Here is a 113,190-nt window from a genome sequence, read left to right as displayed (position 1 = left end):
GGCCACGGGCTCGACGATGCAGACGACGGTCAGCACGGCGGCGAGCCCGACGGGCCAGCGTCGTCGGAGCCAGAGCGCGCAGCAGGCCGCCGCGCCGATCACCGAGTCGACGAGGACGAAGACGTCCGCCGTGGTCTCGTCGGCGTCGATCGCGGCGAGTGCCAGCAGGCCGAAGCCCGCGGCACAGAGGAAGACCGTGATGTCGACGGCCCAGTCCCGCACGGTGCGCCGCGTCCGGGACCGGTCGCCGGGCAGCTCGGGATCGGCCATGGCCGAGGGGAGCAGCCAGCGGTACTCGGTGCGCGTCATATCGACAAAGTTACGCAGCCGGGAAGCCCGGAGGGGCCCTGCGCGGCGAGGGAGCGACCAAAGTCGTGGGACCGGCTACTTTCGGCGCGGTGAGCGGGACCGGTGGCCGACGCGGCGGGTGCGGGGCGGGCGGGAGGCTCGGCCCATGAAGAAAATCGTCGAGACGATCGGGTTCCTCGTCTTCGCCCAGGGCGCCGGCGGGCTGCTGTACGAGTGGACGGGCTGGTTCCGTCTGTGGACGGTGGTGCGGCGGATCGACTTCCTCAGCGACCGGGGGCTGTTCGTCAATATCGTGCTGATCGTGGCGGGGGTGGCCGTGATGATCGCTGCGGACTCGATCAAGTCCTGACGCCGGAGAACAGGCCCTGCCGCCGGAGAGCACGTTTTGACGGCGGTGATCAGCTCCTGACAGCGGTGAACAAGTCCTGACAGCGGTGAACACGTCCTGACGCCGGCGATCAGGCGGCCCGGTCCGCGCCGCGTCGGCCCCACGCGGTGCCCGCCAGGACGAGAACCGCCCCGGCGGCGCCGAGCAGTCCGAGCCGTTCGCCACCCAGGCTGATGCCGACGGCGGCGGCCCACAACGGTTCCGTACCGAGCAGCAGGCTGACCCGGGACGGCGACGTGCGGCGTACGGACCACATCTGCACGAAGAACGCGAACAGCGTGCAGAACACCGAGAGGAAGACCAGGCCCGCCCACTCCCGGGCGCCGAAGTCCGCCGCCGCGCTCCACGGCGAGGCGCCGGTGCCGGGGACGGCGGCGAGCACGGCGAAGACGGCGACCGCGGCCCCGAGTTGGACGGTGGTGAGGGAGAGCGAGTCGGCGTCCTGGACGGCCTTGATCCTGGCCATCGCCAGCACATGGACGGTCCGGGCGAGGGCGGCGAGGAGCATCAGGAGGTCGCCGCCCGAGGGGCTCGTGAACCCGCCGCCCTGGGTCAGCAGGACCACTCCGGCCACGGAGAGCCCGGCCGCCCCGACGAAACCTGCCGACGGGCGCACGCGGGTCACGGCGGCCTCGGCCAGCGGCGTGAAGATCATGGTGAGGCTGATGATCAGCCCGGCGTTGGTGGCGGAGGTGTGCACCACCCCGTACGTCTCCAGCAGGAAGATCCCGCTCAGCACGAGGCCCAGCAGCCCGGCGCCCCGCCACTGCGCACCGGTCAGCGCCCGCAGCCTGCGCCATCCGGTCGCCACGAGCACCGGCAGCACGATCGCGAAGCGCAGGACGAGGACGGCGATGACCGTGTGGGCGGTGGTGATGCCCTTGGCCGCGAGGTAGCTGGCGCCCCAGACGACGGCGACCGCCAGCACGGGCAGATCGGTGACCCAGGCGCGGCGCGGGGGTGCGAGGGTGGGCACGGCTACAGCGGACACCTGGATCTCCTGTGATCTCCACGGAACGTGTTGTGGAGACCTCACCGGCTCGCACGCGGAGCGATCACGCTATCCGCTGGGCTCCAGAAAAAGGAACACCTGTCTCAACGCTTGGAGCGTTCCGGGGCATCACCCGTGGTCAGCGGCGGTCGAGCCGTTCGGCCGGATTCCGGAGGGTCCTTCGGCCGCGCCACCGCTCCCTAGACTGACGCCTCGATAACTCTGAGGCACGGAGTGGTCACATGACGTCGTTGAGAGCGGACGGGCGGGTCGAGCGGGGGAACCAGACCCGGCAGTTGATCCTGGGGCGGGCGGTGCAGATCGCCTCGGTCGAAGGGCTGGAGGGCCTGTCGCTGGGGCGGCTGGCCACCGAGCTCGGGCTGAGCAAGAGCGGGGTGTTCGCGCTGTTCGGCTCGAAGGAGGGGCTCCAGCTGGCCACCGTGCGGGGGGCGGTGGCCATATACGTCGACCATGTGCTGCGCCCCACCCGGTCGGTGCCGCCGGGGCTCGGACGGGTCTGGCGGCTGTGCGAGGCGTGGATCGCGTACTCCCGCGAGCGGGTGTTCCGGGGCGGTTGCTTCTTCTACGCCGCCACCGCCGAGTTCGACGCCCGCGGCGGCAGGGTGCACGACGCCCTGGCGTCCGCGCAGACCGGCTGGGTCACCTTCGTGGAGCAGACGATCGAGGAGGCCAGGGCCGCCGGGGAGCTGGCCGGGGACACCGACGTGTGCCAGCTGGCGTTCGAGGTGATCGCCCTGCTGGAGCTGGCCAACGCCGAGTCGGTGCTCCAGAACAACAACCTCGGCTACGACAAGGCGGCGCGGGCCATCCTGATCCGGCTGCGGGCCGCGGCGACGGATCCCGCACTGCTGCCCGCACCGTAGGCGGCCCGGGCTGCCTGACCCCGCGGCCGTGGGCGTCCGATACCCGCCGGTGCGCGGGCCCCGGCCCGCGTTTGCTGGGGGATGTCGTCGAAGCGACGGCGTCCCTCAGCAAAGGAACCGGCCATGTCCAGCACCCTGCCCACCCCCGCCCCCACCACCGTCACCACCGGCCTTCCGGCCCGGGCCGCCCTGGTCACCGGGGGCAGCCGGGGCATCGGCGCCGCGATCGCGCTGCGGCTCGCCCAGGACGGCGTGGACGTCGCCGTCACCTATGTCCAGGACGAGGCGGCGGCCCATGCGGTCGTCGCGAAGATCGAGGGCTTCGGCCGCCGGGGCGTCGCGCTGCGCAGCGACGCGGCGGACGCCGACGCGGGCGCCGACGCCGTGCACCGGGCCGCGGACGCGCTCGGCCGGCTCGACATCCTGGTCAACAACGCGGGCATCGGTGTCCTCGGCCCGATCTCCGCGCTCGCCGGGCCGGAGGTGGACCGGACGCTGGCGGTGAACGTGCGGGCGGTCTTCCTCGCCTGCCGGGCGGCGGCGGAACGGCTGGCCGACGGCGGCCGCATCGTCTCCGTGGGCTCCGCCCTGAGCCGGTACGTGGGCGGGCCCGGCTCCGCCCTCTACGGGCTCAGCAAGTCCGCGCTGGTCGGGCTGACCAAGCCGCTCGCCCGGGAGCTGGGGCCGCGCGGCATCACGGTGAACCTGATCCAGCCGGGGGCCGTGGACACCGATCTCAACCCGGCCGACGGACCGTACGCCGAGGGCCAGCGCGCGGCCAACGCGCTGGGCCGCTTCGGCACGACGGAGGAGATCGCCTCGCTCGTCGCGTACCTCGTGAGCGCGGAGGCGGGGTTCATCACGGGCACGGAGCTCGTCGTGGACGGCGGCCACGCGGCCTGAGCGGCCCCCGGGCGGAGCTGCGCCGCCGCCCACCGCCCGGCGCACGCGCGGTCCCGCCCGCCGACCGGGTAGCTCGCCCGCCGCTCCCCCGGGCGGCTCCCCGGAGCACTCCCCCGTCGGCCCCGTCCGGCTGCCCCTGTCCCGGCCACGCCCCTACGCTGGCCGGGACGGGGGCAGCGACGGGAAGGACGGGACCAGCACATGTCCGGAACACCGGTTCAGGCGCTCAACGACGGCACGCGCATCCCCGCGGTGGGGCTCGGCACCTACCCGTTGGACGACGCGGCGGCCGAGGAGGCCGTCGCCGGGGCCCTGGAGCTCGGCTACCGGCTGGTCGACACGGCCCTCAACTACGGCAACGAGACCGGCACCGGCCGGGGCGTCGCCCGCAGCGGGGTCCCCCGCGAGGGGGTCCGCCTCACCACGAAGGTGCCCGGCCGCCACCACGGGTACGAGGAGACGCTCGCCTCGTTCGAGGAGTCGCGGGCCCGCCTGGGCGTCGAGTACGTGGACCTCTATCTGATCCAGTGGCCGCTCCCCCGCGTCGACAAGTACGTGGACACCTGGAAGGCGATGATCCGGCTCCGCGAGGACGGTCTCGTCCGCTCGATCGGCGTCTCCAACTTCACCGCCGCGCAGCTGGAACGGCTGGAGCGGGAGACGGGCGTGCTGCCCTCGGTGAACCAGATCGAGATGCACCCGCTGCTGCCGCAGGAGGAGCTGCGTGCGGTGCACGCGGCGAAGGGCATCGTCACGGAGAGCTGGAGCCCGCTGGCCCGGGGTCGCGAGGTGCTGGAGGATCCCTCGACCGTGGCGATCGCGGAGGACCACGGGGTGAGCCCCGGGCAGGTGGTGCTGCGCTGGCACACCCAGCTGGGCGCGGTCCCCATCCCGAAGTCGGCGGACCCGGGCCGGCAGCACGAGAACCTGGATCTGTTCGGGTTCGAGCTGACGGCGCAGGAGCTGACGACGATCGCGTCCGGGCGGCAGCGGCGGTTCGGCGGCGACCCGGAGTCCCACGAGGAGTTCTAACGGACGTGGACAGGACGCGCCGGTCAGCGGTTGCGCGGGGTGACCTCCGCCATCCGGGACCAGCCGGCGCCCTCCACCTCGACGTTGATGATCTCGGGGACCTCGGCCACCAGCTCCGACATCGTCGCGATCGCCGCCTTGAAGTGGTCGGAGTTCACGTGCGCCTCACCGGCCGCCGCGTCGGCGAAGGCCTCCAGCAGGACGAACTCGTTGGGGTTCTCCACGCTGTGCGACCAGTCGAAGAAGAGGTTGCCGGGCTCGCGGCGGGTGGCGACGGTGAAGCCGTCCAGCCGGGTGAGCCACTCCTCGGGGTCGAGGGCGGTGAACTTGACGGCGATGAAGATCATGGGGGGGGGCTCCTGGTCGAGGCGTCGGAAAGTGCGGCTCGCCCGGCCGTCGGGGCCCGCTCACCGCACCTCGACCAGGGTGACACACCCTCACGTAACGGGACCGGCCGGGCACACCGCGACCCCCCTGCGACCGCGGTGTGCCAGGTGCCGGGCCCGGTCGGGGATCAGCCGCCGAGCTCCCGGTGACGGGCCGCCAGAGCCGCGGCGCCCTCGTCGGTGAGCGATCCGAACAGCCGGAGCCGGGAGATGCCGCCGTCCGGGTAGATGTCGATCCGTACGTGTGTGGCGCGGACGGTTCCGTCCAGGACGAAGCGGTGGTTGGTGTCGGGCTGGAGCCGGGTCCGGGGAAGGGCCTCCGTCCAGTCGCCGTCCTCGCCGTCCCGTATCGAGAGGCTCGCCCAGCCCGCGGAGTTGCCCTTCAGGTAGGCGGTGTCGATCTCGACGGCCCGGATCCCGGACTGTGCGGCGAGACGGTAGCTGATCCAGTCGTTGCCCTGGTCGCGCCTGCGGCGGGTCTCCCAGCCGTCGTCCATCTTCCGCGAGCGGCCCGGCTGGATGGTGTTGGTGGCCGGGGAGTAGAAGCGGTCGGAGGCGTCCTCGACCTTGCCGCCGTTCTCCAGGGCCGCGAGGTCGAACGTACCGAGCGCGCCGAGCCAGGCGGGGTCGGGGGCGACCTCCCCGTACACGCGCAGCCGGGCGATCCCGCCGTCCGGGTGCTGGTTGACCCGCAGGTGGGTGAAGCGCTGCTCGGCGTCGACGGCGAACCCGTTGGCCGCGTGGCCGCCGACCGCCGTACGGGGGACGAGCGTCGTCCACTTCACGTCGGGGGCGAGGAGGTCCTCGGGGGACGGGGAGCCGGGCAGGGCGACCGCCTCGACGGAGACCGCCTGCGGGTAGTTGCCGCGGAAGTGGGCGGTGTCCAGGACGATGCCCCGGATGACGCCGGGCGCGCCGAGCCGGACGAGGGCCCAGTCGTGGTCGTCGGCGGTGGGGTGCGGTTCGGCGGCGTCGGCACCCCGTCGGCGGCGGGTCTCCCAGCCGTCCATGATCTTGCCCTTGTGCCCGAAGTGCTCCGGGTCGAAGACGGCGGGCCCGGGCTTGAGGAGGTTCTCGCGCTCGGCGAAGAACTCGTCGTTGGCGGCGATGACGCCCGCCCCGAGACGGCGGTCGGCCAGGTCGACGAGGTGGGTGAAGGGGAAGTCGGCGGTGCGGTGGTCGGCGTACGGGTCGCCGCCCGCGTAGGGGCTCGCGTCGCCGGTGAAGCGCGGTATCGCGGCGTCCATCATGGTCAGGGGTTCCTTTCGGGCACGGTCAGCGGTCTCGGTCGAGGAGCGGACCGGTCAGCCCGGTCGGCGATCTCGTACGGGGAGCGGACCGGTGGGCTCGGTCAGCGGTCGCGTTCGAGGAGGCGGCCTGCGGGCTCGGCGAGGACGCCGTCGGAGGCGATGCGGACACCGCGCAGCCAGCTGGAGCGGACCACGCCGTGCAGGGTCTTCCCGGCGTAGGCGGTGACCTGGTTGCGGTGGAAGAGTTCAGCGGGGTCGACGGTGAAGGTCGCGTCGGGGGCGAGGACCGCGAAGTCGGCGTCGCGCCCCGCCTCGATGGCGCCCTTGCGGGTCAGCCCGGCCAGCGCGGCGGGGGCGGCCGACATCCAGCGGGCGACGTCGTCGAGGGAGTGGCCGCGCTTGCGGGCCTCGGTCCAGATGGCGGGCAGGCCGAGCTGGAGGGAGGAGATACCGCCCCAGGCGGAGGCGAAGTCCGGGGTCTTCAGGTCGGTGGTGCACGGCGAGTGGTCGGAGACGATGCAGTCGATGGTGCCGTCGGCGAGCCCGGCCCAGAGCGCGTCCTGGTTGGCGGCCTCGCGGATCGGCGGGCAGCACTTGAACTCCGTCGCCCCGTCGGGCACTTCCTCGGCGGTGAGGGTGAGGAAGTGCGGGCAGGACTCGACGGTGACGCGGACACCCTCGCGCTTCGCGGCGGCGATCAGCGGCAGGGCGTCGCTGGAGGAGAGGTGCAGGACGTGGACGCGGGCGTTGAGCCGCTTGGCGTGGGCGATGAGCCCCTCGATCGCGGTGTTCTCGGCGTCGCGCGGGCGGGAGGCGAGGAAGTCCGCGTAGGCGGGCCCGGAGCGCTGCGGGGCTTCGGCCAGGTGGTGCGGGTCCTCCGCGTGCACGATGAGCAGCCCGCCGAATCCGGCGATCTCCGCCATGGAGCGGGCCAGCTGCTCCTGGTCCAGCTCCGGGAACTCCTCCACGCCGGAGGGCGACAGGAAGCACTTGAAGCCGAAGACCCCGGCCTCGTACAGCGGGCGCAGATCCTTGACGTTGGACGGGATCGCGCCGCCCCAGAAGCCGGTGTCGACGTGCGCCTTGGGGGCCGCGACCTGCTGCTTGATCCGCAGGTGCTCGACAGTGGTGGTCGGCGGGAGGGAGTTGAGGGGCATGTCCAGGAGTGTGGTGATCCCGCCGGCGGCGGCCGCGCGGGTGGCGGTGTAGAAGCCCTCCCACGCGGTGCGGCCGGGGTCGTTCACATGGACGTGGGTGTCGACCAGGCCGGGCAGCAGGACGTCGTCGCCGAAGTCCTCCAGGCGGGCGCCCGCGGGCGCCCCGGTGTCGTACGGCAGGACCGCGTCGATCGTCCCGCCCGCGACGGCGACCGCCGCCGGACGGGTCCCCTCGGGGGTGACGACGCGCGTCGAGCGCAGTATCAGGTTCACGTCCGGACCGGACACCTGTGCTCCTTCACTCCAGCAATGATCACAACAGGAATTCAACGAACTGTTGAAGCTTTCGATGGAGTCTTCACTCGGGAATCGCCCTCGTCAAGACCCCACCTTCCGCCACGGGGGCACACCGGACCACCCCCTGCCACCCGACTGGAGGTTTCCACAAAGTAAAAGTCATATTTCGAACTGCGGAACGTAGCATGGGCCAGGAGGGGCGGCGCCGAGCCGCCCGCACCGACCGTCGGCACCCGGACAAAACAGCCCCTGACCGGCACGGACGCCGACCGGGGAGCTGTGGGCCGATCGGGAACCGCCCGGTAGGCTGCTGCCTTGCCTTCCGCTTCGAAAGGACCGTTGACGTGCCGCCGTCCCACGCCAGCACAGCCGACTCCAAGCCCTCCGGTTCCAGCGGTGGGGTGCAGTCCCTTGAGCGCGCCTTCGATCTGCTGGAGCGGATGGCCGACGCCGGGGGCGAGGTCGGGCTGAGCGAGCTCTCCGCGAGCAGCGGTCTGCCCCTGCCGACCATCCACCGGCTGATGCGCACCCTGGTCGGCTGCGGATACGTGCGCCAGCAGCCCAACCGCCGCTACGCGCTGGGCCCCCGGCTGATCCGGCTCGGTGAGTCCGCCTCCCGGCTGCTGGGCACCTGGGCCCGCCCCTACCTCAGCCGGCTGGTGGAGGAGACCGGCGAGACGGCGAACATGGCGCTGCTGGACGGGGACGAGATCGTGTACGTCGCCCAGGTGCCGTCCAAGCACTCCATGCGGATGTTCACCGAGGTCGGCCGCCGGGTCCTGCCGCACTCCACCGGTGTGGGCAAGGCGCTCCTCGCGCACACCCCCGCCGACGAGGTCCGCGCGCTCCTGGCCCGTACCGGCATGCCGGCCGCCACGGAGAAGACGATCACCACCCCGGAGGGCTTCCTCGACGCCCTGGAGCTGGTGCGCCGCGCCGGGTACGCGGTGGACGACAACGAGCAGGAGATCGGGGTGCGGTGTCTCGCGGTCTCCGTGCCGAACTCCCCCACCTCGGCGGCGATCTCCATCTCGGGCCCGGCGGGGCGGGTGACGGAGGCGGCGACGGAGCGGATCGTACCGATCCTCCAGCAGGTCGCGGGAGAGCTGTCCGACGCGCTGGCGAGCAACGGCACGAACGGCGGCTGAGCCTCCAAGGCGGCGGGGCCCGGGATACCGGGCCCCGCCGCTCGTCGTTTCAGACCCCGGCCGGGACGGTCAGCCGCCCGTCGTCCATCGTCACCGTGCGGTCCAGCCGCTCCAGGTGCGCCAGGTCGTGGGTGACCAGCACCGTGGCGGTGGCACGCTCCCGGGTCAGGGTGACCAGCAGGTCGAGCACGGCCGCGCCGCGCTCGTGGTCGAGCGCGCTGGTCGGCTCGTCGACGAGCAGGACCGCCGGCTCGTTCATCAGGGCCCGCGCGATGTTGATCCGCTGGCGCTGACCGCCGGAGAGCTGGTGCGGCCGCCGGTCGGCGCGGTCGGCGAGACCGACCGCGTCCAGCAGCTCCAGGGCCCGGCGGCGGGCATTGCGGGCGGACCCCCCGGACAGGTGGCGCATCACCTGGAGCTGTTCGGCGGCGGTCAGCGAGGGAAGCAGACTGGGCTGCTGGAAGACGATGCCGATGTGCTCCCGGCGCAGGGCCGCCCGCCCGGCCCGGCCGAGCCCGGCCGTCGGCGTCCCGGCGACCACGACCTCGCCGGAGTCCGGGGTGACCAGGGTGGCGGCGGCCGCGAGGAGGCTCGACTTGCCCGAGCCGGACGGCCCGACGACCGCGGTGAGCGTGCCCGGGGGGACGTCCAGCGAGACCCGGTCCAGAGCGGTGAGCCGCCCCTCGCCGTCCGGGTAGGTGAGGGTGACGTCGGTCAGGGTGAGCGTCATCGGGCACTCCCGAGTGCGGTGAGCGGATCGACGGCGGTGATCCGCCGGATGGACAGGGCGGCCCCGAGCGCGCCGAGGGCGATCATCACGACGGCCGGGACGAGGACCGTCGCCGCGTCCAGGACGAACGGCACGGCTCCCTGGCCGATCAGGACTCCGGCCCCGGCGGCCAGGGCGGTGCCCAGTCCCGTACCGAGGGCGAGCATCACCACGGCCTGCCCCAGCGCGTCGCGCAGGAGGTACGGGGTCGACGCGCCGAGCGCCTTCAGCACGGCGACGTCGCCGCTGCGCTGGATCGTCCAGACGGTGAAGAACGCACCGATGACGAGCGCGGAGATGGCGAAGAGGAAACCGCGCATCAGTTGCAGCGAACCGTTCTCCGACTGGTAGGAGCCGATGGCCGTCAGGGAGTCGTCGAGCGTGAGCGTGCTGGTGCCCGCCGCCTCGTCCCCCGCCGCGAGGTCGACGCCTCCGGTGGTGGTCAGGGCGATCACGGTCGCCTGTTCGGCGGGGCCGGCGCCGTCGTGGCCGATCTCCTGCCAGTCGTCGAGCGAGGTCCAGACGACGGGGGTGTGGCTGTACGAGGCGTCCGTCGCGACGGCGGCGACCTCGCGCTCCGCCCGGCCGAGCGCGATGCTGTCGCCCGCCGAGGCGTCGAGCTCCTCGGCCGCCTTCTCGGAGAGCACGACCCGCCCCGGGCCGATCCCCTCCGGCCCGAGGGTGCCGTCCGGTTCGACGCCGAAGGCCGAGACCGCGGCACTCCGCTCACCGGCGGCGGTGGCGTTCAGGGTCCGGATGCCGATCGGCTGGGCGGCCTCGACCCCGGGCCGACCGGCCCAGTTCCGCCAGTCGTCCTCCCGGACGGTCGAGTTGGTGAACGACTCCGCCTGCCCGTCGGGGGGCGCGGCGAAGGCCAGGTGGTCGGCGTCCAGACCGGTGACGGCCGAGATGTTCTCCCGGGCCAGGCCCGCGGTCAGGCCGGACAGCAGCCCCACGAGCAGCGTGATCAGCACCACGACCGAGCCCATGAGCGCGAACCGGCCCCTGGCGAAGCGAAGGTCTCTCCATGCGACGAACATGGCTCCAGCGTCGTGCGGCGCGGGCGGGAGAACATCGCGCGGCGGACGGGCCCGGGATCAACCTTTCGATTGACCGGGTCCGGGGACGCCGCGGCTACGCTGGACGGACCATGGATTCGCGTTCGCACACCCACGTCGCGGCAGCCCTGCGGCTCTGTCTGCACGCCCTGCTGATGGGGCTGCTGGCCCTGGTGGTCGTCCGCACGGCGAGCGAGGACGCGCCGCACACCGCGGCCGTCGTGGTGGTGGCGGTGCTGATGGCGGCCCTGTACGCGGCGGGGCCGCTCGCCTCCTCCGTACAGCCGGGAAACCGGGCGGGGGCCGTGTGGCTGGCGGGTCTCGGCGCCCTGTGGGCCACGCTGCTGATCCTGTCGCCGGACGCCCTGTGGGTGGCCTTCCCGCTCTACTTCCTCCAGCTCCACATCCTGCCGATGCGGTGGGCGCTGCCCGCCGTCGTGGTCACCGCCGCCGCCGCGATCACCAGCTTCGTCGTGCACCGGCAGGAGATCGAGCCAGGCGCGTTCATCGGGCCGCTGCTCGGCGGGGCGGTCGCCGTCGCCACCGTCCTCGGGTACGACGCGCTCTTCCGGGAGAGCGAGCGGCGGCGCGAGCTGATCGTGGAGCTGGTCGCCACCCGTGCGGACCTGGCCGAGGCGGAACGCACGGCCGGGACCCTCGCCGAGCGTGAGCGCCTCGCCCGGGAGATCCACGACACGCTGGCCCAGGGTCTGTCCAGCATCCAGCTGCTGCTGCGCGCCGCCGAGCGCTCACTGCCCGAGGACGCACCCGCCGCCGCGCATGTGCGGGCCGCCCGCGAGGCCGCGCAGGCGAATCTCGCCGAGGCCCGGTCCTTCGTCCGCGCGCTGACGCCGCCGGACCTGGAGCACGGTTCACTGGCCGCCGCGCTGGAGCGGCTCTGCGCCCGTACGACCGCACCGGAGCTGACCGTGCGGTTCGCGGTGAGCGGCACCCCGGTGGAGCTGCCGACGCCGTACGAGGTGGCGCTGTTGCGGACCGCGCAGTCGGCGCTGGCCAACACGGTGCGCCATGCGCGGGCCGGGCGGGCGGAGATCACCCTGAGCTTCATGGACACCTCGGTGGCGCTGGACGTGGTGGACGACGGGCAGGGCTTCGACCCGTCGGGGGCGCCGGTCCACGAGCGCGGCGACGGCGGCTTCGGGCTGCCGGCGATGCGGGCGCGTGCCGGGTCGCTCGGCGGTGCGCTGAGCGTGGAGTCGGCGCCGGGACAGGGCACGGCGGTGGCGGTCACACTGCCGCTGCCCGTGGTGGAAGCGGCGCGTGCGGCATGAGCGGGAGCGGGGACGTGATCCGGCTGCTGCTGGCGGACGACCATCCGGTCGTCCGGGCGGGGCTGCGCGCGGTCCTGGACACCGAGCCGGACTTCCGGGTCGCCGGCGAGGCCGCCACCGCCGAGGAGGCCGTCGCCCTGGCGGCGGCGGGCGGCTTCGACGTGGTCCTGATGGACCTCCAGTTCGGTCCGGGCCTGCACGGCTCGGAGGCGACGGCGACGATCACCGCCGCACCGGAGGGCCCCCGGGTCCTGATCCTGACCACCTACGACTCCGACGCGGACATCCTGGCGGCGGTCGAGGCGGGGGCGAGCGGCTATCTGCTCAAGGACGCGCCGCCGCAGGAGCTGGCGGCGGCGGTGCGCACGGCGGCTGCGGGCCGGTCCGCGCTCGCGCCGTCGGTGGCGCACCGGCTGATGGACCGGATGCGCACCCCGGCCGAGGCGCTGACCCGGCGCGAGCTGGAGGTGCTCCAGCTGGTCGGCGAGGGGCTGTCGAACCTCCAGATCAGCAAGCGGCTGTTCCTGAGCCAGGCAACGGTGAAGTCCCACCTGGTGCACATCTACGCCAAGCTGGGCGTCGACTCCCGTACGTCGGCGGTCGCGGCGGCCACGGCCCGCAGGCTCATCCGCCGCTGAAGCCGGGTCGCGCGCCGCGGGTCAACAGCACGGGGGCTCGCGCACCGCGGGTCAGCTGCGCGGGGGCTCCCCGAAGAGGTCGACCGCGTTGCGCACCTCGCGAAGGGCCGCTGCCACCGCGCTCACCGAGCCGATGGCCCCCGCGATCAGCAGCAGGGAGCGGCGCATGCGGGGGATCTCCGGCACGCCGCTGACGGCCATCGCGTCCAGGGCCGCAAGCTCGTCCTCGGCGATCGGCCGGTCGGGGAATTCGGTCCGGAGCCCGGCCAGTTCGCGGCGGAGCCGGGAGACGGCCATCCGCAGCTCGGCCACCCTCGGGTCCTCGTCACTGCCGGTCAGCTGCTTCTGCCCCACGCTTCGCAACACAGCACTCCCCCTCGCACGTCCGTGTGCCGGTGTGACCCCCGAACCCGGGCTGTGGCCAAGTCCCCGGATGTGTCCGCAAGTTAACGCCATGACAGGCAGTGCGCGCCAGCCCACGGAAAGAAATCGGGGTGACCCCTGAGGGTGACATGCGTGTCGCGTGTGCGAAACGCTCAGTGGTATCCAGGCCCCATGGTCACGGACACGACGACAGGCACGGCTACGGAGAGGACCGCGGACATGACTTCCGCCGCGAGGAACCCCGAGGTCGCGGGCGTACTGCTGGCCGCCGGAGGGGGTCGCCGACTCGGCGGCCGGCCGAAGGCGCTGCTGGAGCACCGGGGACGCCCGCTGATCGAACACGCGGTGCGCTCGCTGCGCGACGGCGGTTGCGGCCCGCTGCACGTGGTGCTGGGCGCCGCGGCGGACGAGGTGCGGGCCCGCGCGGATCTCGCGGGCTGCGCGGTGACGGTGAACCCGGACTGGGAGGAGGGCATGGGCTCCTCGCTCCGGCTGGGACTGGCCGCCCTGGGCGCGACGGACGCGGACGCGGCACTCGTCCTTCTGGTCGATCAGCCCGGGATCGGGGCGGAGGCGGTGGCGCGGGTGCGTCTCGCGTACCGCTCGCGGGCGAGTCTGGCGGCCGCCTCGTACGGCGGGGAGCGGGGCCATCCGGTGCTGTTCGGGGCGGACCGGTGGACGGACATCGCGGCGGGGGCGGTGGGCGACCGGGGCGCGCGGACCTATCTGCGGGAGCACCGCGATGCGATCACGCTCGTGGAGTGTTCGGATGTGGCCGAGGCGTACGACATCGACACCTCGCAGGACCTGAAGCACCTGGAGTGACCGTGCGGTCCGGCTCGCCGTCCACCGTGCGTGGCCGCTCCGGCACGCTGCGCCGCCACCGAACCGTTTCTGTCGACCCGGAGAATCTCGATATCAACAAACCATTGAACTTCCACCATGAGGAAACTACTATCCACTGGTCAGAAGCCCTCTGAACCTCAGACGGCACCCACGGCCGTATCTCGGAGCCATGGCACGCCGTGCCGTCTCAGGCGACCCGGCGGCCATGAGACGCCGCCGCCCGCTGAAGGAGTGACAGCTCATGTCCGCACCAGCGCCGTCCACGCTGGCCATCGTCGATGCCGAGCCCCTGCCCCGGCAGGAAGAGGTCCTGACCGACGCGGCCCTCGCGTTCGTGGCCGAACTGCACCGGCGGTTCACCCCGCGCCGCAATGAGCTGCTCGCCCGGCGCGGTGAGCGCCGCGCCGAGATCGCCCGCACCTCCACGCTGGACTTCCTGCCCGAGACGGCGGCGGTCCGCGCGGACGACTCCTGGAAGGTCGCGCCCGCCCCGGCGGCTCTGAACGACCGCCGGGTGGAGATCACCGGTCCGACCGACCGCAAGATGACCATCAACGCCCTGAACTCGGGCGCCAGGGTCTGGCTCGCCGACTTCGAGGACGCGTCCGCCCCCACGTGGGAGAACGTCGTCCTCGGCCAGCTCAACCTCACCGACGCCTACGAGCGCCGCATCGACTTCACCGACCCGAGGTCGGGCAAGTCGTACGCGCTGAAGTCCGCCGACGAACTCGCCACGGTCGTCATGCGCCCCCGCGGCTGGCACCTGGAGGAGCGCCACCTCCAGCTGGACGGCGTCTCGGTGCCGGGTGCGCTCGTCGACTTCGGCCTCTACTTCTTCCACAACGCGCAGCGCCTGATCGATCTCGGCAAGGGCCCGTACTTCTACCTGCCGAAGACGGAGTCGCACCTGGAGGCCCGTCTCTGGAACGACGTCTTCGTCTTCGCCCAGGACTACGTCGGCATCCCGCAGGGCACGGTCCGCGCGACGGTGCTGATCGAGACGATCACCGCCGCGTACGAGATGGAGGAGATCCTCTACGAGCTGCGCGACCATGCATCCGGGCTCAACGCCGGCCGCTGGGACTACCTCTTCTCCATCGTCAAGAACTTCCGTGACGGCGGGTCCAAGTTCGTCCTCCCGGACCGCAACGCGGTGACGATGACCGCCCCGTTCATGCGGGCGTACACCGAACTCCTCGTCCGCACCTGCCACAAGCGCGGCGCGCACGCGATCGGCGGCATGGCGGCCTTCATCCCCTCGCGCCGCGACGCCGAGGTCAACAAGGTGGCCTTCGAGAAGGTCAAGGCGGACAAGGACCGCGAGGCGCACGACGGCTTCGACGGCTCCTGGGTCGCCCACCCCGACCTGGTCCCGATCGCCCTGGCCTCCTTCGACGCGGTCCTCGGCGAGAAGCCCCACCAGAAGGACCGCCTCCGCGAGGACGTCTCGGTGGCCCCGGGCGACCTGATCGCCATCGACACCCTGGACGCGAGCCCGACGTACGACGGCCTGCGCAACGCCGTGGCGGTCGGCATCCGCTACATCGAGGCCTGGCTGCGCGGCCTGGGCGCGGTCGCCATCTTCAACCTGATGGAGGACGCCGCCACCGCGGAGATCTCCCGCTCGCAGATCTGGCAGTGGATCAACGCGGACGTGGTCTTCGAGAACGGCGAACACGCCACGGCGGAGCTGGCCCGCAAGGTCGCCGCCGAGGAACTGGCCGCGATCCGCGAGGAGATCGGCGAGGAGACCTTCACCGCCGGCAAATGGCAGCAGGCCCACGACCTCCTGCTCCAGGTCTCCCTGGACCAGGACTACGCGGACTTCCTGACGCTGCCGGCGTACGAGCAGCTGCGCTGACGTCACGGCGCGAGCACCGTCACCGCCCCCGGCACCGCACGGCGTCGGGGGCGGTGGTGTGCGCCTGAGCCCGCACGGCTCGGCCCCTCGCCGGCTGCGACGACAACGGCTCTGCACGGCAAGCCTGTTCGTCGGCCGGTGACCACGACGCCCGGCGTCTCCACCGTACGCCCGCCGACACCGCGGGCTTACCTCTGTGCCGTAGCGTCGGCGGGCTCACCCGCTCGGGGTACCTCCGCGCACCACGCTGATGCGGTCCGGCCCTCCCTGGAGGCGGCCCCGCCGGTACAGGTCCGCGATGTCGCTCTCCAGGGCGGTGCGGATGTCCGCGCCCGTCCTGCGCCATCCGAAGAACTCGCAGGCCTCCCTGATCAATTCGTCCTGGGACATGCCGGGGCATTCTGCCGCGAGCTCCCTCAGGGCGAGCTGCCGCTCGGCGGGAGCGATGAGCGTGACCTTGCGCGCCGTTTCCCCGGCCTCTGTTCGGCTGCCGCACGCCCCCCGGTACCAGTCGGTGCCCCAGATCCGGTAGAGGCGCCAGCCGAGCCCGTTCAGCACCTGCTCCCGCAGCCGGTCGCGGTCCCGGGCCGCCTTGGAGGAGTGGTACATCGCACCGTCGCACTCGATCCCCAGTGCGTACGCGCCGGGGTGCCGCGGGTGACGCAGCCCCAGGTCGATGCGGTATCCCGCGACGCCGACCTGCGGCTGCACCGTGTGGCCCCAGCCGTTCAGAACGGCGAGCACCGACTCCTCGAAGGGGCTGTCGGGCTCCGCGTCCGACTGGACGACGTCGCGGGCCAGTACCGCCGGCCCGTTCTCCGCGTACTCCAAGTAGCGCTTCAGGTGCTGGACGCTCTCGTTGGCGCTGTCGGGCAGGCTCGTGCCACGGAACGGCCGCACGCGCTTCGGCCTCCGCGGTCAGGGCTTCCCGCAGCGCCTGTGCGGCCTGATGTGCTTGACGAAGCTCCGCGTCGTCGAACCAGGCGCCCAGCGGGGGGTTCGCGGCCGCCGTGAGGTCGGCGAGTGCGCACAGGGCTGCGGCCGCCTCGCCGTCGTTCGGCTTGGCCATCCCGAACAGGTCCGCGAGCTGGGCCAGTTGACCGGAGGCGTCTTCCTGGAGAGTTGCGTCTCCGGAGCCGAAGCCGTCGGGCAGGCCGGCTCGCAGGGAGCGTACGGTCTGGTGAAGCTCGCGAACGGACCGGGGCTCGCCCTGGGTACCGGCGAACGGACGACGGGCGGTCGCCGCACGCAGGGCGTCGAGCGCGTCGGACGCCCCGGTGGCCGCCTGGTGTGCGGAGGCACCCACGAGCCCGTGCCAGGGAGAGGAGTTGCCCTCCGCTACGGGGCGCCATGCCCGGCTCACTGCTCGGGCCGCCACGGTGAGGTCCTGCGACGCCCCGGCGCTCAGGGTCCGGACGGTCTTCGCGTTCTCGGCGGACAGGGAGAGTTGCGGTGTTCCCGCCTGGTCGAGCTGGACCAGGCGGCCGAGGACGTCGTGCAGAGTCCGCCCGAGAGGATCCCTGACCTGGTTCATGCCCGCCGCGTAGGCGGAGAGTTCCTCACGCGGCTGCCGGGCGCGCTCACGTTCGTGTTCCGCGGCTCCGTTGACCCGGGCAACCGCTCTCGGCCGCCCCCTGCTACCCGACGGACTCGCCCCTCACGTCCACACCGCTCCCAGCGCCACGAACCCGCAGACGAGGGCGAACAGGATGGCCAGCAGCGGCCAGACGAACCGCAGGTACGTGTCGTAGCCGACCTTCGCCAGGGCCACCCCGCCGATGGTGACCGCCGTCGTCGGGACCCAGAGGTTCATCCAGCCGCTCGCCGCCTGCCACGCCGTGACGACCACGGCGCGGGAGACGCCCGCGAAGTCGGCGAGCGGGGCCAGGATCGGCATCGCCAGCGTGGCGTGGCCGGAGGTGGAGGGGATGAGGAAGGCGAGCGGCAGGTTGACGACGAAGACGAAGACCGCGAACAGCGCCGACGAGGTGCCCGAGACCACGCCCTCGATGGAGTGCAGCACGGTGTCGGTGATCTGCGCGTTGTTCATGATGACCGTGACACCGCGCGCGAGGACGATGACCAGCGCCGGGGAGATGAAGTCCGCCGTGCCCCGGATGATCGTCGCGCTGAGCTTCTGCTCGCCGAACCGGGCGACGACGCCCACCAGGACCGCCGCGACCAGGAACAGGGCGGCCAGCTGGGGGAAGGACCAGCCGAGTTCGAAGCCGTACGGGGTGGCGTCGGCGTCGCCCGTGAGGGCGCTGGACCACGGGACGACCGAGAAGATCATGAAGCTGAAGACCAGGGCGACCAGGACGAGGACGGTCCGGTGAAGTCCGGTCAGCTCCGGGGGCTCTCCCGCGTCCGCCGCGTTGTGCTCGCGGTCGCCGGGCAGGAAGCCGGAGAGCGAGCGGTCGGGGTTCTCACGGACGCGGCCCGCGTACCGGACGACGTAGCCGATCGTCACCGCTGTCAGGACCACCCACATGATCGCGCGCAGCACGATTCCGTCGCCGAGCGAGATGCCGGCGGCGGAGGACGCGACTCCGGTGGCGAAGGGGTTCACGGTGGAGCAGAGCACGCCGATGCCCGCGCCGAGGATGATCGTGCCGGTGGCCACCATGCGGTCGTAGCCGAGGGCCAGCATCAGCGGGATGATCAGGCCGTAGAAGCCGAGCGTCTCCTCCGCGAATCCCTCGACGGTGCCGAGGAGGGAGAAGACCAGCATCACTCCGGCGATGAGCAGCGCTCCCCGGTCGCGCAGCCGGTACGCGAGGCGGCCGATGCCCCGGTCCAGGGCGCCGGTGGCGAACACCACGGTGATGAACGCGCCGATGGCGAGCACGAAGAGGAACACGCCGGCGCTGCCGTACAGCTCGCCGGCCAGGTCCGGGCCGACCTCGCCCGTCCTCGCGTCCTGGACGCCGTAGAGGCCGTTGACCGGGGAGAGGAAGAGGTCGTTCAGGCGGTCGACGAAGCTCTGGTCGGAGTCGACCCGGTGGTACGTGCCCTGGACCGGGGCCCCCTCCTCGTCGCGTTCGTAGGTCCCGGGCGGGATCAGGCAGGCCAGTCCCCAGACGGCCAGCGTGACGACCGCGAGGATCGTGAGGGCGCTGGGGAAGGCGAACCTCTTCCGGGCCGGGGGCTCTTCCTCCGGGGCCGGCTTCGTGTCGGCCGCGCTGCTCATGCCGTGCTCCCGCCCGTCGCGGCCCCCAGCGGGGAACCGAACGGACGCAAGGACTCCAGATGGGTGACCAGGAGGTCCTGGGGCCCGGCGAGGGAGCGGAACTCCTCCTCCCGCCTCGCCACCCGCTCCACGCCCGCGCCGCGCACCAGGTCCACGAGGAGGTCGCGGGCCTCGCGCACCGGCTCGGGCGGGAAGCCGGGAAACGCGATGGGCGGGATGGCCGTCAGCCGTCCCAGGCCGGCGACGAGACCGTCCATCAGCGCGTCGACCCGTGTGCTCGGGCCGTCTCCCGGATCCATGGTTCAGCCCCTTCGGTCCACTGGCCTTCCGGGACCAATGGACCATGGGGGGCGGCGCGCCGCACGCCTGGGAAACGGTGGCCGGTCGGGCCTCAGTCCGTCAGGACGACTGTCCGCTGGGCCGAGAAGTCACCCCACTTGCCGTCCGGAAGCTTGGCCCTGAGCTTGACCGAATAGCGGGTGCCCACCGGGTCGGAGAGGTCCAGCCGGTAGGTGGCGCGCCCCTTGGGGGGCGTGCCGCCCCAGACGATGGTGGTGGTCAGCTTGCCGTTCAGATGGAGCTCGTAGGCGGGGATGGTTCCGCCCGTCTCGGGCTGGTCCCAGGACAGGTCGAGGGTGGAGGCGGCGCCCTCCTTGCCGATCTCGGCGTTCAGACCGGTGGGGGCGGTGCTCGCGGGTGCGCCGGGGGCGGACGCGGTGGTGAGGTCGAACGTGTTGCTGTCGGCCGAGGACTTGTCGGAGGCGTCCCGGGCCCGGACGGTGAAGGTGTAGACGGTCCCCGGGCGCAGACCCGTGAGCTTCGCCGTGGTCTCGGAGGCCGGGACGCTGTGGATCCGGGAGTCCTCCTGGTAGATGTCGTACGAGGTGACGCCGACGTCGTCCTTGGACGCGCCCCAGGTGAGGATGGCGGCACGTTTCCCGTTGGCGCTGCCCGTCAGCTTCGCCGGGACGGTGGGGGGCGTGTCGTCCTTGGGCGGGGTGGCCTGGGTGGTGACGGGGACACCCTTGCTGGGCGCGGAGAGATTCCCCGCCGTGTCCTTGGTCCGGACGCTGAAGGTGTAGTCCGTCGAGGCCGTCAGCCCGTTGACGTCGATCATGGTCTTGGTCGCCGGGACGCTCTTGACCTTGGCCTTTCCACGGTAGATCTCGTATCCGGCGACCTTCTTGTTGTCGGAGGCGCCTTCCCACATGACGTGCACCGAGGTGGAGCTGCTGGCCTGGGCGGTCACGCCCTTGGGGGTGGCGGGAGGCTGCGTGTCGGCTTCGGCGGTGCCACCGCAGGCGGAGAGGAGGGGTGCGAGAAGCAGGGCGGAACAGGTCAACGCGGCAGAGATGTGGGGGCGTTGCACGGTGGTGCCTTCCATCCGGACAGCAATGGTCCAGACCTGTATGCCATGGCGCGGGGGTCGCCGACAAGAGGACGGCGAGGAACCTTCCGCTATGTGCCGGTGTGCCCTGCCCGAACCACGGTCCGGGCAGGGCATGGGCAGCCTCTCTCGGGGGCCGGCCCGACGCCGGGGGCAACACGGACAGCCGCAGCAGGCACTCACCCTGCCCCACCCACTGTCCGCCCGCCTCTTCCCGACGTCTGTTCGCGCACGGACCCTTGGACTGACATCCAGTCACCTCCAGGGAGACGGCCCAGTCATGCGCGCCCACGACGAACGATCGGATGACACCCGACCCGGTCACCGGAACAGCAGTCGGCACTCGGCTTCGGCCACCTCAGCCGCCCAGACGGGACTGCTGGCCCTGCAAAGCAGCATCGGCAACGCCGCCGTCGGCGTCGCGCTGGGGCGCGAGCGGCCCGCCCGGGGCGTGACTGTCCAGCGTGCTCTCCCTCCCGCGGGCGAACGTCTGGAGACCTACGTCAAGGCCATGGAGACGAGCACGCGCTCGGTGCGCAAGGCGAAGCGGGCACCAGCGCTCACCGCGTTCGGGCGGGCGGTTCCAGAGAACCTGGTCGACCTGGAGGAGGAGACCTCCGACTACACGCCGGATTCCGAGAATCCGCAGGGCAAGGCCCCGGAGGCCGGCGGGCGCTTCGAGAACCTCTACGGCCGGGACGCCGACGGCACACTGGCCGTCATGATGGAGAACTACCGCAGCCCCGAGGAGGGGTACACGGCGAGCGAGGCCTTCATCCACCAGTGGTCTCGCGCCGTGGTGATGTTCAACGAGGACGTCTTCAACAAGACGATGCTCAAGGTCCCGACGAAACCCGAGGACGTGCCGGACCGTCTGCCGGACAGCATCTTCCGACAGAACGTCTCCGGTGACGGCGCCAAGAAAACCCTGGGCGCCCTGTTCACCGAAGGGACCGACACCGTGACCTTCCAGGAGAACGACCCTATCTACAAAGAGGTCCTCAAGACCGTCAACGGCAAGTCCACCAATAACATCGTCCGCACTTTCAACGAGATCAAGGGACTGCCCGAAGCCCAGAAGTTCCGTATCTCGGGCGGCGCCATCACGAGGGTGCAGGGCAACTTCCAGTTGCGGTTCGACGTGACCGACTGACAGCGTGACGCACCCCGAGCGGGCAGCGGGTCAACCCCCAGCTGAGGCATCAGCGCCAGGCCTCCGCCAGTCAAGGGCGGATTCCCCTTCCGCCGGTGACTTCGCCGGCATCGCCCTCGCGGCTCACCCGCAGTACGCCGTGGTGGAACCGGCCTCGGACCCGCTCGGCGCGGCGGTCGGCGGGGTCGTCCACCACGGACTGTCCTCCACGGCAGACCTGGCCGACGACCTGGAGCGCATCTGGGCGGCCCGCTCGCCGGACCGGTCCATCACCCGACGGGGAGGTCGCCCACCTGCCCCGCTCCGTCCGGGAACAGGTCCGCGCTGCCGAGGAGCCGGCCCTGAAGCTCACCACGACGCTTCTGGAGCTCTGGAACCCCGGAGCCCGGGGCCGGGCTCCTTGGCGCTGACTACGGTGTGGCCGGGGCGATTCAGAACAGGGCGCCCCGGTCTGGTTGCTGACGCTGCAGTGGAGGGACGTCCTTGCCCTCCCACTTCGCCTCCAGGTACCGACGCCACCCATGAGGTGGAGGCCAGGGAATGCCCCACTCGGCCAGCTGCTTCTTTGTCCAGCCGCCGTCAGGAGTCTGCGCGGCGGCCACTTCATCAGGTGAGGGAACGTAGTTGGCCATGGAGTGATGATGCCTGCCCCGGAGGCAGCCTGTTCTGGTGGCAGCCCGGCAACTACGGCAAGACCGTCGACACCGGTTCGAGGCGACGCGCACTCCGACCACCACGAACCTCGCCGCAAGTCGATCCCGCACGGCTCGGCAACCCGACGCGTGGTCCGACCCGTTGCGGGTTCGCCGGGCGCCTCCCCCGGCGGACCTGTCACTATCGTGATCATCGACAGCTCCCGTCCGAAGGAAGTGTTCGTCCTTGTGACAGCGCACACGGCCCCCCTCCGTCCTCTGCCGGAACTGCTCCGGGAGCATGCCCGGCTCCTCGGCACCAAGACCGCCTTCCAGGACGACCGTTCCCGTGTCACCTACGAACAGCTGGAACAGCGAACAGGCAGACTGGCGGGGCATCTCGTCAACCTCGGTCTGCGGCACGGGGAGCGCGCGGCGATCCTCCTGGGCAGTCGTGTGGAGGCCGTCGAGAGTGTCCTCGCCGTCCTCAGGGCGGGCGCGGTCGGTGTGCCGATGGACTCGCGGAGCACCACCGCCGAGTTGGCGCACCTGCTGGACGACAGCGGGGCCCGGGTCGTCTTCACCGACCGGTCCTCCCTGGGCCAGTTGCTGCCGTTGCTCCCGGAGCGTCCCCGGCTGAGCGTGGTGCTCGTCGAGGACGAGGATCAGGATGCCGGGACGCGAGGCGCATGCCCGGCGGCGAGGGCGAGTGGCGACTCGGTCGACGAAGCGGGCATGTTCCGTTACGCGACCCTGGCCGCCACCGAGCCGCCCGCGCCGGCTCCTGATGATCTCGGGCTCGACGAGGTGGCCTGGCTCTTCTACACCTCCGGGTCGACCGGTCTGCCCAAGGGGGTGCTGTCCACTCAGCGCAACCGGCTGTCGTCGGTGACGGCCGGTTTCGTCACCGTCCTCGGCCTGTCGGCGGACGACCGCCTGCTCTGGCCCCTCCCACTGCACCACGCCATGGGGCAGCTCCTGTGCGTCCTCGGGGTGACCGTGACCGGAGCGTCCGCCCTGCTCCTGCCGCGATTCTCCGTGGCGGATGTGCTGGGTGAACTACGCCGGACCGACGACCCTTTCACGCTCCTGGCCGGGGTACCGGCGACGTACGGCAAGCTTCTCGACGCCGTGGGGACCCACGGGCTGGAGGCGCCCGCGCTGCGTGGCTGCGTCAGCGGAGGCGCGGCCGCGCCCCCCGCCTTCCAGCGGGCCTTCGAGGAAGCCTGCCGGGTTCCGTTCCTCGATCACTACGGAAGCACCGAGGCGGGGCCCGTCACCATGACGGCACCGGGCACCGCCCGGGCAGCCGGCTCCTGCGGCCGTGTGCTGCCGGGCATGCGGGCGCGTATCGGCGACGGCAGCGGCGCCGAGGTTCAGGGCGAGGGCGAGTTGTGGGTCTCCGGACCCGGTGTCATGGCCGGCTACCACCAGCGTCCCGACGACACCGCCGAGGTCCTGCGCGACGGGTGGTACCGAACCGGTGATCTGGCCCGCATCGGCCCCGGCGGTGAACTCACCCTCACGGGCCGGGTCAGCGAGCTGATCATCCGGGCCGGGGAGAACGTCCACCCCTCCGAGGTGGAGGCGGTGCTGCTGGCGCTGCCGGGAATCAGGGACGCCGCCGTGGCGGGCGTCCCGGACGACGTACTCGGTGAAGTCCCGGCCGCCTACCTGGTTCCGGCGAAGGCCGGTGTCCTCGACAGGAGAGAGATCCTCGCCGGCTGTCGGAAACACCTCTCACCGTTCAAGGTGCCCGTAATCCTCCACGAGGTGGACGCGATCCCGCGTACCGCCTCGGGCAAGGTCAGGCGGTACGCACTCGCCGGCCTGCCCGCGCGCCCTCTGCCGGCCGGGGGCCTCTCGCTGACGGAGGCAGGGAAGGTGGTGGACCTGACGGCCCTTGTGCGGGCCGAGGTCGCCGCCGTACTCGGCTGTGCCGTGGACGAGGTGGAACGGGGCACCGCCTTCCGTGACCTGGGGCTGGACTCGTTGACGTCGACGGTGCTGTGCAACCATCTGTCGGCGGCGACCGGTCTCCCGCTGTCCGAGGCCGCGCCCTTCGACTTCCCCACCACGGACGAGCTCGCCGCACATCTTCGGGCGCGGCTCACCGGCCGGACGACGACCGCCGCGCCCAGCCGTCCGGAAGGCACCGGTACGGACGAGGACCCCGTGGTCATCGTAGGAATGGCGTGCCGCTTCCCCGGCGGCGTGGAAAGCCCCGAGGACCTGTGGCGGCTGGTCGAGGACGGCGTCGACGCCATCACCCCCTTCCCCACCGACCGGGGGTGGGACGTGGACGGGCTCTACGACCCGGATCCCGGACGGGCCGGCCGTACCTACGTACGCGAGGGGGGCTTCCTGTCCGGTGTCGACCGCTTCGACCCGGCCTTCTTCGGGATCTCGCCCCGCGAGGCCCTGGCCATGGACCCGCAGCACCGGTTGCTGCTCGAAGTCGCCTGGGAGGCTTTCGAACACGCGGGGATCGATCCCGGTACGGTGCGCTCCACGCCCACCGGCGTGTACGCCGGACTCATGTACAGCGACTACGCCGGCCGTATCGCCCGCACACCGGAACGTGTGGAGGGCTACCTGGGCATCGGTAACGCGGGCAGCGTCGCCTCCGGCCGTATCGCCTACACCCTGGGCCTGGAAGGCCCGGCGGTCACGGTGGACACGGCGTGCTCGTCGTCGCTGGTGGCCCTGCACCTGGCGGCTCAGGCCCTGCGCAGGGGCGAGTGCTCACTGGCGCTGGCCGGCGGCGTCACGGTGATGTCGGCGCCTCAGTCCTTCGTCGAGTTCAGCAGGCAACGCGCGCTGGCCCCCGACGGCCGCTGCAAGGCGTTCGGGGCGGCGGCGGACGGCACCGGGTGGGCCGAGGGCGCGGGAATGCTGCTGATGACACGGCTGTCGGAGGCCCGGCGGGCGGGTTACCCGGTCCTGGCCGTGGTGCGCGGTTCCGCGGTGAACCAGGACGGTGCGAGCAACGGCCTCACCGCCCCGCACGGACCGGCGCAGCAACGGGTGATCCGCCGGGCTCTGGCCGACGCGCGGCTGGAACCCGCGGAGATCGACGCGGTGGAGGCACACGGCACGGGCACCCGACTCGGTGACGTCATCGAGGCGGAGGCGTTCCTTGAGGCATACGGGCAGGCCGGTGCACGGGAACACCCCCTGTGGCTGGGCTCGGTCAAGTCGAACATCGGGCATACGCAGGCGGCGGCGGGCATGGCAGCTGTGATGAAGACGGTCCAGGCGATCGCGCACGGCGTACTGCCGCGTACGCTCCACGCCGAGGATCCGAACCCCGGCGTGGACTGGTCGTCGGGTGCGGTGTCGTTGTTGTCCCGTTCGGTGCCCTGGCCCCGGACCGGGCGGCCCCGGCGGGCGGGTGTGTCGTCCTTCGGGATCAGCGGAACCAACGCGCATGTGGTGATCGAGCAGGCGCCTGTGGAGGAGCCCGATGACTCGGGCCGCTCGGACGGGCGGTCCCCGGACAGCGGATCCCCGGCCGTCCGGACGGCCGGGGCACCGGTGTCGGCCGTGCCGTTCCCGGTGTCGGCGAAGAGCGTCTCGGGGCTGCGGGCGCAGGCCCGGCGACTCCATGCGCACGTGGGGGAACGCCCCGGAGCGGACCTGCTGGACCTCGGATTCTCGCTGGCCACGACCCGCGCCCAGTTCGAGCACCGCGCGGTGGTGGTGGCCGGTGACCGCGACGAACTGCTCGCCTCGCTCGACGCGGTGGCGGAAGGCCGCTACCGGCCGGGCCTGAGCACGAGCGGTCCCCGCCCGGCGGGCCCGGTGGTCTTCATGTTCACCGGGCAGGGCAGCCAGCGGGCGGGCATGGGACGGGAGCTGTACGAGACCCATCCCGTCTACGCCCGTTCCTTCGACAAGATCTGTGCACTGCTGGACCCGCTTCTGCCGCGGCCACTGCGGGACGTGGTGTTCGCCACCGAGAACGCCGAAGGCGGCCGGGAGGGCACCGAGGGTGCCGAGGCCTCGCGAGCGGGCGGGCTCCTGCACACGACGCGCTTCGCGCAGCCCGCACTCTTCGCTCTGGAGGTCTCGCTGTTCCGGCTGCTGGAGTCCTGGGGCGTACGTCCCGACCTGGTGGCCGGGCACTCGGTCGGCGAACTGGCGGCGGCGCACGTCGCCGGTGTGCTGTCCCTCGCGGACGCCTGCACCCTGGTCGCGGCGCGGGGCCGGCTGATGGACGCGCTGCCCGCCGGCGGCGCGATGGCCTCCGTACAGGCAGACGAGAGCGAGGTCACCGCGTATCTGGCGGGCGGAGCGGACACACCGCGGGAGGTGGACATCGCAGCCGTGAACGGCCGCTCCGTGGTCGTCTCCGGGGACGAGTCCGCGGTGCTGGAGGTCATCGCGCACTGGCGCGAACAGGGACGTGGGGCCACCCTTCTGCGGGTGAGCCACGCGTTCCACTCCGCGCACATGGAACCCATGCTCGAGGCCTTCGGACTGGTCGCGCGGGGGATCGTCTACTCCCCACCGGAACTCCCCCTCGTCAGCGCGGTGGCGGACCGGCCCGCGACCACCGAGGAGATCTGCTCACCCCGGTACTGGGTGGACCATGTCCGCCGGCCGGTCCGTTTCGCCGACACGGTGCGGTACCTGCGGGAGCGGGGGGCCACGCACTTCGTGGAGCTCGGCCCGGACAGTGTGCTCGTGGGCCTGGCACGCGACGCCTTCCCCGGCCCCGGCCCGACGGCCACGGCCACCTCGGGCGGCCGTGCGGACAGCTCCGCGCCCTTGGCCGTCCCGACGCTTCGTGGCCCGCGTCCTGAGGCCGGGGCGCTGCTCGCCACGGTGGCCGCGCTCCACGCGCACGGTGTGCACGTGGACTGGCAGGCGGTCTTCGCCGGGCGTGGCGCACGGCGTGCGGCGCTGCCCACCTACGCGTTCCAGCGTGAGCGGTACTGGATGGACGCCGACCCGCCGGGGCCCGCGGCGGAGCCGGACGCCGCGTCCCACCCGTTCCTGCGAGCGGTGACGTCGACGGCGGACGACGACGGCCTGCTGCTGAGCGGTCGGCTGTCCCTGCGCGACCAGCCCTGGCTCGCCGACCACACGGTGGTGGACACGGTGCTCCTGCCGGCGACGGCCTTCGTCGAGATGGCGATCCGCGCCGGGGTCCGGGTGGGCGCCTCCGTACTGGAGGAACTGACGCTGACCGCGCCGCTTCCGCTCTCCTTCGACGAGGCGGTCGAACTCCAGGTGAAGGTGGCGCGAGCGGACGCGGACGGGCGCCGGGCCGTGGTGTTCCACGCGCGGACGCACGCTCCCGGATACGACGACGGCCCCTGGAACCGCCATGCCTCCGGAGTCCTGGCCCCCGCGGACTCCGGCCTTCCGCAACCGCGGACCTCCGCGGACGCGCCGTCCCCCTGGCCGCCGGCGGGCGCTGTCCCGCTGCCGCTCGGCACCGAGGCGGGTATCGGCCTCTACGAGGGACTCGCGCACAGCGGGCTCCGTTACGGGCCGGCCTTCCAGGGCCTGCGGGCTGCCTGGCGCCTGGGCGAGGACGTCCTCGCCGACATCGAACTCCCGGAGGGGGAACACGGAAACGCCGACCTCTTCACCCTGCATCCGGCCCTGCTGGATTCGGCGCTGCACACCTTGATGCTGGACCAGACCGTCCCGGACGGTGAGGACGGCGACACCGGTAGCGGAACCGGGGCACTGTTGTCGCTCCCGTTCGCCTGGAGCGGCGTGCGGCTGTACGCGTCCGGCGCCCGCACACTGCGGGTGCGGGCGTCCCGGGCGGAGGGGAACAGAGCCCGGCTGGAGCTGGCCGACGGGACCGGAGCCCCCGTCGCCACGGTGGACTCGCTCGTCCTGCGGCCGCTCTCCCGCGCGCAGTTGAGCGGCGTACGCGCGCACAGCGACGCTCTGTTCCTCCTGGACTGGACGCGTCTGCCGGATTCCTCCGTCCCGATGCCGGGGAAGCCGCCTCTGTACGGGCTCCTGGGCGAGCCCGGCCCGTGGCTGGACGACGCACTCCTGCGGGCGGGCATCGGGCCGACGGCCTATCCGGATCCGGCCTCGGTGGCCGCAGACGCACCTGCCGTCGTGATCGCCTGCCCTCCGCTCACCGGGGCCGACCGAACGGACCGCGCGTCGGCCGCACACCGTACGGCCGGCTGGGCGCTGCGGCTCGTACAGGACTGGCTCGCCGAGGAACGGCTCGCCGGCTCACGTCTGGTCGTCCTCACTTCGGGCGTCGTCGCCACCGGAGCCGAGCGGGACGGAAGCATCCGCGACGACGACGCCGCGCTCGTCCACGCACCTGTGTGGGGTCTGCTCCGCTCGGCGCAGACCGAGAACCCGGGCCGCTTCTCGCTGGTCGACGTCGATGACCACCCCGCCTCCGTGGGGGCCTTGATACGGGTCCTGACGAGCCCCGAGCCGCAGACGGCGGTACGCGACGGTGTCGCGTACGTACCGAGACTGGTCCGCGCGCCCCGAGCGGCGACGGAGACGGCCGATGGGGCGTCGCGTCGGCTGCGCCCGGACGGCACCGTCCTGGTCACCGGGGGATCCGGTTCGCTGGGCAGGGAGTTCGCCCGTCACCTCGTGGTCGCGCACGGGGTGCGTCACCTGCTGCTCGTGGGGCGGCGCGGAGCCGATGCGCCCGGCGCCGCCGAACTGTGCGCGGAACTCACAGGACTGGGCGCGGAGGTCACGGTGGCGGCCTGTGACGTCGCCGACCGTACGGCGCTCGCCGCTCTGCTCGCGGGCGTGCCGGAGGCGCACCCACTGACCGGCGTGGTGCACACCGCGGGGGTCCTGGACGACGGTGTGATCCCGGCACTCACACAGGAGCGGCTGGACCGCGTACTGCGGCCGAAGGTGGACGCGGCCCTGGCCCTGCACGAGCTGACCCGGGGCAGCGACCTGGCGGTGTTCGCGCTGTTCTCCTCGGTGGCCGGGGTGTTCGGCTCCGGCGGTCAGGGCAACTACGCGGCGGCGAACTCGTTCCTGGACGCGCTGGCACGGCACCGCAGGGCGCTCGGGTTGCCCGGCACTTCTCTCGCCTGGGGGCCGTGGCAGCAGAGCGGTGGGATGACGGCCGCGCTCCGGGCCGCGGACCTGCGCCGGATGGCCCGTTCCGGTTTCGTCCCGCTGCGGACCGAGGAGGGCCTCTCGCTCTTCGACACCGCCGTCGAAGGACGGGACTCCGTCCTGGTGGCAGCTCGTCTCGACCCGGCGGCAACCGGGGCATCCGGGGCACCTGGGGCGCCGCTCTCCCGGGTACCGGGCCGGGGGCCCGTACGGAGCGTCTCCGCATCGCTCACCGGGCCCGGCACCGACGGCGAGAGCTCCCTTCGCCGTCGGCTGGCCGCCACTTCTCCGGACGAGCGCGGTGCTCTGCTCCTCGCGCAGGTCCGAGCGGAGGCCGCCCTAGCACTCGGCCACGGCTCGGAGGATTCCGCGGTCGAAGCGGACCGCGCGCTGGCGGAACTGGGCCTCGACTCACTGGCCGCGGTCGAGTTGCGCAACCAGCTCGAAGGGCTCACGGGACTCGCCTTGCCGGCCACGCTCCTGTTCGACTACCCGACGCCGCGTGGGGTCGCCGCCCACCTGGCGGAACGCTGGTCCCAGGACGCCCCTGAAGCGCTCGGACCTCTGGCCGCTCCCGGCACCACCGGCCTCGGTGCGGCCGGGACCGCCCCTGGCGGGGCCTCCTCCCGGCGGCAGGGCGGTGCCGCGGAAAGGGCCTCGGCCCCGAAGGGCGCGGACGCCGACTCCTTGTCCGCGCTCTTCCGTACGGCGTGCGCCCGTGGCAAGGCGTGGGACGGGATGGTCCTCCTGACGATCGCGTCACGTTTCCGTGAGGTGTTCGAGGACCCCGAGGCCCTCGGCTCGCCACCTTCGGCCGTCACTCTCGCGACAGGGGGTACCGGGCCCCGCCTGATCTGCTTCCCCGCCCTCAGCGCACTGTCGGGGCCGCACGAATACGCCCGTTTCGGGGTGGCTCTCCAGGGCCGGCGTCCGGTTTCGGTCCTGCCCAACCCCGGGTTCCTGCCACAGGAACCGCTGCCGGCCACGCGGGACGCCTTCGTGGCGGTACAGGCCGCCGGCGTGCGCGCGTATGCGGGCGGCGAGCCGTTCGTCCTGCTGGGGCGCTCGGCAGGCGGATGGGTGACACACGCGGTCGCCGAGGAGCTGGAGCGCACGGGCCTGATGCCGTCCGCCGTCGTACTGATCGACACCTATCCGTGCGAGGACAGCGGCCTCGGCGGCAACCGCGGTGACGGGTCCGCGCTCTCGGCGATGACCGCGGGCATGCTGGACAATTCCGCGCAGTTCGCCTCGGCCGAGACCGACCGGCTCACCGCGATGGCCGGCTACCTTGAGCTCTACGCCCGCTGGAAGCCGGGGAAACTGGCGGCTCCCACCCTCTTCGTCCGGGCGGGAGAGCGCCTGCCGGGCATCGAGGCCGCCGAGACGTGGAGCCTGCCGCACTCCGAGATCACCGTGTCCGGTGACCACTTCACCGTTCTGGAGGATCATTCCAGCACGACCGCCATCGCCGTCCACACCTGGCTCTCCGAACACCTCACAGGGGTGGACACGACCGGAGGCCACTCCCGGCACCAGGACGGGGCAGCCTGACGACGGCCGAGCTCCCGGCAGCCACCGGCCCTTTCGTTACGGCCGCCACTCGGGCGTGTTTCGAAAGTCCCGCCTGCTCGGCGACGCCCACCCTCGTGCCTCGATGTTCTCGCCCCGCACCAGACGGACGCCAGTGGCGGGGCCGCCCTGGTGCTGGACCGGGTGATCGCTCTCCGTGGCCGCCGTCCGGACTGGCGGCCGGGCGGCTGAGAGGAGAGAGCCCCTCACCACTCCCGGACCTGCGGTCCGGGAGTGGTTCCGCCACCGGTGAGAACCCGGTGACGGCAGGCAGTCCGGTCAGCTGGTGAAGAACTCCGTGATGTGCGCGGCCACCTGGTCCGCCCGGGTCTCGTGCATGCGGTGGCCGCCCGGGACCGTGATCAGCCGGCAGTCCGGGATCAGGGAGGCCACGTCGGCCTGGCGGTGCTGTTCCATCGGGCTCTCCGGGCCGCCGGTGATGATCAGCGTCGGGGAGACGATGTCGCCGAGGGCCTCGTCGGCGTCCGGGCCGGGGTCGGCGAGCTGGTCGCGTACGGCGGGCACCGCGTTCTCGTCGTAGTCCACCGGGCCCTCGCCCCGGCCCGCCGGGCCCGGGTCGCCGGGGAACGGGGCCGGGGTCTCCACCAGCACCAGTCGCTCCACCCGGTCGGAGTGCTCCTGGGCCACCAGGCGGGCGACGACCCCGCCCATGCCGTGGCCGACGAGGCCGACCCGGTCCAGCTCCAGTTCGTCGAGGAAACCCACGACGTCCTCGGCCATCAGCTCCAGGGCGTAGTCGTCGGGCCAGTCGCTCTCGCCGTGGCCGCGCAGGTCCAGGGCGAAGACCCGCCACTCCTGGCCCAGCAGGGGGCCGGCCGCCTCCCAGTTCGCGGCCGAACCACCGAGGCCGTGCAGCAGCACGACGGGCGAGCCGAACGCGTCGCCCCAGGTCCGGTACGCGAGGCGCACATCGCCGACATCCACAACAGACTGATCTTCCATGCCCCTGACGCTACAGCCGACGGGCGCCGGACGGCCGCCGGGGCCCCGCGTCGCACGGGGCCCCGGATGCTCCGGTCACCATCCGCAGGGGTCAGTGGACGCCGACCCCGGCCGCGGCCGGCACGACGTGCTCGCCCGGTGCCTGCTCCTCGTCCGCCGTGTCGGCCTTGCGGCCGAAGTGGTTGAAGGCGAGGTTCAGCACGATCGCCACCACGCAGCCGGTGGAGATGCCCGAGTCGAGGACGACCAGCAGGCTCTCCGGGAAGGCGTGGTAGAACTGCGGCGCCGCGATCGGGATCAGGCCGATGCCGAGGGCCGCCGCCACGATCAGCGCGTTCTCGCCCTTCTCCATGGCCGCGGTGGCCAGGGTCTGTATACCGCTGGCCGCGACCGTGCCGAAGAGGACGATGCCCGCGCCGCCGAGCACCGGCAGCGGTACGAGGGCGATGACGGAGGCCGCGACGGGGACCAGACCGAGCACGATGAGAATGCCGCCACCCGCGGCGACGACGAAGCGACTGCGGATCTTCGTCATGGCGACGAGGCCGACGTTCTGGGCGAAGGCGCTGCACATGAACCCGTTGAAGAGCGGGCTGATGGCGCTGCCGAGGGTGTCGGCGCGCAGACCGCCCTCGATGATCTTCTCGTCGGCCGGGCGGCCGACGATCTTGCCGAGGGCCAGCATGTCCGCGGTGGACTCGGTCATGCAGACCAGCATCACGATGCACATGGAGATGATGGCGGCGATCTCGAACTGCGGGGCGCCGAAGGCGAACGGTGTCGGGAAGCCGACCACATCGGCCTCCTTGATGGCGCCGAAGTCGGTGATGCCGGCCGGGATGGCGATCAGGGTGCCGATGACCAGACCGAGCAGGATCGCGATCTGCTGGAGGAAGCCGCGCAGGAGCTTGCGCAGGGCCAGCACGATGACCAGGGTCACGGCGGCCATGGTGATGTTGGTCATCGAACCGTAGTCGTCGGCCGTGGCGTTGCCGCCCTGGGACCAGTTGAAGGCCACCGGGAGGAGCGAGACGCCGATCAAAGTGATCACGGTGCCGGTGACGACGGGTGGGAAGAAGCGCACCAGTTTGCAGAAGTACGGGGCGAGGACGAACCCGAGAAGACTCGCGACGATGATCGCGCCGAATATGACGGCTATCCCGTCGTGTCCCCGGTCCTTGCCTATCGCGATCATCGGGGCGACCCCGGCGAACGAGACGCCGTTGACGAAGGGCAGCCGGGCGCCGACCTTCCAGAAGCCGATGGTCTGGAGCAGGGTGGCGATCCCCGCGGTGAAGAGGCTCGCCCCCATCAGGAAGGCGGTCTCCTTGGCGGTGAGGCCGACGGCGGGCCCCACGATGAGCGGTGGGGCCACCACGCCCGCGTACATGGCGGCCACGTGCTGGAGGCCGCTGGTGAACATCTTCAGTGGGGGGAGGGTCTCGTCGACCGGGTGTTTCCGGTCGTCTCCCGCTTCCGCGGCGTTGTCGGCCGTCGTGTCGGGGGCGGCTGCATCTGCGTCTTTGCGAAACCTGGGCTTGGCGGCCACGGCGGTTCCTCCGGTCGGTTACACGTCGTCGGCGACGTGGGATTCAGGGAGGTGGTGCGTAAGTGGTGCGGCGGTGCGGCTCTCTCAGGTGGTGCAGGTGGTGCAGGTCGTGCGGAGGGGGGGTGCGGATGGGCGCGCACGGGGGTGTGTGCGGGCAGCGTTCATCACCGGTCCGGCGGGCGCGCACCATGCGCGCGTCCGCCGGACCGGCTGCCGTGGACCCCGCTCGGGTCCACGGCGGCCGGTCTCGGGCCGTCCCCCTCGACCGGCCGGTCGGGGTTACCGCGCGGAGCCGGGCTCCGCGGGGCTGCCGCGCGGAGTCGGACTCCGGCGGGGTACCGCTCGGAGTCAGGCTCCGGCGGCGATCTGCGCGAGGCGGCGGGCCTCGTCGCGGGTGACACGGGCGATGGCGTCCTCGTCCACCGTGGTGAGGTGGTTGCCCTCGACGACGGGCTTGCCGTCGACGAGGGACAGGGTCACCGGGGCGGCCGCGCCGAAGATGAGGGCGGTCACCGGGTCGGCGATCGAGGAGTGGGCCAGGGTGTCCAGCTTCCACAGGACGAGGTCGGCGAGCTTGCCGGCCTCCAGGGAGCCGATCTGGTCGGCGCGGCCCAGCACTTGGGCCCCGCCGAAGGTCCCGAGGCGCAGGGCCTGACGGGCGTTCAGGGCGGCCTCGCGGTGGGCGCCGAGGCGGTTGATGAGCAGGGCGTTGCGCAGCTCGGTGTGGAGTTCGCCGGACTCGTTGGAGGCGGTGCCGTCCACGCCGAGGCCGACGGGGACGCCGGCGGCGAGCATGTCGGGGACCCGGGCGATGCCCGCGGCGAGGCGCGCGTTGGAGGACGGGCAGTGGGCGACGCCGGTTCCCGTACGGGCGAAGGCGGCGATGTCCGAGTCGTTCATGTGGACGCAGTGGGCCATCCACACGTCGTCGCCGAGCCAGCCGGTCGACTCGAAGTACTCGGTCGGGCCCATCCCGAACAGCTCCTTGCAGAACTGCTCCTCCTCGACGGTCTCGGAACCGTGGGTGTGCAGCCGTACACCCTTGCGGCGGGCCAACTCAGCACCCTGACGCATCAGTTCGGTGGACACGGAGAACGGCGAGCAGGGCGCGACGGCGACCTGGGTCATGGCGTCGAAGGAGGCGTCGTGGTGGGCGTCGATCGTCGCCTCGGTGGCGGTGAGCGCGCCTTCGAGGGTCTCGACGGCGAAGTCCGGGGGCAGGCCGCCGTCCTTCTCGCTGCGGTCCATGGAGCCCCGGGCGAGGGTGAACCGTACGCCCGTCTCACGGGCTGCGCCGATGATCGCGCCGGAGAGGTCGCCGGAACCCTTCGGGAAGACGTAGTGGTGGTCCATGGCGGTGGTGACGCCGCCGCGGGCCATCATGGCGAGCGAGCCCTGTGCGGCGGCACGGGCCATCGGCTCGTCGATGCGCGCCCAGGTCGGGTAGAGGGCGACCAGCCAGTTGAAGAGGTTGTGGTCCGTGGCCAGGCCCCGGGTGATCCACTGGTAGAAGTGGTGGTGCGTGTTGACCAGGCCGGGCGTCGCGAGGTGTCCGGTGCCGTCGATCCGCCGGACGACTCCGGCGAGGCCCTCCGGAGCCTTGCCGGCGCCGATGGACTCGATGCGGTTGCCCGCCACGACGATGTACCCGGACGCGTACTCCGTGTCGTGGGCGTCGACGGTGGCGATCGAACAGTTTTCGATGATGATGCGCTGAGGGTCTGCCGAAGCTGCCATGGCGCTTCCTTCTTCTCTCTGTGGCGATGTGGGCACGGCAGGACCCTAGGAGGATTTGAGTGCCACAGCGGTGCGGCTGTGGGTGCCGAGATGATGGAAGAACAGGTTGAGCACGACCGCGACCAGTGCTCCCGCGCTGATCCCGGAGCCGAGGACGGTCTGCGCCCAGGCCGGGAATCCGGCGTAGAAGGTGGGCGCGGCGAGCGGGATGATGCCGGCGCCGAGCGCGACGGCGACCAGGATGATGTTGGAGCTGTCGTCCAGGCCCGCCTCGGAGAGCGTACGGATGCCGCTGACCGCGATGGAGCCGAAGAGGACGATGCCGGCGCCGCCGAGGACGGGCATCGGGACGAGCGAGACGACCGCGCCGAGGACCGGGAAGGCGCCGAGGACCAGGAGCGCCCCGCCGGCGGCCGCGACGACGTACCGGCTGCGTACGCGGGTCAGGGAGACGACGCCGACGTTCTGGGCGAAGGCGCTGGTGGGAAAGGAACCGAAGACCGGGCCGAGGAGGGTGGCGATGCCGTCCGTACGCAGGCCCCGGGTGATCGTGCGGCCGTCGGTGCGGCGGTCGCAGATCTCGCCGAGGGCGAGCATCCCGGCGGAGGACTCCGTCATCAGGACGAGCATGACGATGCAGAGCGACAGGATCGCGGCGGGCTGGAACTCCGGCGCGCCGAAGGCGAAGGGGGTCGGCAGGGCGGCGAGCGGTGCGGACTTCAGCGCGGAGAAGTCGGCGAGTCCGAACGGGATCGCGGCCAGCGTGCCGACGAACATGCCCATGAGCAGGGCCACTTGCTTGAGGAAACCACGGCCGAAGCGCTGGATGAGCAGGATGACGACGAGGGTGAAGGCGGCCAGCGCCAGGTACTTCATGGCTCCGAAGTCGGCGGCGGTGGCGTCGCCGCCCTGCGCCCAGGCGACCGGGACCGGCATCAGGGTGACGCCGATGAGGGTGATGACCACGCCGGTGACGAGCGGCGGGAAGAAGCGCAGCAGCCTGCCGAAGAAGGGGCCGACGGCCAGGCAGAAGACTCCGGCGACGAGCACCGCCCCGTAGATCGCGGGGAGTTGGTGGCCGGGTGCGCTGGTCTCGGCGATGGCGAGCATCGGCGCGATCCCGGCGGAGGAGGCGGCGTTGACGAAGGGCAGCCGGTTGCCGGCGAAACGGCCGAGACCGACGGTCTGCAGGATGGTGGCGAGCCCGGCTATCAGAAGGCTCGCCGCGATAAGCCGGGTCATCCCGGCGGTGTCCAGGCCGACGGCCTGGCCGATGATCAGCGGAGGGGTGACGACGCCCGCGTACATGGCGGCGATGTGCTGGAGCGCGGCGGGGACCAGCCGCGCGGGAGGGAGCTTCTCGTCGACCGGGTGAACTGCCTTGTCGACAGCGGTGGTCGGTGAGGTTTTGTCTGGGCCTTCTGCCGGCCTCGTTGCAGGCTGTGCCATGGGATTTCCCTCCGGGATGACCGGCCGCCGTCCAGCTGTGGACGGACGGCGGCCGGTTCAGTGCCGCGTCAGAGGTTGGTCATGTCGACCGGGATCTTCGGCTCTACGCCGTCCCGGAGCACGGTGGCCTCGATCAGACCGTAGGGACGGTCGGCCGCAAAGTAGACCTCATTGTCGTTCTTGAGGCCGAACGGTTCGAGGTCCACCAGGAAGTGGTGGTTGTTCGGCAGCGAGAAGCGGATCTCGTCGATCTCGCTGCGGCTGTTGATGATGCGCGAACCCATCTGGTACAGGGTCTGCTGGAGCGAGAGGGAGTACGTCTCGGCGAAGGCGTGGAGCATGTGCTTGCGCGCCTGCTCGTAGGACTTCTCCCAGTTCGGCATCCGCTGCTCGTCGCTGGTCCAGTTGTAGCGCCAGCGCGCGGAGACGTCCGTCGCGAGGATGCGGTCGTACGCCTCCTTCAGCGTCGTGTACCGGTCCTTGACGTAGCCCCAGAACTCGGAGTTGGTCGAGTTCATCACCGTCAGGTCCTTGAGGCCCGAGATGACCTCCCAGTTCTCGCCGTCGTAGGTGATCTGGGAGACGCGGGTCTCCTGGCCCTTGCGGACGAAGGAGTGCTTGACCTCGTCGGCGCCGATGAAGCGGGAGTTGCCGTCGGAGGTCGCGATGCGCTCCCAGCTGTACTCCTCGATCCGGATCCGGGCGCGGTGGATCGGTTCCTGGGAGGAGACGAAGTGCCGGGCGAGGTGGATGCCGAACTGCTCGGCGGAGTCGATCCCGTACTCCTTGGCGAACGCGAACACCGTGTTCTTGGTGGTGTCGGTCGGCAGGACGTTGGCGTTGGAGCCGGAGTAGTGGACGTCGTCCATGTCGCCGGAGAGGGCGACCGAGACGTTCAGGTCCTTGATGTGGTGGGTGTCGCCGTCCCGCACGATCTTGACGACGCGGTTCTCTGCTTTGCCGTACTGGTTCTGGCCGAGAATCGTGGGCATGTCGGTGCTAGCTCCCTCGGTAAACGGAGTAGCCGAACGGGTTGAGCAGCAGCGGTACGTGATAGTGCTCGCCCGGGGCGACCGCGAACGCGATGGTCACCTCCGGGAAGAACGGGCCGCTGTCCCTTACGCGGGGGGCGTCCTGCTGCGCCTCGGCTTGCTTCTTCGAAAAGTACGTCTCGGTGTCGAAGTCGAGACGCACGTGGGTCGTTCCCTCCGGCAGTGCCGGGAGGTCCTTGCAACGCCCGTCCGCATCGGTCGCGGACGCTCCGAGCGTCACGTACGGCGCGTCGCTTCCGCTGCGGGCGGCGAGCGAGACGGCGACGGACGCGGCGGGGCGGCCGATGCTGGTGTCCAGGATGTGGGTGGACACCGATGCGGTCGTGTCGGTACTCAAGACCGTCACTCTCCTAGATCTCAAGAGTCCTGTGCGGGAGCGCCCTCTGCGAGGGTCTCCGTCACGAGGCGGGTCAGCCGGATGCGGTTGATCTTGCCCAGTTCGGTGCGCACGATCTCCTGCTCCTGCTCGGGCGAGTTCCCGATCCGGGACTTCACCGCGTCGCGCATCTGCTCACCGGTGGCGCCGGTGGCACAGATCAGGAAGACATGTCCGAACCTCTCCTGGTAGGCCAGGTTCAGTTCGAGCATCTCGGTCTTGAGCTCCTCGGAGGCGCCGGCCATCCCCCTCTGTTCGCGGGAGGAGGTCGGGTCGCCGGGCTTCGGCCGGCCGATCGGCGGGTGGCCCGCCATCGCTTCGGCCAGGTCCTCCGCGGTGAGGTCCGCCATGGCGGCGTCGCTCGCGGAGAGCAGGGCTTCTTCGGTGGCGTACGGGCGCCCGGCGAGGATGGTGTTTCCCCAGGTCGCACTGGCACACACCTCGTGCAGTGCGGGAGTGGCCTCGCCGTCCGCCAGGGTGTTGAACCGGGTGAGGCCCGGTGTGGAGCTCGAAGTCACGGGAGCCTCCGTGGCTGTTTTTCGCTGTGCGTTGTTCGGGCTGCGGATAGCTAACGCCCTCCGCAACACGACGTCAACACTTTGTTGAAATCTCGCGAACGAAGAAAGCCGCCGTCCCGGCATGCGGACGGCGGCTTTCCTGTGTGTTCGGTGTGTTCGGCCAACTACTCACCCTTGGCCGCATGTTCCCTGTTGAGGTAGTTGTACACGGTGAACCTGGAGACGCCCAGGGCGCCGGCCACCGTCTCCACCCCGTGCCGCACGGAGAAGGCACCGCGTGCCTCCAGCGTGCGGACGACGCTCTGTTTGGCCTTGCGGTCCAGGTCGGCGAGCGGCATCCCGTGCCGTCGCTCCATCGCGGCGAGGATGTGGTCGAGCGAGTCGGAGAGCTGCGGCAGGCGTACGGCTATGACGTCCTGGCCCTCCCAGGCGAGCACGACGTCGTCCTGCTGGGCCTGGTCCGGGCCCAGCAGTTCCGCGCCCATCGCGTCGACGAGCGGCTTGACCGCGGAGACCAGCGGGTGGTCGAGCGTTGCCGAAGGGTTATCGGACGCGGTGGAGGGGTCGGCTGCGGCCGGGGGGTGATCGACGGATTCGGTCATCACGCGTCCCCCTCGATCACGTTCACCTGGAGCGAGACCCGGGTGGCGCCCGAGGCCAGGGCCCGCCGCAGCAAGGAGTCCACGGCGGTGAGCACCTCGTCCGCGCCCCCTTCCGCGGTGTTGCCGAAGGGGCCGACGTCCACGGCGTCGAGCCCGGCGCCCTGGATCACCTCGCGGGCGACCACCGCGTGGGCGGGCGCCTCGTCGAGATCGAACGGCTCGGTGGTGAATTCCACCCTCAAGCGCACTGTGCCTCCATGATGTCCTCGCCCCGGGTGCGGGCTCCCGCGGCTCGGCCACGACTGTAGCCGCTGGACGGGGCCCCGCTCCGGTGCGCGCGGGGCCCCGACCGCGGTGGTCACGGAAGCGGCAGGACGCAGACCGCGACCGGAGCCGGGAAGGGGCCGCCCGCACCGGTCAGGGAGCCGTCGGGGCCGACCCCGAACACGGTGACGGTCGAGGAGCGCTGGTTCGCGGCGAAGAGCAGGGAGCTATCGGGGGACAGAGCCAGCTGTCGGGGCCAGTCGCCGCCTACGGGCACGGTGTCGAGCAGCCGCAGGACCGCCCCGTCGCTCTCCACGGCGTAACGGGTGAGGCTGTTGTGGCCCCGGTTGGCGAGGTAGACGTATGCCCCGTCCCCCGTGACCACCGGCTGGGCGGGGTAGCTGGTGCCGGTTCCCGTACCGGTGGACTGCGCGGACCCCGGGGTGAGAACGCCGGTGGCGGGATCGTACCCGCAGACGACCATGGTGTTGTCCAGCTCGCAGGCCAGGTACGCGAAGCGCCCGCCGGGATGGAAGGCCAGGTGGCGGGGGCCGGAGCCAGGAGCCAGAGCGGCCCTGGAGACCTCGGTGAGCGTCCCTGCCGACTCGTCGAGCGCGTACGTGTACACGGTGTCGGTGCCCAGGTCGACGGCGAGGACGTGACCGCCGTCGGGCGAGGTGACGATCTGGTGGGCGTGCGGTCCGCCCTGGCCGGGTCCCGGCGGCGGCGAGCTGTGGGTGACCAGGTCCGTCCACTCCCCCAGGGAGCCGTCCCCCGCGATCGGGTGGACGGCGACGCTGCCGGAGGTGTAGTTGGCGCTCAGCAGCCAGCGTCCGGACGGGTGGACGGAGAGGTGGGTGGGGCCGGAGCCGCCGGTGGGACGGCTGCCGAGCACCTCGTACGTCCCGTCCGGCGCGATCGCCACGGCGGTGACCGCGCCCGCGCCCTGCTCGGCGACCGCGTAGACGGTGGCGCCGGAGGGGTGCGGGGCCAGGTAGGAGGGGTTCTCGACGCCGGTGATCACCGGACCGGAAGTGATCGCGCCGGTGCGGGTGTCGTACGCGGCGGTGCCGATGCCGGCGCCGCCTCCCGCCTCGGAGGTGTACGTGCCGAGGAGCAGCGGGCGGGTGGCGCGCGGGCCGGCGGGCGGCGCGGACAAGGGGGCCGGGCCGGCCCCGGCTCGGGCCCGCGCGGCGTGGGCGGAGGCGGCGTGGGCGGGGCCGACGGCGGCCAGGGCGGCTCCGGCCAGCAGGCCGCCCAGGACGCCTCGGCGGCCGGGGAGGCCGGGGGCGGGCGCGGAGGCGGAGGCCGATGGGGATGCGGAACGGTCACCGTGCGCGGAACGGTCGGGGCCGGAGCCCGAGTGGGGGGCTGGGTTCATGCGAGGCACCTCGTGTGGGGGTTCGGCTGCTTCGGATGCGTCCGCCACCCTGGCCCAGCCGCCCGCCGTTCGACAAGAGGCGCAACCGCAGTTGCGCGCTGTGCAACGCGACCGTGGGTCGGCGGTCAGTCGCCCGCCTGGATGTCCCCCCTGGTCGAGGAGGTGATGGCGTCGCCGTGCGCGAAGTCCCCTGGAGGGATGCCCGGATGGTGCCCCTCCCGGTCGGGAGCGACCTCGGCCGCCGGGCCGAGCGCGAGCCGGGAGACGATCCGGTAGCGGTCGCCCCGGTAGAGCGAGTGGGCGAAGCGGCGGGCCCGCATACAGAGCACCACCCGGCGTCCCGCGTTGGGAACATCCGCAGGAAGCCGCAGGTAGGAGCTATGAACCCGGATCGACCAGTTCCCGCAGCCCGAACACGCCGAACCGGTCGTTGTGCTGCGGGCCTCGACTCGTATCGTCTCGTTGCTCACGTCCACCGACACCACCGACACGTCCGCGATCCACGGGAACGGCAACTCCTCCAGCCGGAGGACCACTTCTTCCACGATCCCGAACTGTCAGGTACCCGAGGTCACCACGGATCATTTTTAGGCGACTTCCAGGAGTCCAACACGACCACGAACCGTGACTCAGCGTGCGCAGGTCACGGAACTTGAGCCAGAACCCCAGATATTTGACGGCACGGTGCCCGCGCCGGGTGGACGAATGCCATGATCACTTAGCGGCTTCGCACCCCGCACCTCGGCATGCCACCCGGCGGTGCCGGGCCGTAGCGCGACAGCGTGACCAACGGAAGGAACCCGGCATGCGCAGACTCGTCCACTACATCGCCACCACCCTCGATGGCTTCATCGCGGGCCCGGGCGGCGGGGACCCCACCGGTCCCAACGGCTTCTGGCCCATACCGGAGGACTACATACAGCACCTCGTGGCCGAGTACCCGGAGACGCTGCCCGTCCAGGCCCGGCAGGCTTTGTCCGTCACGGCGGAGGGCACGCACTTCGACACCGTGCTGGAGGGGCGGCGCAGCTACGAGATCGGTCTTGCGGCCGGCATCACCGACGCCTACCCCCACCTGCGTCACCTGGTGTTCTCCCGGACCCTGACCGAGAGCCCGGACCCGGCCGTCGAATTGGTCGCCGACGACCCGGTGGCGACCGTGCGCGAACTCAAGCAGCAGGACGGCAAGGACATCTGGCTCCTGGGCGGCGCCGAACTCGCGGGCTCCCTGTACGCCGAGATCGACACGCTGATCCTCAAACTCGGCCCGCTGACCATCGGCGACGGCATCCCGCTGTTCTCCCGCAAGGCTGCCTTCGACCCGCGCACCTGGACACTCGCAGACCACACCGCCTTCAAGAGCGGCGCGGTGTTCCTCACGTACACGCGCGTCGGCAGCTGAACGCTCTGGACGAGCGGCGCTTGTGGAGGCCGGGCGCGGGCGCGCTCAGAGGGTCACGCTAGCCGTGCCGCGGCGCCAAGGCCGTGGACGGCTGCAACAGAGGCGAGCCAGCGCGGGGGCGCCCGCGCTGGCTCGCGGGGACACGACCTTCGGCTCTGGGCGTGATCAGGACCTTTCCCGGAGAACATCGCGATGCTGCCCTGCCAAGCACCCCAGCGCTGTCGAAGCTCGTGAACATCACCCGACCGTGGATCTGGGTGCCTCCCAAACCCGTGAACAACTGACGGCACTACTGGCGAATAAAGCCAGTCCGCCGGTACGTCATGGCGACTCCGGGCGCGAAGGAGCTGGTGGCCCAGTCCACCGAAAAGGTCCGCATCCTGCTGACGCGCGACAACCTCCGGCAGTGGACCGGCGGACCGCAGCAGTACCGCGTGGACGTCCACGTGGTCTGTGGTGGAAGTCGTCACCGTTCGGTTGCGGTGGCCGAGGAAATCGCCGTTCACCGTCGGGCCGCCGGGATCGGGGGCGAGGTCGAGCACCGGCACATCGAGAGGCCGATCCTGCAGAAGTGACGCGTCCGGGACCGCCTGAACCGGCCCCGGACGCGCACACCAGGACCACACCGAGCAGGCCCCGCCCACCGGTGTTCGGGACGCACGGGGCGGCCTATCTGCCCGAGCGGCCGATGTCGATCAACTTCAACCAGTGGCTGATCGACCTCCAGGGGCAGCCGAGCACCACGCCCCGCGCCTACGACCAGCAGGTGGACTACGTCCTGCACGTGAAGGACCAGGTGCTGACCCCGGCGCAGGTCAACGCGATGGTCGGGACGTACCGCGGGGCGGGGACGAGCTTCGAGGACACGGTCCCGGCCGGATAGCGGGGCGGGGGTCCGTACGGCGTGAGAGCCGGGCGGGGCGGGGGTCGAGTGCGGCCCCCGCCCCGCTTTCGCATGCCCGGAGGCACCCGCGCCACCGATTCCGTACGCCGCCGGCCAGGGCGAATTTTCCGGCACCCCCTTGACAGCCCCACCACCCTCCGGGCAATCTTCCGTTAAGCAGAAACTAACTTCCGCAATACGGAAGGAGCGCCGACATCCTCATGGGATACCCGGACCAGCGCTTCGATGTGAACCTTTCGATCCTCTTCACGGAACTCCCGCTCCTGGAGCGACCCGCGGCAGCCGCCGCGGCGGGCTTCACGGCGGTCGAGCTGTGGTGGCCCTGGATCGAGACCCCCACCCCTCCGCAGGCGGAGCTCGACGCCCTCAAGAAGGCGCTCGACGACGCCGGCACCCAGCTGGTGGGGCTGAACTTCTACGCCGGACAGCTGCCCGGCCCCGACCGCGGCGCGCTCTCCGTGCCCGGCACGGAGTCGGACCGCTTCCGGGCCAACATCGAGGTGGCGGCCGACTTCGCCGCCTCGGTCGGCTGCACGGCGCTCAACGCGCTGTACGGCAACCGCGTCGAGGGCGCGGACCCGGCGGTGCAGGACGCGCTCGCCCTGGAGAACCTGGTGCTGGCCGCCCGCGCGGCGGACCGGATCGGGGCGATCCTCCTCGTCGAGACCCTCAACAAGCCGGAGTCGCCGCTCTATCCGCTGGTCAGCGCACCGGCCGCGATCGAGGTCGTCGACAAGGTGAACGCGGCGACAGGTCTCGGGAACGCCAAGTTCCTGCTGGACCTCTACCACCTCTCGATGAACGGCGAGGAGCTGAGTCAGGTCATCAAGGCGTACGCCGCGAAGACCGGCCACGTCCAGATCGCCGACAACCCGGGCCGCGGCGCGCCGGGCACCGGCTCGCTCCCACTGGAGCAGCTCCTCGACGAGCTCAAGGACGCCGGCTACACGGGCTGGGTCGGCCTGGAGTACAAGCCGGGCGACCGGCCGAGCGCGGAGTCCTTCGACTGGCTCCCGGCGTCGGCCCGAGCGGCCCGCTGACCGGCTGCGGACGGGCCGGGCCGACCCCCGGTCGAGCCCAACCCCCTTACGTACAAACGTTTTTCAGGAAGGCACCCTCATGAGCAACAACCTCCCCAAGGTTGCGTGGATCGGCCTCGGCATCATGGGCTCCCCCATGTCCGAGAACCTGGTCAAGGCCGGTTACGACGTCACCGGTTACACCCTGGAGCAGGACAAGGTCGACCGCCTGGTCGCGGCCGGCGGCAACGGCGCCTCCTCGATCGCGGACGCGGTCGGGGACGCGGACGTCGTCATCACGATGGTGCCCGCCTCCCCGCAGGTCGAGGCCATCGCCTACGGCCCCGACGGCATCCTGGAGAACGCCAAGCGCGGCGCCCTGTTGGTGGACATGTCCTCCATCACCCCGCAGACCTCCGTGGACCTCGCCAAGAACGCGGCCGAGAAGGGCATCCGGGTCCTGGACGCGCCGGTCTCCGGCGGCGAGGCCGGCGCCATCGAGGCGGTCCTGTCCATCATGGTCGGCGGCGAGCAGGCGGACTTCGACGCCGCGAAGCCGCTGCTGGAGGCGCTCGGCAAGACCATCGTGCTCTGCGGCCCGCACGGCTCCGGCCAGACGGTGAAGGCGGCCAACCAGCTGATCGTCGCGGTCAACATCCAGGCCTGCGCAGAGGCCGTGGTCTTCCTGGAGAAGTCCGGCGTCGACCTCGCCGCCGCGCTGGACGTCCTCAACGGCGGTCTGGCCGGCTCGACCGTGCTGACCCGCAAGAAGGACAACTTTCTGAAGCGGGACTTCGCCCCCGGCTTCCGGATCGACCTGCACCACAAGGACATGGGCATCGTCACGGACGCCGCCCGCAACGTCGGCGCGGCCCTGCCCGTCGGCGGCGTGGTCGCCCAGCTGGTCGCCTCGCTGCGCGCCCAGGGCGACGGCGGCCTGGACCACTCGGCGCTGCTGCGCTCGGTCGAGCGGCTGTCCGGCTCCCAGGTCTGACCCCTCCGGCTCCGCAAAGGTCTGACCCCTCCGGCTCCGCGAGGAGCCCCTGGCCTCGTACGGGGCCACGGCCCGCACAACGGGCCCCCTGATCTCCGGGCCGCGGTGGCGCTGACACCTGTCCTGTCGCGCCCAGGCGCTGCCGCGGCCCGGAACCACACACTTCGTTTTCAACAAACTGTTGACGTTGTCTCGCGGCGAATCTACGCTCCTCAAGCCGTCAGCAGCTCGTACGAAAGGTCATCCCGCCACATGGCTAAGCGTGTGCTCACGACCGAGTCAGGCGCCCCGGTCGCCGACAACCAGAACTCCGCCACCGCCGGTGTCGGTGGACCGATCCTCCTCCAGGACCAGCACCTCCTGGAGAAGCTCGCCCGCTTCAACCGTGAGCGCATCCCGGAGCGCGTGGTGCACGCCCGCGGTTCCGGCGCGTACGGCTACTTCGAGGTCACCGACGACGTCACGGGCTTCACCCGCGCCGACTTCCTCTCCGAGGTGGGCAAGCGCACCGAGACGTTCATCCGCTTCTCGACCGTCGCCGACTCGCTCGGCGGCGCGGACGCGGTCCGCGACCCGCGCGGCTTCGCCCTGAAGTTCTATACGGACGAGGGCAATTACGACCTGGTCGGGAACAACACCCCGGTGTTCTTCATCAAGGACCCCATCAAGTTCCCCGACTTCATCCACTCGCAGAAGCGCGACCCGTTCACGGGCAAGCAGGAGCCGGACAACGTCTGGGACTTCTGGGCGCACGCCCCCGAGGCGACGCACCAGGTCACCTGGCTGATGGGCGACCGCGGCATCCCCGCCTCGTACCGTCACATGAACGGCTACGGCTCGCACACCTACCAGTGGACGAACGCCGCGGGCGAGGCCTTCTTCGTCAAGTACCACTTCAAGACGAACCAGGGCGTGCGGTCCCTCTCCGCCGACCAGGCCTCCGAGCTCGTCGGCAAGGACGCCAACTCCCACCAGACGGACCTGCTCCAGGCCATCGAGCGCGGCGTCAACCCCTCCTGGACGCTGCACGTCCAGGTGATGCCGGCCGCCGACGCCGCCGACTACCGGTTCAACCCGTTCGACCTCACCAAGGTGTGGCCGCACAGCGACTACCCGCTCCAGCGGGTCGGCCGCCTGGTCCTGGACCGCAACCCGGACAACGTCTTCGCCGAGGTCGAGCAGGCAGCGTTCTCCCCGAACAACTTCGTGCCCGGCATCGGCCCGTCGCCGGACAAGATGCTCCAGGGCCGGCTGTTCGCCTACGCGGACGCGCACCGCTACCGCCTGGGCGTCAACCACACCCACCTGCCGGTGAACGCGCCGCGCACCGCCGTCGTCGACAACTACGGCCGCGACGGCGTCCACGCGACCCGCAACGGCTCGCGCCACGACAAGAACTACGAGCCAAACTCGTACGCCGGTCCGGCACAGACCGACGCGGCGCTCGCCGCCCCGCTGGCGATCCACGGCTGGACGGGCACGCACGAGGCGCCCGCGCACACCAAGGACGACGACTTCTTCCAGGCGGGCGAACTCTTCCGGCTCATGTCGGAGGACGAGAAGGGCCGCCTGGTCGCGAACATCGCCGGAGGCCTCTCGCAGGTCACCCGTGACGACGTGATCGAGAAGAACCTCGCCCACTTCCACGCCGCCGACGCCGACTACGGCAAGCGCGTCGAGGAGGCCGTCCGCGCCCTGCGCGAGGACTGAGCTTCCCCTTCTCCAGGCCCCTGCCCGTACCGCGCACCCGGATGAGGGGTGCCGCGCGGCACGGGCAGGACGACGAGGCCGCGGCGGTCGAGCGATGCCAGTGCGGTGGTGAAGGACCCGGGGACCGTCTCCTGACCTGAAGGAGACGCCCTCCCCCGGGCCGATCGCCGCCGCCGCGGTCCCTGTCACCCGGCGACACCTCTGTCGCTCCCTGAACGAGGGCGCGGAGTACGGATACGGTCCCGTACTCCGCGCCCTTTCGCGTGGCCGGGCACGGCGTCCGCCCACCCGGCACCTTCCCAGCCCGTCCGGCGCTTGAGGACGGAACCGTAGCTCCGGAGCAGGCCGCTCCCTGCGCGAGGGACACCCCCTTGAACCCTGCCTGCGGAGTTCGGCCCCTCCCCCGCGAGGCATCCGTCCTCAAACGCCGGACGGGGCTGGAGCGGCGCGGGCACAGGCTGGGGTGGGACGCATCCAGCCCGTCCGGCGATTGAGGACATCTTCGGCGGGCGGAAGGGACCCGCCCGAACCGCGACAGGCCCCCGCCCCGGGGAGGAATCCGGGGCGGGGGCCTGTCGGCTGTGTCAGGTGGGTCAGGACGCCGTCAGGGGGCGGATCGCGGTGGGCGCGTGGGACGCGTCCGTCGCAATGTCCTCGAACTCGTTGACCGACGCGATGTCACTGCCGCTCATCGCGATGTTCGTGACCCGCTCCAGGATCGCCTCCACGACCACCGGCACCCGGAACTCCGCGGCGAGCTTCTTCGCCTCCTCGAAGGCCGGCAGCAGCTGGTCCGGCTCGGTGACCCGGATCGCCTTGCAGCCGAGTCCCTCGACGACCTTGACGTGGTCCACGCCGTAGACGCCCAGCTCCGGGGAGTTGAGGTTCTCGAACTCCAGGTTGACCTGGAAGTCGATGTCGAAGTTGCGCTGCGCCTGGCGGATGAGCCCCAGGTAGGAGTTGTTCACCAGGACGTGGACGTACGGGATGCGGTGCTGCGCGCCGACGGCCAGCTCCTCCAGCATGAACTGGAAGTCGTAGTCGCCGGAGAGCGCGACGACCGTGCCCTCCGGGTCCGCGGTGGCGACGCCCAGTGCGGCCGGGATCGTCCAGCCGAGGGGCCCCGCCTGGCCGCAGTTGATCCAGTGACGCGGCTTGTAGACGTGCAGCATCTGCGCGCCGGCGATCTGGGAGAGCCCGATCGTGGTGACGTAACGGGTCTCGGGGCCGAACGCCCGGTTCATCTCCTCGTACACGCGCTGCGGCTTGAGCGGCACGTTGTCGAAGTGGGTCCGGCGCTGGAGGGTCGCCCTGCGCTCCTGCGTGGACGCGGCCCACGCCGAGCGGTCCTTCAGCTCGCCCGCGGCCTTCAGCTCGCGCGCCACCTCGACGAAGAGCGTCAGCGCGGCCTTGGCGTCGGAGGCGATGCCGAGGTCCGGGGCGAAGATCTTGCCGAGCTGGGTGGGCTCGATGTCGACGTGGACGAAGGTGCGGCCCTGGGTGTAGACGTCCAGCTTGCCGGTGTGGCGGTTGGCCCAGCGGTTGCCGATGCCGAGGACGAAGTCGGACTCCAGGAAGTTCGCGTTGCCGTAGCGGTGCGAGGTCTGGAGGCCCACCATGCCGGCGTTCAGCTCATGGTCGTCGGGGAGGATGCCCCAGCCCATCAGCGTCGGGATGACCGGGACGCCGGTCAGCTCGGCGAACTCCACCAGGAGTTCGGAGGCGTCGGCGTTGATGATGCCGCCGCCCGCGACGAGCACCGGGCGCTCCGAGGCGTTCAGCATCTGGATCGCCCGCTCGATCTGCTTGCGGGAGGCCGCGGGCTTGTGGACCGGGAGGGGTTCGTACAGCTCGGGGTCGAACTCGATCTCGGTGAGCTGGACGTCGATCGGCAGGTCGATGAGGACCGGGCCGGGCCGGCCGGTGCGCATCAGGTGGAAGGCCTGCTGGAAGACGCCGGGGACCTGCGCGGCCTCCAGGACGGTCGTCGCCGCCTTGGTGACCGGCTTGGCGATCGACGCGATGTCGACGGCCTGGAAGTCCTCCTTGTGCAGCACGGCGGTCGGGGCCTGGCCGGTGATGCAGAGGATCGGGATGGAGTCGGCGATGGCGGAGTACAGACCGGTGATCATGTCGGTGCCCGCCGGGCCCGACGTGCCGATGCAGACGCCGATGTTGCCGGCCTTGGCCCGGGTGTAGCCCTCGGCCATGTGGGAGGCGCCCTCGACGTGCCGGGCCAGTGTGTGCTGCACCCCGCCGGAGGCCTTGAGGGCCGCGTAGAAGGGGTTGATCGCCGCACCCGGCACACCGAACGCGTTGCTGACGCCTTCGCGCTTGAGGATCTCAACTGCCGCTCGGGCAGCGGTCATACGAGGCATTGAGTGCTCCTGCTCGGGATTGGTGGAGTCGGGCTCTGTCGCGCCACCTGAGAGCACCAATTCCGCATTACGGAAATTCAGTTCTGCTATACGGAAGCAATCTAAAACGTGGGGCGACCCCCGTCAAGGGCGCGGACGGCCGCCCGCCCTCATGAAGTCCGCCAACCCCCTCCCCAGGGCCTCGCTCCTGGTGGACGATGGCGTGACGAGGGAGGCACGGAGCGCAGTCGGCCGCGCCGTCCGTGCCGGAGGGAGACGATCGTGGAGTTCGTGCCGGTACGGTGCCCTGTCTGCGGCCGGGACCACGCCTACAGCACACCGGCCTACCCCTGCCCGTGCGGGACGCCCACCGCACCGCAGCTACTACGTGAGGCCCCGGCGGTCCTGGTCACCCACCGCAGCTGGAACGACGCGTGGGTGACCGTCCGCTGCGCGTCCTGCGCCCGGGAGAACCAGTGGCCCCAGCCCGAGCTGTGCTGTCCCTGCGGGACCGTCCTGCGGATTCCGGTGCGCCCGGTGGCCGTCGCGCCGGCCCCGGCCGCGCCGGTCTCCCCCGCCCACATCCCTCTCCCGCGCACCGCCGCGCACCCCCGCCCGGCCTTCCGGCCGATGACGATCCGTACGGGCCACGACGCGGTGAGCGCGGCCGGCCTCTATCTGACCTGGCTGGGCTACCGCGACGTCGGCCGGCCCGGGGCGGGTCCGGCCTCCGGCATCGACCTGCGGGCCGACGGGCTGATCGCGCGGGTCGACTCCAGCACCCGGCCGACGACGCCGCGCGCGGTCGAGACCCTCTGGCTCAACGCGCTCGGCGCGTCGGTGACCGGCGTGTTCTTCTCCCTCGCGGGATACGCGGCCGACGCCCGGGCCCGCGCGGACGGCGTCGGCCTCCCGCTCTTCGTCATGGACCTCACCGGGACCCCGCAGCCGGTGAACGGCCCCGCGGACGAGCTGGTGAGCACGGGCGCGTGATGCGTCGGCAACGGCGAAGGGCCAGGTGCCGCGGTGCCGGACGCGAGAATCCCGGGGTGCGACTCAGTAAGGGGCTCCGAGGAGCACACTCATGCCCGGGTGCTGTCGGCCGGACACCCATATCCGGCCACCGCGTACCGGTCCGCCGTCCGGCGCGGCACACTGAGTACATGCGTATCCGCTCCGCCAGACGCTCGGATCTCCCGCTGCTCCAGGACATCGAGCGCGCCGCAGGGGAACCGTTCCGGGACCTGGGCATGGCCTTCGTGGCCGACGACGATCCGCCCCCGCTCGTCCTGCTGGAGAGCTACCGGCTGGCAGGCCGCTGCTGGGTGGCCTCCGACCCCCTCTCCGCCACCGGCGACCGGCCGCTCGGCTATGTGCTCGCCGACCCCGTCGACGACGCCCTGCACATCGAGCAGGTCTCGGTCGACCCCACCGCCGCCCGCCGGGGCATCGGCCGGGAGCTGATCGCCCACCTCGCCGCCCTGGCCGCGGTCCGGGGCATGGCGGCCCTCACCCTGACCACCTTCACCGATGTGCCGTGGAACGCTCCGTACTACGCCCGTATCGGCTTCCGCGCCCTGGCCGAGGGCGAACTCACCGACGGACTGCGCGCGATCCGCGCCGAGGAGGCCCAGCACGGCCTGGATCGCTGGCCCCGGGTCTGCATGCGGCGCGAACTGACCTCCGCCGCCCGGCCGTCGGGCGCCGCGGGGACCGTGAGGATCCCGCGTGTGCCGAACGCCTCGGCGTCCCCGGACACTTCGGAAGCCGTGGCTGTCAGTGGTGGCACGTAAGCTGTGCGCATGGCTTTACTCCCGGACAGCTCCCTCCCCGCAGACCGCCCCGCGCCCGCCGCCGAGCACGCCAACGAGGCCATCCGCGCCCTCGTCGACGCCTCCGGACAGGACTGGTCCGAGGTGGAGGCGGCGACCTACGAAGTGCTGCTCATCGAATGGGCGGCGGCGACCCGGGGCGGCCCCGACATCATCGAAGCCGCCTGACCCGCCCCCGCCACGCTCCGCCCGCTCAGCTGGTTCTTCGACCTTCCGCCCCAGGAGAAGGAATCGGCGCCGTCCTCGTCTACGGGTCGTGACCGTAGCGGTCGGCCGCCAACGCTCATAACCTCGTCGTGGAAGTCGAATCCGGGAGCCGGACCAGGAGGGCCAGAAAATGGGCGCCGGGTCACAGTCCCCGCACAGGTGAGCCACATCAGGATTACCCGGAGGTGCCGCAGCCGTTTCCGGTGCACACTGGGCACCAAGAGGCGTCGAATCCTCTTTGGAGGCGGAAGAGTGAACGCCGGCAGTGGTGGACGGCGCCTGCCCGGCCGGGGCTCCGCCGGGCGACGCTCGGGCGGCGCGAACGTGCGGTTCCGACGGAGCAGAGGCGTCCTGCCGCCGGACCGGTTCACCACGCGCAGCCGTCTCGCCTGGCTGAATTCCGCCAGCTCCCGCATCGGCACGACCCTGGACCTGGAGCGCACCGCACAGGAACTCGCCGAGTTCACCGTGCCCAGTTTCGCCGACGGGGCGGCCGTGGACATCCTCGAGAGCGTCCTGCGGGGCGACGAGGGCTCCCGGAAGACCGAGCCCGGCATCCCGCAGATGCGGGCCACGGCGCTGTGCGCCATCGAGGAACTCTCCAACCTGGAGCCGACCCCGGTGGGCGAGATCTTCGTGCGCGCCCAGCAGTCGCACGAGACGCTGCTCCACCGGTACGTCCTCCGGCAGGGCAAGCCCGTGCTGCTGAGCAGGGTGCGCGACGACGACTTCATCCACGTCGCACCCACCGCGAGCGCCGCCGCGCAGTTGCGTGCCGCCGGCGTGCACAGCTACCTGGCCGTGCCCCTGATCGCCCGTGGGCTGCTGCTCGGCAGCGCCGACTTCGTGCGCGGCCGCGGAACCCCGCCGTTCTCCACCACCGACCTGGCGCTGGCGGAGCAGCTCGCCTCCAAGGCGGCGGTCTTCATCGACAACGCGCGTCTGTACGGGCGGGAGCGCGAGCACGTCGTCTCGTTGCAGCGCTCCCTGCTGCCGCGCGTCACCCCGGCGACGCCGGGCCTGCGGGTGCACTCCGAGTACGCGCCCGCGGCGGCGTATCACGGCGTGGGCGGGGACTGGTACGACGTGATGGCCCTGCCCGGCGGACGGACGGCCCTGATGGTGGGCGACGTGATGGGGCACGGACTGCCCGCCGCCGCCACCATGGGGCGCCTGCGGACGGTGGCCCGCACGCTGATGACCCTGGACATGGCCCCCGAGCGGATCCTCGCGCGGCTCGACCTGGCCACCCGCGACCTGGAGGACGAGCAGGTATCCACCTGCCTGTGCGCGGTCTACGACCCCGCCGACTCCTCCTACACCCTGGCGAGCGCCGGGCACCTGCCGCCGCTGCTCCTCGACGGGCAGGGCGCCGCCGACCTCGTCCCGGTGCCAACCGGCGCGCCGCTGGGGGCGGGCGTGATCCCGTACGACCCCCTGCGGCTGCGCGTCCCGGACGGCGCCCACCTGGTCATGTACACGGACGGCCTGATCAAGTCCCGGGACGAGGACGTGGACGCCCAGTTGGACCGGCTGCGTGCGGCGGCGCTGAGCCTGCCGCCCGGGTCGCTGGTGAAGGGCGGTCTGGTGGAGCGCGCCCCGGCCGCCGCCGCCCGGTTCGACGAGGCGGTGCTCCTCGTCACCACGAGCGCCGCACTCCCGGCGGGGGACCTGCGGGTGTGGGAGCTGCCGCAGGACGGCCGGGCCGCCTCGGTCGCCCGTGGTCTCGTCACCGGCCAGCTCGCCGCATGGGGGCTCGATGAACTCGCCGACATCTCGGAGCTCGTCGTCTCCGAACTGGTCGGCAACGCATTGCGCTACGGGAACGGCCCCGGCGAGCTGCGGCTGCTGCGCGGGGAACGCTTCGTCGTGGAGGTGTCGGACACCGGACCCGATCTGCCCCAGATCCAGCACGCGGGCCTCAGCGACGAGGGCGGACGAGGCCTTCAGCTCATCAACATGCTGTGCCGCCGCTGGGGTTCGTCCCGCACGGTCACCGGCAAGGTGGTCTGGGCGGAACAGAACATGCCGTCCTCCGTCCTGGACCGCAGCTCATAGCCCAGAGCCCCAGCCTCGAAGTCGGCGTAGGGCTCGGGTTCTGCTCAGGCGGCGCGGGATGCGGGGCGGGGCCGCGGTGTGCTCCCCGAGTCGTCTCAGGGTGATGCCGGTCGTCCACGTGCTTGAGCGGCATCCGGCCGGAGTCGAGGTCGCTGGGGTCGAGCGTCTACCGGAGGGCGTGCATGCTCACCCGGTGTCACCTAAGTGCTGGGTTCCGGCAGGAGCTTCCGGCAGGCGGCGCCCTGCCGGTGCTGTTCCCGGACGTGCCCGGGTTGTCCGGCTTGGCGGGCGGTGGTCCCTCACCCTCATGACAAGGCGCTGGACACGCTCCGGCTCAAGCACCGGCGTGCCGCACGGACAGCGAGGTAGGCAGTCAGCCCCGCGACCACGAGCGGCAGCAGCGGATACAGGACGCCCATCCCCCACGAGGTGAGACTGGTGTCGATCACCGCATAGGTTCCCAACGGCGTCTTGGCGGCCGATACGGTCTCTCCCACCTTGTCGCCATATCCCACTTTCACCGTGCCGATGCTCTCGCCGTCCACGAGCCTGCCTATGCACTCGTTGTGGCTCCCCCCGCGGCCGTCGACCTTGAGCTGACATCGCGAGAGGCGTATCTGTACTTCGTCCCCGGCCAGTCCCAGCCGGACGACTCCCAGAGCTCCCGCCCAAAGGGTCACCCCCACGAACAGCACCGCCATCACGCCCCAGGCCATGGCTGCTACGGCCCACCCCTTACTCGTCATGGGGCCAGCATGGCGCACCAGGACCGAACCCAGTTTCAGTCCGCGTACGCCTCGCGCAGTTCGATCTTGCGGACCTTTCCGCTCACCGTCATCGGGAAGGCCTCCAGGATCCGCAGCCTGCGCGGGATCTTGTAGTGCGCGAGCCGCTCCCGGCAGTACGCAGAGATCTCGTCCAGGGTGGGCGGGTCGGCGGGGTCTCTGGGGATGACGCAGGCCAGGATCTCCTCGCCGTAGCGCTCGTCCGGCACTCCGACCACCTGGACGTCGGCGACCTTCGGATGGCCGTACAGGAACTCCTCGATCTCCCGTGGGTACACGTTCTCGCCGCCCCGGATGATCATGTCCTTGATCCGGCCGACGACCTGGACGTATCCGTCCTCGCGCATCACCGCGAGGTCCCCGGTGTGCATCCACCGGCCGACGTCGACGACCTCGGCGGTACGGTCGGGCTGGTCCCAGTAGCCGAGCATCACGCTGTAGCCGCGGGTGCGCAGCTCGCCGGCGGTGCCGCGCGGCAGCGTGACGCCGGTGACGGGGTCGACGACCTTGACCTCGATGTGCGGCAGCGCGCGGCCCACCGTGCCGGTGCGGCGGTCCAGATCGTCGTCGCGGCGGGTCTGGGTGGAGACCGGGGACGTCTCCGTCATCCCGTAGCAGATGGACACCTCGGCCATGTGCATCTCGGCGACGACCCGCTTCATCACCTCGGCCGGGCAGGGCGAACCGGCCATGATCCCGGTGCGCAGCGAGGAGAGGTCGTACCCGGCGAAGTCCGGCAGATTCAGCTCGGCGATGAACATGGTGGGCACGCCGTACAGCGAGGTGCAGCGCTCCTGCTGGACGGCGGTCAGCACGGCTGCGGGCTCGAAGGACGGCCCAGGGATCACGATGCAGGCGCCGTGCGAGGTGCTGGCGAGAGACCCCATCACCATGCCGAAGCAGTGGTAGAAGGGGACCGGGAGACAGACCCGGTCGGCCTCCGTGTACGCGATCGTCTCCCCGACAAAATACCCGTTGTTGAGGATGTTGTGGTGGGAGAGCGTCGCCCCCTTGGGGAAGCCCGTGGTACCGGAGGTGTACTGGATGTTGATCGGGTCGTCGCAGGACAGCTCCGCCTCGCGGGCGGCCAGGTGCTCCCGGGTGACGGCGGGCGCGGCGGCGGTCAGCTCGTCCCAGGACGGGTCGCCGATGTAGTGGACGGCGCGCAGGTCGGGGCAGGCGGAGCGGACCTGTTCCACGAGAGCGCGGTAGTCGCTGGTGCGGTGGGAGAGGGAAGCGACCAGCAGGGAGACGCCGGCCTGCTGGAGGACGAACTCCACCTCATGGGCGCGGTAGGCGGGGTTGATGGTGGCCATGACGGCCCCGATCCGGGCCGTGGCGTACTGCACGAGCACCCACTCCGGGCAGTTGACCGCCCAGATGCCGACCCGGTCGCCCTTCGCCACCCCCGACGCCATCAGGGCGCGGGCCAACACGTCGACGTCCGCGACGAGTTCGGTGTACGTCCAGCGTCGGCCCGAGGCCATGTCGACCAGCGCCTCGCGGTCGCCGTGTGCCGCGGCCGTCCGGTCGAGGTTGCGGCCGATGGTGTCGCCGAGCAGCGCGGTGTCGCCGACGCCGTGCGCGTACGACTGGGTGCTCACGTGAGGTCACCCTCGTCGAACTCGGCGCCGGAGCCCAGGGCGGTGCGTTCCCGCAGTTCGATGCGGCGGATCTTGCCCGACACGGTCTTGGGCAGCTCCGCGAACTCCAGCCTGCGGATGCGTTTGTACGGGGCGAGGACCGCCCGGGAGTGCTCGAAGAGGACCTTCGCGGTGTCCGGCCCGGGCTCCCAGCCCTCCGCCAGTACGACGTACGCCTTCGGGACGGCGAGGCGGAGCGGGTCGGGGGCGGGCACGACTGCGGCCTCGGCGACCGCCTCGTGCTCCAGCAGGGCGCTCTCCAGCTCGAACGGCGAGATCTTGTAGTCGGAGGCCTTGAACACGTCGTCGGCGCGGCCCACATAGGTGATGTAGCCGTCCGTGTCACGCGCGCCGATGTCCCCGGTGCGGTAGTAGCCGCCCGCCATCGCCTCGGCGGTGCGGTCCGGGTCGCCGTGGTAGCCGGTCATCAGGCCGACGGGGCGGTCTGCCAGATCGAGGGAGATCTCGCCCTCGGCCGCCCCGGGCTGTCCGCTGACCGGGTCGAGCAGTTCGACGGTGAAGCCTGGGCTCGGCCGGCCCATGGAGCCGGTCTTGAGGAGCTGGCCGGGGGTGTTGGCGACCTGGACGGCGGTCTCCGTCTGGCCGAACCCGTCGCGGATGGTGACGCCCCACTCCCGCCGGACCGTCTCGATGACCTCCGGGTTCAGCGGCTCACCGGCTGCGACGACCTCGCGCGGCGGGGCCTTCAACTGGCTCAGGTCGGCCTGGATGAGCATGCGCCAGACGGTCGGCGGGGCGCAGAAGCTCGTGATGCCCGAGCGGTCCATCTCGGCCATCAGGCGGCCCGCGTCGAAGCGGGTGTAGTTGAAGATGAAGACGGTGGCCTCGGCCGTCCACGGGGCGAAGAGGTTGGACCAGGCGTGCTTGGCCCAGCCGGGCGAGGAGATGTTCAGATGGACGTCACCCGGCCTGAGCCCGATCCAGTACATCGTCGACAGGTGGCCCACGGGGTAGGACACATGGGTGTGCTCGACCAGCTTGGGGCTGGCGGTGGTGCCGGACGTGAAGTAGAGCATCAGCGGCTCGTCCGCGTCCGTCTCCCGGCCCGGTGTGAACGCGGCGGACGCCTCGGCCACTCCCGCGTACGGCAGCCAGCCCGCCACCTCCTCGCCGACCGCGATCCGGGTGTAGTCCCCGGGGACCTCGTCGAACTTCGCGGTGTCCGCGTCCCGCACCAGCACATGGCGCACCCGGCCGCGCTCCACCCGGTCGCGCAGGTCGGCGGGGCCGAGGAGCGGGGTGGCGGGGATGACGACGGCGCGCAGCTTCATCGCGGCGAGGGCGGTCTCCCACAGCTCGACCTGGTTGCCGAGCATCACGAGGACGCGGTCGCCCGCCCGTACGCCCTGTCCCTTCAGCCAGTTGGCGGCCCGGTCGGAGCGCTCCGACATCGCCGCGAAGGACACCTCGGTGCGCCGGCCGTCCTCCTCCACGATGTGCAGGGCGGTGCGGTCGTTGTTCTCGGCGATGACGTCGAACCAGTCCAGGGCCCAGTTGAAGTGGTCCGGCCGGGGCCAGCGGAAGCCCGCGTAGGCCCGCTCGTAGTCCTCGCGGTGCTTCAGCAGGAAGTCCCGGGCGGCCCGGAACGTCTCGGTAGCGCTGGTTGCCGACATGTGCCCTCCTCATTACGGACCGGTCGCCTACCATCATGTAAACAGTGACCCAGGTCTCACCACCCCCGGACGGGGTGGTCCGCTCCCCCGTGCGGGGGAGAGCGGCACGGGCCGGGTGGGAGGACGTCGGAGTGCCGGAACCGGTCGACGCGGTCGAGATGCAGGCCGCGCTGTTGAGGCTGCGCCGCACGAGCGGGCTTCCCGTGGTGTTCGGCGGCCTGCTGTCCGACGCACGCCATGCCCGGATCGCCGAGCTGAACGGGGCGCAGACCGGTGCGCTGCGGGGGCTGGTCATCTCCGCCGGGAGCGGCCTGGGCGGCAAGGCCATCGCCCTGTCCCGGCCCTGTGCCGTGACGGACTACGCGTCTTCGCGCCACATCAGCCACGAGTACGACGCGGCGGTGGCGGCGGAGGGGCTGCGCTCGGTCGTCGCGGTCCCCGTCGTCGTACGGCGTGCGGTGCGGGGCGTGCTGTACGGGGCGCTGCGTACGCCGGTCACGCTGGGCGACCGGACGTTCGACGCGATGGTGGCTGCGGCCCGTGACGTGGAGCAGTCGCTCGCGGTGCGGGACGAGGTGCGGCGGTTGCTGGCGGCGGGCCGGGAGCAGGTGACCGATCCGGACACGGCGCCCGGCGCCTGGGAGGACGTGCGCGAGGCCCACCGCGAACTGCGCGCGCTGGTCCCGAGGGTCCTGGACCCGGCCCTGCGCGACGAGTTGCTGGACGTCTGCGGGCGGCTGGCCTCGGCGGCGGGGGCCAAGGTGCCCGCGGCCCGGGAGGTCCGCCTCGCGCCGCGCGAGGTGGATGTGGTGGCGTGTGTGGCGGCGGGCTCGACGAACGCGGCGGCCGCCGAGCGGCTGGGGCTGCGGCCGGAGACGGTGAAGGGATATCTGCGGTCCGCGATGCGGAAGTTGGGGGCGCACACGCGGCTGGAGGCCGTGGTGGCGGCCCGCCGGGCGGGGCTGCTGCCCTGACCCCTGCCCCCTGACCTGCGGGCCACGGGGCCGCGGTGGTCTCAGTCGCCGTAGTCCAGGAACGTGCCGAACCGGACGTCGTGGTCCGTGGCGTCCGTCATCACGGTCAGCATCCGCGCCGCCTCCTCGGTGATCTCCGCGCGCTCGGCGCGGATCAGGCTCCGCAGCGGCTGGACGGTCAGGATCGCGGTGCCGCCCTCGCGTTCGACGCGCCAGACCGCGTCGAAGAACCCGTCGATCAGCACGGACCCGTACGCCTGGTTGCCCACCCCGTTGCGCCCCTTGTTCACCGGGGCGATCACGCGGCTGCGGTCGGCGTGGCCGAGGAGGAGGTTGTCGAACTCGGGCAGGAGGCGCGGCGGGGCCGGGGTGTCGGGGTCGGGGCGCGGGGCGTCCGGGAGGTCGAAGAGCTCGACGCCCCTCTCGTCCCGGAAGGTGAGCAGCCGGGGCCTGAGCCGTTCGAAGACCTCCTTCATGCGGGTGAGTCCCGCCCATGACTGGAAGTCCATCACCGAGGCGGGGCCGAACGCGCCCAGGTAGCGCAGCACGGTGGCGTCGGGCGCGGGCACCGGTTCGGCGGGCCGGCCCAGCCAGTGCTCCACGGTGGTCAGGGCGACCTGCCCACCGCGTCCCCACAGTCCACGCGGGGTGACCTGGACCAGGGGCAGCAGACAGCGGGCGGCGACGGTGAGCGCGAGGGGGTCGGCGTCCGGCCAGCGGGCGAGAAGCTCCTCCCGCAGCTCCTTCACCGGACGCGGGCGCTCCACGACCAGCTCCTCGGCCACCGCGGCGAGCCGGTCCAGGTCCACTCCTTCCAGCCCGCGCCGGAAGGTCTTCAGCTCCCGCTCGCGCGCCGCCTGCACCAGGGGGCGCAGGGTGAGCGCGTCGTCCGCCGTATGGGTGTGGAGGGTGGAGCGGAGGGTGACGATCCGCACCACCTCGCGGGACGCCATCAGTGCGGACAGCTCTTCGGGGTCGAAGTCCGCGAGCCGGGCGTACAGCTGGAAGTACGGGGGCTTGGTGTTCTGGGCCTGGAGCCCGAGGAGGTGGGCGACGGCGTCCTTCGCGGACATCGGCGACCGGTGCAGCAGGAGCTGTCGGTCCAGGGTCGCCCGGTTCAGCGCCCGCGTGGAGAGGACGGTGGGCTGTGCGGCGGTGCGGTGCGTCTTCGCTGCCATGGTCCGCACGGTACCGGGGCTTGCGGACAGCTACGGTCCGCAAGGGGTCGCGGGCGTGCGTCACGCCCACCGGACCCGTGCGCCGAGCGCCCGGTCAGGCGGGAGGCACGGGGGTGACCCGCTCGCCCGGGGGCACGGGGCCCGGGGGTGTGCCGTCGCCGAACGGGCGACCGCCGAGTTGTTCGCGGTGGTGCGGAGCGGTCCAGCCGGAGAGGTCGGGGCCGACGGGGACGATGCCGGTGGGGTTGATGCCCGTGTGCACCTGGTAGTAGTGCCGCTTGATGTGGTCGAAGTCGACCGTGTCGCCGAATCCGGGTGTCTGGTAGAGGTCGCGGACGTAACCCCACAGGACGGGGTCCTCGGTCAGTTTGTTCCGGTTGCACTTGAAGTGGCCGTGGTAGACGGCGTCGAAGCGGACCAGGGTGGTGAAGAGCCGGATGTCGGCCTCGGTGATGGTGTCGCCGACCAGGTAGCGGCGGTCCGCGAGGCGGGCGGAGACGAGGTCGAGGCGGCGGAACAGGGCGGCGTACGCCTCCTCGTACTCCTCCTGGGAGCTGGCGAACCCCGCGCGGTACACGCCGTTGTTGACGTCCCGGTAGATGCCCTCCATGACCTCGTCGATCTCGTCGCGCAGCGGTTCGGGGTAGAGGTCGGGGGCGCCGGGCCGGTGCAGGGCGGTCCATTCGGTGGCGAGGTCGAGGGTGATTTGCTGGTAGTCGTTGGTGACCAGTTTCCCGCTCGGTACGTCCACGATCGCGGGCACGCTGACGCCTCCGGGATAGCCGCGCTCCCGGGCGTCGTAGGCCTCGCTCAGATAGCGGATGCCGAGGACCGGGTCCTTGCCGCCCGGGTCGAGGGTGAAGCGCCAGCTGCGGTCGTCCTGGATCGGGTCGGCGACGGCGAGCGGCAGCGCGTCCTCCAGGCCGAGGAGCCGCCGGGAGACCAGGGCGCGGCTCGCCCAGGGGCAGGCGCGGCTGGCGACGAGCCGGTAGCGGCCCGGCTCCACGGGCCATCCGTCGCGTCCGTCGGCGGTGATGCGGTCGGCGAAGTGGCTCCGGGACCGTTTGAACGGCTTGTGGCCGTAGGAGGTGTTGCCGTCGCTCCCGGCGCTGTCCGCTGTCGTGTCGCTCATGCCGTGCTCCTCGATGCCTCGTTCGGTTCGTGTGCTGTGCGTCGTCTGCCCCGTCGGTCGGCTCCGACCTCCGCCAGCGCCACGATCAGGGCGGCCAGGACGAAGGCGACGGAGACGACGAGCCCGTGGTCGTAGGCGTCGGCCCAGCCGTCCGGGCCGACCTGGGCGAAGAACACCGCGCCGACGGCGGCGATCCCGATCGCGGAGCCGACCCGCTGGCCGGTCTGGAGGGTGCCCCCGGCGCTGCCGGCCCGGTTCACCGGGACCTCCGCGAGGGTCAGCGTCTGGTTCGGGGCGATGACCAGGCCGCTGCCGAGACCGGCGAGGAGCAGCGGGGCGGCCATCGCCCAGCCCGCGCCGGTGCCAGGGACCAGGTGAACGGCGAGGGCGGTGCCGGCGAGGCCGAGCGCGACCATGGCCAGGCCCGCCACCACGAGGGGTCGGCCGAAGCGCCCGACGAGCCGGCCGCCGATGGACGCGGCGACGCCGGAGCCGAGGGCGAAGGGGGTGATGGCGAGTCCGGCCAGGAGGGCGGAGTAGCCCAGGCCGGACTGGAGGTAGAGGGTCGTGACGAAGAAGATCGAGGTGAACCCGGCGAAGTAGAGCAGGATCAGCAGGCAGCCCAGCCAGTAGGAGCGCAGCCGGAACAGCGACAGGTCGAGGACCGGGTGCGTGCGTCCGCCCGTGCACCGCGACTCCCAGGCCATGAACGCGGCGAACAGGGCCCCGGCCAGGAGGAGCAGGAGCCACTTTCCGTTGCCGGGCCACTGCTGGGCCTGGACGAACGGCAGCAGCAGCGCGAGCACTCCGGCCCCGAGCAGGGCGACGCCCACCGGGTCCAGGTCGCGTGGCCTCACCCGGCCGGCCGACGGGGTGTCCGGGAGCAGCCGGTGGGCGAGCAGGAGGCAGACGGCGCCGATCGGGAGGTTGACGTAGAAGACCCAGCGCCAGCCGTGTTCCGGTCCGGCGGCCTGGATGAGCAGGCCGCCGAGCAGCGGGCCCACGGCCGTGGAGATGCCGACGACGGTGCCGAACATGCCGAAGGCCCGGCCGCGCTCGCGCCCGGAGAACATCTGCTGGATCAGGGCGGAGATCTGTGGGGAGATCAGACCGCCCGCGATGCCCTGCACCAGGCGGGCGACGACCAGCCACAGGCTGGACTGGGCGGCCCCGCAGGCGGCGGAGGCCAGGGTGAAGAGGGCGAGCCCCGCCATGAAGACCGCCCGGCGGCCCCGTGCGTCGCCCAGGCGTCCGGCGGGGATGAGGAAGAGCCCGAAGGCGAGGGCGTAGCCGGAGAGCACCCATTGGAGGTCGGACTCGGGGGTGTTCAGGCCCTCCCGGATCGAGGGAAGGGCCACGTTGACGATGGAGACGTCCAGCAGGGTCATGAAGCCCGCCACCAGGCAGACGGCCAGGGCCCGCCAACGCCGGGGGTCGGGTCCGTCCGGGACGGCGTCGCCCCCGGCCGGCCCGGGATGCTCCGCGCTCCGTGCCATGGTTCGCACCTTAGGTCGCGTGGGGTGTTTCCTCACCCGGGACGCGTCCGCACCGGTGGCCCGGATTCCGGATTCCCGGACGGGCCCGTGGCGGCGTGGCAGCGCCCGGTGGGGGTACTGGTTCCCGCATGACTGTGGAGAAAACGAGCGTCCTCGTCCTTGACTGCGCCGAACCCATGGAGCTGGCCGAGTTCTACGCCGGTCTGCTCGACGCGGAGATACGGATCGGCTCCGACCCCGATTTCGTCGAGATCGTCGGCAACGACGGCGTCCGGCTGGCGATTCGCCGCGACCACGGCTACGCCCCGCCGAGCTGGCCGCGCCCGGAGGACTCGCAACAGGCGCATCTGCGGATCCTGGTCGGCCCCGAGAACATCGACGAGGCCGAGCGGGAGGCGATCGGGCTGGGGGCCCGGCCCGTCGACACCGGCGACAGCAACAGCGGCCCCCGGGACGTGAGGGTGTACGGGGACCCGGCGGGCCACTCGTTCTCGCTGGCGGTCTACCCGCTGCCACAGGGCTGAGCACCCCGGGAGGGCTGGGCGGGACACGGGCATAACGGCGCACAAGGGAGCGCGCTCGGCGGAAGGCTCCCAACAGGCCCTTCCGCCAAGCGCGTTAATAGGCAGGAAAGTTTCCCAACGCTGTTGACGACAATTGGAAGGAAGCTTTACTTTCAGTTCTGCCGACATGGCGCCTCCCACCCCCTCCGAAGGGAGCACCACCATGCACCAGCGCACCACTCCCCCCACCGGTTCCACCCCCACGACCGGCCGACGCGGAATGGCCCGCAAGGCCCTGCTCGCCGCGTCCGCGCTCGGTGTCGTCACCGCACTCATGGCTCCCGTCCGGGCGGGAGCCGCTCCGGCTCCCGCCTCCCCCACCGCCGCCACCCCGCTCGCCGCCAACGGACAGCTCTCCGTCTGCGGCCGTCAGCTCTGCAACGACTCCGGCCAGGCCATCGCCCTCAACGGGATGAGCACGCACGGCACCCAGTGGTACGCCCAGTGCGTCACGGACGGATCGCTCAACGCCCTGGCCCAGGACTGGCGCGCCGACGTACTGCGCGTCTCCACCTACGTACAGGAGGGCGGGTACGAGACCGACCCGGCCGGATTCACCGCCCGGGCGCAGAAGTTCGTCGACGCGGCGCACGCACGCGGCATGTACGCCGTCATCGACTGGCACATGCTCTCCCCGGGCGACCCGAACGCCAACCTGGCGCGGGCGAAGACCTTCTTCACGGCGATGGCGAAGAAGTACAAGAACCACCCGGGTGTGCTCTACGAGATCGCCAACGAGCCCTCGGGGGTGAGCTGGTCGCGCATCAAGTCGTACGCCGAGCAGATCATCCCGGTGATCCGGGCCCAGGACCCCGACGCGGTGGTCCTGGTCGGGACGCGCGCCTGGTCCTCCTTCGGCGTTTCCGAGGGCCTCGACGAGTCGGAGGTCGTGAACAACCCCGTCCGCGCCTCCAACATCATGTACACCTTCCACTTCTACGCGGCCTCGCACCGCGAGGAGTATCTGAGCGCGCTCGACCGGGCCTCCGACAGACTGCCCGTGTTCGTCACCGAGTTCGGCACGCAGAACTACGCGGGCGAGGGCGCCAACGACTTCGCCATGTCGCAGCGCTACCTCGACCTGATGAAGCGCAAGAAGATCTCGTGGACCAACTGGAACTACTCCGACGACCACCGTTCCGGGGCGGTCTTCAAGACCGGCACCTGCGACGGGACCAACTGGACGGGGACCGGGGTCCTGAAGGAGGCCGGGGTCTGGATCCGCGACCGCATCCGCCAGTGACCCCGGCCGTCCGGCCGGGACGCACACGCTCATGACCCGCCCGGTGCGGTCCTCCCCAGGACCGCACCGGGCGCCGGTTCGCGGTGCTCACCCGGGATACGCCCGGAATTAACCTCCAACGCCTTGTCATGCCTGTTCTACGCGCATAGCTTTTGCCCCTCCTACTCAGTTCAGTTGGGGGCACCTCCCGTGCAGATACACAGATCCGGTTCCGTCCTGCTGACCGGCGCCGTCGCCGTCGCTCTCGCGGTGACCGCCCTGCCCGCCGCCCAGGCGGCCCCGTCGGCCACCGCCGTCATCTCCGAGGTTTACGGCGGCGGGGGCAACTCCGGCGCGACGCTGACCCGGGACTTCGTCGAGCTGGCCAACGCCGGCTCCGCGCCCTTCGAGGTCGGCGGCCTCAGCGTCCAGTACCTGCCGGGCAGCCCGTCGGCCGGCTCACGGTGGCAGGTCTCCGAGCTGTCCGGGTCGATCGCGCCCCGCGGCCGCTACCTGGTCGCCCAGGCCGCGGGCACCGGCGGAACCGTCGCGCTGCCCACCGCCGACGCCACCGGCACGGTCGCCATGGCGGCGGGGAGCGGCACCGTCGCCCTGGTCTCCGGAACGGCCCCGCTCACCTGCAAGTCGGCGGCGGACTGTGCGGCGGACGCCCGGATCGTCGACCTGGTCGGTTACGGTTCCGCGGTCGTCCGGGAGGGCGGCGGCCCGGTCCCCGGCGCGTCGGCCACCGCGTCCGTCGCGCGGGCCGCCTCGCTCGCCGACACCGACGACAACGCGGCCGACCTCGCCGCGGGCGCCCCGACGCCGGTCAACGCCAAGGGCGAGACGTCCGGCGGCGGGCAGGAGCCCGAGGAGCCCGGCCCCACCGAGCCCGGCGACGTACGGATCCACGACATCCAGGGCACCACCCGGGTCTCCCCGCTCGACGGCACGGCGGTGAGCGGCGTCCCGGGCGTCGTCACCGGAGTGCGGGCCAGTGGCTCGCGGGGCTTCTGGATCCAGGACACGGCCCCCGACGGCGACCCGCGCACCGGCGAGGGCCTGTTCGTCTACACCGGGTCCACCGCGCCCGCCGTGAAGGCCGGCGACGCGGTCCTGGTCAGCGGAAAGGTGGCCGAGTACTACCCGGGCACCGGCACCCAGTCCCTCACCCAGATCACCGCGCCCCGCACCACCGTCCTGTCCTCCGGCAACGCGCTGCCCGCCCCGGTCGTCCTCGACGCCCGTTCGGTGCCCGGCCGTTACGTGCCCTCGGCGGGCGGCGGGGCGATCGACGCGCTGCTCCTGGACCCGTCCCGGTACGCCCTGGACCTGTACGAGGCGCTGGAGGGCTCCCGGGTCGAGTTCGCCGACACCCGGGTGACCGGGGCGACGACCGCGTACGACGAGATCTGGGTGACCGTGAAGCCGCGGGAGAACCCGACCCGGCGCGGCGGCACGCGCTACGCCTCGTACGAGGACCAGAACACCGGCCGCCTCAAGGTGATGTCGCTGGACCCGGCGCGGCCGGTCCCGACGGCGAACGTCGGGGACGTGCTGGAGGGCCGCACCTCCGGCGTGCTCGACTACGCGAGCTACGGCGGCTACAACGTGCAGGCCACCGAGCTGGGCACGGTCGTCGACAAGAAGCTGCGGCGCGAGGTGACCCGCAAGCAGAAGAAGAACGAGCTGGCGGTCGCCACGTACAACGTGGAGAACCTCGACGCGGGCGACGACCAGGCGAAGTTCGACACCCTGGCCGAGGGCGTCGCGGTGAACCTGTCCTCCCCCGACATCATCTCGCTGGAGGAGATCCAGGACGACAACGGTGCGGTGAACGACGGCACGGTGGGCTCCGAGGCGACGCTGAAGCGTTTCGCCGACGCGATCGTCGCGAAGGGCGGGCCGCGCTACGCCTGGCGCTACATCGCCCCCGAGAACAACAAGGACGGCGGCCAGCCCGGCGGCAACATCCGCAACGTCTTCCTCTACAACCCCGAGCGGGTGTCCTTCACCGCCCGCGCGGGCGGCGACGCCACCACGCCGGTGCGCGCCGTGGACACCTGGAAGGGCGTCGAGCTCTCCGCTTCCCCGGGCCGGATCAACCCCGCGAGCCCGGCGTGGGACGACAGCCGCAAGCCGCTGGTGGGCGAGTTCGTCTTCCGGGGCAGGCCGGTCTTCGTCATCGGCAACCACTTCGCGTCCAAGGGCGGTGACCAGCCGCTGCACGGCCGCCACCAGGAGCCGACGCGTTCCTCGGAGACCCAGCGGATCCAGCAGGCCGCCGAGGTCAACGCCTTCGTCGCCTCCCTGCTGAAGGCGGACAGGTCCGCGCGGGTCATCACGCTCGGGGACATCAACGACTTCGAGTTCTCCCCGACGATGAAGGCACTGACCAGGAACGGGGCGCTCAAGCCGCTGATCACGACGCTCCCCCCGTCGGACCGGTACAGCTATGTCTTCGACGGCAACTCGCAGACGCTGGACCACATCCTGACGAGCCCCGGCATCCGGCGCCCCGACTACGACGTGGTGCACATCAATGCCGAGTTCGCCGACCAGGCGAGCGACCACGACCCGCAGGTGGTGCGGATCAAGGTCGGCGGCTTCCGGCACTGACATGACCGGGCAGCCCCCGGCGGGGCGGACCGGGGATCTCCGGTCCCCCCGACCGGGGTCCCGCTCAGGTCCCTGCGACCGGGGTCCCGCTCAGGACCGCACGGCCCCGGCCCCGCTCAGGTCCGCCCGGCCGGGGCGCCCGCCTGGCGCGGCAGGGTGACGGCAGCGGCCTCGTCGGCCACCGGCTCCCGCCCGGTGAGGAACCGGGAGACCAGTGCGGCCACTTCGTCGGCCCGCTCCAGGATCACCCAGTGGTCGGACTCCCCGATCGTCAGAAACCGGCTGCCCTCGATCGTCTCGGCGAACTCCCGCTGCCGCGCGGGCGGCGTCACCGTGTCGTGCTCCCCGGCGAAGACCAGTGCCGGTACGCCGGTGAGACCGCCGGAGAAGTCGGGCCGGTCGGCCAGCGCCCGGTAGAGCGAGTCCGCCACGTGCGGCGAGTGGGTGGCCACGTGCAGGAAGGAGCGCCGCACATAGCGGCGGGCCAGCTCCCGGCGGTGTACGGCGCGTTCCGGGTCCAGGCACATCAGGGCGTCGGCAGCGGTCGCGGCGAACCCCTCGCGGTCTCCTGCGGCCAGCAGCCGCCTGGCGTGCTCCCAGGCGGCGACCTGGACCGCGTCGATGTGGACCGGCACGCCGCCGAGGGCGAGGCGTGCCACCCGTTCCCGGTGGCGGCGGGCGAAGCCGAAGGCGATGGCGGTGCCGTAGGAGAAGCCGAAGATGTTGAGCCGGGGTGCGCCGAGGTCGTCGGCGATGCCGAGCACGGCCCGGCGCAGCAGGTCGGCGCTGGGGCCGGGCGGGAGCGGGTCGGCGCTGCCCATACCGGGCAGGTCGGCGGTGACCACGTCGGTGGCAGGGCCCAGGTGGTCGTCCATCTGGGGCCAGCCGAACATGCCCTGGAGCGCGCCGCCGAGAATGAGCGTCGGTTCGGTGGCCGGGGGCTCGCCGGGGTGGGCGCCCGGCAGGACGCGGTAGCTGTAGCGCACTCCGTCGACCGACAGGGTCCGGATGATCTCCTCGGGCATGTGCTCCTGCGTTCCCTTCCGTTCAGGTCCTGGTGAGGACGAGTGCCGCGTTGTGTCCGCCGAAGCCGAGCGAGGTCTTGACGGCGCAGTCGAAGGTGGCGCCGCGGGCTTCCTTGGCCACCACGTCGATCGTGATCTCCGGGTCGGGTGCGTCCAGGTTGACGGTGGGCGGCACCAGTTGGTGCTGGAGGGCGAGCACGGTGAGCGCGGTCTCGATGCCGCCCGCCGCGCCGAGGGTGTGGCCGGTCATCGCCTTGGTGGAGGTCACCAGTGGGCTCTCGCCGAGGACCCGGCGGAGCATCGTCGCCTCGATCAGGTCGTTGGAGAGCGTCGAGGTGCCATGCGCGTTGACGTGCCCGACGTCGGCCGGGGAGAGGCCCGCGTCGGCGAGCGCGGTGCGCAGGGCGCGTTCGATGCCGAGGCCCTCGGGGTCGGGGGCGACGGCGGAGTGGGCGTCGCTGGAGGCCCCGTACCCGCTGACATGGGCGCGGACGGCGGCGCCCCGGGCGCGGGCATGGTCCGGGTGTTCCATGACGATCAGCCCGGCGCCCTCGCCGACGACGAAGCCGTCGCGGTGGGTGTCGAAGGGCCGGCAGGCGGCCGCGGGGTCCTCGCGGCGGGTGGACGCGGCCTTGAGGCTGCAGGCGCTGGCGATCAGCAGGCGGGTACAGGTGGATTCCGCGCCCCCCGCGATGACGATGTCGCAGGCCCCGGAGCGGAGCATCTGGTGGGCGGTGCCGATGGCGACGGTGCCGGAGGAGCAGGCGGTGGAGACGGCCTGGCTGGGCCCGTGGACGCCGAGGTCGAGGCTGACGCTGCTGGCCGCGCCGTTGACGACGCTGAGCGGGGCGAGCTTCGGTGAGACCCGGCGGGGTCCGCGCCCGGCGAGCGCGGCGTGCTGCTCGTCGTAGAAGGGCAGCCCGCCGTGGGCGGATCCGACGACGACGCCGACGCGGCCGCTGTCCCAGACGGACGGGTCGAGTCCGGCGTCGGCGACGGCCTCGCGGGCGGCGATGACGGCGAGCTGGGCGAAGCGGTCCATCAGCCGCTGGGCGGCCACCCCGAGGACGGCTCCCGGGTCACAGTCGGTGACGGAGTAGAAGAAGTCGCAGGGCAGCCCGTCCAGTTCGGGTCGCGGGCCGGCGGAGGGCGCGAGGCCCTCGGTGACGCCGTGCCAGGCGGCGTTCGCTCCCGTACCGGCCGCGGTGACCAGGCCGACGCCGGTGACGGCGGCGGCGAACGGGGCGAGGGGCGCCCGGCGGTAGGGCCGACCTGGGGCCGCGCTCATGCGGATACCTTCCCGTCCACGGCCTCGACGAGGCGGTCGAAGGTGTCGCGCGAGGTGAGCGTGACGTCCTCCAGGTCCACGTCCAGCCGGTCCTCGATGTGCAGCCGCAGCTCTTCCAGCGCGAGGGAGTCCAGCCGCAGCCGGTGCAGCGGAACATCGGGGCGGATGGCCCCGGGGTCGGTTCCGAACTTCGCTACCAGCAGGGCGCTGATCTCTTCCGAAGTGCTCATTGGCGCTCCTGGGATCGGTGACGCGGTGACGCCGGCCGCGTGAGGGAGGTCAGGGGAGGGGCCATCGGGGGACGCCGGCTGCTCCGGAAGGACCCTTTATACGCCTTCCCGGGCGGGTTCCCGGCCCGCGTTCCCCCGTGCGGTGGGAGGGCTGTCCAGGTGTACGAATCCCGGGTGCGGCTCGGGTGGGTGCCAGGATGGGGGCGCAGCCCGTACGGGACGGCACGAGAGAAGGAGAAGCCATGACGGCCGAGCAGGACGCCAACGCGGAGGTCGCGCTGAGCCCCGCCGACTGGGTCGCCCGGCAGGCCGAGCTGTACGAGTCCTCCGGCGGCACGGAGGGCACCACTCAGCTGGGCGTGCCCTGCCTGCTGATGGACTACGTCGGCCGGCGCAGCGGGACGGTGCGGCGCACGGTGCTGATGTACGGGCGGGACGGCGAGGACTATCTGATCGTGGCGTCCAACGGCGGCTCGGACCGCCCGCCGCTGTGGTACCTGAACCTCCAGTCCACCCCGGAGGTCGAGCTCCGCGTGAACACCGAGCGGTTCGGGGCCGTCGCGACGACGCTCCCGGCCGAGGAGAAGGCGCGGGTCTGGCCGGGGCTGGTGGAGCTGTTCCCGCGCTACGGGGAGTACCAGGCGGGCACCGAGCGGGACATCCCGGTCGTCCGGCTGACACGGCGCTGACCGGTCGTCCGGCTGACACGGCGCCGACCGGTCGTCCGGCTGACACGGCGCCGACCGGTCGTCCGGCTGACACGGCGCCGAGTCCAGGGGGCCAGGGGGTGTGCGACACGTCCCCGCGCGGAGTGTGGCAGACACCCCCTGGGCGCGCCGGTCCGTGCCGAGCGCCGGGTTCACCGCTCCGGGAGCAGGTGGGCGAGCAGCAGCTTGATCACCAGGACGGGGGCGAACCAGGCCAGCTCGCCGGGGACGGCCACCGAGGTCGTCACGGCGGTGATCGCCAGGGCGGAGACGGCGAAGGCGACCGGTCGCCGGAGCTCCGCGGGGGCGATCAGGACGCATGCCGTCCCGGCGAGCGTGAGGGCGTAGACGACGGCGGCAGAGATCCAGCCGAACCCGGGGGCGAGCAGGGCCAGGGCGAACGGCTGGATGTGGGCTGCCACGAACGTGAAGTGGTGGAGCCGGGAGCGCCCCGGCCGGTGGAACCGGCGTTTGGCGGACCGGGTGGCGTTGACGACCGTGCCGCCGAACAGATCGAAGGCCACCACGGCGATCACGGTCAGCGCCGGCCACGCGTACGGGGAGCGCAGGGCGAGGGCTGTCGCGAACACGGTGCCGGCGAGCGCCCCCGCGTAACAGATGGTCCGCTCGCCACGCTCGGCGTCCGGGGCCACCAGCAGCGCGTCGAGCCGACGGGCCGCCGTGAACCCCACGGCCCTCATTCCGCTCCCCCGCGACGCAGCCCCTCGACGCACACGTCGAGAAGAGGCTCCGTCAGCTCCGCGACCGGCAGGGTGGGGTCGACGATCCACTGCACCAGACAGCCCTCGATCGCCCCGACGACGACCACCGCGTGCCCCGCGCCCACCCCGGCGCGGCAGACCCCCTCGGCCTCGGCGTCGGCGAGCAGTTCGGCGATCACCGCGCGGTACTCCCGGTACACGGCCGCGATGTCGACGCCGGCGGGGGCGCCCTGCCGTCCGGCGGCCCACAGGTCGATGAGGATCCGGGCGAGTTCGGGCTCGGCCACGACCATGTCCAGCACCGACCGCACGAGCCGGGCGAGCCGCTCCAGCCCGTCTCCCGGGCCGGTGCGGGCCTGCTGGAGCACCGCCCCCGCATGGGCCCTGTACTCCTCGAAGGCGGCCGTGAGCAAGGCGTCCCGGCTGTCGAAGTGGAGATAGACACTGCCCTTGGCGACGCCCGCTTCTCCGGCGACGTCGTCCACCCGGGTCGCGGCGAACCCCTGCCGGGCGAACACCCGCACCGCGGCCTTCAGGATCAGGTCCCGGCGCGCCGCCGGGTCGGCTCTTCTGGCCATGTCATGCCCCCCTGTCGAATGACTGACTGGTCAGTCATTCTAGGGCGCCGTGCGACGCCAACCGCCGCCACCGCAGCGGAAATCGGGCCGGGCCGCACCTCCGCACGCGGGGTGGGGAGACACCGACGGAGGAGCCTGCCTAAACTCCGCGATCATGACCATGGAAACGGTTCAGGCCGACCCGTCCGCCCTCGGCGGCCCCGCTCTCTTCGACACCATGTCCACCATGCGCGCCATGCGCCGCCTCAAGCCGGACGCGGTGCCGGACGAGACGGTCGAGCAGCTGATCCAGGCCGCCGTCTGGGGCCCCAGCGGCGGCAACATGCAGTGCTACGAGTACGTGGTGGTGACCGACCGCCAGGTGATGGCGCGGCTCGCCCCGCTATGGAAGCGGTGCGTCGACGCGTATCTGGCGACGACCGGGAAGTACGCCCCCGCGGGCATGGACGAGGCGGCGTACGGCCGGATGGTCGCGGCGATCGAGCATCAGCGCGACCACTTCGCCGACACCCCGGTACTGATCGTGCCGTGCTACCGGTTCCCGGAGCCGCGCCTGGACGAGGAGGGCCTGGCCGCGTCGGCGCGGGCGCTCGGCCCGGCGGGCACGGAGCACATGATGAACACGCAGACGCGTTTCCAGGCGCTGGCGGAGGGCTCCTGCGTCTATCCGGGAGTGCAGAACCTGCTGCTCGCGGCCAGGGGGCTGGGGCTCGCGGCGAACATCACCATCTGGCACCTGATGCTGGAGCAGGAGTGGAAGCGGGAGCTGGGCATCCCGGAGGAGATGGCGACGTTCGCCGCCGTGCCGGTGGGGTGGCCCGCGGGCAACTTCGGCCCGGTCCGGCGTCGGCCGGTGGCGGACGTCATCCACCGCGACCGCTGGTAGGGCGTGTTTCGAAAGCCCCGCCCGCTCGGCGGCGTCCGGCCCCGCGCCGCCCTCACCGGCACCCCCTGTCGGGTGACACTCGACGTCACCCGACGGGGCTGCGGCGGCGGCCAACTCCCGCGATTTTGCAGGATGTTGCCAGCAGAATCCCCTCTTCAACCCTTTGTCATGCCCACCCCATCTCGATAACCTGACGGTGTTCGGCATCCCTCTGGCCCGCCCCGGGCCCGAGGGCTTTTCTCTTCCCTCCACGCCCACCCCACAGAGCAGGAGCCCTCATGCCCCTACGCACCGCCGCCCGAACCCGGGCCCGCGCCTGTGCCGTGGCGGCCGTCATGGCCACGGCCCTCCTCGCGACCGGGCACCCGGCGTCCGCCGCACCGCGGGCGGACACGCCCGACCCGATGAACCGCGCGTTCGCCGAAGCGGCGGACGCGTACGGAGTACCGCGCGATCTGCTGGCCGCCGTCGGCTACGGCGAGAGCCGGCTCGACGGCCACGCGGGCGCGCCCAGTCAGGCGAACGGCTACGGCGTGATGCATCTGGCGAGCAACCCGGCCAACCGCTCCCTGGAGAAAGCCTCCGAGCTGACCGGCGAGAGCGCGGCCCGGCTGCGCCGGGACACGACGGCCAACATCCTCGGCGGCGCGGCCGTCCTGCGCGACCACGCCGACGCGCTGGGCCTGGACGCCGCCGAGCGCCGGGACGTGAACGCCTGGTATCCGGCGGTGGCCCGCTACAGCGCCGCCCAGGGCCCGGCCGCCGCGCTCTACGCGGACGCGGTCTTCACGTCCCTCGCCGAGGGCGTGTCCGCCACGGCGCCCGGCGGCGAGGAGGTCCTCGTACCCTCCCGGCCGGTCGACCCGGACAAGCGTGCGCTGTCGGCGTCCGACGTCTACGCCGCGAGCCCGGACTACCCCTCGGCGCGCTGGGTGCCCGCGTACTCCGGGAACTTCGTCGTCGGCCGCAAGGCCGCCATCGACAAGGTGGTCATCCACACCACCCAGGGGTCGTACGCCGGTTCCATCAGCTGGTACCAGAACCCGGCGTCGGAGGTCAGCGCGCACTACACGATCCGCTCCTCGGACGGCGAGGTCACCCAGTCGGTCCTGGAGAAGGACACCGCCTGGCACGCCGGCGGCACCAACTCCTCGTCCGTCGGGATCGAGCACGAGGGCTACGTCGACAACCCGGCCTGGTACACGGAGGCGATGTACCGGTCCTCCGCCGCCCTCACCAAGCACCTCGCGGCGCGGTACGGCATCCCGAAGAACCGGTCGCACATCATCGGCCACAGCGAGGCGCCCGGCGCCGACCACACGGACCCCGGCCCCAACTGGGACTGGAACCACTACATGGAGCTGATCGACGGCGACCCGGACAGCGGCGGCGACGGCCTGACCTTCCCCACGTACACGACCCAGCGGTCCGGCTCCACCGGCCCGCAGGTCAAGGCCGTGCAGACGCTGCTCAACGCGCAGGGTTACCAGGCGGGCGCGGCGGACGGCAGCTTCGGGCCCACCACGCAGAGCGCGGTGCAGGCGTTCCAGCGGGCCCGCGCTCTGGAGGCCGACGGGGTGGTCGGCCCGAAGAGCTGGACGGCCCTGCTGTCGGCGGGCACGACCCCGGCGCTGTCGCGGGGCAGTTCGGGCGACGCGGTGAAGCGGCTCCAGCGGTCCCTGACGGCGGCGCTCGGGACCACCGTCGGCGTGGACGGCGGTTTCGGCCCGGCCACGGAGACGGCGGTCCGCGGCTACCAGACCAGCCGGAAGCTCTCGGTCGACGGCAAGGTGGGCCCGGCCACGTGGGAGGCGTTGCAGAGCGGGAAGTGAGCGCGGGCCCGGGCGGGCCCTCCCCTGCTCCGGAGGGGCCGCCGGGGCCTGCCGGGCCGCGCCCGGGGCCCGGTACCGTCGTGGTGTGTGCTACTACGCGATGACGCACTACAAGCTGCACTTCGCCTGCGTTCCCTGCCGCGTGAGCTTCAAGCGGCATCCCTCGGGCGACCGGGAGCAGCCGTGCCCGAACTGCGGTCGCGCCCTCGTCTGCGCGGGCCACGACTTCGCGCCCCCACCGCGCCGTGACACCGCGGCCTGGGGCGCGGTGGCGGCCGTTCTGGGGGCGGGCCTGCGCTACGAGGGCCTGGAGCCGTGCGGCTGCGGCAAGCTGCCGCGTTTCCGGCCCCGGAGGCGCGCGGAGGTCAGGGCCCGGCTGGCCGTGGCGGCCCGGACGGGTCTGCCGGTCGCCGAGGCGTTGGCCCGCCGCGACCCGGCGACCCCGGAGGCGGACTGACCGCCACGGGCACGAGGCGCACGGCGTCCGGGGCGCGGCCTACTCCCCCGTGCCGACGGGGTACCCGATCTCCTTGACGTCCTCGGCCAGTTCGGCGGGGATCCGCTCGGGGGCGAGGGCGGCGATCACCTCGTCGGTCAGCGGTCGCAGCGCGTAGACGTGGCGTACGGCTTCGAGGTCCACGGAGACCTCGAAATGGTCCTCGGCCCACTCCTGGTAGGACTCGGGGGTGCCCGTGACGAGGAGCTGGAAGAGCCAGTCGGCCCCGTCGGAGTCCTCACCGTCCTCCGGGAACTCGATGGCGCCGGCCCGCCAGCGGTCGTCGTCGCTCGCGCGCCAGAGGCAGGCGGTGACGACGGGCATGCCGAACTCGTCGGTGAACGAAGGCTCGTCGACGTAACGGCGGAACACGGCGGGCACCTCGTCGAGCACCCCGGGCCAGGGGCCGTCGTCCACGTACGGGCTCATCGGCGACTCGTGGTCGAAGCCGCGCACGTACGCCCCGTCGGCGGAGAGGACCACGGAGTATTCTCCGCCCGAACCGTCCCGCATCGAGGCCATCGCCTCCGTCGGCGACCAGTGCGCGTCGTAGCTGTGCCAGCGGTGGTCCCATTCGGGACACAGGATCGCGTCGAGCATCGCCAGGGAACGGCAGAGGTCGGTGAGGGCGGATATGCCCGGCAGCCTGCGGGCCACGTCATGAACGCTCATGGTCATATCCAACCGCACCGGCCCGGCGGGGTCGTTCGCGCGCTCCCCCGAGAACCCGCCGGGCGGACGGTGCCCCCGCCCCGGGGGTCAGGGGCGCCAGTCGAAGGGGAAGTGCTTGCTGGATCCACCGCGGTACTCGTGCGAGAAGTCGAACCCTTCCGCGCGATCGCTCTCGACGACGCCCCACGTGGCGATCTGTCCGGGGCCGACCTCGGAGCCCGGAGCGTTGACCAGCTGAACGCGGCGGGAGGGGTCGGCCGTGGGACCGGTGAGGGCGGTCGCGCCGACGGAGACCTTGTCGTCGACCCGGGCCCGCCAGTACGAGAGATCCTCGGCGGCGTCGAAGTGGACCGGTGCGTGCCGCACCTCGCGCAGTTCGCTGATGAGCGAGCCGAACTGGCCCGGCCAGCCGCCGACATGACCGGCGAAGATCTGCTCCAGCGCTCCACGCTGGGCCTGGTCGCCCTTGGCGTCGATGTAGAGCATCACCTTCATCGTGGCCTCCGGGTCGCCCACCCACATGTTCCCGGCGAACTCGCCCAGTGCCACCACGCCCAGGCCGTCCAGGGAGACGTCCCCGAAGTGCCCCTCGTGGACCTGCCAGACCAGCGTGAAGAGGCAGTCTCCATGGGTCGGCGTCTGGGCGAACGTGCAGGGGCAGGGCAGCGCACAGCTGCACACGTCGAACCATTCACCCCGCAGGTGCCAGTCGGGCAGCGTGCCGTCGTTCGTGCCCGCCCGGACGACGGCGGGGGCGCTCTGCGATGCGGCGGAAGTGGTGCACATGGGGCCTCCAGATCATGTCTCACGTATACCCCTGGGGGGTATCTCGCTCACAAGGAAGAGACTAGAGCCCGGCCCACTTCCGGGTCAACTACCCCTACGGGGTATACAAATCGGCTCACTGACGCACGTGGTCCCGCACTCCCGAGGGAGTGCGGGACCACGTCAGCAGGTCACTTCAGGCCGAAGGCCCGGATGATCTCCTGGTCGACGACGAGCCCGCCGGGCCCCGCCGCGTGTGCCTTGAGCGAGACCGAGGTCGCGCCCTTCGACGGCGTGCGGAACGTGGCGGCCCACTCGCCGGTCTTCTTCTTGCGGAGGCCCACCTTCGTCCAGTGCTCGCCGTCGTCGTAACTGACCGACAGCGAGGCCTTGTTCGCCTTCACCGCACCGGGCAGCCACTCCTGGGTGGTGGAGGAGAGGCCGACCTCCATGGTGCGGCCGGCCCGGACGTCGCCCGCCAGGTCGGTGTCGACGGCGTAGTCCAGCTGGAGCATCGGGATGTCGGCCTGGGACGGGCCGCCCTCGTCCAGAGCGCCCGAGACGAAACCCCACTCGGAGTGGGTGCGGGTCGACGTCTTCCAGGTCTCCGCGTCCCGCTCCGAGTCGATGACCAGCCGGTACGGGAGCTTCTCGGCGGGAAGGTCCCAGACGTATCCGGCCCTGCCCGCCCCCTTCTTCAGTTCCTTGTCACCCTGGTAGAAGGCGTAGGAGGTGGTGTCGTACTCGTTCTCAGGCATCGAGCCGGAGTGGCCCGCGCCCGCGTCCGTCCACGGGGTGATATTGAACTGGACGTCGTTGGACGCCGTGCGGAACGGACCCCAGTAGCCGGTGCCGAGGCGGGGGCGGACCACCGGGGCGAACCACTCGGCGCGGTAGTCCCCGCCCGCCCGGTAGTCCAGCTCGGCGCTGCGCATCTCGTGCGCCCGGCCCGACTGCTCCGCGTCCAGGACCGCGTGGTTCTCGTACCAGAAGGAGTCGCCCGGCAGCGGGTTGACCCATTCGGTGCGGATGTCCGGGAACTGCTCGTACTCCTCGAAGCCGAGGCCGGGCCCGTACTCCGGGATGTCGTAGCGGTAGCCGCCGCCGAGCGTCTTCTCGTGGCCGTAGAAGGTGTTCTCCACCTGGGCGAGCTGACGGGGCGAGGGGGCGAACGTCAGCGAGCGGTCCGGGATCGTGCCGTCGTGGCGGTCCACCAGGTCGTACAGGTAGTCCGCGAACTTCTTCTGGTCGACCTTGACCTTCTTGCCGCGCTGCGCCGCCCTGATCAGGCTCTCGCCCGCGGAGGCCTGGACCGAGGCGACCGGGATGGAGGTCTCCTCGCCGTACGGGGTGTAGCTCTCCATCGCCACGCCGCGCTCGTCGTTGACGACGAACAGGGCCTCGGCCCCGGCCGCCAGCGCCGCCGCGAGGCGTTCGGCGGGAGCGACGCCGGCGCTGCGGGTGATGACGACGGCCTTGCCGCGCGCGTTCACACCCCGGTAGTCCGCCGGCGCGCCCTGCCCCGCGTACACCGCCTTCAGTTTCCGCCTGCTGTCCTCGGCGACCGCCGCGCCGCCCTGGACGAAGACCGGCACGTCCCGGCCGTCGGCCTCGACGTCGATCAGCTCCTCGCCCTGTCGCCAGCGGGTCAGGAAGCTGAAGCTGCCCTGTGTGACCTTCTCGGTGGGGCTCGCCCACACCTGGTCGTACGTCAGCGGGATCTGGAAGGCGTCGCGCTGGACGGTGCCGTCCGGGGCGGTGCGCGCCATGTCATAGCGGAGCTGGCGGGTCTCGGTCTCCTTCGGGGTCCGCACGTCGACCTTGCGGGCCTTGGAGGCGTCGAGGGTGACGGTGGTGGAGCCGGTGAGGATCGTCTCGGGGGCCGCGAGGAACGCGACCGCCTTGGAGTCGGGGCGGTCGCCGTCGACGTCCACCGAGGCCCAGGAGGTGTAGTTGCCGGGCGGCAGGCGCAGGGTGGTCGCGCCGCCGCTGACCTGGACGAGGCCGAGCTGCGGATCACCCAGCTCGGCGAGGACGACGACGCCGTCCATCGGCTTGCCCGACCGGTCCCGGAGCTTCACCGTCAGGTCGTGCAGCTCCTTCTCCTTGGTGAGCGCGAAGCCGGTGTGCGCGACCGTCGCGCCCGCCGCGTCGGTCGCGACGACCTGGCCGGAGAAGGTGGTGTCGTTGGCGACCTTCGCCGGGTCCAGTGACAGGACGGCCTCGGCGGTGCCGCCCGCCGGGACGGTCAGCGTGTCGGTGGACAGCGTGTACGCGGCCTCGTCCGTGTCGGTGGCGAGGTTGAGCGTGATGTCCGTGTCACCCGCGTTGCGGTAGGTGACGGTGCGCTCGGCGACCTGGTCGGACGGGCTGTGCGGCCAGTCGTAGGAGGCGACCTCGACCGAGCCGGTGGCCTCGATCGTCGTGTCGATCGCCGCCTTCACGTCGAGCCGGCCGGTGCCCTGCTCGTACGGGGTGTAGGCGTCGAGCTTCTTGGACGAGGTCATGAGCGCGTCCTTGACGCGCTGACCGGACCAGTCGGGGTGGCGCTGCTTCAGGATCGCCGCGGCGCCCGCGACATGGGGCGTGGCCATCGACGTACCGGACAGTGACTGGTACATGCCCTCGATGCCGGGGATCGACTGCGAGGCCGCCGCGTTGATGTCGACGCCGGGGGCCGACAGGTCGGGCTTCAGGCCGTGGGAGCGGACCAGCGGTCCCATCGAGGAGAAGGGGGCCCGGCCGTCCTGCTTGTCGACGGCGGCGATGGTGAGCGCCTGCGCCGCGGAGCCGGGCGAGCCGATGGTGCCCGCCCCGTACGCGTTGCCGGCGGCGATCACGAAGAGCGGGCCGCCGTTGGCCGAGAGGGAGTTCACGGCCTGGGACATCGGGTCGGCGCCGTCGTCGGGCACCGGGGAGCCGAGGCTCATGGAGACGACGTCGGCCCCTTCGGCCTTGGCCCACTCCAAGGCCTCGATGATCCCGGAGTCCGCGCCGGAGCCCTCGTCGCTGAGGACCTTGCCGACGAGCAGGTCGGCGGCCGGGGCGACGCCCTTGTTGGCGCCGCCGGAGGCGGCGCCGGTTCCGGCGATGGTGGAGGCGACGTGCGTGCCGTGACCGTTCTTGTCGTCGACCTCCTCGCCCGGGACGAAGCTGCGGGCGCCGACCACGCGGTCCTTGACGTCCGGGTGGTCGGCGTCGATGCCGGTGTCCAGGACGGCGACCTTGGTGCCTTTGCCGTCAAAGCCGTCGGCCCACGCCCGCGGGGCGCCCACCTGCGGCACCGACTCGGTCAGCAGCGTTTCGGACCGGCCGTCCAGCCAGAGCTTCGCGATCCCGCCGTCGAGCGAACGGGCCTTGTCGTTACGGGTGATGGCGCTCCAGAACGTCCGCGCGTCGTCCTTGTCGGCCGTGAGCGCGGCCCCGTTGACGGAGGCGAGGGTGCGGACCTTCTTCGCGCCGCGCGGGGCGGTGGGCAGGGCCTTGGCGCGGGCGGGCGGATAGGTGGCGATGAGCGGAACGGAGCCGGTGCCCTCGTCGTCGTAGCCCATCCGCACGAGGGCCGAGACGTTGAACAGCCGCCGGTCCAGGGCGCCGGACGCGATCAGCGTGGTGGCCTCGTCGGGCAGGACGTACACGTCCTCGCCCGCCTGCTGGATGCGGACGCCGCCGTCCCCGCCGTCGGGCCGGTCCACGGTGACGGTGTCCTGGTCGCCGGGGCCGTCCACGTAGCGCACGACGTCACCGGTGATCAGGGTGACGGTGTGGCTCTCGGTGCGTACGTCGGAGCGCGGGGTTTCGGCGCGGGGTACGGGGGCGGCGCCCGCGCTGCCCGCGAAGGGGACCAGCATGCCGCCCAGCAGGGCCGCCGAGGTCGCCAGGAGCAGGGCTCTGCGTCCCGGGCGAGCGGATCTCGCCCGGCCGGGAACGGAGGAGGGGGAAGAAGTCATGCAGCTGATCTACCGGTAGATCCGGGGCGACCGCTGCGTATCCGACGGGCGGGAAACCGCCGTGGCGGCAACCCGCCCGGGACGGACGGGGTGTTGACGGGAGGTTGACGGACGTTTCAGGCCACCGAGGCGAGCGGCTGTCCGCTGCTGTCGTGATGGATCGGGGTATGCGCCCCGGTGAGCGGTACGCCGCTGCCGCCGCGCCGGACCGCGACGATCTCGGCGGCGATGGACAGAGCCGTCTCCTCCGGCGTACGGGCACCGAGGTCGAGGCCGATCGGCGAGTGCAGCCGGGCCAGTTCACGGTCCGTGAGCCCGACCTCGCGCAGCCGGTCGTTACGGTCCAGGTGGGTGCGGCGGGAGCCCATCGCGCCGACGTAGGCGACCGGGAGGCGCAGGGCGGCCTCCAGCAGCGGGATGTCGAACTTGACGTCGTGGGTGAGGACGCAGAGCACGGTGCGCGCGTCGGTCGCGGTCCCGGCGAGGTAGCGGTGGGGCCAGTCGACGACGATCTCGTCGGCCTCGGGGAAACGGGCCGCGGTGGCGAAGACCGGGCGGGCGTCGCAGACGGTGACCCGGTAGCCGAGGAACTTCCCGGCACGGACCAGCGCGGCGGCGAAGTCGATGGCGCCGAACACGATCATGCGGGGCGGCGGAACGCTGGACTCGACCAGCAGCTCGATCGGCCGGCCGCAGCGCGATCCCTCCGCGCCGATGGCGAGCGGCCCGGTGCGGCCCGCGTCCAGCAGGGCGCGGGCCTCGGATGCGGCGGTCCGGTCGAGCGCCGGATGGCCGCCCAGCCCGCCCTCGTGGCTGCCGTCGGCGCGGACCAGGAGCGGGAGCCCGAGCAGTTCCGCGGGTCCGTCCGTGACCCGCGCCAGCGCGGCCGCCGTCCCCTCCGCGGCGGCCGCGAGCGCGGCGGCGAACACCGGGCGGGCGGGGTCGTCGTTGCGTACCGGTGTCACCAGGATGTCGATGACGCCGCCGCAGGTCAGACCGACCGCGAAGGCGTCCTCGTCGCTGTAGCCGAAGCGCTCGCGGACGGATTTCCCGTCGTCCAGGGCCTGTTGGCACAGTTCGTAGACGGCCCCCTCCACGCATCCGCCGGACACCGAACCGATGGCCGTGCCGTCGCGGTCGACGGCGAGGGCGGCGCCGGGCTGCCGGGGCGCGCTGCCGCCGACCGCCACGACCGTGGCGACGGCGAACTCGCGTCCCTGCGAGACCCACCGGTGCAGCTCTTCGGCGATGTCCAGCATGGCGTATCTCCTTAGGCGGGAAGGGGGCCCGGGCGTCAGTGGACGCCCAGCCAGCTCTCGATCGGGTTGAGGGCGAAGAAGACGATGAAGATCACCGTCAGCCCCCACATGAAGGCCCCGACCTCGCGGGCCCGGCCCTGGGCGAGCTTGATGGCGCTGTACGCGATGACGCCCGCGGCGACACCGGTGGTGATGGTGTACGTGAAGGGCATCAGGACCACGGTCAGGAAGACCGGGATGGCGACCGACCGGTCGCTCCAGTCCACGTGCCGGGCGTTCTGCATCATCATCGCGCCGATGACGACGAGGGCGGCGGAGGCCACCTCGGTCGGCACGATCGCGGTGAGCGGGGTGAAGAAGAGACAGGCGGCGAAGAAGAGTCCCGTGACGGCGGAGGCGAGCCCGGTCCGGGCCCCTTCGCCGACGCCGGTGGCCGACTCCACGAAGACCGTCTGGCCGGAGCCCGAGGCGACCCCTCCGATGACGCCGCCGGCGCCGTCGATGAACAGCGCCTTGGACAGGCCCGGCATGCGGCCCTTGTCGTCGGCGAGCTTGGCCTCGGTGCCGACGCCGATGATGGTGGCCATCGCGTCGAAGAAGCCGGCCAGCACCAGGGTGAAGACGATCATGCCGACCGTCATCACACCGACGTCTCCCCAGCCGCCGAACTCGACGTTCCCGAAGAGCGAGAAGTCGGGGGCGGAGACCGCGCTGCCCTCCAGCTCCGGCGGGCCGCTGCTCCACTTCTTGGGGTCGATGTCGACGATCGCGTTGATGACGATCGCGACCAGGGTGCCGACGGCGATGCCGATCAGGATCGCGCCGGGGATGTTGCGCGCCTGGAGCATGAAGATGAGCAGGAGGGTCACGCAGAAGATCAGGACGGGCCAGCCGGCGAGTTCACCGGCCGGACCGAGGGAGACCGGGGTCGCCGCGCCCTTGTGGACGAACCCGGCCTTGTAGAGGCCGATGAGGGCGATGAAGAGCCCGATGCCCATGGTGATGCCGTGCTTGAGCGCGAGCGGGATCGCGTTCATGATCAGCTCGCGGAGGCCGGTGACCACCAGGAGACAGATCACCACACCGTAGATCACACACATGCCCATGGCCTGCGGCCAGGTCATGTTGGGCGCCACCTGCGAGGCGAGCACACCGGAGACGCTGAGCCCGGCGGCGAGCGCCAGGGGCACTTTCCCGACGAAGCCCATGAGCAGGGTCGTCGCGGCCGCCGCGAACGCGGTCGCGGTGATCAGGCCGGGCTGGCTGAGGAGATTGCCGTTGACGTCCTCCCCGCCCAGGATCAGCGGGTTGAGCAGGAGGATGTACGCCATGGCCATGAAGGTCGTGACGCCGCCGCGCAGCTCGCGCGCGACGGTGGATCCTCGTTCGGATATGTGGAAGTACCGGTCGAGCCATGATCTTCCGGCGGGGACGCGCGAGCCTGGGCCCGCACCTTCCGGACTGGTCTTCGGTTCCACTGACTGCTGGGTCATGATGCCTGACTCCCAAGGTTCACAGGGGCACCCGCTTGGAGATTCCTGAATGCGGGATTTGGGATGACTGCGTCGGCCGCACGACCCGGGGACGGCCGGGACGGACTGTTGAAGCAGAACGGATGTGCCGGCGGCACGGATGGCCCGTGAGGCGATGCCGTGCGCGCGGCACGGCGAAGAACCGCGAGCGGTGCGGTACTTGGTGCCTCCGGGCGGTGCGGGGTGCGGAAAAGTGTGACGTTCTCGGCGCTGCGCACCGCCCGGAGAGTTCGGGGGGACTGCTCGGAGTCCGGAACTGCTCGGAGTCTGCCGGGCGACGACCGGTGGGAGGTCGCCCGGCAGGTCTCTCAGGTGCTGGTGAGGTGTTCGGGCCGCACCGGCGTCCTGTTGAGCTCAAGACCCGTCGCGTTCCGGATCGCCGCGAGGACGGCCGGGGTGGACGACAGGGTGGGGGCCTCGCCGACGCCGCGCAGCCCGTACGGGGCGTTATCGTCGGCGAGTTCGAGCACGTCGACGGGGATGGTCGGCGTGTCGAGGATGGTGGGCAGGAGGTAGTCCGTGAAGGACGGGTTGCGCACCTTCGCGGTCTTCGGGTCGACGATGATCTCCTCCATCACGGCGACCCCCATGCCCTGGAGGGTGCCGCCCTGGATCTGGCCGAGGACGGAGAGCGGGTTGAGCGCCTTGCCGACGTCCTGGGCGCAGGCCAGTTCGATGACCTTGACCAGACCCAGTTCGGTGTCGACCTCGACGACCGCGCGGTGCGCGGCGAAGGAGTACTGGACGTGGCCGTTGCCCTGTCCGGTGCGCAGGTCGAACGCCTCGGTGGGCCGGTGGCGCCACTCCAGCTCGATGTCGATCGCCTCGTCCTCCAGGACGTCGGCGAGATCGGCCAGCACCTCGCCGCCGTCGGTGACGACCTTGCCGCCCTCCAGGAGGAGTTCGGCGGTGGCCCAGGCCGGGTGGTAGGTGCCGAATTTGCGGCGGCCGATCTCCAGGACCTGTTCCCGGACGGCCTCGCAGGAGTTCTTGACCGCGCCGCCGGTGACGTACGTCTGGCGGGAGGCGGACGTGGATCCGGCGGAGCCGACGCGGGTGTCGGCGGGGTGGATGGTGACCTGGTTGACACCGAGTTCGGTACGGGCGATCTGGGCGTGCACGGTGACGCCGCCCTGGCCGACCTCGGCCATCGCGGTGTGCACGGTGGCGACCGGCTCGCCGTTGATGACCTCCATCCGCACGCGGGCGGTGGAGTAGTCGTCGAAGCCCTCGGAGAAGCCGACGTTCTTCAGGCCGACCGCGTAGCCGACACCCCGCACGACGCCTTCGCCGTGGGTGGTGTTGGAGAGCCCGCCGGGCAGCGCGCGGACGTCCACGGAGGTGCCCTCGCTGCCCGCCGACAGCCACTGCTGCTCAGGCGGCAGCGGCCGGGACTTGACCCGGCGCAGCAGTTCGGCGACCGGGGCCGGCGAGTCGCAGGGCTGTCCGGTGGGCAGCAGGGTGCCCTGCTCCATGGCGTTGAGCTGCCGGAACTCCACCGGGTCCATGTCCAGCTTGGCCGCCAGCTTGTCCATCTGCGCCTCGTAGGCGAAGCACGCCTGGACCGCGCCGAAGCCGCGCATCGCGCCGCAGGGCGGGTTGTTGGTGTAGAGCGCGATCGCCTCGATGTCGACGTCCTCGATGACGTACGGGCCGACCGAGAGCGAGGAGGCGTTGCCGACGACCGCCGGGGAGGCGGAGGCGTAGGCCCCGCCGTCCAGGACGATGCGGCACCTCATGTGCGTGAGCTTGCCGTCCTTGGTGGCGCCGTGCTCGTAGTGGAGCTTCGCGGGGTGCCGGTGGACGTGTCCGAAGAAGGACTCGAACCGGTTGTAGACGATCTTGACCGGCTTGCCGGTGCGGAGCGCCAGCAGGCAGGCGTGGATCTGCATCGAGATGTCCTCGCGGCCGCCGAAGGCCCCGCCGACGCCGGAGAGCGTCATACGGACCTTCTCCTCGGGCAGGCCGAGGACGGGGGCGATCTGGCCGAGGTCCGAGTGCAGCCACTGGGTGGCGACGTACAGCTCGACGCCGCCGTCCTCGGAGGGCACCGCGAGGCCGGACTCGGGGCCGAGGAAGGCCTGGTCCTGCATGCCGAAGGTGTAGTCGCCGGTGACGATGACGTCGGCGCGCTTCGCGGCCTCGTCGGCGTCGCCGCGGATGATCGGCTGGCGGTGCACGATGTTGGGGTGCGGGACGTGGCCGATGTGGTGGTCGTCGCGGCCCTCGTGCACGAGCACGGCGTCGGGAGCGGTCGCCGAGGCCTCGTCGGTGACGAGCGGCAGCTCGCGGTACTCGATCCTGATCTTGGCGGCGGCGCGGCGCGCGGTCTCCGGGTGGTCGGCGGCCACGATGGCGACCGGCTCGCCGTGGTGACGGACCTTGCCGTGGGCGAGAACCGGGGTGTCCTGGATCTCCAGGCCGTAGTTCTTCATCTCGGCGGGCAGGTCGTCGTAGGTCATCACGGCGTAGACGCCGGACGTCGCCAGCGCCTCGGAGGTGTCGATGGAGACGATCTCGGCGTGCGCGACGGTGGAGCGCAGCGTCTGGCCCCAGAGCATGTCCTCGTGCCACATGTCGGAGGAGTAGGCGAACTCCCCGGTGACCTTGAGGGTGCCGTCGGGGCGGAGCGTGGACTCGCCGATGCCGCCCTTGGTGGGCGAGCCCTGGGTGATCTTGGTGGGGGTGCCGGCCGGTGCGGTCCGGGCCTCGGGTGTCGTCGTCATGACTGGACCGCCTCTTCCTGACGGGCGGCCGCGAGGCGGACCGCGTCGAGGATCTTCTCGTAGCCGGTACAGCGGCAGAGGTTGCCGGAGAGCGCCTCACGGATGTCCTGGTCGGACGGCGAGGGGGTGTTCTCCAGCAGCTCGTCGGCGGCGACCAGCAGGCCGGGGGTGCAGAAGCCGCACTGGACGGCTCCGGCGTCGATGAACGCCTGCTGGATCGGGGAGAGTTCGACGGCCTCGCCGGTCTGGCCGTCGGTGGGCCTGGACTGCCAGCGCTTGGCGGCGTCCAGGCTGGTGCCGCAGGCGCCGGAGGCGCAGCCGCCGCCGGGGTGGGCGTCCTCGCGGTGCTTGGCGTAGTCGGCCAGGCCCTCGACGGTGACGACCTCGCGGTCCTGGACCTGGCCGGCGGCGACGAGGCACGCGCAGACCGGGACGCCGTCGAGGCGGACGGTGCAGGATCCGCACTCGCCCTGCTCGCAGGCGTTCTTGGAGCCGGGCAGGCCCATGCGCTCGCGCAGGACGTACAGGAGGGACTCGCCCTCCCACACGTCGTCGGCTTCCTGCTGACGGCCGTTGACCGTGAAATTGACTCGCATGGTTACGCAGCTCCTTCCAGCGTGCGGCCCGCGCCGCGGTACTGCTCCCAGGTCCAGCCGAGCGTGCGGCGGGCCATGATGCCGACCGCGTGCCTGCGGTACTTCGCCGTGCCGCGCACGTCGTCGATCGGGTTGCAGGCGCCGGACGCGAGGGTGGCGAACTGCTGGGCGACCGCGGGGGTGATGATCTTGCCGTTCTCCCAGAACCCGCCCTCTTCGAGCGCGGCGTTCAGGAACTCCTCGGCCGCCTCGGCCCGGACCGGGGTGGGGGCGGCCGAGCCGATGCCGGTGCGCACGGTGCGGGTCTCGGGGTGCAGGGCGATGCCGAACGCGCAGACGGCGATGACCATGGCGTTGCGGGTGCCGACCTTGGAGTACTGCTGGGGTCCGTCGGCCTTCCTGATGTGCACGGCGCGGATCAGCTCGTCCGGCGCCAGGGCGTTGCGCTTGACCCCGGTGTAGAAGGCGTCGATGGGGATCAGCCGCGTTCCGCGTACGGATGCGGCCTCGACCTCGCAGTCGGCCGCGAGCAGGGCCGGGTGGGCGTCGCCCGCCGGCGACGCGGTGCCGAGGTTGCCTCCGACACCGCCGCGGTTGCGGATCTGCGGGGAGGCGACGGTGTGCGAGGCGAGCGCCAGACCGGGCAGCTCGGCGCGCAGGTGCTCCATGATGCTGCTGTACGGCACGGAGGCGCCGAGCCGCACGCTCTCCTGGCCCACCTCCCACTCGGACAGCTCACCGATGCGGTTCAGGTCCAGGAGGTACTCGGGCCGCCGGTGGTCGAAGTTGATCTCGACCATCACATCGGTGCCGCCCGCGATGGGCACAGCGGTGGGGTGCTCGGCCTTGGCGGCGAGCGCCTCCTCCCAGCTGGCGGGGCGAAGGAAGTCCATGAGTGGCTCTCTTCTTCTCAATCGGGTCGTTCGCCGGGGAGCTGGGGACGGCCGGCCCTCGACTGGCTCGTTCATATGGTGTTCACGTGGTGTGTGGCCCAGTACACAAGCCCTGCTCCTACCGGTGCAGTCACCGAAACACTGAAGGAGTTGGCTGGTGTCCGCCCTCGTCTTGTAGATTCGAACGAATGGCGGGAATCAGTAACCTCGCCGCAATCAACAGATACCCGTATCCCTCACGGCTCCCCCACCCCACGGCCTCCTTCACCCACTTCCACCCCCACCTGCTCCTTCGAGAACTTCACCTGCTCCCCCTACGGAAAGATCGGCGGCGACGAGATGCGGCTGCGCGCACTGCTGGAGAACGACGCGCTGGGCCTGCGGCTGCTCGGCGGCGAGGACGAGCTGGACCGCTCGGTCCGGGGCGTCATGACGACCGACCTGCGCGATCCCAGCCGCTACCTCTCCGGCGGGGAGCTGGTGCTCACGGGCCTCGCCTGGCGCCGGGACGCGGCGGACTCCGAACCGTTCGTCCGGATCCTGGCGGGCGCCGGGGTGGCCGGTCTCGCGGCCGGCGAGGCGGAGCTCGGCGACATCCCCGGCGATCTGGTCGAGGCGTGCGCGCAGCACCGCCTCCCCCTCTTCGCCGTGAACGAGACCGTTGCTTTCGCGACGATCACCGAGTACGTCGTCCGCCAGGTCTCCGGTGAGCGGGCGGGCGACCTGGCAGCCGTGGTGGACCGGCACCGACGGCTGATGACCTCGGGCCCGGCGGGCGGCGGCCCCGAGGTGGTCCTGGACCTCCTCACCTCCGACCTGGACCTGCGGGCCTGGGTCCTCTCCCCCACCGGCCGCCAGATCGCGGGGGCGGGCGCCCCGCTGCCCGGACCGCTGGCCGCGGTGCTGGCCGGGCACCACCTGGCCGCGACCCGTACCGGCCGCCGGGGCCCGCACCGGGCGGCGGTCGCCGGCACGACGTATTCGCTCTTCCCGATCCGGAACACCGGCCGGGGCGCGGTGCCGGCCGCCCGCGACGTTCGGGAGTCGGTGCTCTCCGACTGGCTGCTGGCGGTCGAGGCCGACGCCTCGGACTGGCCCGCCGCCCGGCTCGACCTGCTCCAGGGCGTCACCCAGCTGATCGCGGTCGAGCGCGACCGCCGCGACGCGGCCCGTACGGTACGCCGCAGGCTCGCCCAGGAGGTCCTGGAGCTGGTCCAGGCGGGCGCCGCCCCCGCCGAGATCGCGGCCAGGCTGCGGGTCGCCGCGCCGGTCCTACTGCCCGGCCTCGGCGTGGCCCCGCAGTGGCGGGTCGTGGTGGCCCGGGTCGACTGGAGCGCCGGGGGCCAGGCGGCCGCCGGCGACATCGCGAGCGGTCCGGTGGCCCAGGCGCTGCTGGAGGAGATCCTCGTCGACCCGGCGGTCAGCGGCCCCGACTCGGCCGACCGGATCGCCGTCGCCCACACGGGCGAGGAGGCCATCGCCCTGGTGCCGCTGCCCACGGCCACCACCGCGGCCGCGGGCTCCGGGGAGGGCGCTTCGGGCGAAGCCGCGCGGGCGGACGTCGAGGACGCCGACGCCCTCGACGAGGAACCCGGGCTGCACGCCGACGCACTGCTCGCCTCCGTACGCGAGCCGCTCTCCGCGGGACTCGCCGACGACGGCCGGCTGACACTGGGTGTCAGCGCGGCCGTGCATTCCGCCGAAGGGCTGCGCGGCGCGCTGGAGGAGGCCCGGCACGCCCGCCGGGTGGCCGCGGCCCGTCCGGGGCGGGTCTGCGCGGCCGGTCACCACGAGCTGGCCTCGCACGTGCTGCTGCTGCCGTTCGTCCCCGACGACGTCCGGCGTGCCTTCACCGCCCGGCTGCTGGACCCGCTGCGCGACTACGACCGGCGCCATCGGGCGGAGCTGATCGAGACGCTGGAGGCCTTCCTGGACTGCGACGGGTCCTGGACCCGCTGCGCGGCCCGGCTGCACCTGCACGTCAACACGTTGCGCTATCGCGTCGGGCGAATCGAGCAGTTGACGGGGCGTGACCTTTCGCGTCTGGAGGACAAGCTCGACTTCTTCCTCGCCCTGCGCATGAGCTGACCTTCGGGCCGCGCGACGGGGCCCGGCGGGCCCCGTCGCGCCCCGGCCGATTGTGAAATCTTTCACCTGACATTGTCCGGACCCCTTGGCCCGGCGTGCCAATCCGTGCTGAGATGCGCCGTACCCAACAGCACAATGGCGCGCTCGGGGAGGGCAATGTGGCGCATACCGCCATGTCTGGTTCCGGAACGACAGCAGATGACGATCCTCCGCTCCAGACCGCGGTATGGCGGCTGCGCTCACGCGCCTGCTGGACTGACGCGGCCGCGCTGCTGGAGCACGACGCGAGCACGGAACCGGCCGCCGCTCTCCAGCGCACCGCGCTGCTGACCGAGCGGTGTCTCTACACGGGAGAGGGCTGGACCGACGCCGAGGACGCCCTGCGCACGGCGGAGGCCATCGCCCGCACCGACGACGAGCGCGGGTCCGCCGCCTCCGAGCGGGGCCATCTGGCGTACGCCTCGACCCTCCTGGCGGTACGGGACCGGGCCGACGAGGCGAGCGTGGCGCTGAGCCGGTCGGCGGCGCTGCTGGCGCCCGCGTCCCCGGCCCGGCCGCTGCTGGACTTTCGGCGCGGGCTGATCGCCCAGAACATCGCGGAGTCGCCACAGTCGGCGCGCGCCGCGTTCCGCCGGGCGCACGCCGGTGCGGCGAACCGGGGCGACGAGTTGCTCCTCTCGTCCACCTGGCGGCATCTGGCGGCGCTCGCCCTGCGCGAGGGGGAGCTGGCCGAGGCCCGGCACGGCTTCGCGGAGTCCCTGCGGATCCGGGAGGAGCTGGGGTTCCTGGTCGGTACGGCCCCGGCGCTGATCTCCCTCGCGAAGACGGAGGAGGAGCCGGAGGCGGCGCGGCTGCGGGCCGAGGCAGGCCGGCTGTTCCGGCTGCTGGGCGGCGTGCCCACCTGGCTGGCCCCTCACCTGGGCCCCCCGGCCCCGCGCACCGCCGAGGCGAGCTGAGGCAGGGTCGTCCCGCGGCCCCCCGGGGCCGCGGACACCGCCCCGGTCAGCCGTCGGCGCCGGCGAAGTGTTCGCGGACCAGGGCCTGGACGACGGCGAGGTCCTGGGAGACGAGGGCGTCGAGCAGGGCGGTGTGCTCGGAGGCGTCGGCCAGCAGGTCGGCCCGGCGGGTCGCGGGGCCCGAGACCAGCGGCCACTGGGAGCGCCGGTGCAGTTCGTCGGCGACGGTCACGAGCTGCTCGTTGCCCGACAGCGTGAGGACCGCGCGGTGGAAGGCCCGGTCCGACTCGGCGTAGGCGGCCCGGTCGCCGACGGCCGCCGCCGTGACCGTGGCCTCCGCCAGCGGGCGCAGACCGCTCCAGCGGTGCGCCGGGACCGTACGGGCCAGGCTCAGCATCACCGGGACCTCGATCAGCGCCCGCACCTCGGCCAGTTCGGCCAGTTCGCGGGGGCCGCGTTCACTGACCCGGAAGCCGCGGTTCGGCACGACCTCGACGGCTCCCTCGACGGCCAGCCGCTGCATGGCCTCGCGCACCGGCGTGGCGGAGACCCCGAAGCGGGCGCCGAGCGCGGGGGCGGAGTACACCTGGCCGGGCACCAGCTCCCCGCCGACGAGGGCGGCGCGCAGGGCGTCCAGGATCTGGCCGCGGACGGAGTGGCGCTGGACGACGGCACGCGGCGCGGGAGGCTCGCTGTGGGTGTGTTCGCCCCGGGCCGCCTGTTCTCCCTCGGCCGGGCGCCCGCCGGTCCGCGGGGCTCCCGCCTGCTCGCATCCGGCCTGCGTGCCCCGGGCCTGTTCCGGCACCCGGCACTCCGGCATCCGGGCTTCCGCCGGGGTGCGCGGGAACGCTCCCAGGGCGTACGCCGGACGTGCGCTCTCGCGCGCGCTGCCCTGCTCCACCCGGACCTCCTCCGCCTGCCACGGGCCGACTCGCGTGCGCCGGACCTCCTGTGCACGATAGAGGGAGGAGGCTGCGGTTCAAACATCGACGGCATCGGGTAAGGTAAGCCTTACCTGCAAACGATCCCGATTCGGTGGTCCCCTGCATGACCCTCTCCCCGCCGTTCACCGGCACCGCGACGTCCCCCGTGACCGCCGCGTACACCCGCCTGACCGAGGTGTTCCCCGGGCTGCGGGCCGACGTGCTCGACGGCGACGCCGTGGCCCCGTCCGGAGCGGGCTGGGTCGGCGCGGCGGAGCTGGCCGCCGGTGGCCCCGCCGTGGACGCCTTCCTCGCCTGGGACAACGCCCAGGTGCTGCGCGACTACGGCCGGCAGGCCCGTCCGGACGTGGTGGCGAGCTTCGGTCTCCACCGGTACGCCTGGCCCGCCTGTCTGCTGGTGACGGTGCCCTGGTTCCTGCAGCGCCGGGTGCCCCGGATCCCGGTCGAGGACGTGGCCTTCCAGCGGGCGCTGGGGCATCTGACCGTGCGGGTCCGGGAATTCGTCTGTCTGCCGGACGACCCGGCCGCCACCCTGCCCGGTGCCCGGGTGGTCGCGGACGAGGCGGCGCTGCGGGCCGAGGTCCTGACCTCCCTGACCGAGCACCTCGGTCCGGTACTGGAGGGCTTCGGGCCGCGCATGCGGCGCGGGAAGCGGGCCCTGTGGGGGATGGCGACCGACGAGATCGTCGAGGGCCTCTGGTACATCGCGCACCTGCTCGGCGAGGAGCGCCGCGCCATGGCCGAGCTGGAGCTGCTGCTGCCCGGCACGACCAAGCCGTACGTCGGCACCGCCGGCTTCCGCGAGCTGACCGGACCCGACGGCCGGTCGCTGCCGACCCGGGACCGGGCGAGCTGCTGCCTCTTCTACACGCTGCGCCCCGAGGACACCTGTGTGACCTGTCCGCGTACCTGTGACACGGACCGGGTGCGGAAACTCGCCGCAGCTTCCTGATCCACACCGCCCGTCCGAATGACGTGGAATCGAACGCGACCCGACTCGGTCGAGCGACCGTTCGAGAAGATTCCACCCATCGATAGCCTCTCCCACCCCCATGGCGTGCTCTTGTCCCGAAACCACCGGAGCGGGACGGGAATTCCGTCACGATGGCGCACGAAACGCCCTACGTGACGCAAGGGACCGCGCATGAGACTGACCGACATATCGCTTGACTGGCTGCTTCCGGGCGCCGTACTGCTCGTGGGGGTCATGGCGGCGGTGACGGTGGTCGCACGCGGCAAGCGTGCCGCCGGCAAGGCCGCGGCCGACGACTCCTGGGAACGCAGCGAGGAGCGCCGCAGACGCAAGGAAGCGCTGTACGCCACCGCCAGTTACGTCCTGCTGTTCTGCTGCGCGGCGGTCGCCGCCGCGCTCTCCTTCCACGGGCTCGTCGGCTTCGGCCGGCAGAACCTGAACCTCACCGGAGGCTGGGAGTATCTGGTCCCGTTCGGGCTGGACGGGGCCGCGATGTTCTGTTCGGTGCTGGCCGTACGGGAGGCGAGCCACGGAGACGCGGCGCTCGGCTCCCGGCTGCTGGTGTGGACGTTCGCCGGGGCCGCCGCCTGGTTCAACTGGGTGCACGCCCCCCGGGGCATGGACCACGCGGGCGCACCGCACTTCTTCGCGGGGATGTCCCTCTCGGCCGCGGTGCTCTTCGACCGCGCGCTGAAGCAGACCCGCCGCGCCGCGCTGCGCGAACAGGGCCTGGTGCCCCGGCCGTTGCCGCAGATCCGGATCGTCCGCTGGCTGCGGGCGCCCAGGGAGACCTTCGGCGCCTGGTCGCTGATGCTCCTGGAGGGCGTCCGCACCCTGGACGAGGCGGTGGACGAGGTGCGGGAGGACCGCAGGGAGCGTGAGCAGGACCGGCTCCGCCGACGCGACCAGGAGAAGCTGGACCGGGCCCGTATCAAGGCCCTGAACCGGCAGAACCGGGTCTGGGGACGCGGTGGACGGGGCGACCGGCAGCAGGACGTGCCCGCCATCGCCGCGGGCGGCGCGGCGCCGGCCGTCGCGGAGCCCGCCATAGCAGAGCCGGGTCAGCTGCCTCTGCGACCCCGGCCATCCCTGCAAGCCGTCGGCCCGAAGCAGGCGGACGGTTCGGGCTCGAAGAGCCTGGACGCTTCGAGCCGGGGAAGTGACCCGCGGACCGTCGACCTCACTGCCGAGGACGACACCCAGACACTCCCCCGGCTCGACTCGCTGGAACAGAAACTGAAGGATCTGGAGCAGCAGTTCGGGTGAGAGCGCCGTGCGGCGGAGGGCCCCTCAGGACCTTCCGCCGTGCAGCTCGAACCAGACGACCTTGCCCAGGGCCTGTGCCTCCACGCCCCAGGCGTCGGCCAGACTCCGGACCAGGATCAGGCCCCTGCCGTGCGTACCGTCGTCGGCGTTCGGTACGTACGGCGCGGGCAGATCCTCCGAGGCGAAGTCCTGGACCTCCACCCGCAGTCGGGCCGGCGTCGCCGTGGCGGTGACCACGGCCCCGTGCCGGGTGTGGATGAGAGCGTTGGTCACCAGCTCGCTCACCAGCAGCTCCGCCGCCTCGGTCCGCTCCTCGTCGGAGCTGTCCCGGAGGAACTCCCGCAGCTCCCGGCGCACTTCGCCCACCGCCGACCGTTCGGTGTGGCCCACCCTGCGGCGCATCCGGGTCGGCGGTGGCCCCTCGCCCGGTCTCCGGCCACGGGGGCCACGCCCCTCGATGACCGCGGTCCTTCTCTGACGCTTCGCCATTTCCCCCGCCCGCACAGTGGACCGACCTCCTCTGACCCGGCCGCTCGTCGAACAGCCTCACGAGATGCATGCCCCTGTACGTACACGGTCACGCTTGTCGACTCGTCAAGAGGTGAACGGTCAGGAGCGGCGAGGGGCGCACGGAACATCCCACCCGCGCACGCCATCACCGCACAGGCGCAGCTCCGGCCAACATCTGGCGTGTGCGCCGGAGTTGACGTCAGCAGCGGCCTGAGGGGCAGGGTCAGGCCGGCCCCCACCGACTCAAGGACGGGGAACGTTACGGAGGTTGGAACGGGCCATCTGGAGCATCCGGCCCACTCCGCCGTCGAGCACGATCTTGCTCGCGGAGAGCGCGAAGCCGGTGACCATGTCCGCGCTGATCTTCGGCGGGATGGAGAGCGCGTTCGGGTCGGTGACCACGTCGACGAGCGCGGGCCCCTTGTGCTTGAAGGCGTCCTTGAGCGCGCCCTGCAACTGCTTGGGCTTCTCCACGCGTACACCGTAGGCGCCGGCCGCACGGGCGATGGCGGCGTAGTCGGTGTTCGCGTTGTCCGTCCCGTAGGACGGCAGGCCCGCCACCAGCATCTCCAACTCGACCATGCCGAGCGAGGAGTTGTTGAACAGGACGACCTTCACCGGCAGGTCGTGCTGGACCAGGGTGAGGAAGTCGCCCATCAGCATGGAGAATCCGCCGTCGCCGGACATCGCGACGACCTGCCGGTTCAGGTCGGTGAACTGGGCGCCGATCGCCTGCGGCAGGGCGTTGGCCATCGAGCCGTGGCTGAACGAACCGATCACCCGCCGCTTGCCGTTGGGTGTCAGGTAGCGGGCGGCCCACACGTTGTTCATGCCGGTGTCGACGGTGAACACGGCGTCCTCGTCGGCCATCTCGTCCAGCACCGAGGCGACGTACTCGGGGTGGATCGGGACGTGCTTGTCGACCTTGCGGGTGTAGGCCTTGACCACGCCCTCCAGGGCGTTCGCGTGCTTCTTCAGCATCCGGTCCAGGAACTTGCGGTCGGACTTGGGCTTCACCCGGGGCGTCAGGCAGCGCAGGGTCTCCCGCACATCGCCCCAGACCGCGAGGTCGAGCTTGGAGCGGCGGCCGAGGTGCTCGGGGCGCACATCGACCTGGACGATCTTCACATCGTCCGGGAGGAAGGCGTTGTACGGGAAGTCCGTGCCGAGCAGGACGAGGAGGTCGCACTCGTTGGTCGCCTCGTACGCGGCGCCGTAGCCGAGCAGCCCGCTCATCCCGACGTCGTACGGGTTGTCGTACTGGATCCACTCCTTGCCGCGCAGCGCGTGCCCGACCGGGGACTTGACCTTCTCGGCGAACTCCATGACCTCGGCGTGCGCCCCGGCCGTGCCGCTGCCGCAGAACAGCGTCACCCGTTTGGCCTCGTCGACCATGCGGCAGAGCTTGTCGATCTCGTCGTCGCCGGGCCGTACGGTCGGCCGCGCGGTGACGAGGGCGTGCTCGACGCTCTTCTCGGGGGCTGGCTTGGAGGCGATGTCGCCCGGCATCGAGACGACGCTGACGCCGCCGCGCCCGATGGCGTGCTGGATCGCCGTCTGGAGCAGCCTCGGCATCTGCTCCGGGTTGGAGATCATCTCGTTGTAGTGGCTGCACTCCTGGAACAGCAGCTCCGGATGGGTCGCCTGGAAGTAGCCGAGACCGATCTCACTGGAGGGGATGTGCGAGGCGAGGGCCAGCACCGGGGCCATCGAGCGGTGCGCGTCGTACAGGCCGTTGATGAGGTGCAGGTTGCCCGGCCCGCAGGAGCCGGCGCAGGCCGCGAGCTCGCCGGTGACCTGCGCTTCCGCACCGGCCGCGAAGGCGGCGGTCTCCTCGTGGCGGACGTGGATCCAGTCGATGGCCGGGTTACGCCGGATGGCGTCCACGACGGGGTTCAGGCTGTCGCCGACGACGCCGTACAGGCGTTTGACACCTGCCCTGGCGAGGATGTCGACGAACTGCTCCGCCACGTTCTGCTTGGCCATGGGTGCGCACCCTTCCTTGCCCGTGCTCCGTGCACTTCGGTTGTCCGGACTCCGGAGCCCGAAACACCGTTGCGGCGAGCTCCGGAATCCATCAACCCACGGCGTGCGCGGTTACGCCTCCCAGACCGCGGCGCAGGTGCGGTCGTCGGCGTACCCCTTGATCCGGAGCTGGGTGTCGGCGAGGAAGGCGGGCAGTCCGGGCGGTCCGGCGCTCCCCCAGCGCTCGGCGAGCTCGCCGGGGAGCGCCGGCTCGCCGCGCATCGGCTCGGCGAGTCCGTTGCTGCACAGCAGCAGCGTGTCGCCTGGGCGGGCCACGGAGGCCCGGAAGCGGAAGGGCTCGGCGGGCTGCCGCGCGGGTCCGTCGGCGTTCGGGGACGACGGTGCGGCGATCTGAAGGTCCATGGTCAGCCGGTCACCGTCCGGGCCCTCCTCCTGCTCGTCACCCGCCGGCGGGCCGCCGCCCTCCGGGACGTGGGGCTCCAGGTCCTGCCAGCGTCCGTCGCGGAGGCGGAAGAGGCCGCCGCCGCCGACGCCGAAGAAGACCCGGGTGCGGCAGTCCGGGTCGGCAGACAGCAGGAGGCACCGGAGGCTCGCGGTGTACGCGCCCGACGCGATGCCGAGTTCGGCGGCGCGGGCGCGCAGCTTGCCGTACGTACGGTCGGTGAGCCGGTGCAGCCCGGCCCTCAAATCGTCCCGGCGGCCCGCTCTTATGTCCTCGGAGAGCCGGAGGTGGCTGCGGGCGACGGCACCGCCGATCCAGCGGCAGGCGTCGGCCGCGGCGAGGTGCGCCGCTTCGCCGGCCCGGTCGCCGCCGGCCACGGCGACGAGGACGAGGGCGCTCTCGGCCGCCCCGAAGCGGGCGGTGAGCAGCCCGTCGCGCCGGGGTTCTCCGCGGAAGCGGGCGGAGTCACCGCGTACGGAGGCGGTGCGCAGGGTGTACGTCCCGTACCGCGCGCCGTCCAGGACGGTGTCGGGGGCGAGGCCGTCCAGGTTCTCCGAGGTGGCGGAGGGCAGGGCGGCGGGCTCGGCGTCGTAGGTGGGCGGCCGGTCCCCGAGGTGGCCGATCGACGGCCGGCCGCCGGTCGCTTCGCCGTCGGCGGGATCCGGCGGAAGTGCGTGCAGGGCGCCGGGGTCGGGCGCGAGGGCGGGCTCGGGCGCTTCCGGCACGCGCGGCGCGGCGAACGTCCGGGGCCCCGGCTGCCCGGCGGGCGCCTCCCAGGGGGCGGGAAAGACGGTGGTGCGGGGGGCGGCCGGCTCCGGCCCGGCGGGTGCGGCCGCATGCGGCACCGGATTCCGCTTCGGCACCGGCACGGGGGTCGGCTCCGGCTCCGGCACGGCATCAGTGGCCCGCGCCGGCTGCCGGTCGGGCTCCGGTGCCGGAGCCGGATTCCGCTCCGGTTCGGCATCAGCGGCCCGCTCCGGCTGCCGGTCGCGCTTCGCATACGCGTCCCAGGCCGACCGGGGGTCGGGCATGAGCTCCGGAGCCGCTTCAGGATCCGGGACGGGGTCCGGGACAGAGTCCGGGACGGGGTCCGGGACGCAGTCCGGCAACGGCTCCCGCTGCGCCACCACGGGCCGGCTCCGTTCGGGCGGCGGCCGGTACGCGTCCGCGTACGGGTCCTCGTACGCGTCGCCGTACGGGTCCCGGACGGTCTCGGGCACAGCAGCCCGGTGGTCGCCCACCGGGCTGCTCACCCGGCTGCTCACCGTGTCCGACACGGAGTCGAAGCGGTCGTCGAGGCTGTCGGCCGCACGGCCGGGACCGGTGTCGTGCGCGGTCTCGTCGTACAGCTTGCGCCACCAGTCGTCCTCGTGGGCGGCGGGCTTCTCCCCCTGCTGACTCATGCCCATATTGTCCACCGCGAAGGCGGCCCGAAAACGGGACATCGGGAAAATGTGGCGCGCGCATGGGTCCGAGTGAGCGGCGTCCCGGGGAGTCGGGAGCCGGCGCGAGGGGCACCTCGACGGTCGCCCCGGCGGGCACGGTGACACGGTGACGGACTTCCGGCCGAGCGACGCGATCGTGGAGCGGACGGTCGAGCCGTCGTTCCCGGTGACGCCCGCGACCTTCAGCGAGAGGGGGACCGGCTGGCCGCTCGTGTTGGTGTAGGGCACGGCGACGGTGGTGCGGTCGCTCCTGTCCTGCGGCCGGTTGAAGGTGCCGCCCTGTACCGCCGGTGCGCCGAGCACGGGCGTACGCACGGCGCGGTCGACGTCGAGACGGCCGCCTCCGGTCTCGCGTACGTCGCCGGGGACGGCGCTCCGTGCCGAGGAGACGAGGGCCGCCTTGGTCTGCTGGGCGGTCCAGTCGGGGTGACGCTGCTTCACCACGGCGGCGGCGCCCGCGACATGCGGGGCCGCCATCGACGTACCGGACAGGGACCGCTACGCGCCCGTGCCCCGGCCGCCCGCGGCGGCGGCGGAGATCGCGACATGGGTGCCGTGGCCCTGGCGGTCGTCGGTGGTGTCGGTGTCGGTGAAGTTCTCAGACGCGGTGATCCGGCCCTGGAGGTCGGGGTGGTCGGCATCCGCCCCGGTGTCCAGGACGGCGACCCTGGCGCCGGTCCCGTCGTAGTCGGCGGCCCGGGCGAGGTCGGCGCCGACCTGTTTCATCGACTTGTCGAGACTGGCCTGAACCTTGCGATCGAGCCAGAGCTTCTTGAGCCCGGCCCCGAACGGGAGCGGGGTGCGGTGAGGTCGGCCCGGAACTCGGCGGCCCGCTTCTTGTCGGCCTTCAGCGCGAGTCCGTCGATGACGTCGAGAGCCGCTCCGCGCTCACCCCGCGCGGGGTGAGCGGGGCGCCGCACGCTGCCGTCCGCGCGGGGCAGGCGGTGGCGGCGGACGCCCCCGATTCGTCCGTGGTCACCAGCACCGTGTCACCGGTGACGAGCGTCAGGGTGCCGGGCATCGACGCATCGGCGGCGGTGGCCGCGCTCCCGGTGATCGGTCTGTTCGGGTCCCGCTCGTCCGGTGGCGCGGCCACCGACGGCGCGATCACCGTGACGGCGAGCACGGCGGCGGTCGCCGCTCCGAGTGCCGTACGCGATATCGGGCGCATCGCTCTCTCCAGTTCATTCCTGAACGAAACAGCCGAAGAGGCCGCATCCCGGCAGTTGTTGGTGCTGCGGTGGCGCCACCGTGGCTGAGGGGCCGGGGGTACGGGGGATGATGTGGGCGGCGGGTTTACGCCGTGGCCTCTACCCGCCACCCGGGACCCGTCGCAGGGGCGCCTCGATGCGCGATCACCACACCCGGGGAGGTCGGAGAATGCTGGGGGCCATAGGTCTCGACGAGAGACAGGAAACCGCGTACCGCGCGCTCGTCGCGGCGGGAGCGGCGGAGCTCGCCGATCTCGCGCACCGGCTGGCGCTGCCCGAGGCGGACACCGAACGGGTGCTGCGGCGGCTGGAGCAGCAGGGCCTGGCCGCGCAGTCCTCGGCGCGGCCGGGCCGCTGGGTGGCGGCGCCGCCCGGCGTGGCGCTCGGCGCGCTGCTGATCCAGCAGCGGCACGAGCTGGAGCAGGCGGAGCTGGCGTCCGCGCTGCTCGCCGAGGAGTACCGGGCCGAGGCGAGCGAACCGGCGGTGCACGACCTGGTGGAGGTGGTGACGGGCGCGAGCGCCGTCGCCCAGCGCTTCCACCAGTTGCAGCTGGGGGCGGTCTCGGAGGTGTGCGCCCTGGTGACGGGCAAGCCGATCGCGGTGACCGGGATGGAGAACGAGTCCGAGGAGCGGGCGACGTCGCGCGGGGTGAGCTACCGGGTGGTGGTCGAGCGCGAGGTGCTGTCGACGCCGTTCGGGATCCTGGAGCTGTCGGCGGCGCTGAGCCGGGACGAGCAGTGCCGGGTGGTGGACCGGGTGCCGACGAAGCTGGTGGTGGCCGACGGGAGCCTCGCGATGGTCCCGCTGACCGCTCGGGGCGCGGAGCCCGCCGCTCTGGTCGTGCACGCCAGCGGTCTGCTGGAGTCGCTGATGGGCCTCTTCGAGGCGGTGTGGCGGGAGGCGATGCCGCTGCGGCTGGGCGAGGGCGGCGGCGGGGTGCGCGAGGACGGGGTCGGGCCGGATCCGACGGATCTGGAGATCCTGTCGCTGCTGTTGGCGGGGCTGACGGACGCCAGCGTGGCCAAGCAGCTGGATCTGGGGCTGCGGACCGTGCAACGCCGCGTCAAGGGCCTGATGGAGCTCACGGGGGTATCGACGCGGCTCCAGTTGGGCTGGCACGCGTACGAGCGTGGCTGGGTGGCCCGTACCGGGTCGGCCTGAGACGGCGTCGACGCAGGTCGACGCGGGTGGGCGGGGGTGCGCTGACGGGCGGAGCGGGGCACTCTCCGGCAGGCTGGTCAGATGAGTGTGTGGCAGCTCGTCGCCGTGGGCCTGGTCATGCTGCTGGGCCTGGTCGGGGTGCTGGTGCCGGGCGTGCCAGGTCAGGCGATCGTCTGGGCGGCGGTGCTGTGGTGGGCGCTGACGGACAAGGCGCCGGCCGCCTGGGGCGTCCTGATCGGCGCGACGGCGCTGATGCTGCTGAACCAGGCACTCAAACCGCTGCTGCCACCGCGCCGCCCGGGCGAGTCCGGGGCGCCTCGCCGGACCTTGCTGATCGGCGGGGTCGCCGGGATCGTGGGGTTCTTCGTCGTGCCCGTGGTCGGCGGGGTCCTCGGGTACGTGGGGGCCATCTTCGGCGCCGAGCGGCTGCGGCTGGGGAGCCGCGGCGCGGGCTGGGCGTCGGTGCGCTCGGTCATGCGGGCGACGGGCTATGCGGTGCTGGTGGAGCTGTTCTGCTGTCTGCTGGTGGCGGGCGCCTGGCTGGGCGCGGTGCTCTGGGGCTGACGGGAGCGCCCCGGGGCCCCGGTCAGCCGGGGACCGCCGCCCCCGCCCCCGCCGCCTCCAGATGACGTACCGCGTAGGAGCGCCAGGGCCGCCACCGCTCCGCGCCCGGCGTTCCGTAAGGGTCCACGTCGGGGTCTCCGAGCGCCCGCATCCGGATCAGGGCGGCGGTGCGGCGGCCGATCCCGGGCAGGGTGAGCAGCGTCCGTTCCGCCTCGTCGCGGTCGGCCCCGGCGTCCAGCCGCAGCCCGCCGTCGGCGAGCGCGGCGGCCAGGGCGGCGAGGGCCGGGTCCTCGGCGGAACCGGCGAGCGCGTCCGGCTCCGGGAACACATGGGTGAGCCCGCCGCACGGCACGTCCAGCGCCTTCCCGTACCGCTCGACCAGCTCCCCGGCGGCCTCGCGCCCCACCAGCGTCCGCACCGCGGCCTCTTCCGGATCGGCCGCGCCCGGCGACCGCAGCCCGGGGCGGGCGGCGACCAGAGGGGCGAGCCGGGGGTCGGCGGCCAGCGCCTCGTCCACGGCGTACGGGTCGGCGTCCAGGTCGAACAGGCGGCGCACCCGCTGGACGGCGGTGGTCAGGTCGCGGAGGTCGGTGAGCTGGATCCGGGCCTCCAGCCAGGGGCCGCCGGGCGAGGCCTCGTCGACCGCGACGAGCCCGGCCCCGTACGGCAGTCGCAGGGTGCGCCGGTAGACGCGGCGGCCGGGCGGGCCCGTCACCTCCTCGACCCGGGCGACCGCGCCGGCGGCCAGCAGGTCGAACAGCGCGGCGGTGGCGTACGGGCCCCGATGGGCGAGCCGCAGCGGGATCCCGGCCCTGGTCCCCTCGCGGCGTCCGCCGCCGAGTCCCGTACCGGCCTCGGCGCGCAGGGCGCTCGGCGTGCGGGCGTAGATCTGCCGGACGGTGTCGTTGAACTGCCGGACGCTGGCGAACCCCGCGGCGAAGGCGATCTCGGTGACCGGCAGCCCGGTGGTCTGGAGGAGCACCCGGGCGGTGTGGGAACGCTGGGCGCGGGCGAGCGCGACGGGTCCCGCGCCCAGCTCGGCGTTGAGCTGGCGCTGGACCTGCCGGGCGCTGTAGCCGAGCCGCCCGGCGAGTCCGGGGACGCCCTCGCGGTCCACCACGCCGTCGCCGATGAGGCGCATGGCGCGGCCGACGACGTCCGCGCGGACGTTCCAGTCGGCGGAGCCGGGCACGGCGTCCGGCCGGCAGCGGCGGCAGGCCCGGAAGCCACCGGCCTGGGCCGCCGCCGCGGTCGGGTAGAAGCGCACGTTGGCGCGTTTGGGCGTGACGGCGGGGCAGCTCGGCCGGCAGTAGATGCCGGTGGTCACGACGGCGAAGAAGAACGCGCCGTCGAACCGCGCGTCGCGGCTGCTGACCGCCTCGTACCTGGTCCGTTCGTCCATCACACCGTCCAGTGTGCGGCAGCCGCGGCCGCCGCACTCGCGGTTTTCGGACGTTGAACTTGCCGCTCCGGGCTACCGCACCCGGCCGCGCTTGGCCTGCATGGCCGCGCGCCCCTCCGCGCCCTTGCGCTTCCAGTCCCGCAGGATCTCGGAGCGCACCCGGGCGTCGGTCTTGGCGACGATCCGCTGGTTCTCGCGGATCAGTTTGCGGTAGCTGTCGAGCCGCCGCTCGGGCAGGACCCCGTCCGCCAGCGCGCCGAGGACGGCGCACCCCGGTTCGGCCTGGTGGGCGCAGTCGTGGAACCGGCATCGGGTGGCCAGCTCCTCGATCTCGGAGAACACCTCGCCGACCCCGGTCCCGGCGTCGTACAGGCCCACTCCGCGGAGCCCGGGGGTGTCGATGAGGACGCCCCCGTGCGGCAGGACGAGCAGATTGCGGGTCGTCGTGGTGTGCCGGCCCTTGCCGTCGACGTCCCGGGCGGCCTGTACGTCCATGACGTCCTGGCCGAGCAGGGTGTTGGCCAGGGTCGACTTGCCCGCGCCGGAGATGCCGAGCAGCACGCTCGTACCACCGGAGACGACGGCGCCGAAGACGTCGAGGCCCTCGCCCGTGGTGGAGCTGACCGGCAGCACCTGGACGCCGGGGGCGATCGCCTCGACGTCCTGGACGAGGTGGGCGAGTGTGACCGCGTCGGGCACCAGGTCCGCCTTGGTGAGCAGCACGATCGGTTCGGGGGTGTGGCCCGCGTCCCGGCCGTCACCGAGCAGGGCGGCGCCGCTGGAGCTGGACAGGGCGAGCGCGAGGAAGCGCTCCAGGCGGCCGAGGTCCAGCTCGACGGCGAGCGAGACGCAGATGGCGATGTGGTCGATGTTGGTGGCGAGCACCTGCCCCTCGGACCGCTGGGAGGAGGTGGAGCGGACGAAGGCGGTACGGCGGGGCAGCAGCGTACGGACGAAGCGCGGATCGCCGCCGGCGTCGAGCGCCACCCAGTCGCCGGTGCAGACGATCCGCATGGGGTCGCGGGGCACCACGAACGCGGTGTCGGCGCGGACGGTGCCGTCGGCGGTGATCACGTCGCACTGACCGCGGTCCACGCGCACGACGCGTCCCGGCACGAGCCCCTGCTCGGCGTACGGGGAGAAGGCAGCCGCCCAGTCCTCGTCCCAGCCGTACGGAGTCAGCGGGTGCGAGGAGGAAGGAGCGGTGAGGAACGAGAAAGACAAGGGAAACCCTTCACAGGGTGGCCCCGGCACGCGCGCTCGGCGCGGGAATGAGGGAAGTCGGTCAGCCGGTGGCCACGGGGATGAGGACGATGCTCTTCCGGTTGTGGGCAGTGCCCATCGCAACGACAGTCATCAATGTCCTCACCTCCTGGTTCTTTCCGTCTCCGTGCCGCGGGCGTCATGGCGACGCCCGGAACAGTGGCCAGATTAGCCGGACCCCGGGGAGCGGCGTCAACAGCTTTTCCGCGCACCTCCAATAGAGGCGGCGCGGCCGGGGTGTTCGCCGGAGTTGGGCGCAGATCTCCCCCGATCGGGTGATACGCATACATAGAGCCTGGTCCGGGGCCGTTAGGGTGCCGAGCATGACCACACCCCAGGCCTCCACCGGCACGTTCACCCAGGCCCAGTTGGGCACGCAGATCCTGATCGGCTGGAGCGGCCGGCAGCCCGACGCCGACCAGGACACCGCCTTCCTCCTCGCCTATTCGCTGGGCGACGGGCAGGACGGTCCGGTGGTCGGCCGTGAGGCGATGCGCGCCATGCTGGAGCGCGCGGGCCTCCGCGTCGGCGGCCCGATTCAGGACGCGGGCGAGACCCCGGCCATCCAGGCGAAACTCCTCGTCCAGGCGGGGCAGGCCGTCCTGACGCTTCCTCACCTCTCGGCCCAGTACCCCGCCCCGGCGGAGTGGCTGGCCGCCGCGCAGGCCCAGGGCCAGGTCTACGGGATGTTCGCCACCAGCCCATGGCCGGACGCCGTGCCCGGGCAGCCGGTCAGCGAGGACCGGCTGCGGGCCTTCGCCACCGACGTGGAGGTCGTCCGCACCGCCGCCCACTGCCTGCTCCCGGTCCGTTCCCTGGGCTGAGGAGCCCTTCCGCCGCCCCGGACACACGACGAGGCCCACCACCCCCCGTGGAGTGGTGGGCCTCACCCGTGCGGTGCGCGACCCGCGGCGCTCGACGGGGCCGTTGTCGCGAAACGAGGACGGGCGGCCCGGAGTGTGATCTCCGGACCGCCCGCACTCGACACCTCAGGCTGTGGTGCGTCAGTTGTTGCCGACGCCGTTGCCCGAGAGGACCGGGATGTCGTCCAGGATGTGCGACAGCGGCTCGTCGCCCTTGGCCTGGGTGGAGTTGTCGGTGCACTGCTGGTTCTGCGGGTTGGACAGGACGTTGATGTCCTGGGCCGTGATCGGCACGATGCCGATGAGCGAACCGACGTTGGCCTTGAGGGGCAGGCCGACGCAGAGCTTGTTCAGGGTGCCCTGGACGAGCTGGTTCTGCGGGCTCCAGTTGCCCTCCGTCTCGGCGTTGCCGATCTCCGACTCGGCACCGTTGCCGTTGACCGTGGTGGTGCCACCGTCGTTGCCGATCGCCATGGCCGTGGGAGCCGCGACTGCGGACAGACCGAGCAGGGACACGGCCACTGCAGCGCCGGCCATCATCTTCTTCATCAACTTCACCTTTCGGAGCGTCCCGTTGTGGAACGCACTGATCAACTGCCACCACCCCTGATCGGTTGCGCAGCACCACTCAAATGGGTTCGTTCCGGCGCAAGGTCGACGCCACTCCCCGGTGCCCGGGGGCCTCATCCTCCGGGGGCATCCGGTCCGGAACCCTCGTCCGACGTGCGCGCCGCCGGCACGAAACCGCCGCACCGGGGCGCCTGGTCCCGGTGCGGTTCCGGCAGGGGGTGAACGCCTCCGGCCGCCTGCCACTCGGCGACGAGCCGGTCGTAGATCGGTGTGCCGCCCGACGCGGGCGACCGCTCGCCGCCCTGGGGGGTCTGACTGTCGTACGGATTCATACGGAGGCCCTACCCGGCCCGGACCGGGTCGTCAGCCGGCGCTGCGGCATCCGGCCCAACCGGACAACCCGGCCGGAGGCGTTGGTTCACGACGAAGGGCCAGCCCATCCGGTCCGGCGAAGAACGATCGCCGTACGGACGGACTGGCCCCACGCGGGTCGGCCGGAGCGGACCCGGTCTACCCGGTCTCAGTTGTTGCCGGCGCCGTTGCCGGAGAGGATCGGGATGTCGTTCAGCAGGTGCGACAGCGCCTCGTCGCCCTTGGCCTGGGTGGAGTTCTCGGTGCACTGCTGGTTCTGCGGGGAGGACAGGACGTTGATGTCCTGGAGCGAGATCGGCACGACGCCGATGAGCGAGCCGAGGTTCGCCTTGGCCGGCAGGGCGATGCAGGGCTTGTTCAGCGAGCCCTGGATCAGCGCGAACTGCGGGCTCCAGTCACCGTGGGTCTCGGAGTTGCCGTACGCCTGCGAGGCGCCGTTGCCGTTGACCGTGGTGGTGCCGCCGTCGTTGGCGATGGCCATGGCGGGTGCGGCGGCAGCGGCGGAGACACCGACGATCGAGGCGGCGACGGCGGCCGAGGCCATGATCTTCTTGAACATGAAGGAGCCCTTCTGAGGGAGTGATACGGATCGGTGAAAGAACCAGGTGGAAAGAGCGTGCTGCGGCGGTCAGCCGCCGAGGGGAACTCCGCCCAGCAGCGGAGCGGCACCCTCGGCCACCCCGGTTGCCTGGCCCGCCAGCTTGCCGACCGTGCCGTCCTTCGAGACCGCCTCGGCGGTCTCGGCGACCGCGCCCACCACCGGGTCCACGACCTGCGGGGCACTGGCCATCACCTGGTTGAGGCCGCTGTCGAGGCTGAAGTTGGGGGCCGTGGGCGTAGTAGCGGCGAAGGCGGGGGCGGCCGCTCCGAGGGCAGCCACGGAACCGGCAACAAGGGCGGCGGTCTTCGCGTACTTCACTTTTCTGGTTCCCTTCTGCGCGGCATCTGTTTCGGTCACGTTCCCGTGCCGCACACAAGCTTTCTTTACCTGTGACTTCTGCCGCTTTCTCCCTGATCAACGATCCGGTCGCATTCGGGAAACTGCGGTGGGACGACTTTCTCCGACGCCTTCCGCGATGCTGACCCCTAACCTCGAAGTTCATGACGGTCCGCCGACGGAGTCGGTGGACCGTTTTCGTGCCGTGGGCCGAAGCTGTGCAGGCCGAGGGCCCGAGTGTCGTCTCGGGGTGGCGCCGGGCTCCACTGCTCCGGGTGTTGAGGTGTTGGTGGCGAAGCACGTCAGCCGCATGCCGTCCGCATCGGTAAGCCGCAACTGGGCCCCGGGGTGCGGTCGTTCTCTTGTGACGATCAGCCGCATGCCCTTGGGCCGGCCGTCCAGGACGTCACCGGGTGAGTTCAGCGACCCAGGCGCCCCCGTCGAGGTCCACGGTCACCGTCCCGCCCGCATCAGGCACTTCCCGGTCGGCCAACCGCCAGACCTGCTGGCGAACGTCGGCCCGCGCGGCACGGATGGCCCGCAGAGCTGTCTCCCCGGAGGCCGCGAGGGTGTCGATGAGGCGGGAGACCGTTGGGTCGGAGGCCCCCGGCCCGAACACGGCCGGCTCGGCCCGCAGCACTCCGACATCTGCGAGGCAGTCCCCGCCCAGCGCGACCGCCAGCCAGAGCCACGTCCAGCAGGATCTTGCCCGGATCGTGCACCGCCCGAGCCTTCCGCCACGGCGCCACCGCCGCTGATATCGCGGTGTCCAAGCCGGCCTTGCGGACCGTCTCGACCAGCAGCACGCCCCCGGCCTGCGAGAGCACCGCCCGGCCACCGCCCTCGATGCGGACGCGTGGGTAGGACCCGATACGCTTCTTCACCTGGGAAGTGCCTCCGGCGGTGGCAGGAACAAAGCCTCGACAATTCGCATTCTTGCTGTTCAGAGGCGCTTTTCGTCTACCTGCCCACCCGTCGGAAAGCCCGCTTCATGAAAGCGCGAGGTCAAGCTCGGCCCCACCCCACCAGCGAACGGCCCCCCTCCATGACCAACGGCCTCACCTGGATAGGCGCCCACGCCCACACCGCCACGCCCGTCCCCGGAATGCGCGGCGGCATCTCCCTCACCCTCGCCCGAGGCATCGACCCTGACGAGTTCCTCATCAACCTCGGGGCCGACCTCGATCAGCTCGCCGCCCGAACCCCGCTGGCCGAACTGCGTAGCCGGCCCACCCCGCCCGGTCACGACCCCACCCGCTACGCCTACGCGATGTACGGCAGCGAGGGTGAGTGGACGTATGTGCCGGAGAACGACCACGCCGCGACCTGGGCAACCGGCTTCCACCGTGTCCCCTCGATGAGGCCCGGCCCGGGTGAAGAGATCCTGTGCGCCAGCCGGAACCTGTACAGCCCGCCCGCCGCGATCCTGCACGTCGAAGGCGACGAGGTGATACGGCGCGCAGAGTTCGGTACCACCACCGGCCACGAGTCGGCGTTGGACGCGGCGCTCACCGCCGCCGGCGCCGTCTTCCCCTCCATCCCCGACGCCACCGCCGACGAGGTGACCGCCTCCTACGAACAGCACGGCGCGCGCCTGCCCACCCTGGTGTTCACCGCGCTGGGCGCGTACACGGGGCTGAGCGTCGACCAGGATGCCGCACAGGCCGGGAATCTCCCCGCCGTCCACCTCCTCACTCCTTGAGCGACTCTGTCGGGGATCTTGTGCGCGCGGCTCATTCACCTTGCCGCCCGCTTCATGAAAGCGCGAGGCCAAGGGCCGCGAAAAGGCCCCGGACGGCATTCACCGTCCGGGGCCCACCGGTTACGGGCACGGGGCCCGGCCGCCCAGGGGTCACTTGTTGATGCGGGAAACCCGTGCGCGCGTCCCGGAACGGCGACGGGCCCGAGCCGCTCGGTGGAGGAACTCCGAGGACTCGGGCCCGAGTAGGGCGGCTGCGGATCAGTTGTTGCCGGCGCCGTTGCCGGAGAGGATCGGGATGTCCTCCAGGATGTGCGACAGCGCCTCGTCACCCTTGGCCTGGGTGGAGTTCTCGGTGCACTGCTGGTTCTGCGGGGAGGACAGGACGTTGATGTCCTGGACCGTGATCGGCACAATGCCGATGAGCGAGCCGAGGTTCGCCTTGGCCGGCAGGGCGATGCAGGGCTTGTTCAGCGAGCCCTGGATGAGCGCGAACTGCGGGCTCCAGTCACCGTGGGTCTCGGAGTTGCCGTACGCCTGCGAGGCGCCGTTGCCGTTGACCGTGGTGGTGCCGCCGTCGTTGGCGATGGCCATGGCCTGCGTCGTGCCGAGACCGAGGATGGAGGCGGCGACAGCGCCCGTAGCCAGAACCTTCTTGATCACGATTAACCCTTCTCGTACCGATCGCCCCGTCGAGGAGCCCCCTGGTCAACTCGCCGCCCGGCATTAGGTTCTGCCCTTTCACCCGAATGCCGGACACGGGGCCGTCCCCCTTCTCTGTTCGTACGACCGCCTGTTCGTGAAGGAATTGCGCACACTCCTCCGACGCTCCTCAAGCGAACGGGCGAACGACGGCGAGCGACTCCGGGGCGGTGACCTATACGGAAGAGGGCACTTCTCTGCCGTCAACACGTGCGACACCTCTTACAGGTGGCGGCGAATCGTTTCTCTCCATCCGTGAACCGGGATGCTCGGGGTTCAACGGCACCACCCGTTCAGGTGATTACACAATTTCCACGCACATCTGAGTTTCCCACCTGAACCCGAGTCGTTATGGCAGTCGTCCAGCGCGCACGTCTTCATCACTTTCATCATGGCTTCGCCGCAGGGTCCGGCTGTGCCGCGGCTCCTCCCGACGGCTGCCCGCCTCTCCGCGCGAAGCACCCACTCGAAGCACCCACGCGAATGTCCTCGCGAATGTCCTAAGGAAGGACAAGTAATGCGACAGGTTTTGAACAAGAGCATTATCGTCATGGCGGCCGCATCCGGCCTCCTGGCGGCGGTCGGCGGCACCGCGCACGCCGACGCGTCGGCCGAGGGCGCGGCCGTCGGTTCACCGGGGGTCGGTTCGGGCAACGCGGTGCAGGTGCCGGTGCACGTTCCGGTCAACGTGTGCGGGAACACCGTCAATGTGGTCGCTCTGCTGAACCCGGCCTTCGGCAACAAGTGCGTGAACGCCGACGGTCCGAAGCACAACCACCCGCCGGTGGACAAGCCGCCGGTCGACGAGCCCCCGGTCGACCAGCCGCCGGTGGACCAGCCGCCCGTGGACGAGCCGCCGGTGGACCAGCCCCCCGTCGACGAACCGCCCGTGGACCAGCCCCCCGTGGACGAGCCGCCGGTGGACCAGCCCCCCGTCGACGAACCGCCCGTGGACCAGCCGCCCGTGGACCAGCCCCCGGTCGATGAGCCGCCGGTGGACCAGCCGCCCGTCGACGAGCCGCCGACCGACACGCCCGGTACCGACACCCCCGGCTCGGGTACGCCCGGGTCCGGCGTCCCGGGCGCGCACCTGGCCGACACCGGTGCCGCCGACCTGGGCCTGGCCGCCGGCGCGAGCGCCGCGCTGCTGCTCGGCGGCGCGGTGCTGATGCGCCGTACCCGCAACGCGCGGGACTGACAGACCTCCTGCGGGAGAACGAGGTCCGGCCGGGCAGCGGGGACTGTCCGGCCGGACCTTTGCGTCTGCGTCTGCGTCTGCGGCAGTCGTTTCGACGTGGTCGAGTTACGGGCTCAGACTCCAGAGAAGGTCGCGCAGCCCGTCCGGATCTCGACCCGAGCCGCTCTGCACGTGCCGCCGTTCAGCGGTGATCCTCGCGCACTGCACGTAGCCCTCGCCCGATCGGGAGCTCAGGCGGACGATGACGAAGGAATCTCGCCACTTCTCGTCCACACCTGAGCTGTCGAAGACTTCCCGGAACTCTTCCTCGTCCACGGAACGCAACTGCAACGCCTCGTAGCGCATGGCGAGCCGCATGGCAGCGACTCCTTCGAAAAGGATGTCCACTCCTTCGCCCTCGGACTCGTCCGAGGCGGATCGAAGCAGAAGCTGCGAGTGTCCGATCCCGTACTTCCACACCCGGAACGTGAGGTCGGATTCGAAGATCACGGAAGCCGGATCGATGTTACTCAAGGGATTCCTGTCCTTCAGTCCGCGATGCGTTCGAAGATCGCGGCGAGACCCTGGCCGCCGCCGACGCACATCGTCTCCAGTCCGTACCGGCCCTCGCGGCGGTGGAGTTCGCGGGTGAGGGTGGCGAGGATGCGGGCTCCGGTGGCGCCGACCGGGTGGCCCAGCGAGATGCCCGAGCCGTTGACGTTGATCCGCTCGTCGTGATCCTTCTCGCCGAGGCCCAACTCCCTGGTGCAGGCCAGCACCTGGGCGGCGAACGCCTCGTTCAGCTCGATCAGGTCGAGGTCGGCGAGGGTGAGGCCCGCCCGGTCGAGCGCGGTGCGGGTGGCGGCGACGGGGGCGATGCCCATCGTCGCGGCGGGCACCCCCGCGCGGGCGAAGGAGACGAGGCGGACGAGCGGGGTGAGGCCGAGGCGTTCGGCGGTCGCGGCGCTGGTGACCAGGCAGGCGGCGGCCGCGTCGTTCTGGCCGCTGGCGTTGCCCGCGGTGACCGTGGCGTCCGGGTCGGACTTCGCCATCACCGGCCGGAGCGCCGCGAGTTGTTCTGCGGTGGTCTCGGGCCGGGGGTGCTCGTCGGCGGTGACGACACGTTCGCCCTTCCGGGTTCGCACGGTGACGGGGACGGTCTCCGCGTCGTAGCGGCCCTCGGCCGCGGCGCGGGCGGCGCGCTGCTGGGAGCTCAGGGCCAGGGCGTCCTGGTCGGCCCGGCCGATCCCGTACTCCCGGCGCAGGTTCTCCGCCGTCTCGATCATGCCGCCGGGCACCGGGTGGTTGACGCCTCCGGCGGTGACGCGGCCCCGGACGAGCGCGTCGTGGAGCTGGAGGCCGGGGCCCTTGATGCCCCAGCGTCCGTCGTGGGTGTAGTACGGGGCGGCGCTCATCACGTCGACGCCGCCCGCGATCACCACGTCGCTGAATCCGGCCCGGATCTGCATCGCCGCGTCCAGCACCGCCTGGAGTCCGGAGCCGCAGCGGCGGTCGATCTGGGAGCCGGTGACCGTGGTGGGCAGTCCGGCGTCCAGAGCGGCGACCCGGCCGATGGCGGGTGCCTCGCTGGTGGGGTAGGCGTGGCCGAGGATCACCTCGTCGACCCGGGTGGGGTCGACGCCGGTGCGGGCGACGATCTCCGCGATGACCTGTGCGGCCAGCGCGGCCGGGGTCTGCTGGGCGAAGGCCCCGCCGAACCGGCCGATGGGGGTGCGCAGGGGTTCGCAGATGACGACGTCGAGCGGCACGGCGGGGCCTTTCCTTCAGGGCGACCAGGGCGACCAGGGCGGCGGGCGGGGCGCGGGTGGTGAGGTGACCTTCGCATCCGGTGACTGAGCGGGTCCAATACGGGATGTGCCCCCTTTTCAGAGGCCCGGCGTCTCAATCGGCCCTCCGCCCGGTCCGCGTACGGGGGTGGGCAAAGCGTCCCGGGCGACGGCGAGCACGGCGTGCAGGGCGGCGGAGGGGTTGTCGGCACGCCAGGCGAGGGCCGCCTGGCGGCGGATGGGCGGTCCGGTGAGGGGCCGGTAGACCAGTCCGCTCTGCTGGATGTGGCGTACGGAGGTGACCGTGAGGGTGACGCCGACCCCGGCGGCGACGAGCGCCATGATCGTGTACGAGTCGGGGGCCTCCTGGACGACGCGCGGGGTGAACCCGGCGCTCTCGCAGGCCTCGGTCATGGCGTCGCGCACGGTGGATCCGGAGTTGGCGGGGAAGGAGACGAACGGTTCGTCCGCCAGCGCGCCGAGCGGCACCGCCGCGTGCCGGGCGAGCGCGTGGTCGAACGGCAGGGCGCACAGCAGCTCCTCCTCGTCGATCACCCGGTGCTCCACTCCGGGCCGGGTCACCGGCAGCCGGACGAAACCCAGGTCGAGGGAGCCGTCGGCGACCCGGTCCAGCGCGACGTTGGCGTATGTCTGACCGGTCATGACCAGTTCGAGGCCGGGGTGTGCGGCGCGCACGGCGCGGGTGAGGCGGGGCAGCGTCTCGTGGCTGGAGGCGCCGGCGAAGCCGATGGTCACCCGGCCGTACTCGCCGCGGCCCGCCGAGCGGGCGGCCCGGACGGCGGTGTCGAGGTCGTCGAGGACGGTCCGTACGGGGTCGAGGAAGGTCTCCCCCGCGCCGGTGAGCCGGACGGAGCGCGTGTTGCGGCGGAACAGCTGGACGCCGAGTTCCTTCTCCAGCTGCCGGATCTGCTGGCTCAGGGGCGGCTGTGCCATCTGGAGGCGTTTGGCGGCCCGGCCGAAGTGCAGCTCCTCCGCCACGGCGAGGAAGGCCTTCAGGTGGCGCAGTTCCATGGGAACACCCCCTCGCTCCATTGATATGTCCCGGGTCTTGATCCGACCCTAATTCGGTATTGGACAGCCATCAATGGGTGCTGACACCGTGGTGTCCGCGTATGCGGACGATGAGGAGAACCGTGGACCGGACGGCCGGCAAGGTCATGTCGATGAGGGAGGCCGTCGCCGCCTTCGTCCGCGACGGGGACACCGTGAGCCTCGAAGGGTTCACTCATCTCATCCCGACCGCCGCCGGTCACGAGATCATCCGGCAGGGCCGCCGGAATCTTACGGTCGTCCGGATGACGGCGGACATCGTGGTGGACCAGATGCTGGCGGCCGGGTGCGTGACGCGGCTGGTCTCCTCCTTCGTGGGGAACTCGTCCGCCGGTTCGCTCGGGGAGCTGCGGCGGCGGATCGAGCACGCCGACCCGGAGCCGCTGGCGTTCGAGGAGTACAGCCACTACGGGATGGTGTGCCGCTATCTCGCGGGGGCGCAGCGCCTGCCGTTCTACCCGCTGCGCTCGTACGCGGGCAGCGACCTGACGTCCGTCAACCCCGGCATCCGCAAGGTCGTCTCGCCCTACCCGGCCGCCGACGGGGGAGCCGAGCAGATCTACGTCGTACCGCCCGTCAACCCGGACGTGACGATCGTCCACGCGCAGCGCGCCGACCGCCGGGGCAACACCCAGGTCTGGGGGCTGACCGGCGTCCAGGCGGAGGCGGTGTACGCGGCGGAGAAGGCGGTCGTGGTGGTGGAGGAGCTGGTGGCGGACGAGGTGGTCCGCTCGGACCCGAACCGCACGCTGATTCCGGCCCACGCGGTCGACGCGGTGGTGGTCTGCCCGCGCGGGGCGCACCCCTCGTTCGCGCAGGGCTACTACGACCGGGACAACGCCTTCTACCGCTCCTGGTCCGCGATCAGCAAGGACCCGGCTCGGCTGCGGGAGTGGCTGGCGGAATGGGTGTACGGCACCGCCGACCACGCGGAGTACGTGGCCAAGCTGGGCGAGGGGTTCTGGGCGGGGCTGGCGGTCGGCGAGGCGCTGAGCGAGCCGGTGAACTACGGGAGGCGGCTGTGAGCGAGCGGGAATCGAAAGCCACGCCGCCCGTCACCTCCTCGGAGTTGCTGTCGGTCGTGGCCTCGCGTGAACTGGCCGGACGCCGCGCGGTGTTCGCCGGCATCGGGCTGCCTACGCTGGCGGCCGAGCTGGCGCGGCTGACCGTCGCGCCGGGCATCGAGGTGGTGTACGAGTCCGGGGTCTGCGGGGCGCACCCTTCCCGGCTGCCGGAGACCATCGCGGACGCCGTCCTGATCACCGGGGCCGAAGCGGTGGTGTCGATGCCCACCCTGTTCGGCTCGGTGCTCCAGGGCGGGCACATCGACGTGGGTTTCCTGGGTGCCGCGCAGATCGACCGGTGGGGCAGCCTCAACACCTCGGTCATCGGCGACTGGGACCGCCCGTC

General features: G+C 71.9%; 99 protein-coding genes and 2 pseudogenes (2 of these 101 running past the window's edge). 40 read left to right on the top strand and 61 right to left on the bottom strand.

All coding sequences use genetic code 11. From position 1 onward, the window contains the following. Positions 1–309, bottom strand: the start of a protein-coding gene (locus tag AB0F29_RS23315; RefSeq protein ID WP_361874943.1) for a histidine kinase. Its footprint begins 912 nt before the window's first position; 309 of the gene's 1,221 nt are visible here — the first part of the coding sequence; the start codon lies at positions 307–309; the stop codon falls past the left edge of the window. 145 nt (positions 310–454) lie between these two features. On the opposite strand from AB0F29_RS23315, the gene AB0F29_RS23310 reads away from it, so the two are divergent. Continuing rightward, a complete protein-coding gene (locus tag AB0F29_RS23310) occupies positions 455–658 on the top strand; it encodes a hypothetical protein (RefSeq protein ID WP_047179549.1) in 204 nt (67 codons plus the stop codon). A gap of 109 nt (positions 659–767) precedes the next feature. Here AB0F29_RS23310 and AB0F29_RS23305 read toward each other — a convergent pair whose 3' ends face one another. Continuing rightward, positions 768–1,688 carry a DMT family transporter gene (locus tag AB0F29_RS23305; protein WP_361874940.1) on the bottom strand — a complete coding sequence of 307 codons (921 nt, stop codon included), beginning with the start codon at positions 1,686–1,688 and terminating at the stop codon, positions 768–770. A gap of 242 nt (positions 1,689–1,930) precedes the next feature. Between AB0F29_RS23305 and AB0F29_RS23300 the strand changes: the two genes are divergently transcribed. From AB0F29_RS23300 to AB0F29_RS23290, 3 genes are all read left to right on the top strand, one after another. Continuing rightward, positions 1,931–2,572 carry a TetR/AcrR family transcriptional regulator gene (locus AB0F29_RS23300; RefSeq protein WP_361874937.1) on the top strand — a complete coding sequence of 214 codons (642 nt, stop codon included), beginning with the start codon at positions 1,931–1,933 and terminating at the stop codon, positions 2,570–2,572. Between the two features lie 123 nt (positions 2,573–2,695). Then, the gene (locus AB0F29_RS23295; RefSeq protein ID WP_361874934.1) at positions 2,696–3,475 is read left to right on the top strand and encodes an SDR family oxidoreductase; all 780 of its coding nucleotides are present in this window, start codon (positions 2,696–2,698) and stop codon (positions 3,473–3,475) included. 201 nt (positions 3,476–3,676) lie between these two features. Continuing rightward, positions 3,677–4,507: an aldo/keto reductase gene (locus AB0F29_RS23290; protein WP_361874931.1), complete on the top strand. Its 831-nt coding sequence runs from the start codon at positions 3,677–3,679 to the stop codon at positions 4,505–4,507. Between the two features lie 23 nt (positions 4,508–4,530). Here the strand turns inward: AB0F29_RS23290 and AB0F29_RS23285 are convergent, their stop codons facing one another. The 3 genes from AB0F29_RS23285 to allB all read right to left on the bottom strand — a co-directional run bounded on the left by AB0F29_RS23285 (position 4,531) and on the right by allB (position 7,588). Next, on the bottom strand, positions 4,531–4,854 hold the full coding sequence (locus AB0F29_RS23285; protein ID WP_361874928.1) for a putative quinol monooxygenase: 324 nt from the start codon (positions 4,852–4,854) through the stop codon (positions 4,531–4,533). Positions 4,855–5,021: 167 nt separating this feature from the next. Next, the gene (gene alc, locus AB0F29_RS23280) at positions 5,022–6,143 is read right to left on the bottom strand and encodes an allantoicase (protein WP_361874925.1); all 1,122 of its coding nucleotides are present in this window, start codon (positions 6,141–6,143) and stop codon (positions 5,022–5,024) included. Positions 6,144–6,244: 101 nt separating this feature from the next. Continuing rightward, positions 6,245–7,588 (bottom strand): allantoinase AllB, encoded by a 1,344-nt coding sequence (gene allB / locus AB0F29_RS23275; protein ID WP_361874922.1) that lies wholly within the window; start codon positions 7,586–7,588, stop codon positions 6,245–6,247. A 353-nt stretch (positions 7,589–7,941) separates the two neighbouring features. On the opposite strand from allB, the gene AB0F29_RS23270 reads away from it, so the two are divergent. Then, the gene (locus tag AB0F29_RS23270) at positions 7,942–8,745 is read left to right on the top strand and encodes an IclR family transcriptional regulator (RefSeq protein ID WP_215109962.1); all 804 of its coding nucleotides are present in this window, start codon (positions 7,942–7,944) and stop codon (positions 8,743–8,745) included. Between the two features lie 49 nt (positions 8,746–8,794). Here the strand turns inward: AB0F29_RS23270 and AB0F29_RS23265 are convergent, their stop codons facing one another. After that, entirely contained in the window at positions 8,795–9,475 is a 681-nt protein-coding gene (locus tag AB0F29_RS23265) for an ABC transporter ATP-binding protein (protein ID WP_361874919.1), read from the bottom strand. Next, on the bottom strand, positions 9,472–10,554 hold the full coding sequence (locus AB0F29_RS23260; protein ID WP_361874916.1) for an ABC transporter permease: 1,083 nt from the start codon (positions 10,552–10,554) through the stop codon (positions 9,472–9,474). Before AB0F29_RS23260 ends, AB0F29_RS23265 begins: the two co-directional genes overlap by 4 nt. 110 nt (positions 10,555–10,664) lie before the next feature. Between AB0F29_RS23260 and AB0F29_RS23255 the strand changes: the two genes are divergently transcribed. Further along, entirely contained in the window at positions 10,665–11,864 is a 1,200-nt protein-coding gene (locus tag AB0F29_RS23255) for a sensor histidine kinase (RefSeq protein WP_361874913.1), read from the top strand. Further along, positions 11,861–12,502: a response regulator transcription factor gene (locus AB0F29_RS23250; protein WP_361874910.1), complete on the top strand. Its 642-nt coding sequence runs from the start codon at positions 11,861–11,863 to the stop codon at positions 12,500–12,502. The genes AB0F29_RS23255 and AB0F29_RS23250 overlap by 4 nt, the downstream gene beginning before the upstream one ends. Before the next feature lie 51 nt (positions 12,503–12,553). On the opposite strand, the gene AB0F29_RS23245 is transcribed toward AB0F29_RS23250, so the two are convergent. Beyond that, on the bottom strand, positions 12,554–12,856 hold the full coding sequence (locus AB0F29_RS23245; RefSeq protein ID WP_361874907.1) for a DUF5955 family protein: 303 nt from the start codon (positions 12,854–12,856) through the stop codon (positions 12,554–12,556). Between the two features lie 249 nt (positions 12,857–13,105). On the opposite strand from AB0F29_RS23245, the gene AB0F29_RS23240 reads away from it, so the two are divergent. Together AB0F29_RS23240 and aceB are read left to right on the top strand one after the other, a co-directional pair. Next, the gene (locus AB0F29_RS23240) at positions 13,106–13,711 is read left to right on the top strand and encodes a nucleotidyltransferase family protein (RefSeq protein ID WP_361874904.1); all 606 of its coding nucleotides are present in this window, start codon (positions 13,106–13,108) and stop codon (positions 13,709–13,711) included. A 262-nt stretch (positions 13,712–13,973) separates the two neighbouring features. Further along, positions 13,974–15,593 (top strand): malate synthase A, encoded by a 1,620-nt coding sequence (gene aceB, locus AB0F29_RS23235; protein ID WP_361874901.1) that lies wholly within the window; start codon positions 13,974–13,976, stop codon positions 15,591–15,593. A 216-nt stretch (positions 15,594–15,809) separates the two neighbouring features. Here aceB and AB0F29_RS23230 read toward each other — a convergent pair whose 3' ends face one another. From AB0F29_RS23230 to AB0F29_RS23215, 4 genes are all read right to left on the bottom strand, one after another. Further along, positions 15,810–16,493: a hypothetical protein gene (locus tag AB0F29_RS23230; RefSeq protein ID WP_361874898.1), complete on the bottom strand. Its 684-nt coding sequence runs from the start codon at positions 16,491–16,493 to the stop codon at positions 15,810–15,812. A gap of 757 nt (positions 16,494–17,250) precedes the next feature. Next, positions 17,251–18,783 (bottom strand): YfcC family protein, encoded by a 1,533-nt coding sequence (locus AB0F29_RS23225; protein WP_361874895.1) that lies wholly within the window; start codon positions 18,781–18,783, stop codon positions 17,251–17,253. Further along, positions 18,780–19,082 (bottom strand): hypothetical protein, encoded by a 303-nt coding sequence (locus tag AB0F29_RS23220; protein WP_361874892.1) that lies wholly within the window; start codon positions 19,080–19,082, stop codon positions 18,780–18,782. The genes AB0F29_RS23225 and AB0F29_RS23220 overlap by 4 nt, the downstream gene beginning before the upstream one ends. Positions 19,083–19,174: 92 nt before the next feature. Then, entirely contained in the window at positions 19,175–20,167 is a 993-nt protein-coding gene (locus AB0F29_RS23215) for a fibronectin type III domain-containing protein (RefSeq protein WP_361874889.1), read from the bottom strand. 283 nt (positions 20,168–20,450) lie between these two features. Here AB0F29_RS23215 and AB0F29_RS23210 point away from each other — a divergent pair, with 283 nt between their 5' ends. Next, complete coding sequence (locus tag AB0F29_RS23210) at positions 20,451–21,323, top strand: hypothetical protein (protein ID WP_361874886.1); 873 nt, start codon at positions 20,451–20,453, stop codon at positions 21,321–21,323. A gap of 431 nt (positions 21,324–21,754) precedes the next feature. Here the strand turns inward: AB0F29_RS23210 and AB0F29_RS23205 are convergent, their stop codons facing one another. Further along, positions 21,755–21,955, bottom strand: coding sequence for a hypothetical protein (locus AB0F29_RS23205; protein WP_361874883.1), 201 nt, complete (start codon positions 21,953–21,955; stop codon positions 21,755–21,757). A 249-nt stretch (positions 21,956–22,204) separates the two neighbouring features. Between AB0F29_RS23205 and AB0F29_RS23200 the strand changes: the two genes are divergently transcribed. Further along, positions 22,205–30,595 (top strand): type I polyketide synthase, encoded by an 8,391-nt coding sequence (locus tag AB0F29_RS23200; protein ID WP_361874880.1) that lies wholly within the window; start codon positions 22,205–22,207, stop codon positions 30,593–30,595. 297 nt (positions 30,596–30,892) lie between these two features. On the opposite strand, the gene AB0F29_RS23195 is transcribed toward AB0F29_RS23200, so the two are convergent. The 11 genes from AB0F29_RS23195 to AB0F29_RS23145 all read right to left on the bottom strand — a co-directional run bounded on the left by AB0F29_RS23195 (position 30,893) and on the right by AB0F29_RS23145 (position 40,974). Beyond that, complete coding sequence (locus AB0F29_RS23195) at positions 30,893–31,576, bottom strand: alpha/beta hydrolase (protein WP_361874877.1); 684 nt, start codon at positions 31,574–31,576, stop codon at positions 30,893–30,895. A 91-nt stretch (positions 31,577–31,667) separates the two neighbouring features. Then, positions 31,668–33,125: a nucleobase:cation symporter-2 family protein gene (locus AB0F29_RS23190; protein ID WP_361874874.1), complete on the bottom strand. Its 1,458-nt coding sequence runs from the start codon at positions 33,123–33,125 to the stop codon at positions 31,668–31,670. Positions 33,126–33,473: 348 nt separating this feature from the next. Next, positions 33,474–34,862 carry an 8-oxoguanine deaminase gene (locus tag AB0F29_RS23185; RefSeq protein ID WP_361874871.1) on the bottom strand — a complete coding sequence of 463 codons (1,389 nt, stop codon included), beginning with the start codon at positions 34,860–34,862 and terminating at the stop codon, positions 33,474–33,476. Between the two features lie 45 nt (positions 34,863–34,907). Continuing rightward, entirely contained in the window at positions 34,908–36,311 is a 1,404-nt protein-coding gene (locus AB0F29_RS23180; RefSeq protein WP_361874868.1) for a nucleobase:cation symporter-2 family protein, read from the bottom strand. Between the two features lie 68 nt (positions 36,312–36,379). Then, entirely contained in the window at positions 36,380–37,303 is a 924-nt protein-coding gene (gene pucL / locus AB0F29_RS23175) for a factor-independent urate hydroxylase (RefSeq protein ID WP_361874864.1), read from the bottom strand. Between the two features lie 7 nt (positions 37,304–37,310). Beyond that, entirely contained in the window at positions 37,311–37,700 is a 390-nt protein-coding gene (uraH, locus tag AB0F29_RS23170; RefSeq protein WP_361874861.1) for a hydroxyisourate hydrolase, read from the bottom strand. 20 nt (positions 37,701–37,720) lie between these two features. Continuing rightward, positions 37,721–38,257, bottom strand: coding sequence for a 2-oxo-4-hydroxy-4-carboxy-5-ureidoimidazoline decarboxylase (uraD, locus tag AB0F29_RS23165; RefSeq protein WP_361874858.1), 537 nt, complete (start codon positions 38,255–38,257; stop codon positions 37,721–37,723). Positions 38,258–38,421: 164 nt separating this feature from the next. Further along, a complete protein-coding gene (locus AB0F29_RS23160) occupies positions 38,422–38,742 on the bottom strand; it encodes a helix-turn-helix domain-containing protein (protein ID WP_361875082.1) in 321 nt (106 codons plus the stop codon). 116 nt (positions 38,743–38,858) lie between these two features. Further along, complete coding sequence (locus AB0F29_RS23155) at positions 38,859–39,107, bottom strand: hypothetical protein (protein WP_026291122.1); 249 nt, start codon at positions 39,105–39,107, stop codon at positions 38,859–38,861. Between the two features lie 110 nt (positions 39,108–39,217). After that, the gene (locus AB0F29_RS23150) at positions 39,218–40,504 is read right to left on the bottom strand and encodes a lactonase family protein (RefSeq protein ID WP_361874855.1); all 1,287 of its coding nucleotides are present in this window, start codon (positions 40,502–40,504) and stop codon (positions 39,218–39,220) included. Between the two features lie 125 nt (positions 40,505–40,629). After that, positions 40,630–40,974 carry a transposase family protein gene (locus AB0F29_RS23145; RefSeq protein ID WP_361875079.1) on the bottom strand — a complete coding sequence of 115 codons (345 nt, stop codon included), beginning with the start codon at positions 40,972–40,974 and terminating at the stop codon, positions 40,630–40,632. Positions 40,975–41,309: 335 nt separating this feature from the next. On the opposite strand from AB0F29_RS23145, the gene AB0F29_RS23140 reads away from it, so the two are divergent. The 6 genes and pseudogenes from AB0F29_RS23140 to AB0F29_RS23115 all read left to right on the top strand — a co-directional run bounded on the left by AB0F29_RS23140 (position 41,310) and on the right by AB0F29_RS23115 (position 46,533). After that, positions 41,310–41,906 carry a dihydrofolate reductase family protein gene (locus AB0F29_RS23140; RefSeq protein ID WP_361874853.1) on the top strand — a complete coding sequence of 199 codons (597 nt, stop codon included), beginning with the start codon at positions 41,310–41,312 and terminating at the stop codon, positions 41,904–41,906. A gap of 299 nt (positions 41,907–42,205) precedes the next feature. After that, positions 42,206–42,481 (top strand): RNase adapter RapZ, encoded by a 276-nt coding sequence (locus AB0F29_RS23135; protein ID WP_361875076.1) that lies wholly within the window; start codon positions 42,206–42,208, stop codon positions 42,479–42,481. 74 nt (positions 42,482–42,555) lie between these two features. Further along, positions 42,556–42,789, top strand: a pseudogene (locus AB0F29_RS23130) (hydrolase); the annotation flags it as partial. A gap of 221 nt (positions 42,790–43,010) precedes the next feature. Beyond that, the gene (locus AB0F29_RS23125; protein ID WP_361874850.1) at positions 43,011–43,850 is read left to right on the top strand and encodes a TIM barrel protein; all 840 of its coding nucleotides are present in this window, start codon (positions 43,011–43,013) and stop codon (positions 43,848–43,850) included. 79 nt (positions 43,851–43,929) lie between these two features. Then, the gene (locus AB0F29_RS23120) at positions 43,930–44,823 is read left to right on the top strand and encodes a 2-hydroxy-3-oxopropionate reductase (protein WP_361874847.1); all 894 of its coding nucleotides are present in this window, start codon (positions 43,930–43,932) and stop codon (positions 44,821–44,823) included. 252 nt (positions 44,824–45,075) lie between these two features. Beyond that, positions 45,076–46,533 (top strand): catalase, encoded by a 1,458-nt coding sequence (locus AB0F29_RS23115; RefSeq protein ID WP_097935404.1) that lies wholly within the window; start codon positions 45,076–45,078, stop codon positions 46,531–46,533. A gap of 593 nt (positions 46,534–47,126) precedes the next feature. On the opposite strand, the gene gcl is transcribed toward AB0F29_RS23115, so the two are convergent. Beyond that, positions 47,127–48,911 (bottom strand): glyoxylate carboligase, encoded by a 1,785-nt coding sequence (gene gcl / locus AB0F29_RS23110; protein ID WP_361874844.1) that lies wholly within the window; start codon positions 48,909–48,911, stop codon positions 47,127–47,129. A gap of 261 nt (positions 48,912–49,172) precedes the next feature. On the opposite strand from gcl, the gene AB0F29_RS23105 reads away from it, so the two are divergent. From AB0F29_RS23105 to AB0F29_RS23090, 4 genes are all read left to right on the top strand, one after another. Next, on the top strand, positions 49,173–49,883 hold the full coding sequence (locus tag AB0F29_RS23105; protein ID WP_361874842.1) for a hypothetical protein: 711 nt from the start codon (positions 49,173–49,175) through the stop codon (positions 49,881–49,883). Between the two features lie 170 nt (positions 49,884–50,053). Further along, on the top strand, positions 50,054–50,683 hold the full coding sequence (locus tag AB0F29_RS23100) for a GNAT family N-acetyltransferase (RefSeq protein ID WP_361874839.1): 630 nt from the start codon (positions 50,054–50,056) through the stop codon (positions 50,681–50,683). Positions 50,684–50,692: 9 nt separating this feature from the next. After that, entirely contained in the window at positions 50,693–50,890 is a 198-nt protein-coding gene (locus AB0F29_RS23095; protein WP_361332033.1) for a hypothetical protein, read from the top strand. A 291-nt stretch (positions 50,891–51,181) separates the two neighbouring features. Then, positions 51,182–52,987, top strand: a complete 1,806-nt coding sequence (locus tag AB0F29_RS23090) for a SpoIIE family protein phosphatase (RefSeq protein ID WP_361874836.1) — start codon at positions 51,182–51,184, stop codon at positions 52,985–52,987. Positions 52,988–53,292: 305 nt separating this feature from the next. Here the strand turns inward: AB0F29_RS23090 and AB0F29_RS23085 are convergent, their stop codons facing one another. The 3 genes from AB0F29_RS23085 to AB0F29_RS23075 are packed head-to-tail and all read right to left on the bottom strand — an operon-like array spanning position 53,293 to position 57,049. Next, positions 53,293–53,733, bottom strand: a complete 441-nt coding sequence (locus tag AB0F29_RS23085; protein WP_361874834.1) for a hypothetical protein — start codon at positions 53,731–53,733, stop codon at positions 53,293–53,295. 35 nt (positions 53,734–53,768) lie between these two features. Further along, positions 53,769–55,376: an AMP-binding protein gene (locus tag AB0F29_RS23080; protein WP_361874831.1), complete on the bottom strand. Its 1,608-nt coding sequence runs from the start codon at positions 55,374–55,376 to the stop codon at positions 53,769–53,771. Further along, positions 55,373–57,049: an AMP-binding protein gene (locus AB0F29_RS23075; RefSeq protein WP_361874828.1), complete on the bottom strand. Its 1,677-nt coding sequence runs from the start codon at positions 57,047–57,049 to the stop codon at positions 55,373–55,375. Before AB0F29_RS23075 ends, AB0F29_RS23080 begins: the two co-directional genes overlap by 4 nt. 131 nt (positions 57,050–57,180) lie before the next feature. Here AB0F29_RS23075 and AB0F29_RS23070 point away from each other — a divergent pair, with 131 nt between their 5' ends. Then, positions 57,181–58,023: a helix-turn-helix transcriptional regulator gene (locus AB0F29_RS23070; protein ID WP_361874825.1), complete on the top strand. Its 843-nt coding sequence runs from the start codon at positions 57,181–57,183 to the stop codon at positions 58,021–58,023. A gap of 41 nt (positions 58,024–58,064) precedes the next feature. On the opposite strand, the gene AB0F29_RS23065 is transcribed toward AB0F29_RS23070, so the two are convergent. The 3 genes from AB0F29_RS23065 to AB0F29_RS23055 form a co-directional block, all read right to left on the bottom strand. Further along, on the bottom strand, positions 58,065–59,201 hold the full coding sequence (locus tag AB0F29_RS23065; RefSeq protein WP_361874822.1) for a winged helix DNA-binding domain-containing protein: 1,137 nt from the start codon (positions 59,199–59,201) through the stop codon (positions 58,065–58,067). Positions 59,202–59,295: 94 nt separating this feature from the next. Continuing rightward, a complete protein-coding gene (locus tag AB0F29_RS23060) occupies positions 59,296–60,333 on the bottom strand; it encodes a glutathione S-transferase C-terminal domain-containing protein (RefSeq protein WP_361874819.1) in 1,038 nt (345 codons plus the stop codon). Beyond that, positions 60,330–61,829, bottom strand: a complete 1,500-nt coding sequence (locus AB0F29_RS23055) for an MFS transporter (RefSeq protein WP_361874817.1) — start codon at positions 61,827–61,829, stop codon at positions 60,330–60,332. Before AB0F29_RS23055 ends, AB0F29_RS23060 begins: the two co-directional genes overlap by 4 nt. Before the next feature lie 128 nt (positions 61,830–61,957). Between AB0F29_RS23055 and AB0F29_RS23050 the strand changes: the two genes are divergently transcribed. The 3 genes from AB0F29_RS23050 (at position 61,958) to AB0F29_RS23040 (ending at position 66,233) form a co-directional block, all read left to right on the top strand. Next, positions 61,958–62,353: a VOC family protein gene (locus AB0F29_RS23050; RefSeq protein WP_032791032.1), complete on the top strand. Its 396-nt coding sequence runs from the start codon at positions 61,958–61,960 to the stop codon at positions 62,351–62,353. A 202-nt stretch (positions 62,354–62,555) separates the two neighbouring features. Next, a complete protein-coding gene (locus tag AB0F29_RS23045; RefSeq protein ID WP_361874814.1) occupies positions 62,556–63,635 on the top strand; it encodes a glycoside hydrolase family 5 protein in 1,080 nt (359 codons plus the stop codon). Between the two features lie 189 nt (positions 63,636–63,824). After that, on the top strand, positions 63,825–66,233 hold the full coding sequence (locus tag AB0F29_RS23040; protein ID WP_361874812.1) for an endonuclease/exonuclease/phosphatase family protein: 2,409 nt from the start codon (positions 63,825–63,827) through the stop codon (positions 66,231–66,233). A 116-nt stretch (positions 66,234–66,349) separates the two neighbouring features. On the opposite strand, the gene AB0F29_RS23035 is transcribed toward AB0F29_RS23040, so the two are convergent. From AB0F29_RS23035 to AB0F29_RS23025, 3 genes are read right to left on the bottom strand one after another with little or no spacing between them, the layout of a single operon-like run. Continuing rightward, positions 66,350–67,258, bottom strand: a complete 909-nt coding sequence (locus AB0F29_RS23035) for an alpha/beta hydrolase (RefSeq protein WP_361874809.1) — start codon at positions 67,256–67,258, stop codon at positions 66,350–66,352. Positions 67,259–67,280: 22 nt separating this feature from the next. Continuing rightward, entirely contained in the window at positions 67,281–68,546 is a 1,266-nt protein-coding gene (locus tag AB0F29_RS23030; RefSeq protein ID WP_018956765.1) for a beta-ketoacyl-[acyl-carrier-protein] synthase family protein, read from the bottom strand. Further along, complete coding sequence (locus AB0F29_RS23025) at positions 68,543–68,776, bottom strand: acyl carrier protein (protein ID WP_265598414.1); 234 nt, start codon at positions 68,774–68,776, stop codon at positions 68,543–68,545. The genes AB0F29_RS23030 and AB0F29_RS23025 overlap by 4 nt, the downstream gene beginning before the upstream one ends. Positions 68,777–69,018: 242 nt before the next feature. On the opposite strand from AB0F29_RS23025, the gene AB0F29_RS23020 reads away from it, so the two are divergent. After that, entirely contained in the window at positions 69,019–69,465 is a 447-nt protein-coding gene (locus AB0F29_RS23020; protein WP_361874805.1) for a nitroreductase family deazaflavin-dependent oxidoreductase, read from the top strand. A gap of 170 nt (positions 69,466–69,635) precedes the next feature. On the opposite strand, the gene AB0F29_RS23015 is transcribed toward AB0F29_RS23020, so the two are convergent. Then, on the bottom strand, positions 69,636–70,184 hold the full coding sequence (locus AB0F29_RS23015; RefSeq protein WP_361874802.1) for a hypothetical protein: 549 nt from the start codon (positions 70,182–70,184) through the stop codon (positions 69,636–69,638). Then, a complete protein-coding gene (locus AB0F29_RS23010; RefSeq protein WP_361874799.1) occupies positions 70,181–70,783 on the bottom strand; it encodes a TetR/AcrR family transcriptional regulator in 603 nt (200 codons plus the stop codon). Before AB0F29_RS23010 ends, AB0F29_RS23015 begins: the two co-directional genes overlap by 4 nt. A gap of 154 nt (positions 70,784–70,937) precedes the next feature. On the opposite strand from AB0F29_RS23010, the gene AB0F29_RS23005 reads away from it, so the two are divergent. The 3 genes from AB0F29_RS23005 (at position 70,938) to AB0F29_RS22995 (ending at position 73,958) form a co-directional block, all read left to right on the top strand. Next, positions 70,938–71,669 (top strand): nitroreductase family protein, encoded by a 732-nt coding sequence (locus tag AB0F29_RS23005; protein WP_361874796.1) that lies wholly within the window; start codon positions 70,938–70,940, stop codon positions 71,667–71,669. A gap of 278 nt (positions 71,670–71,947) precedes the next feature. Next, positions 71,948–73,501 carry a peptidoglycan-binding protein gene (locus AB0F29_RS23000; protein WP_361874793.1) on the top strand — a complete coding sequence of 518 codons (1,554 nt, stop codon included), beginning with the start codon at positions 71,948–71,950 and terminating at the stop codon, positions 73,499–73,501. 85 nt (positions 73,502–73,586) lie between these two features. Continuing rightward, the gene (locus tag AB0F29_RS22995; protein WP_361874790.1) at positions 73,587–73,958 is read left to right on the top strand and encodes a hypothetical protein; all 372 of its coding nucleotides are present in this window, start codon (positions 73,587–73,589) and stop codon (positions 73,956–73,958) included. 39 nt (positions 73,959–73,997) lie between these two features. On the opposite strand, the gene AB0F29_RS22990 is transcribed toward AB0F29_RS22995, so the two are convergent. The 8 genes from AB0F29_RS22990 to AB0F29_RS22955 form a co-directional block, all read right to left on the bottom strand. Beyond that, positions 73,998–74,669, bottom strand: coding sequence for a hypothetical protein (locus tag AB0F29_RS22990; protein ID WP_361874787.1), 672 nt, complete (start codon positions 74,667–74,669; stop codon positions 73,998–74,000). An 87-nt stretch (positions 74,670–74,756) separates the two neighbouring features. Continuing rightward, positions 74,757–75,455, bottom strand: coding sequence for a DUF1326 domain-containing protein (locus tag AB0F29_RS22985; protein ID WP_018956774.1), 699 nt, complete (start codon positions 75,453–75,455; stop codon positions 74,757–74,759). 170 nt (positions 75,456–75,625) lie between these two features. Next, on the bottom strand, positions 75,626–79,285 hold the full coding sequence (locus AB0F29_RS22980; RefSeq protein ID WP_361875074.1) for a S8 family serine peptidase: 3,660 nt from the start codon (positions 79,283–79,285) through the stop codon (positions 75,626–75,628). A gap of 215 nt (positions 79,286–79,500) precedes the next feature. Continuing rightward, positions 79,501–80,643, bottom strand: coding sequence for an XdhC/CoxI family protein (locus AB0F29_RS22975; RefSeq protein WP_361874784.1), 1,143 nt, complete (start codon positions 80,641–80,643; stop codon positions 79,501–79,503). A gap of 35 nt (positions 80,644–80,678) precedes the next feature. Continuing rightward, a complete protein-coding gene (locus AB0F29_RS22970) occupies positions 80,679–82,136 on the bottom strand; it encodes an NCS2 family permease (RefSeq protein WP_026290330.1) in 1,458 nt (485 codons plus the stop codon). A gap of 347 nt (positions 82,137–82,483) precedes the next feature. Beyond that, positions 82,484–84,901 carry a xanthine dehydrogenase subunit D gene (gene pucD / locus AB0F29_RS22965; protein ID WP_361874781.1) on the bottom strand — a complete coding sequence of 806 codons (2,418 nt, stop codon included), beginning with the start codon at positions 84,899–84,901 and terminating at the stop codon, positions 82,484–82,486. Continuing rightward, the gene (locus tag AB0F29_RS22960; RefSeq protein WP_018956779.1) at positions 84,898–85,497 is read right to left on the bottom strand and encodes a (2Fe-2S)-binding protein; all 600 of its coding nucleotides are present in this window, start codon (positions 85,495–85,497) and stop codon (positions 84,898–84,900) included. The genes pucD and AB0F29_RS22960 overlap by 4 nt, the downstream gene beginning before the upstream one ends. Before the next feature lie 2 nt (positions 85,498–85,499). Further along, positions 85,500–86,390, bottom strand: a complete 891-nt coding sequence (locus AB0F29_RS22955) for a xanthine dehydrogenase family protein subunit M (protein ID WP_361874778.1) — start codon at positions 86,388–86,390, stop codon at positions 85,500–85,502. Between the two features lie 339 nt (positions 86,391–86,729). Here AB0F29_RS22955 and AB0F29_RS22950 point away from each other — a divergent pair, with 339 nt between their 5' ends. Beyond that, positions 86,730–88,478, top strand: a complete 1,749-nt coding sequence (locus tag AB0F29_RS22950; RefSeq protein ID WP_361874775.1) for a PucR family transcriptional regulator ligand-binding domain-containing protein — start codon at positions 86,730–86,732, stop codon at positions 88,476–88,478. Between the two features lie 173 nt (positions 88,479–88,651). Then, on the top strand, positions 88,652–89,434 hold the full coding sequence (locus AB0F29_RS22945) for a hypothetical protein (protein WP_361874772.1): 783 nt from the start codon (positions 88,652–88,654) through the stop codon (positions 89,432–89,434). 46 nt (positions 89,435–89,480) lie between these two features. Here AB0F29_RS22945 and AB0F29_RS22940 read toward each other — a convergent pair whose 3' ends face one another. Beyond that, positions 89,481–90,335, bottom strand: a complete 855-nt coding sequence (locus tag AB0F29_RS22940; RefSeq protein ID WP_361874769.1) for a GntR family transcriptional regulator — start codon at positions 90,333–90,335, stop codon at positions 89,481–89,483. Between the two features lie 146 nt (positions 90,336–90,481). Between AB0F29_RS22940 and AB0F29_RS22935 the strand changes: the two genes are divergently transcribed. Both AB0F29_RS22935 and AB0F29_RS22930 read left to right on the top strand, forming a co-directional pair. Beyond that, positions 90,482–91,330, top strand: coding sequence for a (2Fe-2S)-binding protein (locus AB0F29_RS22935; protein WP_361874766.1), 849 nt, complete (start codon positions 90,482–90,484; stop codon positions 91,328–91,330). Between the two features lie 192 nt (positions 91,331–91,522). Then, positions 91,523–92,617 (top strand): DUF2637 domain-containing protein, encoded by a 1,095-nt coding sequence (locus AB0F29_RS22930; protein ID WP_361874763.1) that lies wholly within the window; start codon positions 91,523–91,525, stop codon positions 92,615–92,617. A 24-nt stretch (positions 92,618–92,641) separates the two neighbouring features. On the opposite strand, the gene AB0F29_RS22925 is transcribed toward AB0F29_RS22930, so the two are convergent. From AB0F29_RS22925 to AB0F29_RS22905, 5 genes are all read right to left on the bottom strand, one after another. Beyond that, the gene (locus AB0F29_RS22925) at positions 92,642–93,007 is read right to left on the bottom strand and encodes an ATP-binding protein (protein WP_361875071.1); all 366 of its coding nucleotides are present in this window, start codon (positions 93,005–93,007) and stop codon (positions 92,642–92,644) included. Positions 93,008–93,370: 363 nt separating this feature from the next. After that, a complete protein-coding gene (locus AB0F29_RS22920; RefSeq protein ID WP_361874760.1) occupies positions 93,371–95,113 on the bottom strand; it encodes a pyruvate dehydrogenase in 1,743 nt (580 codons plus the stop codon). Positions 95,114–95,224: 111 nt separating this feature from the next. Further along, complete coding sequence (locus AB0F29_RS22915; protein ID WP_361874757.1) at positions 95,225–97,477, bottom strand: protein phosphatase 2C domain-containing protein; 2,253 nt, start codon at positions 97,475–97,477, stop codon at positions 95,225–95,227. A 21-nt stretch (positions 97,478–97,498) separates the two neighbouring features. Then, positions 97,499–97,726, bottom strand: coding sequence for a S8 family serine peptidase (locus tag AB0F29_RS22910; RefSeq protein ID WP_361874754.1), 228 nt, complete (start codon positions 97,724–97,726; stop codon positions 97,499–97,501). Positions 97,727–97,847: 121 nt separating this feature from the next. Beyond that, positions 97,848–98,171 carry a hypothetical protein gene (locus tag AB0F29_RS22905; protein ID WP_361874752.1) on the bottom strand — a complete coding sequence of 108 codons (324 nt, stop codon included), beginning with the start codon at positions 98,169–98,171 and terminating at the stop codon, positions 97,848–97,850. Positions 98,172–98,380: 209 nt separating this feature from the next. On the opposite strand from AB0F29_RS22905, the gene AB0F29_RS22900 reads away from it, so the two are divergent. Together AB0F29_RS22900 and AB0F29_RS22895 are read left to right on the top strand one after the other, a co-directional pair. Next, positions 98,381–99,373, top strand: a complete 993-nt coding sequence (locus AB0F29_RS22900; RefSeq protein ID WP_361874749.1) for a helix-turn-helix domain-containing protein — start codon at positions 98,381–98,383, stop codon at positions 99,371–99,373. An 81-nt stretch (positions 99,374–99,454) separates the two neighbouring features. Further along, the gene (locus AB0F29_RS22895) at positions 99,455–99,937 is read left to right on the top strand and encodes a DUF456 domain-containing protein (protein WP_361874746.1); all 483 of its coding nucleotides are present in this window, start codon (positions 99,455–99,457) and stop codon (positions 99,935–99,937) included. 22 nt (positions 99,938–99,959) lie between these two features. Here AB0F29_RS22895 and AB0F29_RS22890 read toward each other — a convergent pair whose 3' ends face one another. Both AB0F29_RS22890 and rsgA read right to left on the bottom strand, forming a co-directional pair. After that, the gene (locus AB0F29_RS22890; RefSeq protein ID WP_361874743.1) at positions 99,960–101,339 is read right to left on the bottom strand and encodes an AlkA N-terminal domain-containing protein; all 1,380 of its coding nucleotides are present in this window, start codon (positions 101,337–101,339) and stop codon (positions 99,960–99,962) included. Between the two features lie 72 nt (positions 101,340–101,411). Further along, on the bottom strand, positions 101,412–102,563 hold the full coding sequence (gene rsgA, locus AB0F29_RS22885; RefSeq protein ID WP_361874740.1) for a ribosome small subunit-dependent GTPase A: 1,152 nt from the start codon (positions 102,561–102,563) through the stop codon (positions 101,412–101,414). A 362-nt stretch (positions 102,564–102,925) separates the two neighbouring features. Here rsgA and AB0F29_RS22880 point away from each other — a divergent pair, with 362 nt between their 5' ends. Continuing rightward, a complete protein-coding gene (locus AB0F29_RS22880; protein ID WP_361874737.1) occupies positions 102,926–103,426 on the top strand; it encodes a DUF5949 family protein in 501 nt (166 codons plus the stop codon). 180 nt (positions 103,427–103,606) lie between these two features. On the opposite strand, the gene AB0F29_RS22875 is transcribed toward AB0F29_RS22880, so the two are convergent. The 5 genes and pseudogenes from AB0F29_RS22875 to AB0F29_RS22855 all read right to left on the bottom strand — a co-directional run. After that, positions 103,607–104,014, bottom strand: coding sequence for a rodlin (locus AB0F29_RS22875; RefSeq protein ID WP_361874734.1), 408 nt, complete (start codon positions 104,012–104,014; stop codon positions 103,607–103,609). Between the two features lie 134 nt (positions 104,015–104,148). Continuing rightward, the gene (locus AB0F29_RS22870) at positions 104,149–104,367 is read right to left on the bottom strand and encodes a hypothetical protein (RefSeq protein ID WP_361874732.1); all 219 of its coding nucleotides are present in this window, start codon (positions 104,365–104,367) and stop codon (positions 104,149–104,151) included. A 188-nt stretch (positions 104,368–104,555) separates the two neighbouring features. After that, the gene (locus AB0F29_RS22865) at positions 104,556–104,966 is read right to left on the bottom strand and encodes a rodlin (protein WP_018956796.1); all 411 of its coding nucleotides are present in this window, start codon (positions 104,964–104,966) and stop codon (positions 104,556–104,558) included. Between the two features lie 69 nt (positions 104,967–105,035). Beyond that, on the bottom strand, positions 105,036–105,326 hold the full coding sequence (locus tag AB0F29_RS22860) for a hypothetical protein (protein WP_361874728.1): 291 nt from the start codon (positions 105,324–105,326) through the stop codon (positions 105,036–105,038). A 297-nt stretch (positions 105,327–105,623) separates the two neighbouring features. Next, positions 105,624–106,228, bottom strand: a pseudogene (locus AB0F29_RS22855) (transposase); the annotation flags it as partial. A 161-nt stretch (positions 106,229–106,389) separates the two neighbouring features. Here AB0F29_RS22855 and AB0F29_RS22850 point away from each other — a divergent pair. Continuing rightward, positions 106,390–107,046: a hypothetical protein gene (locus tag AB0F29_RS22850; protein WP_361874725.1), complete on the top strand. Its 657-nt coding sequence runs from the start codon at positions 106,390–106,392 to the stop codon at positions 107,044–107,046. Between the two features lie 258 nt (positions 107,047–107,304). Here the strand turns inward: AB0F29_RS22850 and AB0F29_RS22845 are convergent, their stop codons facing one another. Beyond that, positions 107,305–107,706 (bottom strand): rodlin, encoded by a 402-nt coding sequence (locus AB0F29_RS22845; RefSeq protein WP_361874722.1) that lies wholly within the window; start codon positions 107,704–107,706, stop codon positions 107,305–107,307. A 556-nt stretch (positions 107,707–108,262) separates the two neighbouring features. Here AB0F29_RS22845 and AB0F29_RS22840 point away from each other — a divergent pair. Continuing rightward, complete coding sequence (locus AB0F29_RS22840) at positions 108,263–108,943, top strand: chaplin family protein (protein WP_361874719.1); 681 nt, start codon at positions 108,263–108,265, stop codon at positions 108,941–108,943. A 105-nt stretch (positions 108,944–109,048) separates the two neighbouring features. On the opposite strand, the gene AB0F29_RS22835 is transcribed toward AB0F29_RS22840, so the two are convergent. The 3 genes from AB0F29_RS22835 to AB0F29_RS22825 form a co-directional block, all read right to left on the bottom strand. Next, entirely contained in the window at positions 109,049–109,456 is a 408-nt protein-coding gene (locus AB0F29_RS22835; RefSeq protein WP_361874716.1) for a hypothetical protein, read from the bottom strand. Positions 109,457–109,470: 14 nt separating this feature from the next. Beyond that, the gene (locus AB0F29_RS22830; protein ID WP_361874713.1) at positions 109,471–110,691 is read right to left on the bottom strand and encodes an acetyl-CoA C-acetyltransferase; all 1,221 of its coding nucleotides are present in this window, start codon (positions 110,689–110,691) and stop codon (positions 109,471–109,473) included. A 117-nt stretch (positions 110,692–110,808) separates the two neighbouring features. Beyond that, positions 110,809–111,741, bottom strand: a complete 933-nt coding sequence (locus tag AB0F29_RS22825; RefSeq protein ID WP_361874710.1) for a LysR substrate-binding domain-containing protein — start codon at positions 111,739–111,741, stop codon at positions 110,809–110,811. A 110-nt stretch (positions 111,742–111,851) separates the two neighbouring features. Here AB0F29_RS22825 and AB0F29_RS22820 point away from each other — a divergent pair, with 110 nt between their 5' ends. Both AB0F29_RS22820 and AB0F29_RS22815 read left to right on the top strand, forming a co-directional pair. Next, positions 111,852–112,805: a CoA-transferase gene (locus AB0F29_RS22820; RefSeq protein WP_361875068.1), complete on the top strand. Its 954-nt coding sequence runs from the start codon at positions 111,852–111,854 to the stop codon at positions 112,803–112,805. Continuing rightward, positions 112,802–113,190: the 5' portion of a CoA-transferase gene (locus AB0F29_RS22815; RefSeq protein WP_361874707.1), read on the top strand. 397 nt of this gene lie beyond the right edge of the window; 389 of the gene's 786 nt are visible here — the first part of the coding sequence; the start codon lies at positions 112,802–112,804; its stop codon lies beyond the right edge, outside the window. The genes AB0F29_RS22820 and AB0F29_RS22815 overlap by 4 nt, the downstream gene beginning before the upstream one ends.

This window comes from Streptomyces sp. NPDC026589 (assembly GCF_040638385.1).
In the GTDB taxonomy this organism is placed as follows: Bacteria; Actinomycetota; Actinomycetes; order Streptomycetales; family Streptomycetaceae; genus Streptomyces.
Note: the sequence above shows the minus strand (reverse complement) of the source record. Positions and strands in the feature narration are given on the sequence as shown.

What these genes read in the sequence shown, in the direction of transcription:
- AB0F29_RS22975 (WP_361874784.1), bottom strand. Translation starts at nt 80,643, where the DNA reads ATGCTGGACATCGCCGAAGAGCTGCACCGGTGGGTCTCGCAGGGACGC.
- AB0F29_RS22870 (WP_361874732.1), bottom strand. Translation starts at nt 104,367, where the DNA reads ATGAATCCGTACGACAGTCAGACCCCCCAGGGCGGCGAGCGGTCGCCC.
- alc (WP_361874925.1), bottom strand. Translation starts at nt 6,143, where the DNA reads ATGATGGACGCCGCGATACCGCGCTTCACCGGCGACGCGAGCCCCTAC.
- AB0F29_RS23115 (WP_097935404.1), top strand. Translation starts at nt 45,076, where the DNA reads ATGGCTAAGCGTGTGCTCACGACCGAGTCAGGCGCCCCGGTCGCCGAC.
- AB0F29_RS23220 (WP_361874892.1), bottom strand. Translation starts at nt 19,082, where the DNA reads ATGGATCCGGGAGACGGCCCGAGCACACGGGTCGACGCGCTGATGGAC.
- AB0F29_RS22970 (WP_026290330.1), bottom strand. Translation starts at nt 82,136, where the DNA reads ATGACCCAGCAGTCAGTGGAACCGAAGACCAGTCCGGAAGGTGCGGGC.
- AB0F29_RS23180 (WP_361874868.1), bottom strand. Translation starts at nt 36,311, where the DNA reads ATGGCACAGCCTGCAACGAGGCCGGCAGAAGGCCCAGACAAAACCTCA.
- AB0F29_RS22880 (WP_361874737.1), top strand. Translation starts at nt 102,926, where the DNA reads ATGACCACACCCCAGGCCTCCACCGGCACGTTCACCCAGGCCCAGTTG.
- AB0F29_RS23095 (WP_361332033.1), top strand. Translation starts at nt 50,693, where the DNA reads ATGGCTTTACTCCCGGACAGCTCCCTCCCCGCAGACCGCCCCGCGCCC.
- AB0F29_RS23215 (WP_361874889.1), bottom strand. Translation starts at nt 20,167, where the DNA reads ATGGAAGGCACCACCGTGCAACGCCCCCACATCTCTGCCGCGTTGACC.
- AB0F29_RS22930 (WP_361874763.1), top strand. Translation starts at nt 91,523, where the DNA reads ATGAGACTGACCGACATATCGCTTGACTGGCTGCTTCCGGGCGCCGTA.
- AB0F29_RS23295 (WP_361874934.1), top strand. Translation starts at nt 2,696, where the DNA reads ATGTCCAGCACCCTGCCCACCCCCGCCCCCACCACCGTCACCACCGGC.
- pucL (WP_361874864.1), bottom strand. Translation starts at nt 37,303, where the DNA reads ATGCCCACGATTCTCGGCCAGAACCAGTACGGCAAAGCAGAGAACCGC.
- AB0F29_RS23015 (WP_361874802.1), bottom strand. Translation starts at nt 70,184, where the DNA reads ATGAGGGCCGTGGGGTTCACGGCGGCCCGTCGGCTCGACGCGCTGCTG.
- AB0F29_RS22865 (WP_018956796.1), bottom strand. Translation starts at nt 104,966, where the DNA reads ATGTTCAAGAAGATCATGGCCTCGGCCGCCGTCGCCGCCTCGATCGTC.
- AB0F29_RS23260 (WP_361874916.1), bottom strand. Translation starts at nt 10,554, where the DNA reads ATGTTCGTCGCATGGAGAGACCTTCGCTTCGCCAGGGGCCGGTTCGCG.
- AB0F29_RS23185 (WP_361874871.1), bottom strand. Translation starts at nt 34,862, where the DNA reads ATGGCAGCTTCGGCAGACCCTCAGCGCATCATCATCGAAAACTGTTCG.
- AB0F29_RS22950 (WP_361874775.1), top strand. Translation starts at nt 86,730, where the DNA reads ATGCGGCTGCGCGCACTGCTGGAGAACGACGCGCTGGGCCTGCGGCTG.
- AB0F29_RS22935 (WP_361874766.1), top strand. Translation starts at nt 90,482, where the DNA reads ATGACCCTCTCCCCGCCGTTCACCGGCACCGCGACGTCCCCCGTGACC.
- AB0F29_RS23195 (WP_361874877.1), bottom strand. Translation starts at nt 31,576, where the DNA reads ATGGAAGATCAGTCTGTTGTGGATGTCGGCGATGTGCGCCTCGCGTAC.
- AB0F29_RS23060 (WP_361874819.1), bottom strand. Translation starts at nt 60,333, where the DNA reads ATGAGCGACACGACAGCGGACAGCGCCGGGAGCGACGGCAACACCTCC.
- AB0F29_RS23025 (WP_265598414.1), bottom strand. Translation starts at nt 68,776, where the DNA reads ATGAGCACTTCGGAAGAGATCAGCGCCCTGCTGGTAGCGAAGTTCGGA.
- AB0F29_RS23055 (WP_361874817.1), bottom strand. Translation starts at nt 61,829, where the DNA reads ATGGCACGGAGCGCGGAGCATCCCGGGCCGGCCGGGGGCGACGCCGTC.
- AB0F29_RS23140 (WP_361874853.1), top strand. Translation starts at nt 41,310, where the DNA reads ATGCGCAGACTCGTCCACTACATCGCCACCACCCTCGATGGCTTCATC.
- pucD (WP_361874781.1), bottom strand. Translation starts at nt 84,901, where the DNA reads ATGACGACGACACCCGAGGCCCGGACCGCACCGGCCGGCACCCCCACC.
- AB0F29_RS23125 (WP_361874850.1), top strand. Translation starts at nt 43,011, where the DNA reads ATGGGATACCCGGACCAGCGCTTCGATGTGAACCTTTCGATCCTCTTC.
- AB0F29_RS22920 (WP_361874760.1), bottom strand. Translation starts at nt 95,113, where the DNA reads ATGGCCAAGCAGAACGTGGCGGAGCAGTTCGTCGACATCCTCGCCAGG.
- AB0F29_RS22980 (WP_361875074.1), bottom strand. Translation starts at nt 79,285, where the DNA reads ATGCTGGTCCCCTTCGCGGGCAGCGCGGGCGCCGCCCCCGTACCCCGC.
- AB0F29_RS22960 (WP_018956779.1), bottom strand. Translation starts at nt 85,497, where the DNA reads ATGCGAGTCAATTTCACGGTCAACGGCCGTCAGCAGGAAGCCGACGAC.
- AB0F29_RS22825 (WP_361874710.1), bottom strand. Translation starts at nt 111,741, where the DNA reads ATGGAACTGCGCCACCTGAAGGCCTTCCTCGCCGTGGCGGAGGAGCTG.
- AB0F29_RS23005 (WP_361874796.1), top strand. Translation starts at nt 70,938, where the DNA reads ATGACCATGGAAACGGTTCAGGCCGACCCGTCCGCCCTCGGCGGCCCC.
- AB0F29_RS23020 (WP_361874805.1), top strand. Translation starts at nt 69,019, where the DNA reads ATGACGGCCGAGCAGGACGCCAACGCGGAGGTCGCGCTGAGCCCCGCC.
- AB0F29_RS22910 (WP_361874754.1), bottom strand. Translation starts at nt 97,726, where the DNA reads ATGAAACAGGTCGGCGCCGACCTCGCCCGGGCCGCCGACTACGACGGG.
- AB0F29_RS23160 (WP_361875082.1), bottom strand. Translation starts at nt 38,742, where the DNA reads ATGGGCGCGGAACTGCTGGGCCCGGACCAGGCCCAGCAGGACGACGTC.
- AB0F29_RS22840 (WP_361874719.1), top strand. Translation starts at nt 108,263, where the DNA reads ATGCGACAGGTTTTGAACAAGAGCATTATCGTCATGGCGGCCGCATCC.
- AB0F29_RS23310 (WP_047179549.1), top strand. Translation starts at nt 455, where the DNA reads ATGAAGAAAATCGTCGAGACGATCGGGTTCCTCGTCTTCGCCCAGGGC.
- AB0F29_RS23290 (WP_361874931.1), top strand. Translation starts at nt 3,677, where the DNA reads ATGTCCGGAACACCGGTTCAGGCGCTCAACGACGGCACGCGCATCCCC.
- AB0F29_RS22890 (WP_361874743.1), bottom strand. Translation starts at nt 101,339, where the DNA reads ATGGACGAACGGACCAGGTACGAGGCGGTCAGCAGCCGCGACGCGCGG.
- AB0F29_RS23065 (WP_361874822.1), bottom strand. Translation starts at nt 59,201, where the DNA reads ATGGCAGCGAAGACGCACCGCACCGCCGCACAGCCCACCGTCCTCTCC.
- AB0F29_RS22955 (WP_361874778.1), bottom strand. Translation starts at nt 86,390, where the DNA reads ATGGACTTCCTTCGCCCCGCCAGCTGGGAGGAGGCGCTCGCCGCCAAG.
- AB0F29_RS22875 (WP_361874734.1), bottom strand. Translation starts at nt 104,014, where the DNA reads ATGAAGAAGATGATGGCCGGCGCTGCAGTGGCCGTGTCCCTGCTCGGT.
- AB0F29_RS22850 (WP_361874725.1), top strand. Translation starts at nt 106,390, where the DNA reads ATGACCAACGGCCTCACCTGGATAGGCGCCCACGCCCACACCGCCACG.
- AB0F29_RS23075 (WP_361874828.1), bottom strand. Translation starts at nt 57,049, where the DNA reads ATGTCGGCAACCAGCGCTACCGAGACGTTCCGGGCCGCCCGGGACTTC.
- AB0F29_RS23255 (WP_361874913.1), top strand. Translation starts at nt 10,665, where the DNA reads ATGGATTCGCGTTCGCACACCCACGTCGCGGCAGCCCTGCGGCTCTGT.
- AB0F29_RS22915 (WP_361874757.1), bottom strand. Translation starts at nt 97,477, where the DNA reads ATGGCGGCCCCGCATGTCGCGGGCGCCGCCGCCGTGGTGAAGCAGCGT.
- AB0F29_RS23240 (WP_361874904.1), top strand. Translation starts at nt 13,106, where the DNA reads ATGACTTCCGCCGCGAGGAACCCCGAGGTCGCGGGCGTACTGCTGGCC.
- AB0F29_RS23250 (WP_361874910.1), top strand. Translation starts at nt 11,861, where the DNA reads ATGAGCGGGAGCGGGGACGTGATCCGGCTGCTGCTGGCGGACGACCAT.
- AB0F29_RS23010 (WP_361874799.1), bottom strand. Translation starts at nt 70,783, where the DNA reads ATGGCCAGAAGAGCCGACCCGGCGGCGCGCCGGGACCTGATCCTGAAG.
- AB0F29_RS22945 (WP_361874772.1), top strand. Translation starts at nt 88,652, where the DNA reads ATGTCTGGTTCCGGAACGACAGCAGATGACGATCCTCCGCTCCAGACC.
- AB0F29_RS22990 (WP_361874787.1), bottom strand. Translation starts at nt 74,669, where the DNA reads ATGAGCGTTCATGACGTGGCCCGCAGGCTGCCGGGCATATCCGCCCTC.
- AB0F29_RS23030 (WP_018956765.1), bottom strand. Translation starts at nt 68,546, where the DNA reads ATGAGCGCGGCCCCAGGTCGGCCCTACCGCCGGGCGCCCCTCGCCCCG.
- AB0F29_RS23225 (WP_361874895.1), bottom strand. Translation starts at nt 18,783, where the DNA reads ATGAGCAGCGCGGCCGACACGAAGCCGGCCCCGGAGGAAGAGCCCCCG.
- aceB (WP_361874901.1), top strand. Translation starts at nt 13,974, where the DNA reads ATGTCCGCACCAGCGCCGTCCACGCTGGCCATCGTCGATGCCGAGCCC.
- AB0F29_RS23285 (WP_361874928.1), bottom strand. Translation starts at nt 4,854, where the DNA reads ATGATCTTCATCGCCGTCAAGTTCACCGCCCTCGACCCCGAGGAGTGG.
- AB0F29_RS23035 (WP_361874809.1), bottom strand. Translation starts at nt 67,258, where the DNA reads ATGCCCGAGGAGATCATCCGGACCCTGTCGGTCGACGGAGTGCGCTAC.
- AB0F29_RS22900 (WP_361874749.1), top strand. Translation starts at nt 98,381, where the DNA reads ATGCTGGGGGCCATAGGTCTCGACGAGAGACAGGAAACCGCGTACCGC.
- AB0F29_RS23300 (WP_361874937.1), top strand. Translation starts at nt 1,931, where the DNA reads ATGACGTCGTTGAGAGCGGACGGGCGGGTCGAGCGGGGGAACCAGACC.
- AB0F29_RS22820 (WP_361875068.1), top strand. Translation starts at nt 111,852, where the DNA reads ATGAGGAGAACCGTGGACCGGACGGCCGGCAAGGTCATGTCGATGAGG.
- AB0F29_RS23050 (WP_032791032.1), top strand. Translation starts at nt 61,958, where the DNA reads ATGACTGTGGAGAAAACGAGCGTCCTCGTCCTTGACTGCGCCGAACCC.
- AB0F29_RS23150 (WP_361874855.1), bottom strand. Translation starts at nt 40,504, where the DNA reads ATGAACCCAGCCCCCCACTCGGGCTCCGGCCCCGACCGTTCCGCGCAC.
- AB0F29_RS23045 (WP_361874814.1), top strand. Translation starts at nt 62,556, where the DNA reads ATGCACCAGCGCACCACTCCCCCCACCGGTTCCACCCCCACGACCGGC.
- AB0F29_RS23205 (WP_361874883.1), bottom strand. Translation starts at nt 21,955, where the DNA reads ATGGCCAACTACGTTCCCTCACCTGATGAAGTGGCCGCCGCGCAGACT.
- AB0F29_RS22895 (WP_361874746.1), top strand. Translation starts at nt 99,455, where the DNA reads ATGAGTGTGTGGCAGCTCGTCGCCGTGGGCCTGGTCATGCTGCTGGGC.
- AB0F29_RS23120 (WP_361874847.1), top strand. Translation starts at nt 43,930, where the DNA reads ATGAGCAACAACCTCCCCAAGGTTGCGTGGATCGGCCTCGGCATCATG.
- AB0F29_RS22905 (WP_361874752.1), bottom strand. Translation starts at nt 98,171, where the DNA reads ATGCGCCCGATATCGCGTACGGCACTCGGAGCGGCGACCGCCGCCGTG.
- gcl (WP_361874844.1), bottom strand. Translation starts at nt 48,911, where the DNA reads ATGCCTCGTATGACCGCTGCCCGAGCGGCAGTTGAGATCCTCAAGCGC.
- AB0F29_RS23085 (WP_361874834.1), bottom strand. Translation starts at nt 53,733, where the DNA reads ATGACGAGTAAGGGGTGGGCCGTAGCAGCCATGGCCTGGGGCGTGATG.
- AB0F29_RS23265 (WP_361874919.1), bottom strand. Translation starts at nt 9,475, where the DNA reads ATGACGCTCACCCTGACCGACGTCACCCTCACCTACCCGGACGGCGAG.
- AB0F29_RS22985 (WP_018956774.1), bottom strand. Translation starts at nt 75,455, where the DNA reads ATGTGCACCACTTCCGCCGCATCGCAGAGCGCCCCCGCCGTCGTCCGG.
- AB0F29_RS23210 (WP_361874886.1), top strand. Translation starts at nt 20,451, where the DNA reads ATGCGCGCCCACGACGAACGATCGGATGACACCCGACCCGGTCACCGG.
- AB0F29_RS23000 (WP_361874793.1), top strand. Translation starts at nt 71,948, where the DNA reads ATGCCCCTACGCACCGCCGCCCGAACCCGGGCCCGCGCCTGTGCCGTG.
- AB0F29_RS23100 (WP_361874839.1), top strand. Translation starts at nt 50,054, where the DNA reads ATGCGTATCCGCTCCGCCAGACGCTCGGATCTCCCGCTGCTCCAGGAC.